The sequence below is a fragment of the Streptococcus oralis subsp. dentisani genome, assembly GCF_002096335.1.
Lineage (GTDB): Bacteria > Bacillota > Bacilli > Lactobacillales > Streptococcaceae > Streptococcus > Streptococcus oralis_Z.
In genome coordinates, this window is the sequence record NZ_NCUW01000026.1 from 57,672 (window position 1) to 173,014 (window position 115,343).

General features: G+C 41.5%; 101 protein-coding genes, 5 pseudogenes and 1 CRISPR repeat array (2 of these 107 cut by a window edge). Of the genes and pseudogenes, 24 read left to right on the forward strand and 82 right to left on the reverse strand.

Annotation, left to right across the window (positions count from 1 at the left end; translation table 11 throughout):
• Together recR and pbp2b are read right to left on the reverse strand one after the other, a co-directional pair.
• On the reverse strand, positions 1–542 hold the 5' portion of the coding sequence (gene recR / locus B7709_RS01850; RefSeq protein ID WP_000966754.1) for a recombination mediator RecR. Its footprint begins 55 nt before the window's first position; only the first 542 of its 597 coding nucleotides appear in the window; the start codon lies at positions 540–542; the stop codon falls past the left edge of the window.
• A 10-nt stretch (positions 543–552) separates the two neighbouring features.
• A complete protein-coding gene (gene pbp2b / locus B7709_RS01855) occupies positions 553–2,595 on the reverse strand; it encodes a penicillin-binding protein PBP2B (protein WP_084971198.1) in 2,043 nt (680 codons plus the stop codon).
• Positions 2,596–2,851: 256 nt separating this feature from the next.
• Between pbp2b and B7709_RS01860 the strand changes: the two genes are divergently transcribed.
• Positions 2,852–3,703, forward strand: a complete 852-nt coding sequence (locus B7709_RS01860; protein WP_084971201.1) for a MurR/RpiR family transcriptional regulator — start codon at positions 2,852–2,854, stop codon at positions 3,701–3,703.
• 290 nt (positions 3,704–3,993) lie between these two features.
• On the opposite strand, the gene B7709_RS01865 is transcribed toward B7709_RS01860, so the two are convergent.
• The 28 genes and pseudogenes from B7709_RS01865 to nrdR all read right to left on the reverse strand — a co-directional run bounded on the left by B7709_RS01865 (position 3,994) and on the right by nrdR (position 35,038).
• Positions 3,994–4,758, reverse strand: coding sequence for a class I SAM-dependent methyltransferase (locus B7709_RS01865; protein WP_084971203.1), 765 nt, complete (start codon positions 4,756–4,758; stop codon positions 3,994–3,996).
• 167 nt (positions 4,759–4,925) lie between these two features.
• Positions 4,926–4,988 (reverse strand): annotated as a pseudogene (locus B7709_RS10375) (recombinase family protein); the annotation flags it as partial.
• A 120-nt stretch (positions 4,989–5,108) separates the two neighbouring features.
• On the reverse strand, positions 5,109–5,993 hold the full coding sequence (locus B7709_RS01870; RefSeq protein ID WP_084971205.1) for an ROK family protein: 885 nt from the start codon (positions 5,991–5,993) through the stop codon (positions 5,109–5,111).
• A gap of 17 nt (positions 5,994–6,010) precedes the next feature.
• A complete protein-coding gene (locus tag B7709_RS01875; protein WP_084971207.1) occupies positions 6,011–6,928 on the reverse strand; it encodes a dihydrodipicolinate synthase family protein in 918 nt (305 codons plus the stop codon).
• Positions 6,929–7,098: 170 nt separating this feature from the next.
• The gene (locus B7709_RS01880; protein WP_084971210.1) at positions 7,099–7,743 is read right to left on the reverse strand and encodes a YesL family protein; all 645 of its coding nucleotides are present in this window, start codon (positions 7,741–7,743) and stop codon (positions 7,099–7,101) included.
• A gap of 20 nt (positions 7,744–7,763) precedes the next feature.
• Positions 7,764–8,216, reverse strand: a complete 453-nt coding sequence (locus tag B7709_RS01885) for a NanQ anomerase/TabA/YiaL family protein (RefSeq protein ID WP_084971212.1) — start codon at positions 8,214–8,216, stop codon at positions 7,764–7,766.
• Between the two features lie 228 nt (positions 8,217–8,444).
• On the reverse strand, positions 8,445–9,284 hold the full coding sequence (locus B7709_RS01890) for a carbohydrate ABC transporter permease (protein WP_001183243.1): 840 nt from the start codon (positions 9,282–9,284) through the stop codon (positions 8,445–8,447).
• Positions 9,285–9,299: 15 nt separating this feature from the next.
• On the reverse strand, positions 9,300–10,166 hold the full coding sequence (locus B7709_RS01895; protein ID WP_162279145.1) for a carbohydrate ABC transporter permease: 867 nt from the start codon (positions 10,164–10,166) through the stop codon (positions 9,300–9,302).
• Between the two features lie 219 nt (positions 10,167–10,385).
• The gene (locus B7709_RS01900) at positions 10,386–11,714 is read right to left on the reverse strand and encodes an ABC transporter substrate-binding protein (RefSeq protein ID WP_084971215.1); all 1,329 of its coding nucleotides are present in this window, start codon (positions 11,712–11,714) and stop codon (positions 10,386–10,388) included.
• 115 nt (positions 11,715–11,829) lie between these two features.
• Positions 11,830–12,528: an N-acetylmannosamine-6-phosphate 2-epimerase gene (locus B7709_RS01905; RefSeq protein ID WP_084971217.1), complete on the reverse strand. Its 699-nt coding sequence runs from the start codon at positions 12,526–12,528 to the stop codon at positions 11,830–11,832.
• Positions 12,529–12,773: 245 nt separating this feature from the next.
• Complete coding sequence (locus B7709_RS01910; protein WP_084971219.1) at positions 12,774–16,064, reverse strand: SIALI-17 repeat-containing surface protein; 3,291 nt, start codon at positions 16,062–16,064, stop codon at positions 12,774–12,776.
• Positions 16,065–16,398: 334 nt separating this feature from the next.
• The gene (locus tag B7709_RS01915; RefSeq protein ID WP_084971221.1) at positions 16,399–17,379 is read right to left on the reverse strand and encodes an acetylxylan esterase; all 981 of its coding nucleotides are present in this window, start codon (positions 17,377–17,379) and stop codon (positions 16,399–16,401) included.
• A 468-nt stretch (positions 17,380–17,847) separates the two neighbouring features.
• Entirely contained in the window at positions 17,848–19,863 is a 2,016-nt protein-coding gene (gene recG, locus B7709_RS01920) for an ATP-dependent DNA helicase RecG (RefSeq protein WP_084971223.1), read from the reverse strand.
• Between the two features lie 18 nt (positions 19,864–19,881).
• Positions 19,882–20,985, reverse strand: coding sequence for an alanine racemase (alr, locus tag B7709_RS01925; RefSeq protein ID WP_084971225.1), 1,104 nt, complete (start codon positions 20,983–20,985; stop codon positions 19,882–19,884).
• Entirely contained in the window at positions 20,975–21,337 is a 363-nt protein-coding gene (acpS, locus tag B7709_RS01930) for a holo-ACP synthase (RefSeq protein ID WP_084971227.1), read from the reverse strand. The genes alr and acpS overlap by 11 nt, the downstream gene beginning before the upstream one ends.
• A 43-nt stretch (positions 21,338–21,380) precedes the next feature.
• On the reverse strand, positions 21,381–22,412 hold the full coding sequence (locus B7709_RS01935) for a 3-deoxy-7-phosphoheptulonate synthase (protein ID WP_084971229.1): 1,032 nt from the start codon (positions 22,410–22,412) through the stop codon (positions 21,381–21,383).
• Position 22,413: 1 nt separating this feature from the next.
• Positions 22,414–23,454 (reverse strand): 3-deoxy-7-phosphoheptulonate synthase, encoded by a 1,041-nt coding sequence (locus tag B7709_RS01940; RefSeq protein WP_084971231.1) that lies wholly within the window; start codon positions 23,452–23,454, stop codon positions 22,414–22,416.
• A 78-nt stretch (positions 23,455–23,532) separates the two neighbouring features.
• Entirely contained in the window at positions 23,533–26,046 is a 2,514-nt protein-coding gene (gene secA, locus B7709_RS01945) for a preprotein translocase subunit SecA (RefSeq protein ID WP_084971233.1), read from the reverse strand.
• A gap of 126 nt (positions 26,047–26,172) precedes the next feature.
• Complete coding sequence (locus tag B7709_RS01950; protein ID WP_084971411.1) at positions 26,173–26,928, reverse strand: DNA alkylation repair protein; 756 nt, start codon at positions 26,926–26,928, stop codon at positions 26,173–26,175.
• Positions 26,929–27,064: 136 nt separating this feature from the next.
• Positions 27,065–27,361 (reverse strand): hypothetical protein, encoded by a 297-nt coding sequence (locus B7709_RS01955; protein ID WP_084971235.1) that lies wholly within the window; start codon positions 27,359–27,361, stop codon positions 27,065–27,067.
• Positions 27,362–27,493: 132 nt separating this feature from the next.
• A complete protein-coding gene (locus B7709_RS01960) occupies positions 27,494–28,090 on the reverse strand; it encodes a LemA family protein (protein WP_061454354.1) in 597 nt (198 codons plus the stop codon).
• 164 nt (positions 28,091–28,254) lie between these two features.
• Positions 28,255–29,103 carry a TPM domain-containing protein gene (locus tag B7709_RS01965; protein ID WP_084971237.1) on the reverse strand — a complete coding sequence of 283 codons (849 nt, stop codon included), beginning with the start codon at positions 29,101–29,103 and terminating at the stop codon, positions 28,255–28,257.
• A 199-nt stretch (positions 29,104–29,302) separates the two neighbouring features.
• Entirely contained in the window at positions 29,303–30,352 is a 1,050-nt protein-coding gene (locus tag B7709_RS01970) for a DUF2971 domain-containing protein (RefSeq protein ID WP_239822488.1), read from the reverse strand.
• Positions 30,353–30,469: 117 nt separating this feature from the next.
• Positions 30,470–31,780 (reverse strand): ribosome biogenesis GTPase Der, encoded by a 1,311-nt coding sequence (der, locus tag B7709_RS01975; RefSeq protein ID WP_084971241.1) that lies wholly within the window; start codon positions 31,778–31,780, stop codon positions 30,470–30,472.
• A gap of 13 nt (positions 31,781–31,793) precedes the next feature.
• Positions 31,794–32,507 carry an NADPH-dependent oxidoreductase gene (locus B7709_RS01980; protein WP_084971243.1) on the reverse strand — a complete coding sequence of 238 codons (714 nt, stop codon included), beginning with the start codon at positions 32,505–32,507 and terminating at the stop codon, positions 31,794–31,796.
• Complete coding sequence (gene dnaI, locus B7709_RS01985) at positions 32,504–33,400, reverse strand: primosomal protein DnaI (protein WP_084971245.1); 897 nt, start codon at positions 33,398–33,400, stop codon at positions 32,504–32,506. Before dnaI ends, B7709_RS01980 begins: the two co-directional genes overlap by 4 nt.
• Entirely contained in the window at positions 33,401–34,564 is a 1,164-nt protein-coding gene (locus tag B7709_RS01990) for a DnaD domain protein (protein WP_084971246.1), read from the reverse strand.
• Positions 34,565–35,038, reverse strand: coding sequence for a transcriptional regulator NrdR (nrdR, locus tag B7709_RS01995; protein WP_001203678.1), 474 nt, complete (start codon positions 35,036–35,038; stop codon positions 34,565–34,567).
• A gap of 140 nt (positions 35,039–35,178) precedes the next feature.
• Here nrdR and B7709_RS02000 point away from each other — a divergent pair, with 140 nt between their 5' ends.
• From B7709_RS02000 to B7709_RS02015, 4 genes are all read left to right on the forward strand, one after another.
• On the forward strand, positions 35,179–35,544 hold the full coding sequence (locus B7709_RS02000; protein WP_000119122.1) for a GntR family transcriptional regulator: 366 nt from the start codon (positions 35,179–35,181) through the stop codon (positions 35,542–35,544).
• Between the two features lie 4 nt (positions 35,545–35,548).
• Positions 35,549–36,244, forward strand: coding sequence for an ABC transporter ATP-binding protein (locus tag B7709_RS02005; RefSeq protein WP_084971248.1), 696 nt, complete (start codon positions 35,549–35,551; stop codon positions 36,242–36,244).
• A gap of 15 nt (positions 36,245–36,259) precedes the next feature.
• Positions 36,260–36,988, forward strand: a complete 729-nt coding sequence (locus B7709_RS02010; RefSeq protein ID WP_084971250.1) for a hypothetical protein — start codon at positions 36,260–36,262, stop codon at positions 36,986–36,988.
• Positions 36,989–37,310: 322 nt separating this feature from the next.
• Positions 37,311–37,940 carry a hypothetical protein gene (locus B7709_RS02015; RefSeq protein ID WP_084971252.1) on the forward strand — a complete coding sequence of 210 codons (630 nt, stop codon included), beginning with the start codon at positions 37,311–37,313 and terminating at the stop codon, positions 37,938–37,940.
• A 236-nt stretch (positions 37,941–38,176) separates the two neighbouring features.
• Here the strand turns inward: B7709_RS02015 and B7709_RS02020 are convergent.
• A pseudogene (locus B7709_RS02020) lies at positions 38,177–38,748 on the reverse strand (IS982 family transposase).
• Positions 38,749–38,836: 88 nt separating this feature from the next.
• On the opposite strand from B7709_RS02020, the pseudogene B7709_RS02025 reads away from it, so the two are divergent.
• A pseudogene (locus tag B7709_RS02025) lies at positions 38,837–39,034 on the forward strand (hypothetical protein); the annotation flags it as partial.
• Positions 39,035–39,136: 102 nt separating this feature from the next.
• Here B7709_RS02025 and B7709_RS02030 read toward each other — a convergent pair.
• Positions 39,137–39,451, reverse strand: coding sequence for a winged helix-turn-helix transcriptional regulator (locus B7709_RS02030; RefSeq protein ID WP_084971254.1), 315 nt, complete (start codon positions 39,449–39,451; stop codon positions 39,137–39,139).
• A 105-nt stretch (positions 39,452–39,556) separates the two neighbouring features.
• Here B7709_RS02030 and B7709_RS02035 point away from each other — a divergent pair, with 105 nt between their 5' ends.
• The 3 genes and pseudogenes from B7709_RS02035 (at position 39,557) to B7709_RS10065 (ending at position 42,194) form a co-directional block, all read left to right on the forward strand.
• Positions 39,557–40,171, forward strand: a complete 615-nt coding sequence (locus tag B7709_RS02035) for a nitroreductase family protein (RefSeq protein ID WP_084971255.1) — start codon at positions 39,557–39,559, stop codon at positions 40,169–40,171.
• A 76-nt stretch (positions 40,172–40,247) separates the two neighbouring features.
• Positions 40,248–41,121, forward strand: a pseudogene (gene rsmA, locus B7709_RS02040) (16S rRNA (adenine(1518)-N(6)/adenine(1519)-N(6))-dimethyltransferase RsmA).
• Positions 41,122–41,798: 677 nt separating this feature from the next.
• Positions 41,799–42,194, forward strand: coding sequence for a hypothetical protein (locus tag B7709_RS10065; protein WP_084971413.1), 396 nt, complete (start codon positions 41,799–41,801; stop codon positions 42,192–42,194).
• A 29-nt stretch (positions 42,195–42,223) separates the two neighbouring features.
• On the opposite strand, the gene B7709_RS02050 is transcribed toward B7709_RS10065, so the two are convergent.
• Both B7709_RS02050 and B7709_RS02055 read right to left on the reverse strand, forming a co-directional pair.
• Complete coding sequence (locus tag B7709_RS02050) at positions 42,224–42,919, reverse strand: LrgB family protein (RefSeq protein ID WP_084971257.1); 696 nt, start codon at positions 42,917–42,919, stop codon at positions 42,224–42,226.
• Positions 42,916–43,290 carry a CidA/LrgA family protein gene (locus B7709_RS02055; protein ID WP_084971415.1) on the reverse strand — a complete coding sequence of 125 codons (375 nt, stop codon included), beginning with the start codon at positions 43,288–43,290 and terminating at the stop codon, positions 42,916–42,918. The genes B7709_RS02050 and B7709_RS02055 overlap by 4 nt, the downstream gene beginning before the upstream one ends.
• A 196-nt stretch (positions 43,291–43,486) precedes the next feature.
• On the opposite strand from B7709_RS02055, the gene B7709_RS02060 reads away from it, so the two are divergent.
• From B7709_RS02060 to trxA, 3 genes are all read left to right on the forward strand, one after another.
• Positions 43,487–43,867, forward strand: coding sequence for a MarR family winged helix-turn-helix transcriptional regulator (locus tag B7709_RS02060; RefSeq protein WP_084971259.1), 381 nt, complete (start codon positions 43,487–43,489; stop codon positions 43,865–43,867).
• 101 nt (positions 43,868–43,968) lie between these two features.
• Positions 43,969–44,190, forward strand: a complete 222-nt coding sequence (locus B7709_RS02065) for a DUF4649 family protein (RefSeq protein WP_000570263.1) — start codon at positions 43,969–43,971, stop codon at positions 44,188–44,190.
• 15 nt (positions 44,191–44,205) lie between these two features.
• Entirely contained in the window at positions 44,206–44,520 is a 315-nt protein-coding gene (gene trxA, locus B7709_RS02070; protein WP_001029581.1) for a thioredoxin, read from the forward strand.
• 95 nt (positions 44,521–44,615) lie between these two features.
• Here trxA and B7709_RS02075 read toward each other — a convergent pair whose 3' ends face one another.
• A complete protein-coding gene (locus tag B7709_RS02075) occupies positions 44,616–45,284 on the reverse strand; it encodes an MIP/aquaporin family protein (RefSeq protein ID WP_084971261.1) in 669 nt (222 codons plus the stop codon).
• Between the two features lie 296 nt (positions 45,285–45,580).
• Here B7709_RS02075 and B7709_RS02080 point away from each other — a divergent pair, with 296 nt between their 5' ends.
• Positions 45,581–46,561: a hypothetical protein gene (locus B7709_RS02080; protein WP_084971262.1), complete on the forward strand. Its 981-nt coding sequence runs from the start codon at positions 45,581–45,583 to the stop codon at positions 46,559–46,561.
• A 91-nt stretch (positions 46,562–46,652) separates the two neighbouring features.
• Here B7709_RS02080 and pepF read toward each other — a convergent pair whose 3' ends face one another.
• Genes pepF through B7709_RS02115 form a run of 7 tightly spaced genes read right to left on the reverse strand, consistent with a single transcriptional unit; the run spans position 46,653 to position 52,518 of the window.
• On the reverse strand, positions 46,653–48,449 hold the full coding sequence (pepF, locus tag B7709_RS02085) for an oligoendopeptidase F (RefSeq protein WP_084971264.1): 1,797 nt from the start codon (positions 48,447–48,449) through the stop codon (positions 46,653–46,655).
• 10 nt (positions 48,450–48,459) lie between these two features.
• Positions 48,460–49,203: a 16S rRNA (uracil(1498)-N(3))-methyltransferase gene (locus B7709_RS02090; protein ID WP_084971266.1), complete on the reverse strand. Its 744-nt coding sequence runs from the start codon at positions 49,201–49,203 to the stop codon at positions 48,460–48,462.
• A gap of 1 nt (position 49,204) precedes the next feature.
• Complete coding sequence (gene prmA, locus B7709_RS02095) at positions 49,205–50,155, reverse strand: 50S ribosomal protein L11 methyltransferase (protein WP_084971268.1); 951 nt, start codon at positions 50,153–50,155, stop codon at positions 49,205–49,207.
• Entirely contained in the window at positions 50,155–50,535 is a 381-nt protein-coding gene (locus B7709_RS02100; protein ID WP_084971270.1) for a hypothetical protein, read from the reverse strand. The genes prmA and B7709_RS02100 overlap by 1 nt, the downstream gene beginning before the upstream one ends.
• Entirely contained in the window at positions 50,532–50,960 is a 429-nt protein-coding gene (locus tag B7709_RS02105; protein ID WP_084971272.1) for an NUDIX hydrolase, read from the reverse strand. Before B7709_RS02105 ends, B7709_RS02100 begins: the two co-directional genes overlap by 4 nt.
• 1 nt (position 50,961) lies before the next feature.
• A complete protein-coding gene (locus B7709_RS02110; protein WP_162279141.1) occupies positions 50,962–52,029 on the reverse strand; it encodes a M50 family metallopeptidase in 1,068 nt (355 codons plus the stop codon).
• 18 nt (positions 52,030–52,047) lie between these two features.
• Positions 52,048–52,518 carry a DUF3013 family protein gene (locus B7709_RS02115; protein WP_084971276.1) on the reverse strand — a complete coding sequence of 157 codons (471 nt, stop codon included), beginning with the start codon at positions 52,516–52,518 and terminating at the stop codon, positions 52,048–52,050.
• 115 nt (positions 52,519–52,633) lie between these two features.
• Here B7709_RS02115 and B7709_RS02120 point away from each other — a divergent pair, with 115 nt between their 5' ends.
• From B7709_RS02120 to B7709_RS10240, 7 genes are all read left to right on the forward strand, one after another.
• Positions 52,634–53,905 (forward strand): replication-associated recombination protein A, encoded by a 1,272-nt coding sequence (locus B7709_RS02120; protein WP_084971278.1) that lies wholly within the window; start codon positions 52,634–52,636, stop codon positions 53,903–53,905.
• A 449-nt stretch (positions 53,906–54,354) separates the two neighbouring features.
• Positions 54,355–55,077, forward strand: a complete 723-nt coding sequence (locus B7709_RS02125) for a metal ABC transporter ATP-binding protein (RefSeq protein ID WP_084971280.1) — start codon at positions 54,355–54,357, stop codon at positions 55,075–55,077.
• Positions 55,074–55,922, forward strand: a complete 849-nt coding sequence (locus B7709_RS02130) for a metal ABC transporter permease (protein WP_084971282.1) — start codon at positions 55,074–55,076, stop codon at positions 55,920–55,922. Before B7709_RS02125 ends, B7709_RS02130 begins: the two co-directional genes overlap by 4 nt.
• Before the next feature lie 25 nt (positions 55,923–55,947).
• Entirely contained in the window at positions 55,948–56,880 is a 933-nt protein-coding gene (locus B7709_RS02135) for a metal ABC transporter substrate-binding protein (RefSeq protein WP_084971284.1), read from the forward strand.
• 123 nt (positions 56,881–57,003) lie between these two features.
• Positions 57,004–57,498, forward strand: a complete 495-nt coding sequence (gene tpx, locus B7709_RS02140) for a thiol peroxidase (protein WP_084971286.1) — start codon at positions 57,004–57,006, stop codon at positions 57,496–57,498.
• An 82-nt stretch (positions 57,499–57,580) separates the two neighbouring features.
• Positions 57,581–58,231 (forward strand): metal-dependent transcriptional regulator, encoded by a 651-nt coding sequence (locus B7709_RS02145; RefSeq protein ID WP_084971288.1) that lies wholly within the window; start codon positions 57,581–57,583, stop codon positions 58,229–58,231.
• A gap of 107 nt (positions 58,232–58,338) precedes the next feature.
• Positions 58,339–58,752, forward strand: coding sequence for a hypothetical protein (locus B7709_RS10240; RefSeq protein ID WP_084971290.1), 414 nt, complete (start codon positions 58,339–58,341; stop codon positions 58,750–58,752).
• A gap of 30 nt (positions 58,753–58,782) precedes the next feature.
• On the opposite strand, the gene dtd is transcribed toward B7709_RS10240, so the two are convergent.
• Complete coding sequence (gene dtd, locus B7709_RS02155) at positions 58,783–59,226, reverse strand: D-aminoacyl-tRNA deacylase (RefSeq protein WP_084971292.1); 444 nt, start codon at positions 59,224–59,226, stop codon at positions 58,783–58,785.
• Between the two features lie 29 nt (positions 59,227–59,255).
• Complete coding sequence (locus B7709_RS02160; protein ID WP_084971294.1) at positions 59,256–61,472, reverse strand: RelA/SpoT family protein; 2,217 nt, start codon at positions 61,470–61,472, stop codon at positions 59,256–59,258.
• A 282-nt stretch (positions 61,473–61,754) separates the two neighbouring features.
• Here B7709_RS02160 and B7709_RS02165 point away from each other — a divergent pair, with 282 nt between their 5' ends.
• The gene (locus B7709_RS02165) at positions 61,755–64,148 is read left to right on the forward strand and encodes a bifunctional 2',3'-cyclic-nucleotide 2'-phosphodiesterase/3'-nucleotidase (RefSeq protein WP_084971297.1); all 2,394 of its coding nucleotides are present in this window, start codon (positions 61,755–61,757) and stop codon (positions 64,146–64,148) included.
• Between the two features lie 95 nt (positions 64,149–64,243).
• On the opposite strand, the gene B7709_RS02170 is transcribed toward B7709_RS02165, so the two are convergent.
• The 21 genes and pseudogenes from B7709_RS02170 to B7709_RS02275 all read right to left on the reverse strand — a co-directional run bounded on the left by B7709_RS02170 (position 64,244) and on the right by B7709_RS02275 (position 89,923).
• Positions 64,244–65,374: an ABC transporter ATP-binding protein gene (locus B7709_RS02170; RefSeq protein WP_084946387.1), complete on the reverse strand. Its 1,131-nt coding sequence runs from the start codon at positions 65,372–65,374 to the stop codon at positions 64,244–64,246.
• Positions 65,375–65,488: 114 nt separating this feature from the next.
• Positions 65,489–66,358 carry a helix-turn-helix domain-containing protein gene (locus tag B7709_RS02175; protein WP_084971299.1) on the reverse strand — a complete coding sequence of 290 codons (870 nt, stop codon included), beginning with the start codon at positions 66,356–66,358 and terminating at the stop codon, positions 65,489–65,491.
• A 2-nt stretch (positions 66,359–66,360) separates the two neighbouring features.
• Positions 66,361–66,747: a Mini-ribonuclease 3 gene (locus B7709_RS02180; RefSeq protein ID WP_084971301.1), complete on the reverse strand. Its 387-nt coding sequence runs from the start codon at positions 66,745–66,747 to the stop codon at positions 66,361–66,363.
• The gene (gene cysS, locus B7709_RS02185; protein ID WP_084971303.1) at positions 66,740–68,083 is read right to left on the reverse strand and encodes a cysteine--tRNA ligase; all 1,344 of its coding nucleotides are present in this window, start codon (positions 68,081–68,083) and stop codon (positions 66,740–66,742) included. Before cysS ends, B7709_RS02180 begins: the two co-directional genes overlap by 8 nt.
• Before the next feature lie 17 nt (positions 68,084–68,100).
• The gene (locus B7709_RS02190) at positions 68,101–68,622 is read right to left on the reverse strand and encodes a dihydrofolate reductase family protein (RefSeq protein ID WP_008808367.1); all 522 of its coding nucleotides are present in this window, start codon (positions 68,620–68,622) and stop codon (positions 68,101–68,103) included.
• 8 nt (positions 68,623–68,630) lie between these two features.
• Positions 68,631–69,395 carry a nucleoside phosphorylase gene (locus B7709_RS02195; protein ID WP_084971305.1) on the reverse strand — a complete coding sequence of 255 codons (765 nt, stop codon included), beginning with the start codon at positions 69,393–69,395 and terminating at the stop codon, positions 68,631–68,633.
• A gap of 4 nt (positions 69,396–69,399) precedes the next feature.
• Positions 69,400–70,266, reverse strand: coding sequence for a GNAT family N-acetyltransferase (locus B7709_RS02200; protein WP_084971307.1), 867 nt, complete (start codon positions 70,264–70,266; stop codon positions 69,400–69,402).
• Positions 70,267–70,277: 11 nt separating this feature from the next.
• Positions 70,278–70,895 carry a serine O-acetyltransferase gene (gene cysE, locus B7709_RS02205; protein ID WP_084971309.1) on the reverse strand — a complete coding sequence of 206 codons (618 nt, stop codon included), beginning with the start codon at positions 70,893–70,895 and terminating at the stop codon, positions 70,278–70,280.
• Positions 70,896–70,909: 14 nt separating this feature from the next.
• Positions 70,910–73,123: a polyribonucleotide nucleotidyltransferase gene (pnp, locus tag B7709_RS02210; RefSeq protein WP_084971311.1), complete on the reverse strand. Its 2,214-nt coding sequence runs from the start codon at positions 73,121–73,123 to the stop codon at positions 70,910–70,912.
• 688 nt (positions 73,124–73,811) lie between these two features.
• Complete coding sequence (gene metF, locus B7709_RS02220; RefSeq protein WP_084971417.1) at positions 73,812–74,678, reverse strand: methylenetetrahydrofolate reductase [NAD(P)H]; 867 nt, start codon at positions 74,676–74,678, stop codon at positions 73,812–73,814.
• Between the two features lie 94 nt (positions 74,679–74,772).
• On the reverse strand, positions 74,773–77,022 hold the full coding sequence (metE, locus tag B7709_RS02225; RefSeq protein WP_084971314.1) for a 5-methyltetrahydropteroyltriglutamate--homocysteine S-methyltransferase: 2,250 nt from the start codon (positions 77,020–77,022) through the stop codon (positions 74,773–74,775).
• Between the two features lie 244 nt (positions 77,023–77,266).
• Positions 77,267–77,629 (reverse strand): TIGR02328 family protein, encoded by a 363-nt coding sequence (locus B7709_RS02230; RefSeq protein WP_084971316.1) that lies wholly within the window; start codon positions 77,627–77,629, stop codon positions 77,267–77,269.
• A complete protein-coding gene (locus tag B7709_RS02235; protein WP_084971318.1) occupies positions 77,613–78,017 on the reverse strand; it encodes a YbgA family protein in 405 nt (134 codons plus the stop codon). The genes B7709_RS02230 and B7709_RS02235 overlap by 17 nt, the downstream gene beginning before the upstream one ends.
• A 129-nt stretch (positions 78,018–78,146) precedes the next feature.
• Complete coding sequence (locus tag B7709_RS02240) at positions 78,147–79,232, reverse strand: HigA family addiction module antitoxin (protein ID WP_084971320.1); 1,086 nt, start codon at positions 79,230–79,232, stop codon at positions 78,147–78,149.
• A complete protein-coding gene (locus B7709_RS02245; protein ID WP_084971322.1) occupies positions 79,225–79,563 on the reverse strand; it encodes a type II toxin-antitoxin system RelE/ParE family toxin in 339 nt (112 codons plus the stop codon). The genes B7709_RS02240 and B7709_RS02245 overlap by 8 nt, the downstream gene beginning before the upstream one ends.
• Before the next feature lie 127 nt (positions 79,564–79,690).
• The gene (locus B7709_RS02250) at positions 79,691–80,128 is read right to left on the reverse strand and encodes a hypothetical protein (protein ID WP_239822490.1); all 438 of its coding nucleotides are present in this window, start codon (positions 80,126–80,128) and stop codon (positions 79,691–79,693) included.
• 137 nt (positions 80,129–80,265) lie between these two features.
• The gene (locus B7709_RS02255) at positions 80,266–81,243 is read right to left on the reverse strand and encodes a hypothetical protein (RefSeq protein ID WP_084971327.1); all 978 of its coding nucleotides are present in this window, start codon (positions 81,241–81,243) and stop codon (positions 80,266–80,268) included.
• A 16-nt stretch (positions 81,244–81,259) separates the two neighbouring features.
• Entirely contained in the window at positions 81,260–82,510 is a 1,251-nt protein-coding gene (locus tag B7709_RS02260) for a restriction endonuclease subunit S (protein WP_084971329.1), read from the reverse strand.
• Positions 82,503–84,107, reverse strand: coding sequence for an HsdM family class I SAM-dependent methyltransferase (locus tag B7709_RS02265; protein WP_084971331.1), 1,605 nt, complete (start codon positions 84,105–84,107; stop codon positions 82,503–82,505). The genes B7709_RS02260 and B7709_RS02265 overlap by 8 nt, the downstream gene beginning before the upstream one ends.
• Entirely contained in the window at positions 84,107–87,169 is a 3,063-nt protein-coding gene (locus B7709_RS02270) for a type I restriction endonuclease (RefSeq protein ID WP_084971334.1), read from the reverse strand. The genes B7709_RS02265 and B7709_RS02270 overlap by 1 nt, the downstream gene beginning before the upstream one ends.
• A gap of 121 nt (positions 87,170–87,290) precedes the next feature.
• Positions 87,291–89,923: pseudogene (locus tag B7709_RS02275) on the reverse strand (DEAD/DEAH box helicase family protein).
• Between the two features lie 133 nt (positions 89,924–90,056).
• Between B7709_RS02275 and B7709_RS02280 the strand changes: the two are divergent.
• Positions 90,057–90,674: a TVP38/TMEM64 family protein gene (locus B7709_RS02280; protein ID WP_065371614.1), complete on the forward strand. Its 618-nt coding sequence runs from the start codon at positions 90,057–90,059 to the stop codon at positions 90,672–90,674.
• Between the two features lie 323 nt (positions 90,675–90,997).
• Here B7709_RS02280 and scrK read toward each other — a convergent pair whose 3' ends face one another.
• Both scrK and B7709_RS02290 read right to left on the reverse strand, forming a co-directional pair.
• Positions 90,998–91,885 (reverse strand): fructokinase ScrK, encoded by an 888-nt coding sequence (gene scrK, locus B7709_RS02285; RefSeq protein WP_000164289.1) that lies wholly within the window; start codon positions 91,883–91,885, stop codon positions 90,998–91,000.
• Positions 91,886–92,043: 158 nt separating this feature from the next.
• Positions 92,044–93,981, reverse strand: a complete 1,938-nt coding sequence (locus tag B7709_RS02290; RefSeq protein WP_084971337.1) for a sucrose-specific PTS transporter subunit IIBC — start codon at positions 93,979–93,981, stop codon at positions 92,044–92,046.
• 376 nt (positions 93,982–94,357) lie between these two features.
• Between B7709_RS02290 and B7709_RS02295 the strand changes: the two genes are divergently transcribed.
• A complete protein-coding gene (locus tag B7709_RS02295) occupies positions 94,358–95,812 on the forward strand; it encodes a sucrose-6-phosphate hydrolase (protein WP_084971339.1) in 1,455 nt (484 codons plus the stop codon).
• Positions 95,793–96,758 (forward strand): LacI family DNA-binding transcriptional regulator, encoded by a 966-nt coding sequence (locus B7709_RS02300; protein ID WP_084971341.1) that lies wholly within the window; start codon positions 95,793–95,795, stop codon positions 96,756–96,758. The genes B7709_RS02295 and B7709_RS02300 overlap by 20 nt, the downstream gene beginning before the upstream one ends.
• A gap of 462 nt (positions 96,759–97,220) precedes the next feature.
• Positions 97,221–98,220: direct repeats of the CRISPR family, unit length 28 nt; unit sequence GGATCACCCCCGCATGTGCGGGAAAAAC.
• Positions 98,221–98,243: 23 nt separating this feature from the next.
• Here the strand turns inward: B7709_RS02300 and cas2e are convergent.
• The 15 genes from cas2e to rsmB form a co-directional block, all read right to left on the reverse strand.
• Positions 98,244–99,146, reverse strand: a complete 903-nt coding sequence (gene cas2e / locus B7709_RS02315) for a type I-E CRISPR-associated endoribonuclease Cas2e (protein ID WP_084971343.1) — start codon at positions 99,144–99,146, stop codon at positions 98,244–98,246.
• Positions 99,147–99,150: 4 nt separating this feature from the next.
• Complete coding sequence (gene cas1e / locus B7709_RS02320; protein WP_084971345.1) at positions 99,151–100,089, reverse strand: type I-E CRISPR-associated endonuclease Cas1e; 939 nt, start codon at positions 100,087–100,089, stop codon at positions 99,151–99,153.
• Positions 100,083–100,730, reverse strand: coding sequence for a type I-E CRISPR-associated protein Cas6/Cse3/CasE (gene cas6e / locus B7709_RS02325; RefSeq protein ID WP_084971347.1), 648 nt, complete (start codon positions 100,728–100,730; stop codon positions 100,083–100,085). The genes cas1e and cas6e overlap by 7 nt, the downstream gene beginning before the upstream one ends.
• 4 nt (positions 100,731–100,734) lie before the next feature.
• Positions 100,735–101,454 (reverse strand): type I-E CRISPR-associated protein Cas5/CasD, encoded by a 720-nt coding sequence (gene cas5e, locus B7709_RS02330; RefSeq protein WP_084971350.1) that lies wholly within the window; start codon positions 101,452–101,454, stop codon positions 100,735–100,737.
• 9 nt (positions 101,455–101,463) lie between these two features.
• A complete protein-coding gene (cas7e, locus tag B7709_RS02335) occupies positions 101,464–102,537 on the reverse strand; it encodes a type I-E CRISPR-associated protein Cas7/Cse4/CasC (protein WP_000210567.1) in 1,074 nt (357 codons plus the stop codon).
• A complete protein-coding gene (gene casB, locus B7709_RS02340; RefSeq protein WP_084971351.1) occupies positions 102,527–103,120 on the reverse strand; it encodes a type I-E CRISPR-associated protein Cse2/CasB in 594 nt (197 codons plus the stop codon). The genes cas7e and casB overlap by 11 nt, the downstream gene beginning before the upstream one ends.
• A gap of 7 nt (positions 103,121–103,127) precedes the next feature.
• The gene (locus tag B7709_RS02345) at positions 103,128–104,795 is read right to left on the reverse strand and encodes a type I-E CRISPR-associated protein Cse1/CasA (protein ID WP_084971353.1); all 1,668 of its coding nucleotides are present in this window, start codon (positions 104,793–104,795) and stop codon (positions 103,128–103,130) included.
• Positions 104,782–107,562 (reverse strand): CRISPR-associated helicase/endonuclease Cas3, encoded by a 2,781-nt coding sequence (locus B7709_RS02350; protein ID WP_084971355.1) that lies wholly within the window; start codon positions 107,560–107,562, stop codon positions 104,782–104,784. Before B7709_RS02350 ends, B7709_RS02345 begins: the two co-directional genes overlap by 14 nt.
• Before the next feature lie 483 nt (positions 107,563–108,045).
• Complete coding sequence (locus B7709_RS02355; RefSeq protein WP_084971357.1) at positions 108,046–109,320, reverse strand: hydroxymethylglutaryl-CoA reductase, degradative; 1,275 nt, start codon at positions 109,318–109,320, stop codon at positions 108,046–108,048.
• Complete coding sequence (locus B7709_RS02360; protein WP_084971419.1) at positions 109,320–110,492, reverse strand: hydroxymethylglutaryl-CoA synthase; 1,173 nt, start codon at positions 110,490–110,492, stop codon at positions 109,320–109,322. Before B7709_RS02360 ends, B7709_RS02355 begins: the two co-directional genes overlap by 1 nt.
• A 118-nt stretch (positions 110,493–110,610) precedes the next feature.
• Positions 110,611–111,066, reverse strand: a complete 456-nt coding sequence (locus tag B7709_RS02365; protein WP_084971360.1) for a threonine/serine exporter family protein — start codon at positions 111,064–111,066, stop codon at positions 110,611–110,613.
• 1 nt (position 111,067) lies between these two features.
• Complete coding sequence (locus B7709_RS02370) at positions 111,068–111,826, reverse strand: threonine/serine exporter family protein (RefSeq protein ID WP_084971362.1); 759 nt, start codon at positions 111,824–111,826, stop codon at positions 111,068–111,070.
• An 88-nt stretch (positions 111,827–111,914) separates the two neighbouring features.
• Positions 111,915–113,807 (reverse strand): Stk1 family PASTA domain-containing Ser/Thr kinase, encoded by a 1,893-nt coding sequence (gene pknB / locus B7709_RS02375; RefSeq protein ID WP_084971364.1) that lies wholly within the window; start codon positions 113,805–113,807, stop codon positions 111,915–111,917.
• Positions 113,804–114,544 (reverse strand): Stp1/IreP family PP2C-type Ser/Thr phosphatase, encoded by a 741-nt coding sequence (locus tag B7709_RS02380; protein ID WP_061454288.1) that lies wholly within the window; start codon positions 114,542–114,544, stop codon positions 113,804–113,806. Before B7709_RS02380 ends, pknB begins: the two co-directional genes overlap by 4 nt.
• Positions 114,545–114,559: 15 nt before the next feature.
• Positions 114,560–115,343, reverse strand: partial view of a 16S rRNA (cytosine(967)-C(5))-methyltransferase RsmB gene (gene rsmB / locus B7709_RS02385; RefSeq protein WP_162279142.1) — the 3' portion only. It continues 530 nt past the right edge of the window; the window shows 784 of its 1,314 coding nt (coding positions 531–1,314); its start codon lies beyond the right edge, outside the window; it ends in the stop codon at positions 114,560–114,562.

Below are 115,343 nucleotides of genomic sequence, written 5' to 3' on the forward strand. Positions count from 1 at the left end.
TCGATATCTGCTCCCACGGCTAGGCCTCGTGCTAAACGAGTGACCTTGATACCAGCTGGCTTGAGGAGACGAGAGAGATACATAGAGGTCGCTTCTCCATCTGCTGTCGCATTGGTCGCCACGATCACCTCTGAAACCTCACTATCCATGAGACGGGTCATGAGGCTCTTGAGATTGATATCATCTGGACTGATGCCATTCATAGGAGAAATGAGTCCATGCAAGACATGATAGAGTCCGTGATATTCTTGGATATTTTCCATGGCAGCCACATCGCGACTATCTTCTAACACTAAGATGGTCGTCTGGTCTCGAGTCGGATCCGTACAGATAGAGCAGGGGTCATCATCGGTCAAGCGACCACAGATAGAACAATAGGTTAATTCCCGCTTGGCAGATAGGAGATTTTTAGCAAATTCATTGACATCGTCATCAGACATTCCAATAGTATAGAAGGCTAGGCGGGTAGCCGTTTTAATCCCGATACCCGGAAGCTTTGAATAGCTATCAATCAACTTAGCAATAGGCGTTGGATACAGCATAAATTCCTTTCTAATTCATTGGGTGGTGTTGGTTATAGAGGTTGATAATGTCGCGTGCAATCGAAGGTCCGACACCATTTGTTAGATTGGTGTTATGAGGAAAGACGACTGCGACCGCGATTTGAGGATTATCGGACGGAGCATAAGCAACTGCGTTGGTATTATTGGCCTTTTGACCGCCATTAACATAACTTTCGGCCGTCCCCGTTTTCCCGCTTATGGAAACGGCTGCACCATTTGAGAATGCACGACCGGTTGTCAGAGCGCTCGTTCCATGAGAAACTTGATAGAAACCTTGCTGCAAGATAGCCATATCTGCTTCTGATATATTGATCTTGTTCATTTCCTTGGCGGCTGTCTCCTGAACCAGACTTCCTAGTCCACCTTGATCATTGTTGCCATAAACCCCTTCAACGATGTGGGGAGCCAAACGCACACCATTGTTTGCGATTGTTGCGACATACTGGGCTAACTGCATCGGTGTGTAGTTATCAAACTGACCAAAAGCATTATTTAGATAGTTGGCCAAATCAAACTCTTTTGGTATAAAACCTGTTGATTCATCTGGAAGGTCAATCCCTGTTGAAGCTCCTAGTCCGTATTCTCCAAAGGTTGATCGCAATTTGCCCATTGCTATCTCTAATTGGCTCGTTGCTACCATCATATTGGGTTGGTAAGTCTGTCCCATGATTCCCAGTGCTGTTTGCACCATGTAGGTATTAGAGGAGTACTCTAGTGCTTCCACTGCTGTGATAGGAAAGGATCCGTAGGACAAGGTGTACCATGAATTGATAGGAGAGGAAGCTTGAAAGACTATGGGCTGGTCAAGTAAGGTTTGATTGCCTGACAAGACCCCGTTTTCCCAGCCAGAGCTAATGGTTGCCGCCTTGACAACAGACCCTGGCACAAAGACGTTAGTGACTGTTCCTAGAGAGTCTGAGCTCAGTTTACCTGATTCAACATCATGCTTGATACCTGACATGGCTAGAACTGCACCTGTTTTAGGATTAAGAGCGACTGCATAGACTCCTTCAGAATATTTGGCGCCACCATTACTCAACTCGGAGTTAAAGTAGCTCTTAAGTAGGTCATCTACACCATTCTGGAAAGTTAGGTCAATCGTTAGTTTGATATTGTTTCCTTTGCTTCCTTCTTCGACATTTTCCACACTTTCCATATTTCCGTGTTTGTCGAGATGAACTTCTTTGACAGAGCGTTTACCTTGGAGGACATCTTCATATTGCTTTTCAAGATAAGAAGTTCCCACTCGGTCATTGAGAGAGTATCCTTTCTTGAGATAAGCGTCAACTTCCTCTGCTGGAAGACCTGACTTTTCACTGGAAACGCTACCGACGATAGACGATAGAGAAGTGTCCAGTACTTTTCGGTCCCATGAGGTTGAAATGCTAATACCCGGTAATTCCTTAGATGCAGAAGCCACAAGAGCAACTTGAGTATCATCTAAGGCATCTGTTGAAATAGTTCCAGTCGCGAAATTTCCAACTGCATTGAGCTGACTAAATAGATAGATTTCCTTTTTCTGCTCATCCGTATAGTTAAGCTGACTCACGTTGATACTTTCAACCGCGTTATTGTAGAGGGTCGCTTCTGATAAGCGATTTCCATCTGAATCCAGACGTTTGTCACTTGGCAGAGCCTCGACTGTTTTCTTGTAAATGTCCTGATCAGCCAAGTAATAGTCCGCAATCTGACGGTCTGTGAGTTCAGGGGAGGTGACATTCACATATGTCAGCAGTTTTTTAGCCGTCTCCTTTAACTCTGCTGCCGTCATTTTATTGTTTCGTGTGAAAGAAACAACTTGCTTGACTGTGTTTTCTACCAAGGGTTTTCCTGATGCATCGTAAATTTGTCCACGAGCCGAACTGGTTGTTACCCTTGTCTGGCTGACTGAAGCCAATTTTGTTTCATAGAAATCTTTATTCAGTACCTGCATATATAACAATCGGCCAATAATGGCCATAAACAACAGGATAACAATCGCAAACAGTAAATTAAGCCGAATCGGAATCGAATGGCTATTGAATTTTCTCATACAACTAAGACTCTTTTCTAGAAAAAATTCCGATTTTCACCCGTATTTATCCCTAAAATAACAGAGTAAATAGGTGAAGTTCAGTACTTTTCATTGTACCATATTTTACGAAGAAAGACTTGGAAAAGTCTAAGCAATTTTTGACCTTTAACTGAAAATGCCTTTTTATTTGGTTATCCTATTTTCTATGATATAATGATAGTAATAGTTAGGAAAGCGTCAACTTTTAAGACTTTGACTCATAAAAAGGAGCCTTATGAACAAGCCAGACATCGCAACTATAATTGATCTCCATTTTGAAGAATTAACCGAGCTCGAGCAAGAAATCGCTCGTTATTTCTTGCAGGTAGATACGATTGTGGATGATTTATCATCTCAACAGGTTACTCAAAAACTTCATGTTTCTCAAGCTGCCCTTACTCGTTTTGCAAAAAAATGTGGCTTTACTGGCTATCGAGAATTCGTTTTTCAATACCAGCACCAGGCTAGTAAACAGGACACTCATTCACACAAACACAGTCCTTTGACCAAACGTGTGCTTCGAAGCTACAGCAACCTACGAGAACAAACACAGGATTTGATTGATGAAGCGCAGCTTGAACGTGTAGCTCAGTTAATTGAAAATGCTGAACGGGTCTACTTTTTTGGAACAGGGAGTTCCGGTCTGATTGCCCGTGAGATGAAACTACGTTTTATGCGTCTAGGTGTGGTTTGTGAAGCTTTGACCGATCAGGATGGCTTTGCATGGACAACCAGTATCATGGATGAAAATTGTTTGGTGCTTGGTTTTTCCCTCTCAGGCACTACCCAATCCGTACTAGATAGTTTGTTGGATGCCAAGGAAATGGGCGCCAAGACCATTCTCTTTACCAGCGCTCCAAACAAAAATAGTCAGGCTTATACCGAAACTGTTCTTGTTGCTAGTCACAGTCAATCATCTTACATCCAGCGTATTTCCGCTCAACTTCCTATGCTTTTCTTTATAGATTTGATTTATGCCTACTTTTTGGAAATCAATCGTGAGAGCAAGGAAAAAATTTTTAACAGCTATTGGGAAAATAAAAAACTCAATGGCTATCGTAGACAAAAACACATTAGAAAATCCTAGTTTGGTCCAACCAAACTAGGATTGTTTTATTTTGAAATGATAATAGGCTCATAGATAATCGTTCCTATCTTTCTCTTTGTACCAATGCTTTTTTATCTATGTTTTTCAATTCTTCCATAAATTCTCCTTTCCGTTTTTGAATTTTTGACAACAAAAAAGGAAGTATCGGCTATTTGCTTTTACTTCCTCTCTATCTTTTTTTATTTGTTTTACTTCGACAAACTGAGATTTAGATTTTAAACCTTACAGAAAATCAAACGGGCTATACTCCTGAAGTATGTTCCATAACATTATAGTTTAATGCAGAGTGTAGCGATGTAGTCATTTCCATAACGTGATAATCGATGTCTTTTATCACACGATTCATAAAAATCAATCATAACGAGACCATTCTTCAGTTGTCCTCTAATCTGAGTTTCTAAGGTATGGCTAAATTCATATCCATATTCTGGATTTATCGTTATCTTGCCTTCCTTTTCAAGCTCTCTTGAATTAAAAGGTAGTGAAAACTTTAACAGTAATTCCTCATCAGGTTTGTCCCATACAATATCCGCATCATACATGTATATCCAAGGATTCATAAATCCAACCATTAACAGACCACCCTTTTTCAATACGCGAGCAACTTCTTTATACATGTTTTCTAAATCTTCTATATATACATTTGAAACCGGATTAAAAACAATATCAAAGGTTTCATCTTCAAATGGGAATGGTTTTGTCATATCGCCTTGAACGGTATTGATTTTTAAGCCTTCTCTTTTAGCCACCATCTCATCTCTTTGTAATTGTGATTTAGAAAAATCCATGATGGTGACATCATAACCTTTTATAGCAAAAACTGGACCCTGCTGGCCACCACCACAAGCTAACCCTAATATCTTTTTTCCCTTGGCTTTTTCAAACCATTCTTCCGGAACTTTTTTCCCAACAGTTAAGGCAACAGCAATTGGATGTTTTCTAACTTCTTCTAATTCTTCATGTGTCAATGGCTCAGTATAGTCATTTTTGACATTATTCCATCTATCTTGATTACATTTTATATAATTGTTCATCTGATAATCTCCTGGTAATTTGATACTATTTCTATTTAAGCTGGATGTGCTCCCATTACATTTTTCTCACTGCTACAACTTCTAATTTGTCAATTTTTTCGTCCATCTCATTATATCACTTTTCCACATTTTCCCATTTACTCAAGCTAAATATCAATTAAATGGTTGATAGAATTGCTCTCGCCTTGTAGCTCATCATCTCGCCTTAACCTTTCATACAAGGCGGTTATTTTCTCCTAGTTTCTCACGATTACCTGCTTTGGCTCAAATTTTTCAATAAAAAAGAATTAAGCAAAACATTTTTCACTCAAGTAGTGATTAAGTGTTTTTCTTAATTCTATAGTTCCAAACTAGGATTGTTTTGTTTTGAAATGATAATAGGCTCCCAACATCCCTGCTGTATTTTGGTGATGGGCAAATTCTAATCGTGTTTTTTCAGCTAGGCTTGGCACCAAGGCCACCTTCAATGCTGTGCGGATCTTTGGTTTGAGAATAGCCTCTTGCCCCATGATACCGCCACCGAGAATGACCACTTCCGGATTGGCCACGTAGCAAATATTTGCCAGACCTTTTCCAAGGTAATCTACCATGCGGTCAATGCCAGCCATACAGATCTTGTTTCCTTCGGTAGCTTCCTTGAAAATGCGTCGGCCATTCCACTGATCAACTGGATCACCATGAGCTGCTGCTACATATTCTACCAAAGCTGTCGTTGAAGCCAAGTCTTGGAAAGCTCCATCCTGCATATGCATATAACCGACTTCGCAAGCTGAGTTGCTAAATCCATGAAAGACTTTCCCATCCATAATCAAGCAACCACCGATACCTGTTCCAATGGTCAAGCAAAGTGTCACACTCGCTCCCTTTCCTGAACCAGATACTGCCTCAGCAAGACCTGCGCAGTTGACATCATTTTCAATTTCGCAAGGAATCGCAAAACTCGTCTCAATTTCCTTCTTGAACTGGGTTCCAGCATAGTTGGGAATCTGAGGACCAGCATAGAAGATTTCACCCTTTTCTGGATCGACCATTCCCGCTGAAGAAATGGCAACACCTGCTACTGGGCCTTTTTCTAAATAGCTGGAAACGATATCTTTTGTCTTTTGTAAGATATGAGGACCACCCTTATGCGCCTCAGTTGGCATTTCATGCGATTCAACAAGTTGGCCTTCTTGGTCAATCAAACCATATTTGATGTTGGTTCCACCAATATCAATTGCAACGTAGTGTATCATAAATACCTCCTTATGGATTAGAGGAAGCGCTCCTTGGTTTCACGAATCAATTGCGCTGCTGCTTCTACAACTGGTCGATCTTCTTCAGTCACTGGTGTCAATGGTGAACGAACTGAACCAATGTTAAGTCCTTCATTGATTTTCAAGACTTCTTTGATGACACCGTACATATTTCCATGTGCAGCAGTGAGTTTGCCGATGATTGCGTTGATAGCGTATTGCAATTCACGCGCTGTTTCCAAGTCTTTTTCAGCAATCAACTCATTGAGTTTCAAGAAGAGTTCTGGCATCGCACCATAAGTACCACCGATACCAGCCTTAGCACCCATGAGGCGACCACCTAGGAACTGTTCATCTGGACCATTGAATACGATGTGATCTTCTCCACCAAGGCTGACAAAGGTTTGGATATCTTGAACTGGCATAGAAGAGTTCTTAACACCGATAATACGAGGATTCTTCAACATTTCAGTGTAGAGACTTGGAGTCAAAGCAACACCTGCTAACTGAGGAATATTATAAATTACGTAGTCTGTGTTTGGAGCTGCAGCACTAATGTCATTCCAGTATTTGGCAACTGAATACTCAGGCAAGCGGAAGTAAATAGGTGGAATCGTTGCAATGGCATCTACACCCAAGCTTTCTGCGTGGCGAGCAAGTTCCATACTGTCTTTAGTATTGTTGCAAGCTACGTGAGCGATAATGGTCAATTTACCTTTAGCAACTGCCATGACTTCTTCCAAAATCAACTTGCGGTCCTCTACACTTTGGTAGATACATTCACCAGAAGAACCATTGACATAGAGACCTTGAACTCCCTTATCAATGAAGTATTGAACCAAGGCACGCGTACGCTCTGGACTGACTTCACCTTGATCATCATAACATGCGTAGAAGGCTGGAATGACACCTTCGTATTTTTTCAAATCTGACATAGATTTTCTCCTAAGATTTCTTTTTTCTGCTGAGAGCAGTTCTATTTTTTACAAGTTTAGTATACACCTTGTGAAAATCGCTTTCAATATCTTGTATACACTTAGATTTTAGTTTCTACTTGTATTTTAGAAACTGTAACGATTGAAAGTAGTTTCAGAAACAAGCCATCCTACTGGTATTTGTTGAAGATTTTCTCCATCAAACCTGCTTGGAGAAAGACTAGCAAACCAAAACCAAAGAGGATAAAAGCTGACCCACCCAAAAGGAGAGTAAAGGCGGATAGATAAAGAATCATCACAATGAGAAAGAGAATGGCTAACATGAGGAAGAACCATGGAAAGTTAAAACTTGCCAAGATAAGCCCTTTTTGCAGCACTTCTTTCCAAGACAGATCATAGCGGGCAGCGATGGGATAACTAGCCAACATCACCAGAGTGAGGAAGATGAGAATCCCCAAACAAATAGCTTTCACAATCTGGAAAGGCAAAGCTGTCTGTCCCCAGAAAAGATAGAGATCTAGAAAGCTTAATGACACAATGCCCAACTCTAACAGACCCAACTGAAGTCCCAGTTTCAGATTTTGCTTGAAGGTCCTTATATAAGTTCTAAAGACTGGTACCCGTCTGCTTCTCTTAATCTCGAACATAGTCTCATAGAGGCTGATTTTCGCCACTCCAATCGTCACGATGGGCAAACAAGAGACGACAAAAAGAAGATTGACTGTGACGATATCCAAGACCTTCTCACTGAAACGCATGAGAAAATTATCTGTATCAAATGCTGCTTTGATAAGGCTTACTCCTTTTTGTGCCATGTTTGCTCCTCCTGATTCTTTTAATCAATCAAAATTTTAAAGAGATATTTGCGAACCTTCTCTTCCATACCTGCATAGCCATTTGGCTGGTGCGGTTCTCCTGGGAAGAAAATCGCAAAATTGTGATAACCCAACAAGAGTGGGTAGCGTTCATGACAATGGACAAAACCAATGTCGCTCGCTTCATCGAATGCTACCGCCTCGTCTTTGATACGTGAACCGTAGCTCGAATATTCATGTCCTTCTACCAGCAAATGCAAGTCTGCATAGTTCTTATGGTACTCAAATTGATCATTTTCAGCTTGATTGAGGACATTTTCCTGCACAACTAGAAAGACCTTGTCCCCGTCAATCTCATACTTACCGAGTTCGAAAGAATCCTTACGGTGCTGATAGAGATAGTCGATAGCCTTGTCTAGATTGGGATGGATTCCTTTGTAAAAGGCGATGTTTTTCAAATCGTCAAAAATCATACTGTTTCCTTCGTTTCTGATAGTTAACTAAAATCGTAAATTAAGTTTATAAGTGTCTGACAAAACTTCACGAAGTAACTGTATACTCTCCATTTTGTAGACACTTATAACTCTGTATTCTCTTATACTCAATGAAAATCGAAGAACAAACTAGGAAGCTAACTGCAGGCAATACTTAAGTATGGAAAGGTGATGCTGACCTTGTTTGAACTCGATTTTCGCAGAGTATTATCCCTTAACCGCTCCCATAGTAATCCCTTGAGTAAAGGATTTTTGGAAGACAAGGAAGACGGTTACGATTGGAACAGCTGCAAGAGCGGCACCCGCCATAATTAAACCATAGTTGGTTGCCATTTCGGCTTGCATGGTCGCAACCCCGAGTGAGATAGTCAAGTTCTGACGTGAAGTCAACATTACCAACTGCATGAAGTAGTCATTCCAAGTATTGATGAAGGTAAAGATCGCAAGAGCTGCAAATCCTGGCTTCACAATAGGGAAGGCTACGCTCCAGAAGGTACGAATCTCACCACAACCGTCGATTTTAGCTGATTCAAGCAATTCTGTTGGGATGTTTTCGCTGAATTGTTTCATGAGGAAGACCCCAAATGGCCATCCAATCAAAGGCAAGATAACCGCCCAAAGAGTATCGTGAATTCCCATGAAGTTGACGATACGTACCAATGGTACAAGGACAACCTGTTTTGGAAGAGCCATGGCAGCGATAAAGACTGCAAAGAGGATGCGTTGACCATAGAAACGTTTTTTAGCCAAGACATAACCTGCTAGAGAAGAGGTTGCACACACTAGGAACATGGTTACTAGCGAGATAAATACAGAGTTCCACATCCACTGCATAGCAGGGTTTTGCACCATGAGTTGTTGGAAGTTCTCCATGGTTGGCATTTTAGGGAACCACTGTGGCGGAATCATAATGGTATCAGGCTGTGATTTGAAGGCCCCTGTCAAGATCCAGTAGAATGGAAAGATGAACAGTACGGTCAACAAGAGCAAGATAATCGTTGAAATAACAGTGAAAGCTGTTAAAGGTTTCTTTTGTGTAGGTTGCATAACTGTCTCCTTTCTTTAGTATTCTACGTCGTTTCCGAGGATCTTGAATTGAGCAAAGCTGACAATGGCAATCATCACTGCCAAGAAGACACCGATGGTATTTGCATAGCCGTATTCTGTCAATTGGAAGGCTTTTTCGTAAAGGTAGTACATCAAGGTACTTGTTGAGTAGTTTGGACCACCAGAAGTCAAGAGCTGAATCAAAGCGAAACATTGGAATGAGTTGATGGTTGTGATGATCGCGATGTAAAGAGTTGTTGGAAGAAGGCTAGGCCATTTGATCTTCCAGAACACTTGAAACTCAGTCGCACCGTCAACACGCGCTGCTTCAACAAGTGAGTTGTCAATATTTCCCATGGCAGCGATATAAAGGATAATCGGTTGACCAACAGATGTTGTCAAAAGGATAATCATAATCGCTAGCAAAGCCCAGTTTTTGTCACCCAGCCAAGAAATGTTTTGGCTGATGATGTGGCTTGACTTAAGGACAAAGTTTAGAATTCCTGATAGGGGGTCATAGATCCATTTCCATACAACCGTTACGGCAACACTACCTGTAACCACAGGAAGGAAAAAGACGAAACGATAGAAAGAACGGGCAATCGCATTTTGATGATAGGTTTGAGATGCTACAAAGAGCGAGAAGAGAACCACAATCGGAACAGATCCAATAACCAGAATAACGGTATTAATCAAAGACTTAGTAAAGACAGGGTCTTTAAACATGCGAATGTAGTTGTCCAAGCCCACAAACTCAAATTTAGTCATGGAGTAGTTAAAGAAACTTGTAATGAATCCCATAATCATAGGAGCCAGGACAAAGATGACAAAGAAGAATAACACTGGTGCTAGGAAAGCGTAGGAAATCACTGTTTCCCGCATACGAATTTTATTGACTTTCACAGTCGGCACCTCTCTTTCAAATAGAATAGTTTTTGATTTTCTTGAACTGTTTTAAAACCAAAATGAAATTTTTTAAGATTCGCTTATGTAAGAACTTCATTTTAATTTCGTGACAGTTCCTACCATTTCAAACAAAAGTCCCCCTTTTCTTACACCATAGTGCACAGGGAAAAGGGGGGAATCAATCTGACTTAGTGCTTATTGTTTTGTAGCTTTTTTGATTGTTTCGTTAGCTTTTTCAGTGAAGGCTTTCAAAGCATCCGCTGGTTTTTCGTCACCATTTGATACAGATTGCAACATTGGGAACCAAAGTGTTCTCATTTCAGCAAATCCGTTGATAGTGTTGTAGTATGGTGAGTAGTATTTAGTCCAGCCACTGATTGTTTCCATACGTTTGTCTTCATAAAGTTTGCCAAATGAAGTACGAACTGGGAAGGCACCTGTACGAACTACGTCTTTAGGACCCCATTCTTTGTCATCTGCGATGAATTGAACGAATTTCTTAGCAGCTGCGATTTTCTTATCGTCTTTGTTGTTAAATACTGCAAATCCGTTTACAAGGTATTCAAGAGATGGTTTACCAGAGTCTGATGGGAATGGTACTTCTACTACGTCTACCTTACTTGCTTCCAAGAGTTTCGCTTGGATACCGTTTTGAGCTGGTGCCCAAAGGATTGTGTATGATGTTTGACCGTTGGCAAAGTTTTGGATGTCTGCCCCACCGTCAAATTGTGACCCATTGTTCAACAAACCGTCTTTGATCCAGCTAGCAGCTTTTTCAAGACCTTTGACGAATTTAGGATCGTCAGTTGTATATTTAGTTACTTTTTCATCTGTTACAGAACCGCCGTAAAGGTTTGCAATGAAGGCACGTGTTCCTTGGTCTCCCCCTTGACCAGAACTGAACAATGAACCTGGAGTGTAGCCTTTATCTTTAAGCGCTTTCAAAACTTTTTCAAAGTCATCAGTTGTCCAACCTTCTTTTACAAGGTTTGCAACTCCTGCATCTTCCAACATTTTCTTGTTCATGGCCATGTAGAATGGAGCTGAACTGATTGGATACATGTAAGCTTTGTCACCGGCCTTACTTGCTTGTACGATGTTTTCGTTGTTTACATCTTTGACGAATTCGTCTGTGAAGAGGTCGTTCAACTCAGCCAATTTACCATTTTTACCGTATTGAATGATACGTCCTGGTGCGTCAAAGAGTACGTCTGGTGCTGTTCCAGCTTCGATAGCTGTTGTGATCTTTTCAGGACCTGACTTGAAGTCGATGGTTTCCAATTTCACTTTTACATCTGGATTTGCTTTTTCAAAAGCTTCGATGATTGATTTTTCATAAGTTCCAACACCGTCACCAGTTTTTTCTTGTGTGAAGACTGGGAATGCCCACCAAGTGATTTCTGTTTTTCCGCTATCGCTTCCTGTTTTTCCAGCATCTTTACTTCCACCAGAGTTACCACAAGCAGCAAGGCCAAGAATCGCAGCACCTGCAAGTACTGTACAAGCTAGTTTTCTAAATTTCATTTGTATTCTCCTAATTGATAAGCGTGTCCATATTGGATAGTGAGTAAGCTTCTATTTGTATACGTTTTCATTTCATCCGACGCATCGACCACTCTCCTCTGTTTTTGAGATTGTGTTATTTAAGACCGGCAACAAAGCGTTCCGTAATCTCTTTTGGTCTAGTAATAGCTCCACCAACAACGATGCCTCGCACCCCATATTCAAGGATTTGCTTGGCTTGTTCTGGCGTATGAATTTTCCCTTCAGCGATGACATCCACCCCTGCTTCACAAAGTTTTTTGATTAGTTCAAAGTCTGGACCATCTACTTTTGGACTATAAGAAGTGTAACCTGATAGGGTTGTTCCAACAAAATCAATCCCTGCTTCAACCGCTGCTATTCCTTCTTCAAAAGTGCTAGTATCAGCCATTAAGAGTTGATGTGGATACTTTTCTTTGACTTGTCGGATGAAGTCCTGAATTTCCAAACCGTCGTAACGTTCACGTTTGGTACAATCCAGAGCAATAACCTCAATATCTAGTTCAGCCAATTCATCAACCTCTTTCATCGTAGCTGTAATGAATGGCTCCTGTGGCGGATAGTCACGTTTGATAATCCCGATAATCGGGAGTTTCGTAACCTCCTTGATCTCCCTGATATCACGAACACTGTTTGCTCGGATACCGACTGCTCCACCTTGCTCAGCCGCTTTGACTAGCAAGGGGATAACCCCTCCCGCTTCTGTATAAAGCGGTTCGTGAGGAAGTGCCTGGCAAGAGACAATGATTCCATCTTTGATTTGTTCAATCAAGGCTTCTTTGCTGATCTGTGGCATCCTCTTTCCTCCCTTTCTTGTTCTTATGGGCTTATTATATATCATTTGTTAAGCGCTTTCAATACTTTGTGGTGGAATAGATTTCAGTTTCAAAACTATTTTATAGAACAGACTATCCTGAAAGTAGTTTCAGACTTCTTAGAATTTCTTATTAGTACACCTTGAGTCGAAAGAAAAAGATAGCAGGCTGAAAAACCTACTATCTCCTTCTATTTTTACAAAGCCAAATGATTAAAATTATTCTCTTATTCTTCTCTCTTTTTCCCCATTGTAAACAAACCAAGGAAGAAAGCTGTTAGTCCTAGTGAGGCAAGGAGTCCACTCTCCTTGTTACCCGTATCAGGAAGTGTCTGCTGAGCAAGAGGAGCTTTGTAAGTATAATCTTCTGTAGCAAGAGTCACAAGCGAATTAGCTCCCTTGTATTCTGCGAGTTCATGTACAGCTGCATTGGCTGCATTCACACCACCTTTGTACTCAGGGACTTCATGGACAGTTGCTTCGACAGCATTCACACCGCCTGTAAATTCTGGCTTCTCAACTGTTGGGGCTGCCTCTTCACCCGCTGTACCTAGTGGGCCTGTGTACTCTGGTACTTCATGAACTGCGGCCTCAACGGCATTAACTCCGCCTGCAAATTCTGGCTTCTCAACTGTTGGGGCTGCCTCTTCGCCCGCTGTACCTAGTGGGCCTGTGTACTCTGGTACTTCATGAACTGCTGCCTCAACGGCATTAACTCCGCCTGTAAATTCTGGCTTTTCAACTGTCGGAGCTGGCTCTTCGCCGGATGTCCCCAATGGGCCTGTATATTCTGGCACTTCATGAACAGCAGCTTCACTTCCATTCATTCCATTCGAGAGCTTAGTGCCCTCCACAGAGACTGGTAAATTATGCATACTTTCAATTGCACCTTCTGCCAGACCTGTAACTTTTTGTCCCATATCTTCTGAATCCACTGTAAATAGGAGGGTTTTCGTATCATACTGGGTCATGAAGCGTGCTGTTTTACCATTTGCCAATTGAAGGGTTGGAGCCTTGTTGACCAATACTTCCGAATCAAACTCCATCGCAAGAATACCTGGCCATTTTTCAATCGCGTATTTCACTTTTGCTTCTTTAGGAGAAATCCAATCCTTGGTCAAGAAATCCCAGTTGAATTTCTTGAAGGAAAGTGTATATGGAACACCTCCAGGCGCATGGTGCTCATATAAAAGTCCAAATTCATCTGGCCCAATTTGTTGAAGTGAGTTATACGCATACTCGCCTTTTTGAATCAAATGGTGGTGTAACCAAGTTAACTGGCCATCTTTTTCTACACGTGCCACTCGAATATAGCCATTTTTACGACCTGGACCATTCGCATTTGCCAAGAGAATATACTCTTTACCATTTTGAACCGTATGAGTCGCAGCCATTTGAACATAAACATCTGGTACATCGTAGCGATCAACGTTATTATCCCAAGTTAGACCACCATCATGACTCGTTGCAACCTGTAGATCTCCTGTCAATCCACGCATAAAGAGTTTGAGATCCCCATTGTTTAACTGAACAACTGAAGCCTCGGTATTTTGAGCATAATAATTGTTCATGGTACTTGAATCAACCACTGTGCCATCATAAAGTTTACGATTATCATTGACACCACCACCCATATGCCATGTTTTACCATGGTCGTCAGAGTAGATGATTCGAGATGATTGGGAACCATTGAGGTGGTTGGTACGGTTAGTCGTATAGACAGGAACGACAATCCGACCTTTATGTGGTCCAGTACGAAGGGTAATCCCCACTCCAGGACCTACACCTAAGAATTTCATCCAATCGGCTTTGACCATCGGAGTAATATCTTGAGGCGCTGACCAAGTCTTCCCGTCGTCATCACTGTAGGACATCCATAGATAGCTATCCTTGGCAATCCTAAATGGAGAAGTTTTGTTTGTTGTGAAGTAGATATTGCCTAGTAGCTGGTTCCCCTTGTATAGATCACCTTTATCGCTATAGGATGGTTTAACAGGATCTACAACAACACGGTAGTCTGTCGCCTTGCCATCTGGAGTGTATACGGTACCATTTTCTCGAATGGTATAAGCTCCCTTTTCTCCTTCACGGTAGAGGATTTGATAGGTTTTTCCATCGATTTCTTTGTAGGCTTCTTCTTTTTGCGAAGACATTCCAAAGATTCCCTTCCCTTCTGGGAACATGTCATAAATGGCAAAGATGCGTTTGGTTTCAGGATCTTGAGTCAAGGTCATATCGATATTCACTGGTGAACCGATCGATGGGTCAGAAGCCTTTGGATTGTCACGTAAGTTGGTAATGGTTACTCGGTCTCCCCAAGTTTTACCATTGTCTTCACTACGTCTGATGACCATACCGATATCACCCCAGTCACTCGAATGGAGACGGCGTTCATCTGCACCTGCAATCAAAGTTCCTTTATCTGTCTTGAGAAGAGCTGGAATACGATAACTCTTGATACCATCTTTGTTTGGTTTATTGTTCATTCCGCCTTCAAAGACGTCTTCTTTCTCTGAGATTTTCGCACCTTCTGGAAGTTTCTTCTCCAAATCACCTCTTTCAAATAGTTGACTTCTCGTCTGAACCTCTTCTGGGCTTAAGGCACGATCATAGACGGTTAGATTTCGAACTTGTAGATTGCTTCCCCAAACTGTATTGCTGGCACGCTTGGTTGCTCCGATTTGAGCATGCGTTACATCTGGCATATCTTTGATGAAATGACCAGATTTCAGACTTGTTCGAGATAATACCCCGTTCACGTAGAGGCGCACTCGGCCTTTAGGTAGTTCTGCTGTCGGTTTTTCAACTGTGAAAGTCACTGAATTCCACTGACCAGGACGTACTTGTAAAGGAGCATCCGTATATTTATCATAGAACTGTTCCCCTTTGGCACCGCGCCCTTCAACCAAAGCTACTTGATTGTAGACTGCCATAGTGAAGTACTCATCTTTTTTGGTAGCACTCGACACAGAAAAGAGATTATAGAATGCTGGAGCTTTGGCATCGGGCTTAAACTCCATGTGAACAGTTGCGTTTTCAAGTTTCTTTAGTTTTTCTAATTCATTTGATAAATCAACTCTCTGACTATTTGACGCATTGGTTTCAACATCTTCTTTTTCTAGGACAGGATTGGCATTTTGCAAATCCCTTGAATAATAATCACGAGGAATAGCATTCGAATCTGTTGATTTTTCCTCTTCTTTTAACGTTGTTTCCGTTGCATTTTCTGTCTTTTCTTCTACCTGCTTCTTGAGCTTATCTTGATCAAGTTCAGTCCCAACTACATTCTTATCAGCATCAGATGCATTTGCTACTACAGCTTCTTTGGGCACCTCTTCTGATGATTGGTCTTTGCCTTTTTCCACATTTTCAGTACTTGGCGCTACTACATTTCCCTGTTCTTGGGCTAAAACTGGCGAAACTCCAAATACAACTGTACCAATTAGTACAGAAGCTGTTCCAACTGCAAATTTTCTAATGCCATATCGTCGTTTTCGATCAAAATCCCTATACTTCATTTTTTAACCTTTCATATTCTCTGTAAATAAAGCGCTTTCTTTTTTTCTTAAAATTTTTAGTTCCTCCAACTAAACAAGGAAAAAGAAAGTAACCGACTGAATGAGACCTCCCATTCTTCAAACGTCCACTGCTCTTACTCTCTAAGCAAGCAGCAGAAAGTTTCCTCCTTTCGCATAATACCTTTCCCTCATTATACAATAAACTTTGAACTTTATAGCTAAATTGATATAGAATAGATTTTACTTTCAAGAATAATTTAATATTTTAAATTTACAAAAAGTACTTTCAGGGATTTCGATATAAAAAAAGAGAGCTAGTGCCCTCTCAAAGTTATTATTTTACATAGGAAAAAGGAATCTCACTGCCACAGAGCCAATTGTAGACTTGGTCATTGACAAAGACATTCATGGCTTCGTGGGCATACTCAGGCATGATGCGATAGGCCTTATCGCAGGTCAGACGGTTGTAAATCGCAAACTGGGTAATGGGATAGCAAACATCATCATCCAAGCCCGTAATCATCCTGACCTCTCCTTTGATACGATGGGCAAGATTCTTCACATCGATATAGGCAAGGGTCGCCATGATTTCCTCCTCTGTTTCATGGAAGGGATCGTGAAACTTGAAATAACGGAAGAGTTCGTCATAGGCTTCACTAGTATTGCCAATCTCAAGCACCCGTCTAAAGTCAGACAAGAAGGGATAGATGGCAACTATTCGCTGAATCCGAGGATTGAGCGCTGCTGCAACCAGGGCTAAAGCCCCTCCTTGTGAGGCACCATAGCTAGAAAGTCTTTCCTCATCTACCTGAGGCAGACTAGCAACAATTTCAATCAACTGGTAAATATCCAGATAGACTTCCTTATAAAAGAGCTGGTCTCGACCTTCAACAGCACCACGGATGATATGTCCCTTAACTGTATTTCCTAGTGGAGAGCGCAAGCCATCTTGCGAATAACCCGACTGGCCTCGAACATCCATAGAAACAACACCATAACCAGCCACAGTATAAGCCAGCATGTCAGCCCAATCCCAACCACGTCCCATGTATCCATGGAAATGGAAGATTAGCGGAACCTTCTCCTCAGTCTTTGGAAGGACGATGCGTGCATAGACCTTTCCTTCATTAGTTCCCTCAAAGGTTAGCTCATAGCACTTGACTTGAGGAATATGGAAATCTCTTTCCTCCAACTGATAGGCAGGAAGAGAGGAAACTTTTTTGACCTCTTCATCCCAAAAAGCATCAAAGTCTTCTGGAACCTCATCTCTTCCTTTATAAGTCTTGATTTCTTCTAGCAAAGCTGGATTTTTCATAGTATGCTCCTTTTAATTTGTAATCGCTATCATAACTGTAGCATATCTGGGAAAGCAATGCAAGAAAGAAGGGTAATACTCTTCGAAAATCAAATTCAAACCACGTCAGCTTCGCCTTGGATTATATATGTAACTGACTTCGTCAGTCTTATCTACAACCTCAAAGCAGTGCTTTGAGCAACCTGCGGCTAGCTTCCTAGTTTGCTCTTTGATTTTCATTGAGTATAAATAGATAGAGATTTTAAATTCTCCTCCCTCAAACCTATCGTCTGAAAGTAGTTTTAAAACAAAAAGAGCGTTCCCGCTCTTTGTTAATCAATAGGTGCTAGCTCCTTTCTCTAGTTTGACGGTTTGAAATTTCTTTTGGTAGGTTACTTTAATAGTCATATGAGAGTCCTCGTTTCTTTTTGATGACTCTAGTATAAGACCTAAATCTAAAAGCTAGCTTATAGATTTCTTAGAAAAGGCTTAATCCAGATGTTCTCTCTTTTCTAGATGGAGAGCAATCATGCGCCATTCTGGATCCTCTTGCCAAGCTTCTATCGAACTGATGTAGCTGGCAACCTTTCTGGCTTCTTCTAAAATCGGAAAATCTTCAATGATATCAGCCACTTGGAACTCTGGAAGACCTGACTGTCTAGTTCCAAAAATCTCACCCGAACCGCGCATTTTCAAATCTTCCTCAGCAAGGACAAATCCATTGGTGGTTTCTGTCATGATGCGCATGCGGTCTTTCCCTGACTCGGTCTTAGGATTGGCGACGAGAACAGCATAGGACTGCTTGTCTCCCCGACCGACACGACCTCTGAGCTGGTGAAGCTGGCTGAGACCGAACCGATCGGCATCCATGATGATCATGACGGTCGCACTAGGAACATTAACCCCAACCTCGATAACGGTTGTAGATACTAGAATATCTGTTTTCCGCTCTTTGAAATCCTGCATGATCTGGTCTTTATCGTCACTCTTCATCTTACCATGTAGGAGAGCCACTTCGGCCTTACCTGCAAAATGAGCTGTCAACTCCTCTGATAAGGCAATGGCATTTTTCAGATCCAGAGCTTCTGATTCTTCAATCAAGGGAGAGATGACATAGGCTTGAGAACCTTTTTGGATTTCCCCCTCTAACCAAGTCAGCACCTGAGGTAATTGCTCATGCTTGATCCAACGCGTTACAATGGGTTTCCGACCCGCAGGCATCTGGTCGATAATGGAAACATCCATATCCCCAAAGGCTGTGATGGCCAAAGTTCGTGGAATGGGAGTCGCCGTCATCATGAGGACATCTGGGTTGTCCCCTTTTTCCCGTAAAATACGCCTTTGCCCCACACCAAAACGGTGCTGCTCATCAATGATAATCAAACCAAGACGAGCATAATCCACTCCATCCTGAATCAGAGCATGGGTTCCAATGATAAAGTCGGCCTCACCCTTTGCTATGGTCTCCAAGACTTCTCTTTTTTCTGCAGCTTTCAAGGATCCTGTCAAGAGAGAGAGTTTCAAGTCTGGAAAGAGACTCTGTAGACTTTCAAAGTGTTGCTCTGCTAGGATTTCTGTCGGTACCATGAGAGCAGACTGGTGCCCAGCCGTCACTGCCGCAAACATAGCCAAGCCAGCTACTACTGTTTTTCCGCTTCCCACATCTCCTTGTAAGAGTCGATTCATGTGGTGATCGGATTTCATGTCGGCCAAAATTTCCTGCAAACTCTTTTCCTGAGCTGGGGTCAGGACAAAAGGAAGATTTTCTTTAGCAGCTGTCACCTTTTCCTGAGACCAATTCAGAACCAAACCGCTGCCCTGAACTCTATTTTCAGACTTAAGAGTCTGCAATTGCATTTGAAAATAAAAGAGTTCTTCAAACTTGATACGGCGAAGGGCCTGCTTGTATTCTGCCAAATCCTTAGGAAAATGCATGGCACGAACTGCCTGACAGCGGGACATGAGTTTGTATTTGTCCAGCAAAGACTGGGGAAGATTTTCCTCAATCAAGAGGTCCAGTCCCTGATCAAAAGCTGTCTTAATGACCTTGACCAAACTAGCCTGACTGATTCCTTGAGCCAGACGATAGACAGGCTGGAGGTCATCTTCCACCTGAGCCAGAACCTTCATCCCAGTCAGACTGGCCTTAGCCCGATCCCATTTGCCAAAAACAGCAAGGGTTGCTCCCAACTCTATCTTGTCTGCTAGATAGGGCTGGTTAAAGAAATTCACCGCAAAAACGACCTCTCCCTGCTTAAGGCTAAAACGTAGGCGATTGCGCTTGAAACCATAATACTGTACACTGGCAGGTGTCACGACTTGACCAGACAGGACAGCCTTTTCGCCATCTTCCAGCTCCAGCACCCGCTTGGTTTTGAAGTCTTCGTAACGGAAAGGAAAGTAGAGCAAGAGGTCTTGCAAGTTTTCAATTCCTAGTTTGGCGTATTTCTCGGCTGACTTTGGTCCCACACCAGGCAAGACATGCAAGGGTTGATGTAGATTCATGCTCCACTCCTTTCTTTTTTAATAATATTCTCTCGGAATGCGATCGCTGAGGAGGCAAACCACCTCATAATTAATGGTTCCGCGGTAGGTCGCTACCTGAGTTGCTGTGATTTCCTTGTCACCGTTGGAGCCAATCAAGGTTACTTTTGTTCCTAGCGGATAAATCTTAGGCAAGCGAATGGTGATTTGGTCCATAGAAACCCGTCCGACGATTGGGCAAGCTTGTCCATCTACCAAGACGGAGAAATTTTGCAAGTCTCGAGTCCAACCATCTGCATAGCCAATTGGCACGGTCGCGATGACTTGCTCACTATCCGCCTGATAGGTGGCTCCATAGCCCATGCAGGCTCCAGCTGCAACTGTTTTGACATGAACAAGGGCAGATTGCAAGGTCAAGGCTGGTGTCAGGTCATAAGGTAAGTCCAAGACCTCTCCGCTAGGATTCAGACCATACATAGCATCTCCCATACGGACTGCATTGAAAATAGTCTCTGCATGCCAAAGAGTCGTTGCAGAATTGCTAGCATGTACCAGCTCTGGCACTTCCTTCATACTTTCTAAAATAGTCTTAAAGCGTTCTAACTGCTTATTAAAGTAGGTATCTGATGCTTCATCTGCAGTCGCAAAGTGGGTAAAGATTCCCTCAACACGAACCCCCTCTTTCTTGAGCAAGTCCTGAGCTTGATCAGCTTCACTGACCTCTCTAAAACCAATCCGTCCCATTCCTGAGTCAATCTTAAGGTGAACCGACAAGCCATCTAGGTCAGCACCAGTAGCTAAGAGTACTTGAATCCACTCCAGTCCAGCCACTGTTAAGGTGATGTTATATTCTTTAGCCAGAGAAACAGCTTCTAGCTCAGAAACTCCTAAAATGAGGATTTTCTTGTTTATCCCTGCTTGACGAAGTTCAATAGCTTCATCAATATTGGAAACGCAAAAGCCATCGACATCATCTTGGATAGCTGTGGCAACAGCTACTGCCCCATGCCCGTATGCATTGGCCTTAACCACTGCCCACTTGAGCGTCCCTTTAGGGATATGACTTCCCATTTGTTGGATATTTTTTCGAATAGCTCCCAGCTGAATGAGAGCCTTGGTTGGTCTATGTGGACTAGCTTTCATGATTTTCCTCCAAAATGACACTGGCTGTCACAAACTGATCTGTATGGCTGATCGACAGCCAAATCTTTCCTGAAAATGGCGCCTGACTAAAATAGGGAGCCCCTCTTTCATTGTTCAAGACTTCCAAATCCTGAAAGGTCAGTTTACCAATACCTGTCCCCATAGCCTTGGAAAAAGCCTCCTTAGCCGACCAACGACCTGCCAAATATTCGATTTGTCTGCGCTCTTTGAGACTGCTAAATCGCTCCATTTCCTTAGCGGTCAGCACGCGATTGGCAAATCCTTTATGTCGTGTAACTGCGCCTTCTATCGAAGCCAATTCTTCGATGTCAATTCCATGTCCAACTATCATACTCACAAAAAGAGTTGAGATTCCCCCAACTCCATCCTTTCACTTATTTTGTTAAGGTAGTATAAATTTCGTCTACCAAGGCTACTGTATTTTCCCAACCTAGACAAGGGTCAGTAATGGAACAACCAAAGATTTCTGGTTGGTTTTGGCGACCATCTGCTAGATAAGATTCAATCATAAAGCCTCGAACCGTCTTTTTAATCTTTTCGTTCCAGTCGCGATTCAGCAAAGCTTGGCGAACAATGCGAATTTGTTCCATATACTGCTTACCTGAATTGTCATGATTAGTATCGATGATAATGAAGGGATTTTCAAGTCCCATGGTCTCATAACGGTTGATAGCGTTTAAGAGGGTCTCATAGTAGAAGTTAGGTTCATTTTTGCCATATTCATTCATGGCGCCACGAAGGATAACGTGGGCCAAGGGATTTCCTGAAGTCTCCACCTCTTGACCATGGTAAAGGAAGGTTTGCTTGTTTTGAGCTGCATAGATGGCATTAAACATGACCCCAAGGTTCCCAGATGTTGGATTTTTCATCCCAACTGGAGCATCAATCCCAGACGCCACAAAACGGTGCTCTTGGTCTTCCACTGAACGAGCTCCAACTGCATGATAGCTGACCAAATCATCAACCAAAACGAGATTTGACGGATAAAGCATCTCATCAGCCGTCGTTAAGCCCGTTTCGGTAATCACACGGTAGTGCAGCTGACGAACTGCCTGCAAACCATTGATGAGACTAGGCGCCTCGCTAGCATTTGGCTGATGAATCATACCCTTATAGCCATCTCCATTAGTACGAGGCTTGGCAGTATAAACACGCATGACGATAAAAATTTTATCCGCAACTTTTTTCTGCAAGTCTGCTAAGCGACGAGCATATTCCAAAACAGCCTCTTCATTATCAGAAGAACAAGGCCCCATCACCAAAAGGATTCGGTCATCCTCACCTGAGATGATGGCTGCCAACTCCCGATCACGAGCTTCCTTATAACGCAAGGCTTCAGGTGACAACTGGGTCGCAGCCTTGATTGCTTCAATATCTATTTCTTGACCTTTTTCGATAAATGCCATCTTATTCTCCTAGTTCTCCTAGCGTTTGGTAGATTTCGCGAACAAGTGCTTCCGTATTGTCCCATCCTAGGCAAGGGTCCGTGATAGACTTGCCAAAAACTTCAGGTTCATTTTGACGTCCATCTTCCAGATAGGACTCAATCATAAAACCACGAACATATTTTTTGATTTTCTCATTCCAGTCACGGTTGATCAAGGTCTGGCGTACGATACGGATTTGATCCATGTACTGCTTGCCCGAATTGTCATGATTGGTATCGATGATGATAAAGGGATTTTCCAAGCCCATCTTTTCATACTGATCAATGGTATCCATTAAATTGTCATAGTAGTAGTTGGGAATATTTTTCCCATATTCATTCAAGGCACCGCGAAGAATGGCATGAGACAATGGATTCCCAGTCGTTTCCACCTCTTTACCGAGGAAGAGGAAGCTCTGCTTGTTTTGTGCTGCGTAAATCCCGTTAAACATAACATTGAGATTTCCAGATGTTGGATTTTTAAATCCTGTTGAAAAATCTGCTCCACTCGCTACAAAACGGTGCTGTTGATCTTCTACAGAACGAGCTCCAACAGCCATATATGAAATCAAATCATCTACCAAAGGAAGGTTTTCTGGGTAGAGCATCTCATCAGCAGTTGTCATACCCGTCTCGGTAATCACACGGTAGTGTAGCTGACGAACTGCCTTGATTCCATTGATCAAGCTAGGAGCTTCTGTCGCGTTTGGTTGGTGAATCAAGCCCTTATAGCCATCTCCATTGGTACGAGGTTTGGCTGTATAGACCCGCATGACCATAAAGATACGGTCTTTGACTTCTTCTTGCAAGGCAGACAAGCGCTTGGCATACTCGAGGACTGCCTCCTCATTATCAGATGAACATGGTCCAATCACCAAGAGAATACGCTGATCCTCTCCACGGATGATGGCTTCCAATTCCTGATCACGCTGGTATTTTTTTTCATAAGCCAAACCATCTAGTTTTGACAAGGCGCGAACTTCTTCAATGTTAATTTTAGGACTTTTAGCTGTAAATACCATGATTCATCTCCTTATAAAGCAAACGGACACCAAGTAAAAATGTATTTTCACCAGGTATCCGCCTGTTCTTATGTCTTATTAGTTTCGTCTTCCATGACAATTCTTAAATTTCTTACCTGAACCACATGGACAAAGTTCATTACGCCCAATTCGGCTCAAGTCCACATCTGCTGGAAGATTTGCACGCTGGGCTGCGATATTACGAGTAGCCGTTGTGCTAATATTAACCTCCGTCTGTGGTCTTTCTTGTTCATGGATTTGCGCTTTCATCATCAAACGAGTGACGTCAAATTCAATTGACCCAATCATATCGTTAAACATGCGGAAACCTTCTGCCTGGTACTCAACAACTGGGTTGTTTTGCGCATAGCCACGAAGTCCAACAGCATTTCGCAACTGGTCAAGAGCATCAATATGGTCTGTCCACTTGTTATCCACAACACGCAGAATCAAGACTTTTTGGAATTCCTTGACTGCGTCCTCGTCTCGTAATTTTGAGATTTGACTATCGTAGACCTTTAAGGCACGTTGGAAGAGTTCATCTTTGATATCACGATCTGACAAACCAGCCAAATCTTCCTCAGAAATAGAACCCTCTGGTAGCAGATTGTATTTAGCAAAGTTCAAGATAGCTTTGATTTTTTCTTCTTCCTTAGAACGTGAATGAGCATCCACAACTCGTCCGATCGTACGTTTAATCATAGCGTGAATCTCAGGAGCCAAGTCACGGTCAGCAGTGATAACATCATAACGCTGCGCATAGATAATCTCACGTTGTTCGCGCATGACATCATCGTATTGAAGAACTTGTTTACGTGTATCGTAGTTATTCCCCTCAACGCGTTTTTGAGCTGCTTCAACCTGACGGGTCAACATACGGGACTCAATAGCTTCTTCTGACATATTGAGGCGTTCAAAGACACCTTTCAAGCGGTCTGAACCGAAGCGTTTCATCAAGTCATCTTCAAGAGATAGGTAGAATTGAGACTCACCTGGATCTCCTTGTCTTCCTGAACGTCCACGAAGCTGGTTATCAATACGACGGCTCTCGTGGCGTTCTGTACCGATGACACAAAGTCCACCCAATTCACGAACACCTTCACCGAGCTTGATGTCAGTACCACGACCGGCCATGTTGGTTGCGATGGTAACCGCACCACGTTGACCAGCGTTCATAATGATTTGCGCTTCTTTGTAGTGGTTCTTCGCATTTAAAACTTCGTGGGGAATTCCTGCTGCAACCAATTTCTGAGAAATATAATCACTGGTTTCAACGGCAACAGTACCAACCAAGACAGGTTGTCCTTTTTGGTAACGAACCTTGACATCTTCAACAACAGCATTAAATTTTGCTTCAATACTTGCATAAAGAAGGTCAGAGTGGTCAATACGTTGAACAGGACGGTTAGTTGGGATTGGGATGACACGAATGTTATAGATTTCACGGAATTCTTCTTCCTCTGTCTTACCAGTACCCGTCATACCAGACAACTTCTTATACATACGGAAGAGATTTTGGTAGGTGATAGAAGCTGAAGTCTTGGTTTCGTCTTGAATCGGCACGCCTTCCTTGGCTTCGATGGCTTGGTGCAAGCCATCAGAATAACGACGACCTTCCATAGTACGACCTGTAAATTGATCGACAATCAAGATTTCCTGCTCTTCGCTGACCACATAGTCAATATCAAGAAGCATGATATAGTTAGCACGAAGGGCATTATCAATGAAGTGGGTCAAGGCCACGTTTTCAATATCGTAGAGATTTTCCAGTTTGAAGTAGTCTTCAGCCTTGTCAATCCCTGAATCAGATAAACCAATAGTCTTAGACTGAATGTCAATGATATAATCATCTTTGTCCAAAGATTTGACAAAGTGATCCGCCATATGATACAGCTGACTTGTTTCGACAGCATTGGCTCCTGAAACGATCAAAGGCGTACGCGCTTCGTCAATCAAAATCGAGTCTACCTCGTCAACTAAGGCATAGTTAAGCGGACGTTGTACCATATTTTCAGCTCGAACGACCATGTTATCACGAAGGTAGTCAAATCCAATCTCAGAGTTGGTTGAGTAGGTGATATCACATGCATAAGCCTCTCTTTTTTCCATCGGAGACTTAGCTGCTAAGTTAATCCCTACTGATAAACCAAGCCATGAATAGAGTTCACCCATTTCAGTCGCATCACGCTCAGATAGGTATTCATTGACCGTTACTACGTGAACTCCTTTTCCAGACAAGGCATTCAGATATACCGGCATAGTCGCTGTCAGGGTTTTTCCTTCCCCTGTACGCATCTCAGGTACATCTCCGTGGTGAAGAACGATTCCTCCCATGACCTGAACCTTATAAGGGAAGAGTCCAAGAACACGTTTAGCCCCTTCACGGACAACCGCAAATGCTTCGTACAAGAGTTGATCTAGCGTTTCACCATTTGCATAGCGTTCCTTAAATTCAACCGTTTTTGCTTGCAGTTCTTCATCGGTCAAGGCTGCCATTTGTTCTTCATAGGACATGACCTTGTCTGCCATTTTTTCTAATTTTCTTATTTCACCTTTATCATTTTCGATGATTTTTTTTAAAATATTAGCCATTATTTTCCTTACTTTTAATTCTGAAGATTTTAGAATGTTCTTTTAATTGTAGCATATTTACTCTCATTTTTCAAGAAAGAATCCTTACTTTACAAAGGAAAAAGACATCTCTAAAATCCACTTTTTTCAATCTTCTGTCGGCATTTTTTTATTTTTTGTTCGTGATGCATGCTTGATGATCCAAGCACAACTGGGACTTAGATCCTCCCTCTTCCAAGTTTGAAGAATCCTTTCAAACTTATCGGGGGCTTCCTTATATAAATCATTTAGATTGTTCGCTACGCTTTTTTGAATGGACTTGTCTTTATCATCCTTTAGATTGGTCAGAATAGTGGTGAAATCCTCAAGATAATCTAACACCACGGTTTGTCTCTTAGCCCAAGGCAGACGGATACGCATGCACTCGCTGGCAAGTCTACGAACGCGCAAATTTTCATCCTGACTCCATTCTATCAGCAAAGCCATTGTATCCTTAGGATAGCGAGCCAGTAAGGGCCTCATGGAAAATTCTCCCGTAAATCGCTTGGTGAGTTCCTTACTAAAGGCCGCGCTCAATTCAAATTCCTTGTCTCCATATAGCTCTACATATTTGCCAATTGGCCAAAGCCAGTAACCTTCTGAAAACATGCCTAGACCACCCTCTAACTCAGGACCTAAAATTTTCTCAAAAACCTTGAGAGAATCCTGATAAGATAGGGGAAGGCAACCTTTGATACTTTTAGCCAAGAGTTCTTGACGCTGGCTAAACTCTAACTCTTCCAAATCTTTTTCTAGCAACAAGCTAAATTTTTGTCCATCAAAGGCGGGGGACGCTGCTTGCAACCGTCGACTCAAATCCTTAGCATAAGCCAGGTCATAATAGTCCTTTACTTTTTTCGCCATTTTTAAATCCCTTAATCTTCTGTTTACGGAACTTATTATATCATACAGATAGCTCGTCAACCAAATCATTTTCACTTCTCAAACTATTTTGACAAGAAAATAAAAAGGGCTAGAAGCTAGTCTAGCCCATCAATTTTTAGTGTTTAATTCCAAAAAATGCTGGTAATAAGCCAAAGTACAAAAAGAGATTGATCCAGAAGGCCATACAAAAGATCACTCCAAAGAGGAAGAGACTCATCTTTTTAGTCAGTACTGAGAAAAAGATTGCCAATACACCAAAGACCACGAAGAGTTTTTTCATAACGAAATAATAAATTGAAACTCCTCCTATTGGCCAATCCCAAGGAAGAAAGAACATGAGGAACCAGAGAAAGCAAATCGTAAGAATATATCTCTTGTAGTGCGCTTCAAGAAAAGCTTTTGTTTTCTCCATAGCAGACCTCCATTTTAGTCACTGTCTCTTTCCTTTTATTATACCAAAAAAACCTGGAAAAGGCTTTCCAGGTTTGAGTTTGAAATCACTAGTCACGCTAGAGAAATCCCTTTATTCATAGGCCGATTCACTTTATTGACTTGATGAAGATGTTCCAAAATCAACCTTAGGAACTGTTTTGGCTTCTTCTGTTTCTTTGAAGGTTTCAGCTTCTTTGAAATTCATCATATTCGCAAAGAGCACGGTTGGAAAACTTCTCAACTTTTGATTGTACTCGGCCGCGACTTTGTTATAATCCTTACGTGCTACAAAGATACGGTTTTCACTTCCTGAAAGTTCCACCATCAGTTGCTCAACATTTTGATTGCTCTTGAGTTCAGGGTAGTTCTCCGTCAAGGAAATCAAACGGGAAAGAGCGGAACTCAACTCTCCCTGAGCCTTTTGGTTTTCTTCCGATGTTACTGAGCTACTGCCGATTTTAGCTCTAGCATCAGCAATTTTAGTAAAGACTTCCGTTTCATGATTCATTTGTCCTTTAACGGACTCCACCAAATTACCAATCAAGTCTGAACGACGTTGGAGGGCTGTTGAGACATCGGCCTGAGCCTGCTCCACTTTAGTCTGTTCACCGATCAGACCGTTATAGGTCGTCACTGCGGAACAACTTCCCAAAACTAGTAGTCCAAAGAAAATCGCCACTATAGAGAGAATTACTTTATTTTGTTTCATATCAAAACCTTAACACTTTCTTTTATCAACTTTTCTGAGATAGGACTCAGATTTTAAATCAATTTCCCAATCTTTGTTTTTTTATTCTAAATTAAGGAGTAAACTTTTGCAAAGGAGTTGCCTTACTGCTTTGAGGAATCGGTTTAAGATTTATATAGGGTCACTCACCAGTCATCAGACGAACCGCCACCATCAAAGCCACCGCCGTCCCAGCCTCCAGATGAGTCTGAGCCCGAGTCTGACCAAGAAGATCCTGAATCTGATGAGTCACCGCCCCACCAGCCTCCGCCAGAATCATCTCCACGTGAACCACCACGATCTCCAAATATAAATCCAATAATCATGACGATGAAGTAAATCAGAGCTCCAAATCCGATAACTCCGTCGCTCGAACTGCTTTTTCGATGCCGTTTCGAAGATTGGCTCTCACTGGTATACTTTTCAATTTCTCTTAGACGACTAGAATTAGTAGCATAGTCGTAACTACTTTTAGAACTTGAAGAAGGTGTACTCGAACCACTATAGAACATGTAGTTGAGATTGTTTACTATAGAGAGAACTCCCTTGTTGTAGTCACCATTTTGAAAGTAGGGGCGTGCTGTTGTCAAGAACCTGTGAGTCTGATAATCTGTGATCTTACTGGCCACATTATTGCTGGTTTCAATCCGTGATTTTCTATCTTGAACTGCAAGCACAATCAAGACACCGTGATTATCTCCCGAATAGCCAATCTTCCAAGCTCTAGCTGTTTCATTAGCAACTGTTTCGATTGTTTCTCCATCTAGGCTTTTCACAACATAAACGCCTATTTGGAATTTTTCCGCTTTTTTACTATTGACATTATTCAATTCTCGAATCTGACTAATTGTCGCGTCAGTCAAATAGTGATTTGGATCATATATCCCGTACTCAGGTTTTTCAGGTGCAGTGAATGCTGACAAGAAGAGAAAGACCATCAGCAATCCAAGCAAGCGAACCAACAAACTATGTTTAAATAATCTGCTTCTTTTCATAATAACCTCCCTGATAAAGGAAAATTGATTTAAGGAATTATAGCATTTTGATTTTTACAAAGAAAGTGCATTTTCATTACAAAACTGTGACAGCAACCCTGAAATTGATGTTAATTTGATGACAAGTCTTCCAAAACTCGACCCCAATAAGAGAAAGAAGACCTTGTGTTTTCTTTTTCTTATTGAACTTACTTTTCTATTAAGATTTTAACTGGTAATTTAAAATATCTTTTTCTAATTTTTGGATAGGGTACTGCGCCTTCACTTTTATTTTTGTATTGTTACAGCCAGCGTATCCTTGCACGACATCCACTTGTGGAATGAGCACCCAATCTCCAAGAACTTCTTGCGCGGCTTCCGCTTTTTCATCCAGAATGCACACAAAGCGGTATTCTCTCTCGTGTTGCCACTCTTTGAATTTTGCAAAGGTCGCCTTAATATAAAAATTCAGATTCGAATAAGAGAATTGGTTGCTATTGCTTCTCGTATTAGGACGTTTATCGATATACTCCACCGGGCCGTATACACAGAGTCCGTCTACCTTCAAGGAATGAATTTTATCCAAAAGACTCGCATACGAATACTCAAGCGCATAACCTGCGTGGCTATTGGCGTAATAGGACCACATTAAAATATTATCTGCAGCATGCGTAAAACAAAACACACGGAAGAAATCCATCATCGAATGACCATCCGCATAGTAGCAATTACAATCAAACGGGTCGTTGAAATGCTTCGGATGGCTAAATGACACATTCCCTTCCACCACATGATAGGGATTCTTCTCAATCGTTTCCTTGGCATAGTACTTCACAAAAACTTGTCGCTCAGCTTGAATCCTTGCTTCTGCCTTTTTAAAATACCTCTCAACGTCTTCTTTAAATACCCCTTGAAACTGCTCGACTAACTGATCTGGTGCTAAAAAGCCCAGTCGAATATTCTCGGCAAGCTGGTCATTAAATCCTTTATCCGCCTTTTCTACATCAAATCCTTCAGGAATCCTAGTATTCCTGGTTTGAATAAACATAACCTTCTTACACTCTACCTCTACCGTTTTCCTAGTCGGTTGTTTAAAGAGCGCCACAAACACTTTCTCTTCTGTTGCCCGGTTAGCAATTAAAAAACAATTACTATCGAGATAGGACTCCACCAAATGGTATTCTTTATGCGTCTGTAAGAATGTTACCTTTGCAATCAAATAACGATATAGTTCAATGTCCTCTTTTAGAATGATTTTCAATAAAGTCACCACCTCTATAAAAATTTAAAAATTATTTAAATACTCAATATTGTTTAGTAAAAAAGAGCAATCATATACAATTACTCTTTCATCACTAATTACTAGGACTTAATCCTTTTTATCATTTTATTTCCGTTTTCTTGCAATCAGATGAATCGGTGTTCCCTCAAAAACAAAAGCTTTGCGGATTTGATTTTCCAAGAACCGCAGGTAAGAGAAGTGCATGAGTTCTTCTTCGTTGACAAAGATGACAAAGGTTGGTGGCTTGGTCGCCACTTGAGTCGCGTAGAAGATTTTGAGACGTTTCCCTTTGTCTGTCGGTGTTGGATTGATAGCAATGGCATCCATAATCACATCGTTCAAGACAGCTGATGGGATACGGGTGTTTTGACTTTCGCTGATTTGCTTGATCATCTCAGGCAATTTGTGAAGTCGTTGCTTGGTAAGAGCTGAAACAAAGACAATAGGAGCATAAGGCAGGTATTGGAACTGCTCACGGATATCTTCTTCCCAGTTCTTCATGGTATGGTTGTCTTTCTCAAGAGTATCCCACTTATTGACTACGATGATCATTCCTTTACCAGCTTCATGGGCGAAACCTGCGATACGCTTGTCGTACTCACGAATTCCTTCTTCGGCATTGAGGACCATCAAGACCACATCTGAACGGTCAATGGCACGCATGGCACGCATGACAGAGTATTTTTCAGTATTTTCGTAGACTTTACCAGACTTACGCATACCAGCTGTATCAATCATGGTAAACTCTTGACCATCAGCATCTGTAAAATGGGTATCAATGGCATCGCGCGTTGTTCCAGCTACTGGACTAGCAATCACACGGTCTTCTCCCAAAATGGCATTGATCAAACTTGATTTCCCAACGTTTGGACGACCAATTAAGCTGAATTTAATGACATCTGGATTTTCTTCTTCAACTTCATGTGGTAGATTTTCCACGATGGCATCCAGTACATCACCTGTCCCAATACCGTGGACAGACGAAATCGGTAGCGGTTCTCCCAAACCTAGCGCATAGAAATCAAAGATATCATTTCGCATCTCAGGATTATCAACCTTATTTACAGCAAGGATAACAGGTTTATGGGTTTTATAGAGTTTGCGTGCTACGTACTCGTCCGCATCTGTAATCCCTTCTTTACCAGAAACCACAAAGACGATGACATCTGCTTCTTCCATGGCAATTTCTGCCTGGTGTTTGATTTGCTCCATGAAGGGAGCATCGACGTCGTCAATCCCTCCAGTATCAATCATACTGAAAGAACGGTTGAGCCACTCACCCGTTGCATAGATACGGTCACGTGTCACACCCTCGACATCTTCTACGATTGAGATTCGCTCACCAGCGATTCGGTTAAATAGGGTTGATTTCCCAACATTGGGACGTCCTACAATGGCAACAGTTGGTAAGGCCATGTTTTCTCACTTTCTACAATAACTTTTTCTGTTCTAGATTCTTCCGAGTTGAGCTAGGTTCGGCTTGACCAAACTGCTCTGCCAAACGCTGACTCCAAGAGGTCGTCGCACGCGCACCAGCATAGTCTTCCTGTACTTGGTCATAGTCCAAAATCGCTTCAACTGGCTGTTCTTGGTATTCTTCTTCAAAAACCACTTGGCTCAAAGGTAGTCTTGGTTTGACATCATGTTGTTGATTTGGCACACCGAGGGCAATCCCAAAAACAGGGTAGGTATAGTCAGGCAAGTTAAAAAGCTCTGCCACTTCTTCCGACTTATAACGAACCAAACCGATAATCACACCACCATATCCCAGACTCTCTGCCGCAAGCAAGGTGTTTTGACCAGCAAGCGCAGCATCCACAGATGTGATGAGGAGACCTTCCACTCCTTGAGGTTGGAAAACATCCGTATGAAGGCTCGCTCCCTTTTCAGCTCGGTTCAAGTCACCGACAAAGAGCAAAAAGGCAGCTGACTGGCGAATGGCTTCCTGAGGAACCAGTTCATATAAGGCATCTTTCTTCTCTTGACTGCGCACAAGAATCACAGAGTAGGATTGGAAATTTTTCCAAGATGACGCCATTTGTCCAGCAGTTAAAATCTCATCCAAGTCTGCCTGAGGAATCTCTTGCTCCTTAAAGCGACGAACTGAAGTATGAGCTTTCATCAGTTTAATGGTTTCTGTCATCGGCGATTTTCTCCTTCTAGTCTCGTTTCCTCAGCTAAATAACGAATCCTTTCCATGACCCGTCTAGCTTCCCAAGTCTCATCATTTCCATTTTTTCCTTTGGCAAAATGTTTTTCCAAATCTTGGAAATTAAAGTTGGAAGTAAAGAAGGTCGGCAAATCTTCCTGCATGCGATACTGGAGGATGACTTGGAGAATCTCATCACGCACCCAAGGGGTAGACTGCTCTGCACCAATATCATCCAAGACTAAAACTTCTGCTAACTTGATCTCATCCACCAAGGTCTTCACAGATCCTTCACCGATGGCATTTTTCACATCAATGACAAAACTTGGATAGTGGAGAATGGTTGTTGAAGCACCTCGTTTTTCAGATAGGTCATGGGCCAGAGCCGCCATCATGAAACTCTTACCAACACCAAAATCTCCATAAAGATAGAGGCCTTTTCGGATACTAGGGTAAAGGTCAACAAAGGCATAGAGTCTTTCAAAAATCGGCAAACGGCCAAGATCATCTAGGTCAATCTGAGCCAATTTCGCTTTCTTGAGACTTGCTGGAAGATTGATCAACTTGAGACGATTCTTAATTGCAGCCTCTTTTTCTGCCGCGATTAGTTCTGGTGTTTCTTCATAAGACACATCCGCATATCCGTGATTCATAACCAAGATGGGCTTGTAGCCACGCGCTATATAGTCCGCATCCCCACGAAGAAACTTGTCCCGTTCTGTGATATATTGGTTGAACTTGGAGATGCTACGATTCAACTCCTCTGGGCCGAGGGATTCTTTCTGGATAAAAGCCGCTACATCGGGGTCCTTCATGATCTGCTGGACCAAGTCCTGATACTGAAAACGACTTGTCTGACGTTTGATAACGTCACCCACACTTTCCATCTAGTCTCCTCCTTCTTCTAATCGGGCTAACATTTCTTGTTTTTTACGTTCTAGTTCCAGACGAGTTTCCTCGCTGGTTTGATTTTTATATTCTGGATTGCTCCACTTGGGAACATTTGTCTTAGTCGAGCTAGTTTTCGATTTCTGGTCTTCTTGCCCTTTTTGCTGACGCTCTCGAATCCGAAGCACAGCCTCTTCTGCTGTCCGAATTTTTTGATAAGCATAGTCATTTGCGACCTTCATGGCATATTTTTCATTGACATTAGCCGAATCAACCTTGTTAAAGGTTAGAAGCAAGACGATATTGATGACTTCGTCCAACAAGCCTAAAGACGCCATCTGGTGAAGGAGTTCTCTTTCACTTTGGGTGATGTTCCCCTTACGCGTTTGCTTGATTTCCGCTAAAAATTGCAGGGGTGTTTTATTTTTGGCTTCCCTGATAATGGTCATTTCTTTGGGGTTAAAGTCAGAAGATGCTGGTTTTTGTGCTATCTTTTCACGCATGCGTTTGACTGAAATAACCTGAGCCACCGCTGTCGCCTTAGCTAATTGATAGGTTTCAAACCAGGTCCATTTTTTTTCGTCTGCGATGGCAAACAATTCCAAAACATCTGCCTGCTCATTTTCAAAACGCAAGCCATCTCGAGCCATCAGGCGCTGGAAATGTTCCAAGTCAAAATCATTTTTTAACTTGCTTTTAGACTCGCTTGGTGTCACTTCTTCGGTCAGGATTGGAAATACTTGGCTCAAAGAAACAGAGAGTGCTTCTCCCTCACTTGGAGCCTGCTTCATAGCAGAAACAGCTGTATCCCCAATCTTTTTCTCTAATAATCTGCTATAGACAGAATGACTTAGAAATTCCTGACTGGAGATGGGAGAATGAAGCTGTAATTCATAGATTTCTCCCCTTTGATAAAGGGTCAACAGATCTAAGGCAGATAAGATTTTAAAGGATTGGAGCAAGGTCGGCATGCCAAAGTTTAAGTGATTGAGGATATGGGAAAAGAGATGCTCCTTTTGCCCACCATCCCAAAAGGTAATGGTATATAGATAGAGGCTCAGTGCCTCCTGACCGATAATCGGGAGGTAGCACTGCACCAGAGAAGAGGTATCTTGCGACACCCGATTATTCTTTAGAAAAGAAAAACGGTCATTTGGTTTCATCTATTTTTCCTTTTTCTTTTTAGAGGACTGGGTGATTTGCTGGAGCAGACTCTCCAACTCACTCACATCCTTAAAGCTACGGTAAACACTTGCAAAACGAACATAGGTAATCTCATCAAGCTCTGCCAATTCTTCCATGACTAAAGAACCAATATATTCGCTTTGGATCTCATTCTCACTGCGACTACGGAGTTTTTGCTCGATGCGATTGACCACCATGTTGATTTCATCACTTGACACAGGACGCTTCTGGGCTGAGCGGATAATCCCATTAAAGATTTTATCTCTCGAAAACTGCTCACGTGTACCGTCTTTTTTGACGACAACCAGTGTTCTCTCTTCTACTCGTTCATAGGTTGTAAAACGATGCTGACACTCATCGCACTCACGTCTTCGGCGGATGGTATTTCCTTCTTCGGCTTGTCGACTATCAACAACACTAGACTTGGTAGCCCCACATTTTGGACAACGCATGCATTTCCCTCCTTGTCGTTTTCTTTTCATTATACCATTTTTTGATCAATTCCCAAAACAATTCTTATTTTTACTTGACAAGTTTTTTGTTTTATTGTATTATTTAATTAGAACAATAAAGATAAAGAAAGGAGACTATGATGTCCTGGTCATTTGATAATACAAAACCCATTTATTTACAGATTATGGAAAAAATTAAACTACAGATTGTTTCCCATGAACTGGAACCCAACCAACAGCTCCCTACCGTAAGAGAACTGGCGAGCGAGGCTGGGGTTAATCCCAATACCATTCAGCGCGCCTTGTCTGACCTTGAACGCGAAGGATTCGTTTATAGCAAGCGAACAACTGGTCGTTTTGTCACCGAGGATTTGGACCTCATCGTTCAGTCCCGCAAACAACTTTCCGAGGAGCAACTGCAACACTTCGTCTCTTGTATGCTTCAATTTGGCTACAAAAAAGAAGAACTGCCAAATGTATTAAGTGATTATATCAAAGGAGTTTAAGACTATGACATTATTAGCACTTGAGAATGTATCAAAATCTTATGGAGGCACTATTGCTCTTGAAAATATCTCACTTGAGATTTCGGCTGGCAAAATTGTTGGTCTCCTCGGCCCAAATGGATCTGGAAAAACGACCTTAATCAAACTGATCAATGGCCTCCTTCAGCCTGATAAAGGACGTGTTCTCATTAACGGATTAGATCCAAGTCCTGCTACCAAGGCGATTGTCTCCTATCTGCCTGACACAACTTATCTCAATGAAGAGATGAAGGTCAAAGATGCTCTAACCTATTTTAAAACCTTCTATCAGGATTTCAATCTTGAACGCGCCCAACATCTGCTTGCAGACCTGGGCATTGATGAAAATAGTCGTTTAAAGAAATTATCAAAAGGAAACAAGGAGAAGGTCCAACTAATCCTCGTTATGAGCCGTGAAGCCCGCCTCTATGTTCTTGACGAACCAATCGGAGGTGTGGATCCAGCTGCCCGTGATTATATCCTCAACACCATCATCAACAACTATTCCCCAACTTCTACGGTACTGATTTCAACCCACTTGATTTCAGATATTGAGCCAATCTTGGATGAGATTATCTTCCTCAAAGACGGAACAGTCGTCCGCCAAGGAAATGTTGATGATATTCGTTACGAGTCAGGTGAATCAATTGACCAGCTCTTCCGTCAAGAGTTCAAGGCTTAGTTAAAGGAGATTATTATGTTTTGGAATTTAGTTCGTTATGAATTTAAAAATATCAATAAATGGTATCTTGCACTCTATGGTGCTGTACTTGCAATTTCAGTTTTGATTGGGGCTTTTCTTGGTAGCCTTAGCCAAAGTTACAATTCTAACAATGCTGTTTATTTCATCTTCTTTTTAGTACTAGTCTTTGGAGGACTCAGCGTCACTCTTTGGATTGCAACAATCTTTTTAATCATCCGAAGATTCAAGGGGAGTGTTTATGACCGTCAAGGGTATTTGACCCTGACCTTGCCTGTCTCTGAACATCAAATCATCATCGCAAAACTTTTAGGTGGTCTTGTCTGGTCCATCTTAAGCTATATCGTCTTTATCTTGAGTGTACTGATTATCTTCTTCTTAACACCAATAGAAAAAGACTTCACTGTCCTCTATAACTTCATTTCCCCTTACCTCAGCTATGGCTGGCTGTATGCCCTATCACTATTTGTCGGTTCGATTACATGGATCTTGTCCATTTACCTCGCAATCTCAATCGGACAACTCTTTAACGAGTATCGAACAGCTATGGGGATTCTAGCCTATATCGTCATTGCCATCGTCATTGGTTATGTTTCTCTCTTTTTCCGAATTGAAAATAACTTTAACATGATGATTGGTACAGAAATTCTGCGCGATCTCTTTTTATCAGCTATCTACTATCTCGGTACCTACTATATCTTGAAAAACAAGGTTAATTTGCAATAATCTCATAGTCTAGCGACAATAACTCGCTAGGTTTTTTTATCATCTTTAACATAATGTAAATAAAATGCGTAAACAAAAAATAACGAATTTGTTATAGCAAAATCTATTACACCACTAAACTAAATATATTCTTATAGATCAATTTACTAAGTATGAGAACGATATTCCAACATACTTGAGGTCTTATTAAAATTACCCCCTATAACTATAATAAAGTTTTTACACAAAATTATTGACACAATTGACAATGTTTTTAATCTATATAAGCTTCTTTTATGATACAATAGAGTTATTAAAAATAAATAACTTTTAGGAGCCCCATATGAAACAAAGAAATAGATTACTATTTTTAGTCTTATTATTTATTAGTCTTTTCTTAGGAGCTTGTTCCCAAAATTCAGCTCAAACAGAAATAACAGGCAAAGGAATCGTTGAATTAATAAACGAAAGCAGAGAGAGAGTATTCTTCGTCGCTAACGCCTCTAGTGATACAATTTCAAAAGATGATAAAATAACGTATATATATTTCACGAAAAATGGCAACGTTACATCCTATGCTATTGGTAAAGAACCTGAAAATACAAAAGATTCTAGTGAAGAACAAGTTGAAATTACACTTAAAGACATAACAAATAAAAGTATTGATGAAATAAAAAAATTATCGGAAAAAAACTTCTATGATAAGAAAGAATTTGATATTGTTAAGGGAACTATAGAAACTGATCCTTCCGGTAATAGAACAGTTGCAGAAAAATTAGAATTTACAAATAAAGACAAGGAAAAGGCTGAATTCCTTTCAAAGTCACTTATTTATGGACAAATTTATAATCAATTCTATGCTGGCTACTCATTGGAAAAATCCTATCTTATAACAGAAATTCCTACTAAAAAGTCTTCAGTTCCTTTTGATAAAGTTGGTGGAAAAAATATTATTGAAAATAGTGGCTTGTAATCTAATAGTACCTAAAACAGACATATACATATCACCAAATTAAGTTCAAACTAACCAACTGTCAATACTTCATACATTACCCAGTAATTGCTCTCTAATCAAAAATACATTATCTCATCAATTCAACTTTTTAGAGACTCATCACATCTTGAGAAACAAGGTTAACTTGCAATAAGTTAAAGGTCTAGCGACTCTGTATCGCTAGACCTTTTTTTAGATATTTTGTACTCGTGGTGCTAGTTAATTTCAAAATATCTTAAATTATAAGCTAATACGATTTGTTCTATCCTCAATTGCAATCCTGTTTTTCCTCTAGCTGGTGTTTTCCCATATCGAAAAGCGTACAAAGTTCTGAAAAACGTGTCTCAATAGTCTTTCTCATAGCCATTAGTTTCCAATGATTATGTTGCTCAGCCCCCGCCATATTTTGACGTAAGGGAATCCAAAGATGATAACTTTTTTGCTCCAAATGATCTCTAAGCTCACGACTAAGATAGCTTAAATCAGCCAAAATGTAAGAGTGATGGCAGTTTTCCAATAAGTCCTCAACGGCTCTAATATCATGAACAGAGGCTGATGTCACAACGTAGTTTAGAATATAGCCTGATAGGGTGACCAGCATATAAACTTTAAACCCATAGAACCATAGATTCAGAGATTGGTCTGAAACTTTAGATAGACAAATATTGCGACGATGTTTGAAAGGTTCAGGGCAATAATCACGATACAGCTGATAACAAAGTTTTGATAATTGTTTGATATTCCATTGTAAGTGATGGAATTTAGCGGTATACTGTAAGTGGCTCATTTGGACGTCCTCTCTGTTTGTTTGGTCACTTACAGTATAGTCCTTTTAGGCTTTTTATGGTATTCTGAAATTAACTAGCACCACGGGTAATAATGTTTTTATAGATATACCTATGAGACTTATGGCACTTGGGTTAGTTAGAGAAACAACTAATAAATCTTTAAACAAGTATATTGGAAACGGTATGTTTGCAGTAACCACAGCTACAATGGAGAGAGCAAAGTCAAATTCTAGAACTTTTGATATTACTGAATTCGGTAGAGTTTTAATAGATATTTTAAATTAGTGATTAGATTAAAACGCCATAGAAAGAAACACAAATGAGGACCGCAGACTACAGTGTGATAGGCGGTGTTTGAAAGTATTTCAGTATATCTATCTGTTCAGCTTATAAATTTTCCCTCCCCCAGTCATTTAAGCCCATCATGAGTCTTAGAAGCTCTTGTCCTTTTGGACTGAGTGAATACTGGGTGTGCAGTGGCCAAGTGTTAAAGTCTTCTTTGATGATGAGATTCTGTTTGATAAGATCATCTAAGGAGCGAGTTAACATTGTTTTTGTAATCCCCTTAACATCCCGTTTTAATTGATTAAAACGGGCGGGTTGTTTTTGGGAAATAATCCAGAAAATTTGTAGTTTCCACTTTCCTGATAGACTATCCATGACCCTGGTCAAACCACAATTCCAGTTTTCTTTCGTCTGCATAAATTTCCTCTCAATGGTAGTCACAAAAAAGTGACTACTGTTTTTCTTTATTTGGATCTATTATAATAAAACTATCTTGAAAATACAAAAGGGGGAATAAATACTATGGAAAGTATTTTAAATTTTTTAGACGGACGCAGGTCTGTCAGGCAGTTTGATACCCAAGCAGACTTGGGAAAGGGTGTGATTACTGATATACTGAAACATGCCAGCTACGCCCCATCTGGGAATAATTTTCAACCTTGGCAGGTTGTGGTTGTCAGCAATAAAGAAAAGCAAACACATCTAGCTGAGTTTGCGGCGGGACAGCTGCAAGTCAAGGAAGCTTCTGCGGTTCTTTTGCTATTTGGTGACAAGACGGCCTATGATTTGGATTGGTGGCAACATTTCCATCTGGAAAAAGGAGCAGCTACTAAAGAGGCAATTCCTGAGCGAATCAGGCGAATGGAAGCATATTTTAGTCTGCATCCAGAAGATAAGGGAATAGAAGGACTTCGACTGGATGTTGGTTTATTTGCCATGAATCTCATGCATGTCATACGGGCTTATGGCTATGACAGTGTCCCTATGCGGGGAGCTGATTTCACAGCGATAAAGACCTATCTAGAGGTTCCAGAGGATTGGGAGCCGATTTTAATGTTGCCGATAGGAAAAGCCTTGAAGGCCGGTCATCCACATGCTAGGCGCTCTGTCGAAGAATTTGTCAGGTTTATTGACTAAATGCCCATATAGAAAACGAGGGACACCTTTCCCTCGTTTTGTGGTATAATAGTAGAAAGACAAGATTGGAACGAAGATGAGAATCGCAGACTACAGTGTGACGCGTACTATTTTGGAGCGTCACGGCTTTACTTTTAATAAATCTTTTGGTCACAACTTTTTGACTGATACTAATATTTTACAGAAAATTATGGACACGGTTGAGATTGATCAAAATGTCAATGTCATTGAGATTGGGCCTGGATCGGGGCACTAACAGAATTTCTGGCGGAAAATACTGCTGAGGTCATAGCCTTTGAGATTGACGACCGGCTAGTGCCGATTTTGGCGGATACGCTGCGTGATTTTGACGATGTAGCCGTGATTAATGAAGATATCCTCCAGTCGGATTTGCAGACGCGTATTAAAAATTTCAAAAATTCTGACCTTCCCATCAAGGTGGTGGCCAATCTGCCCTACTACATCACGACACCCATTCTCATGCACTTGATTGAGAGCAAGATTCCTTTTGCTGGATTTGTGGTCATGATGCAAAAGGAAAAGCCGACCGCATTTCGGCTGAGTCCAATACCAAAGCCTACGGTTCGCTTGTCCATCGCGGTGCAGGATATATGAGTGCAAAGCTGGCTTTTATCGTCCCGCGGACGGTCTTTGTACCTGCGCCCAATATTGATTCGGCAATTTTAAAAATGACCCGTCGAGAGCAACCGCTAGTTCAAGTGCAGGATGACGATTTCTTCTTACGTATCTCTAAGTTAGCCTTTATTCATCGCCGCAAAACGCTTTGGAACAACTTAACCAGCCACTTTGGCAAGTCAGAAGGGGTCAAAGTCAAGTTAGAAAAGGCTTTGGAGACCACTAACATCAAACCGTCCATCCGTGGAGAAGCCCGAACTATCGCTGATTTTGCCCAATTAGCAGACGCTTTGCTATCAAATGAAAAAACATGAAGCCATCAACACTCTAGCTACCTTTTACGGGTCCAGAGATCTTGACCAGTTAACCCAACAAGACCTAAAGAAAAAAAATCGGCTAGTCTCAAGTTGATGTCTGTGTCTTCTTCGGCGGGTCCATTCTGGCTGGGGCAGGGGAATTTGCAAGAGCCATTCGCAACAAGATTGCCCAATATTATATTATTGTTGGTGGCTACGGACATACGACCCAGTCCTTGATTAATCAGCTGCCAGCTGATTTTACCGGCCGAACTAGCTCAGAAGCAGAACTTTTTGCTGATTATCTCGCGCAGTACGAAGGGGTAACAGCGGATTATCTGGAAACCCAGTCCACCAACTGCGGCAACAACATTACCTATCTGCTAGACCTCTTGACTAAAGAAAATCTCCCCCGTCAGCGCATGCTTTTTATCCAAGGCAGTACTATGCAGTATCGCATGGGAGCGACACTTAAAAAGATTGCGCCGGACGTTGAGCTGCTGCATTTTGCTGCTTATCGGGTCAAGGTGACAGAAGACTTGCACTATGAGGAAATTCCGCAAGGCATGTGGCCCTTGGAGCACTATGTCGGCTTGCTATTGGGAGAAATTTCCCGTCTCAGAAATGACAGAAACTGTTTTCCTGTATTTAATTCGTTCGGTCGAGGACGACCACCAATCTTCAATAGGAGAGTAATAATGACAGAAAAAATATTAGCCAGTTTGAGTGCAGCTCTCTGGTTTTTGCAGGCGTTTTTGCATTTTTTACTCCTGATGGGTGTTCCCTTAGGAGCTTTCGTTTTTGGAGGTAGCTATACAGTTTTTCCGCTTTGGCTGCGGCCGGCCAATCTCGCTTTATGCTTGCTCTGGTCTTTCTTTGGCTATAGCTATCTGCTCTTTGGCAGAGTGTTAACATCATCATGGCAGGAAAAAACACTGACAAGAATTGTTGGACTTGTTACCATTTTCCTAGGTTTAGCCACGCTCTTTAATTTCTTTATCAGCGGCAGTTTCTTTGAAAAATATGTCACCGGTTCAATAACACTGCTAACCTTTTTGATTAGTCTCTTTATGCTTTATAGACACAATTGAAAAAGCAAGGAACTTAAATTCCTTGCTTTTTAACTCAATATCAAACTGGCTACAATGGGGCTGACAATGACATAGAGAATACCGGTAACACCGATAGCCAAGCCACCCATGGCTCCTGCGACAGAACCGTATCGAAAGGCCGTACCCGTTCCGACAGCATGACCTGTTCCTCCAAGAGAAAGTCCGACAGCCACTGGATCGTCAATCTTCAACCACTTCAAAAGGGTTGGTCCGATAACACTGGTCAAAATCCCAGTTGCCACTACGACGACCAAGGTCACAGTCGTCAACCCCTGCAATTTTTCTGTAATTCCCACTGCCATGGCGGTTGTCACTGACTTTGGAAAGAGAGAAATGGCTAGGAAAAAGTCCATGCCAAATATTTTCGCCACTATGGCAGTGAAGCTAGTATTGACAACGACTGCTAGCAGACTACCAAAGAGAATACTCCGAGCATGGTGCTTCATCAAGTGAAAGCTCTTATAAAGCGGAATCCCTAGAGCCACTGTCGATGGGACTATCAAATTGTTCAGATAAACCCCACCTTGGTAGTAATCTTGGTAAGAAATACCCGTCGCCTTAAGAAGGATGATAATGAAAATTGCCGATAAAAGCAAAGGTGTTGTCAAAGGATGGGGAAAACGTCTGTAAATCAACATCCCCACTAGATAAGCTAGGATAGATAATGCAATCCCAAACAGGGGATTGGATACAAATTCGCTCATTTGGCATCTCCTTTCTCATAATCTCCCTCAAATCGTCTCTTGATAAACTGAACCACTAGGGCAATAAGGATAATGTTGATAACAGCCGCAAAAAAGACAATCAAGACGATGGGCAAAAGATAAGGGGCAATCACATCAAACTTTTCCATGATACCCACTGCTGGCGGCAAAAAGAGGATGGTCATATTGGCCAGCAAGAAATTCCCGACCATATTGACATGTCTGGTCCTTAGCCACTTGAACTGTAGGGCTAGAAAGAGAAGCATCAAGCCGATAATACTGCCTGGGATGGGCAAATGAAAGAAACTGGAGATTCCCTCACCGATTAGAGAAATCACAAAGAGAATCATCAATTGAACATATAATTTCATCCTAAACTCCATGAAATAAACTTCTTGCATACCAGTTTACTCTTTTTTCAGAAAATTTCAAGGAAATATTGAAATTCTTCTTTCTTGCAAGGATTAGTTAAAAGTAGTATAATCATTGCATGCGCAATCATCTTGTGTTACAAAGATAATCAGTAATGACTTTGTGATTTTTACTTTGAAAAGAAAGGAGAAAGCAATGACCTATTTGGAAAAGTGGTTTGACTACAACCGCCGTCAAAAGGAAATGGAAGCCATGTTAGAAGAAACCATCGCCCAACAGAGTGAACAAAGGTTGACCTTAAAAGAGTTTTACCTACTCTACTATCTGGATCTAGCTGATGAAAAATCCTTACGACAGATTGACCTGCCAGATAAACTCCATCTTAGTCCGAGCGCTGTTTCTCGAATGGTGGCCCGACTAGAAGAGAAAAACTGCGGTTTGCTTAGTCGCCGGTGTTGCGATCAGGATAGACGGGCTAGTTTTATCTGCCTGACTGACGAGGGACAGACAACTCTAGCTTACCTGCAAAAGGCTGTCGAAGAAAGACTGGAAACGAGTCTTGACTTCATTTCATAAGCAGATTTTTTAAAAAAAGTTGCGTGCGCAATCATTTTTCTTGACATTCCTCTTTTCAAGGAGTACAATAAAGTCAAGATCAAACAACAAAGGAGTTTTATATGATCGAAATTACCTATCTAGACGCCAGCAAGCAAGAGAGAACCATGACTTTCGAGTCTTACCAAGACTTTGAACGTTCTCAACATGCCTGCCTCATCGGCGTCGCGGATTACTATACTGTCCAAAAATTAACCTACAATGGTCATGATTTGGACTACCATGGGACTTATGGAGATGTCTTCTTCTATCTCATGAAACAAGATTTAAGCCAATATAACTAAAAAAGGAGAAATACAATGGCAAAAGCAATTACAGATGCAACATTTGAACAAGAAACAAAAGACGGTTTGGTCTTGGTAGACTTCTGGGCAACTTGGTGTGGTCCATGTCGTATGCAAGGTCCAATCTTGGATAAATTATCTGAAGAACTTTCAGAAGATGTCTTGAAAATCGTTAAAATGGACGTTGATGAAAATCCAAACACAGCTCGTGCTTTTGGAATCATGTCTATCCCAACCCTTCTCTTCAAAAAAGATGGCCAAGTGGTAAAACAAGTTGCTGGAGTACACACTGCAGAACAAATCAAAGCCATCGTTGCTGAATTGAGCTAATCACGAAACACTCCCATTCAAAAAGGGGGTGCTTTTTTGTTTGCATAGAAAAAGCCCTGTTCCTCAAACTGAGAACAGGACCCTTTTTTCGTTTCTTATTCTTCTGTTCCAAGGAAGTTTTTTGCAACAAGAGCTGCAAGAACACCACCAACGATTGGGGCAAGGATGAAAATCCAAACTTGTTCAAGAGCTGCGCCACCAACCAAGACAGCTGGAGCCAAACTGCGAGCTGGGTTTACTGAAAGGCCTGTGATGTTCAATCCTACAAGGATCATTGCCATCAAGGACAAACCAATCACCAAACCAGCAATCGCACCATTGCCCTTGCTTGCTGAAGTGACAGTCATGATAACTAGGACAAACAAGAAAGTTGCGATGACTTCAAACAAGAATCCACCAAAGACAGTGACACCGTTTGCCAAGGCATTTTCACCAAGACTAGCAGTTGACATGCCTGAGTTAGACAAGAGGAAGAATACCGCAGCTGACGCAAGGAAAGCTCCAACTACTTGCCCAAGGATGTAGTTTACAAGCTCTGAAGATGACAAGCGTTTGTTTACAAACATAGCGATCGAAACGGCTGGGTTCAAGTGAGCACCTGAAACAGTTCCGATTGAGAAAGCTGCAACCACAATTGCTAAACCAAAGGCAAAAGCAATTCCAAGGTGTCCAAGGCCATCAAGACCATTTCCAAAAACAACAGCTCCTGTTCCGATGAACACAAGCATAAATGTACCGATTAATTCAGCAACAAATTTTTTCATGATAAGTCTCCTTTTTTCAAACTATGTATTAGTCTATCAGAAGAAGGAAAGGGTTTCAAGAAAATTGACTGGAAAGTTTTTGTAGAAAGGCCATTAGAATTCTAAAAAAGACTACTACAAGAGAAAATGATAAAACTCTATTTCTGCTTATCCTTCAAGAATGTCAGAAGCTTTCAAATACTTGCTTAAAAGAATACATCCCTCAATCATACCTTTTCTAGTAATTCATGCAAAAGAATGAAGAGAATGGTATAATTGATACTATACAATAAATGTTCTTGGCAAAGGAGACTACCATGAGAAAAAAGTTTAGAGTTTATTTTCTAACCACTGCTACGATTTTAGCATTTGGCCTCGTCGGCTGTTCATCTAAATCATCAACCACTGCTACAAGCAATACAGAAAGTACAGCAAATACAGAGACAACAACCTACCATAAGAAAGATGTAACTGGTCCTGCTGCTTCATTTGATTGGGATGCCAAAGTTGAACCTACCAACTATGAGAGAACCTTTGTTGAAACAAACAGTGGCAGTCAATTTAATAAAACTTTAGATCGCACTAAAGAGGCAGCTGAGAATCTTGAAAAAAAGAAAAAGGAAATTTCGGATCCTAAGGTTCAAACTGCCCTCAAATTAGTGGATGCCGTCTTTGTCAATCAAGAAAATCTTGACCTAGTTGTGAAATCAGCGGGTGCTAGCAATCAAGAAGAGTTATTTGATAAGATTTGGAACGAATATTTAGTCCCTGAGTTAACTAAAATCCGTCCGAATTTTTCAAATGATACCGTCTTTGAATATAAAGGAGAAAAATATCCTCTCAAAATTTATGCACCTATGTTTTTCAAGGTCAACACCAATGCATTAGGAAAAGCAGGTGCCTATACTCTTGAGGACTATAAGGTGGAGGGCGACATGGTTTATTTGAAATTTATGTCCCCATCTGTAGATACCTACCAATACGAAGTCAAGGCTACTTATCATGATAACTTCCAAGACTTCTTTCAAGGACTGGTGGAAGAACAACAAAAGGTTCTTGAAACAGACTATGGCAAAGCTCTAAATATTCGATTTGTTTATCAATTAGCGGCGCTTGATTTTAAAGCTGACAACTACGTAGACCTAGAGGGCATGGATTATTTTGATCGTAACACCCATTACCTTGCCATAAAAGTGGATAATAATGGTGAAGCTAGCCTTGATAATGAAAATCTCGCCAACCTTTTACAAATTAGCATGAAGGCTTCAAACGAGGCCAATAAAGGAAAATTTGAATAAATCTTTAAAGCATTAAAAAATCACCTCAAACAGGTGATTTTTGTGTATTCATCTTATCGATAAACCGTCTTAAATCCGACACTGGATACCCTTACTCTCCCAACTCAGCACTGTAGGCAATAATCTGGTCAACTGTATCAGACAAGAATTGGATGGTATCACGGAGTGGTTTGTCTGTTGAGATATCCGCTCCGATAATCATGGCTGACTCAAGTGGTGTCTTGCTGCCACCTGATTTAAGAAGATTGAGCCAATCTTCAGCTCCGGTTTCTGAATGTTTCAGATGGAGATAGCCAGCTGTCGAGATGACAAGGCCAGCAGAGTAGGTGTAGCTATACAAGCCCATGTAATAGTGAGCTTGGCGCATCCAAGTCAAGGCCGCATCGTCGTCAATTTCAATGGCATCTCCCCAGAAATCCGTCAAGACTTCCTTCATAATGCTGTTGAGCTTGCTTGCTCCGAAGGTTTCCCCTTCTTCAATCAATGTATACACCTTACGCTGGAAGGCTGCTTCCAAGAGGTGGGTGATGAAATTATGGAAGTAGGTATCTGTCAAGCGGTGAGCAAGGGCAAAGCGTTTTTGACGTGGGTCATCAGACTGGTGTTCCAAGTAATCACTGAGGAGCAATTCATTGAAGGTTGACGGCGCTTCGACGTAGTAAGTCGACATATGAGCGTTGAAGTAACTTTGGTGATTATCTGAAAAGATGAATTGACCAGAATGCCCGATTTCATGAATCAAGGTATAGACATCACTCAAACGACCTGTCCAGCTCATAAGGACATAAGGATGCACACGATATGGATCCGTTGCATATCCCCCAGAATCCTTGCCGCTATTGGCAGCAAAGTCTACCCAGCGCTCTTCTTGGTAACGGGCAATTTCTTGAGTGTATTCTTGACCCAATGGTGCGACTGACTTCATAACCAAGTCATAGGCATCATCAATGCTCACTTCAGGATTGAGGGCGCTATCCAAGTCCAATTTCCAGTCTGCAAAAGTCATCTTTTCAAGACCATTCACCTTGGCAACATGCTTGAGGTATCTCTGAGCTACTGGCGCAAAGTCCTTCATGATGAGGTCGATCTGACGATCAAACATGGCACGGTCTACTTCCTGCTCAGCTAAAAGATAATCAAAAACTGAGTCGTAGCCCTTCATATCTGCCAGTAGTTTTTCAGACTTGACTTGAGCTAGATAGGCTGCAGCTGCCGTATTCTGGTGTTTACGGAGTCCTTCTGAGAAAGAACGGAAGGATTTTTCACGCACCTCCGCATTCTCGTGGTTTTGGTAGAAATTCTCATAAGTTACAAAGCTGTTTTTGTAGGTCTTGCCATGGGCTTCAAAGTCATCCATTTCAAAATCCCCAGCTCTCATCTTAGTATAAATGTCCTGTGGACTGTAGAAAACTTCACCGAGATTGGTCAAGGCCTTCTCCACATCTGCCCCAAGATAGTGGGCTTTTTTGATTTTGGCCTGACGAATAGCTGCCGTCAAGTGAGGCAATTCACCCAAACGGTCCAAGACTTCCTCGTCTGCTGCCACCAAGGCGTCGTCAAAGAAGGTCAAGGCTACACTGGCATCTGTTTCAAATTCCATCCCAGCTTGGGCGATATTGGCAAATTCTTCATTGCTATAGTCTGTCGTCTGAGGCATAAAAGCATAATTGCCGATATGGCTCATCTGAATATAGATTTGCTCCAATTCCGCAAAGGCCTTTTCAAACTCCTCAAACGTATGAAGATTGCTCTTGTAGTCACGGCTAAATTGGTTGATGTCTTCGCGAGCTTTCTCGATTGCACGCAAGAAATCCTCACGGTCTTGGTATAGGGCTGTTAAATCCCAAAGTTCCTTTTCGGGAAATTCTGAACGGTGTTTTTGTTCCATTTTCTTCCTCTTATTTCTCTAATTCTAATAAAACACTAAGGGCTGATACGGCGTAAAGTGGCGCTGTTTCTGCTCTTAGAATGCGAGGTCCTAGGCCTGCCAAGACGGCTCCTTTAGCTTCAAAACTTTCGATTTCTGCTGGTGAAAGACCGCCTTCTGGACCAAAGATAAAGAGCACTTTAGCTCCTTTTTCAAGACCAGTGACTGCTTGTAAGAGTGCAGCAGCTTCTCCTTCTTTTGCTGATTCTTCATAGGCCACTATGATAGAGTCAAACTGGTCTAGTTGGGCTAGAAAGTCTGCTTTTTTCTCAAAAAGTGTGATGCTTGGAACGATATTACGTTTGCTTTGCTCGGCTGCTCCAAGGGCAATTTTTTCAAGTTTTTCAACCTTTTTGCCCAATTTCTTTCCGTCCCACTTGGCAACGGACCAGTCTGCAGGAAAGGCCCAAATTTGGCCGGCTCCCAGTTCCGTCACTTTTTGAGTGATGAACTCTAGCTTGTCTCCCTTGGGAAAGCCTGATGCGACGGTCACTTGGACTGGCAGTTCTACATTGTCAGCCAATTCTTCAAGCAATTCAAACTGACGATTTTCCACATTTAGCACGCGCGCCAAACGCTTGATACCATCCCCAAAGACCAAGGTAACCTCATCACCTTCTTTCAAGCGCATGACCTGAAACATATGCTTGCTGGTTTCCTTGTCCTCAATGGTGACTGGCGAGGTAGCATTACCCTTGACAAAATACTGCTGCATGCTAGCCTCCAATCACACCTGAAATATCCTTGGTTTTCTTAAAGACACAGGCATTCCATTCCCCTTGAATCATGTGGGTTTCAAGGAAAAATCCAGCTGACTCAGCCGACTCGCGCACCATGTCCCACTTGTCCTTGATAATGCCACTCATGATGAGATAGCCTTCGTCCTTGACCAAGCGATAAGCATCATCCGTCAGATGAATGAGAATATCCGCCAAGATATTAGCTACGATGACATCTGCCTCGATCTCTACCCCCTTGAGCAAATCACCTGGCGCTACATGGATATTTTCCATGCCAGGGTTGAGCTCAATATTTTCCTGAGCCACACGAACCGCCACGTCATCGAGGTCATAGGCAAAGATTTCCTTAGCACCAAGCAGCGAGCTGGCAATAGAGAGAACCCCTGAACCAGTTCCCACATCGATCACTGTTTCGCCACCACGAAGGACCTGCTCCAAGGCAAAGAGGCTCATCTTAGTGGTTGGATGCGTTCCAGTTCCGAAGGCCATACCAGGGTCTAGCTTGATAATCTTTTCTCCCGTAGTCGCCTTATAGTCCGTCCAAGACGGCACAATGGTCAAATCATGAGTGATGCGGGCGGGCTCGTAATATTTCTTCCAGTTGTCAGCCCAGTCTTCCTCGGCCAAGGCAGTCGTCCCCATCTTGACCTCACCCAAATCCATAAAATCCGTCAACTCTGCTAGACGAGTCTGCAAATCCGCCTCAACCACTGCCACATCAATCGTATCAGGGTAGTAGGCTGTCACCACGATTTCTTCTTGCTGCTCGACTTCAGGGAATATCTCACCAAAACGGTCAACATTCCCCACATAGTCCATGCTGTCTTCAATCGCAACACCTTGCGCCCCCAGCTCAATTAAGAGATTGGAGACCAGCTCCTCTCCCTCACGCTTGACTGTAACTTTTAACTCTTGCCATGTTTCCATTATTTACCTTCTTTACCCTTCTTAAATTCTTCAATCACATCTGTGTAGTGTTCTTTCATTGCGCTATGAATCTGCTGTTTAAAAATACCAAACGTAAGATAATAAACAAATAGAACAATTCCTGCAAGCAGTATCAAAAATAAAAAATATACTGAAAATGAAAGTGGTTGAGTATTCTCACCTTGTAAAGACAGAACATACAGTAACCCCCAGATAACAGCCATAGAAATTCCTGCTACTTTAATGCCACTTTCCCTTTGTTTTTTTAACTTTAAATATTCTATATAAATGAATGTAGCTTCTTCCCTAGAGTATTGTCCAGCTTTTAGTTTGCGTTTAACTTCCTTATTTAGTGTCGTTGTTGCAACTGCAAAAATCATTTTACTTCCTCCAAATAATCTCTCACTCTGTCCTGCAACTGAGGTACTGCCTGTTTAGAATTGAGAAATTCCTCAATAGGCATCAGTTGGTATCCCTGCCCCTCGTCTCCAAAGGTAATATTGTCAAACTGCTCTTGACTTAGCTGACCAACCATAAAGACAGACTGCCGTCCTTCAAAGAGCATGCTGGGATAGACCTTACTCCAAAGCAGGCAATCTTCAGTCAGATGAATGCCTAGTTCCTCATAAACTTCACGCGCCACACACTCAAAAGAGCTTTCGTCTCCTTCACGACCACCACCTGGCAATTCCCACATATTGGGCCAAGGAATGGTTGGTTTGTCATCACGCAAGATGGTCAGTAGCTTATCCTCACAAAAAAGAGCAATTTTGCAGCCTGTGAAATCAGAAATTTCGATTTTCATGTCAGACTCCTTCGGATAATTCTTTCTCCAGCTCTGCTAACCAGTTTTCATAATAACATTTCTCATCCCGTAACATCCGGCTGCTATTCATTTTCTGTCTAGCAATCTTCATAGCCTTGCGAGTTTGAGCTACATCTTTCTTTACCTTAAATTGATACCAGGCTTGAATCATCTGCATGTCTGCCATTTTTAGAGATAAAAAGGATTTAACGCTTCGAATACTTGCATATTCCTCTGCTTTCTCATTATTCCCTTCCAGCAAGGCGATTTGAAGAAGGTATAGCTGGCAAAAAGTTTCAGACAGCGAGTGTTCTGTTCTCTCTAGTAAAGATTGAAATAGCTTTTTCGCTGTCTCTAAATGACCATCCAATATGAAAACCACTCCCCGAAGAGTTTCAATACTTTCTGCAAAACTCCCTCTCGCCTGTTCATGAACAGGCATGGTAAAGTCTTTCAAGTCATATTCTTGGGGAGCCAGCAAAGTTTGAGCAGAATGCCTCAAGCCTAGGTAGGCGTATTTGGTATTTTCAGGGTGTTGTAGCAATTCCCAAATTTTTGCTCCATCGGTGATACCGACTGGCAAAGCGTTGTTTAGGAAGAAAGATAAATTCAGAAAAATCCAAGTACCAGCAAAATACCAGCTTCTTGTCAAACATCCAAACAATATCGCCAATAATATCAAGCTAAGATGAACCATCAAGCCTCCTGCAATCATCAGGATGATTCTTTGATCATTTTCATCTTCTTTCAATCCAATGTACTGAGCACCAACATTTTTCAGAACGGCTGTTCGACTAAGATAAAACCTGCCTGACTTTTTGGTCAAAAGAAAATGTCCTAATCCAAAAGCCACCAGCCGATAGCCTGTCAAGTAGCCACAAAAAGCATGACCCAGCTCATGAAGAATAAAGATTAAATACATGCTTAGAAGAGCAAAGGAATAACCAAAAGTAAAGGCTAAAACTGCGGAATACCCCAACTCTGCAAATGAGATAGTTCCACAAGCAAAAGCTAGCATAATAAAGACAAAAGCTAGCACATAAACCAAATAAGTCCCAATTTTTTTCATAAAACCTCCAACCAACTCCTAGTATCTCGGATACGGATAAAACTCTCCTTCTTCCAAGCCAGCTTTTCCTTCTTCAAAAACTTCTTGGTTCCATTCCATGACGAATTCCTCCGCTTCTGGGTCTTCCAAAAAGTCCATGAGCGCATCCAGCCCAACCTCGGCAGTATCTTTGAGAAATAGCGCAAAATAAGCTAAAAATTCACGAGAAAATCCTTTTTTAGGTAGATAAGGAATGACCGTTAAATAGTCTTCTGCATTGACTGTTGACTTGGCAGGATTGTAAAAAAGGACTGCTTCCTCAAAGAGGATATCGTCTGACGAAACTTCTCCGTCCTCATCCACCATCTCCACACCTGTAGCGTTTTGCGCTTCTAGTAAAAAACTCACTTCAACCGCGTGGTTGCGCTTGTCCCAACTAATTTCATAGTCAAAGGGAAAGTTCTTGTCCAACTCTTCTTGTAAAACATCTAAAAATCCATATGTTGCCATTTTGTCCTCTTTCTATGCGACTCTTAAATCGCCCCGATTGCTCGGAAATATGCTAAAATAGATACTACCATCTTACCACATATACATCAGAAAATCCATGTTAGAAAGGACTGCTATGCCAGACAATCTCGCGCTTCGCATGCGCCCCAAAACCATCGACCAGGTCATCGGTCAGGAACATCTGGTCGGACCAGGAAAAATTATCCGTCGCATGGTGGAAGCCAACCGCCTGTCCTCCATGATTCTCTACGGACCTCCGGGTATCGGCAAAACCAGTATTGCCTCTGCCATCGCAGGGACGACCAAATATGCCTTTCGGACCTTTAATGCGACAGTGGATAGTAAAAAGCGACTCCAAGAAATCGCTGAAGAGGCTAAATTCTCAGGTGGACTAGTTTTGCTACTGGACGAGATTCACCGTCTTGACAAGACCAAGCAAGACTTCCTCCTACCACTCTTGGAAAGTGGTCTGGTCATTATGATTGGGGCTACGACTGAAAATCCCTTCTTTTCTGTCACTCCAGCCATTCGCAGTCGTGTTCAGATTTTTGAATTAGAACCCTTGTCCAACCAAGATGTCAAAGAAGCGATTCAAATCGCTCTCACTAATCCTGAGCGCGGTTTTGATTTCCCAGTAGAACTAGATGAGGGTGCACTGGATTTCATCGCGACCTCTACAAACGGAGACCTGCGTTCTGCTTTTAACTCGCTGGATCTGGCTGTTCTTTCTACCCCTGAGAATGATAAGGGCATTCGCCATATCACTCTAGACATCATGGAAAATAGTCTTCAGAGAAGCTACATCACTATGGACAAGGATGGAGACGGTCACTATGATGTTCTATCTGCCCTGCAAAAGTCTATCCGTGGCTCAGATGTTGATGCCAGTCTTCACTATGCTGCCCGCTTGATTGAGGCTGGTGATTTGCCAAGTCTCGCTCGTCGTTTGACTGTTATCGCTTATGAAGATATCGGTTTGGCCAATCCTGAAGCCCAGATTCACACCGTGACTGCTCTGGATGCTGCACAAAGGATTGGTTTCCCAGAAGCCCGCATTCTCATTGCCAATGTCGTGATTGATTTGGCCCTTTCTCCAAAATCCAACTCAGCCTATGTAGCTATGGATAAGGCGCTTGCCGACCTCAAAACATCAGGGCACTTGCCTATTCCGCGACACCTGCGTGATGGGCACTACAGTGGAAGCAAGGAACTGGGGAATGCCCAAGACTATCTCTATCCACACAACTATCCTGGAAATTGGGTCAAGCAAGACTATCTGCCAGAAAAAATTCGCAATCATCACTATTTCCAAGCAGAAGATACTGGTAAATATGAACGGGCTTTGGCTCAAAGAAAGGAAGCTATCGACCGTTTGCGAAAAATCTGAAATCCTTTTCAAAAAATTGCACTTTCCTCTTGATTTTTTTTGAAAAAGTGGTATTATATAAACATAGAAACGCTGTGGTGTACGACTTCACACTTAAGTGTTGACCGACTATTTTTTGTATTATTAGGGAAACAAAAGTCTTCTAACAGCATGTAGGCCGTCTCACACGGAAACAGCTTCAGTTAGAGCGAGTTGCCCACCTGCTTAATTGCGCGGGTTCAATACAAACCGTGAAGTTTCGGCACCAATACAGCTTTTTTCTTTGCCTCCTTTTGTTCTCGCTTTCATTTTTCACTTATTCTTAGCTTAGCAAAAAACACTTGGGAATGCAATTAAAAATGGTTTCTCTTTTTTCTTCGTTTTTCAGTTATTATTTTAAATTTTTCAAAAATTAACTTGACTTAATTTTTTTTTTAAGGTATATTAAAAGGCAGGAGGAATACAACTGTATGATACGTATCGAAAACCTCAGTGTCTCCTACAAAGAAACGTTGGCACTAAAGGATATTTCACTAGTGCTCCAAGGACCAACGATTACCGGAATTATTGGTCCAAATGGTGCTGGAAAATCAACTTTATTAAAAGGTATGTTGGGAATTATCCCACATGAAGGTCAGGCCTTTCTCGACGACAAAGAAGTCAAGAAATCTTTACATCGAGTTGCCTATGTCGAGCAAAAAATCCATATCGACTACAATTTCCCTATCAAGGTCAAGGAATGTGTCTCACTGGGACTTTATCCATCCATCCCACTCTTTCACACCTTAAAGGCCAGCCACTGGAAAAAAGTGGCGGATGCACTTGAAATCGTTGGACTCTCAGACTATGCGGATCGCCAAATCAGTCAGCTCTCAGGAGGGCAATTCCAACGTGTTTTGATTGCCCGCTGCTTAGTGCAGGAAGCTGACTACATCTTTTTAGATGAGCCTTTTGTCGGGATTGACTCGATCAGTGAAGAGATTATCATGAATACGCTGAGAGACCTTAAAAAAGCTGGTAAAACAGTTCTCATCGTCCATCATGACCTCAGTAAAGTTCCCCATTATTTCGACCAAGTTTTACTTCTCAATCGAGAATTGGTAGCTATTGGTCCAACTGAAGAAACCTTTACCGAAGCCAATCTTAAAAAAGCTTATGGTAGTAGGCTCTTCTTTAATGGAGGTGACCTATGATAGTAGAATTTATTGATGGATTGCAAAATTTCCATTTCCTACAAAACGCCTTGATAACAGCTATAGTCATCGGAGTCGTTGCTGGAGCCGTTGGATGTTTTATCATCCTACGCGGAATGTCTCTCATGGGGGATGCCATCTCTCACGCAGTTTTGCCCGGCGTAGCCCTTTCCTTTATCTTGGGAATTGATTTCTTTATTGGAGCAATCATCTTTGGTTTGATGGCTTCCATCATCATTACCTACATCAAGGGAAACTCTATCATCAAGAGTGACACAGCCATTGGTATTACCTTTTCATCTTTCTTAGCCTTAGGTGTCATCTTGATTAGTGTTGCCAAGAGTTCGACAGACCTCTTCCATATCCTTTTTGGGAATATCCTCGCTGTCCAAGATACGGACATGTGGATCACCATCGGTGTGGGGGCATTGATTCTCTTGATTATCGGGATTTTCTTTAAACAGCTACTGATTACATCCTTTGACGAGCTTTTGGCTAAAGCCATGGGAATGCCCGTCAATTTCTACCACTATCTGCTCATGGTGCTCTTGACCCTTGTGTCCGTTACCGCCATGCAAAGTGTTGGAACTATTCTTATCGTGGCCATGTTGATCACCCCAGCTGCGACGGCTTACCTTTATGCTAATAGCCTAAAGAGCATGATTTTTCTTTCATCAACCCTAGGGGCAACCGCTTCTGTCTTGGGACTCTTTATCGGCTATAGCTTCAATCTCGCAGCAGGATCCAGCATCGTGCTCACATCCGCCAGCTTCTTTTTAATCAGTTTCTTTATCTCTCCTAAGCAACGATACTTGAAACTAAAAAATAAAAAAATCAATAAATAAGGGGAAACCCTTCTGGAGGAATCTAATGAAAAAATTAGGTACATTGCTTGTTCTTTTTCTTTCCGTCATTGTACTTGTAGCATGTGCTAGCGGGAAAAAAGACACAGCATCTACAAACCAAAAACTAAAAGTTGTAGCCACTAACTCTATCATCGCTGATATTACTAAGAATATCGCTGGTGATAAGATTGATCTTCACAGTATCGTTCCTGTTGGTCAAGACCCACACGAGTACGAACCACTTCCTGAAGACGTAAAGAAAACTTCTCAAGCTGATCTGATTTTCTATAACGGAATCAATCTTGAAACTGGTGGCAATGCTTGGTTTACTAAATTGGTTGAAAATGCCAAGAAAACTGAGAACAAGGACTACTTTGCAGTTAGTGATGGCGTAGATATCATCTACCTTGAAGGTCAAAATGAGAAAGGCAAAGAAGACCCACACGCTTGGCTAAACCTTGAAAATGGGATGATTTATGCAAAGAACATCGCTAAACAGCTCATTGCAAAAGACCCTAGCAACAAGGAATTTTACGAAAAAAATCTCAAAGAATACACAGACAAACTAGACAAACTGGACAAGGAAGCCAAAGAGAAATTTAACAATATCCCTACTGAGAAGAAACTCATCGTAACCAGCGAAGGATGCTTCAAATACTTCTCTAAAGCTTACGGAGTTCCAAGTGCCTACATCTGGGAAATCAACACAGAAGAAGAAGGGACACCTGAACAAATCAAGACCTTGGTTGAAAAACTTCGCCAAACAAAAGTTCCATCACTCTTTGTTGAATCAAGTGTCGATGACCGTCCAATGAAGACCGTTTCACAAGACACAAATATCCCAATTTACGCACAAATCTTTACTGACTCAATCGCTGAAGAAGGTAAAGAAGGTGACAGCTACTACAACATGATGAAATACAACCTTGACAAGATTGCTGAAGGTTTGTCAAAATAATCCATTAAAAACGTCGTTCTCACATGAACAGGCGTTTTTTTTATCTTTTAATTTCCGGTCAAATCATTGGAAAAATCTGACAATTCTCGGTAAAATAAAAGAAAAAAAGAATGGAGTAGTTTCATGACCACTTTTCTCGGAAATCCTGTAACCTTTACAGGTAAACAACTGCAAGTCGGAGACAAGGCACTTGACTTTTCTCTTACGACAACCGATCTCTCTAAAAAAACGCTAGCTGACTTTGATGGAAAGAAAAAAGTCTTGAGTGTTGTCCCTTCTATCGACACTGGTATCTGCTCAACGCAAACTCGTCGCTTCAACCAAGAACTTGCTAGCCTTGACAATACCGTCGTTATTACCGTTTCTATGGACCTACCATTTGCCCAAGGACGCTGGTGTGGGGCTGAAGGCCTTGACAATGCCATCATGCTTTCAGACTACTTTGACCATTCATTCGGGCGTGATTATGCCCTCTTGATCAACGAATGGCATCTCCTTGCGCGTGCCGTCTTTGTTCTCGATGCTGACAATGTCATCCGTTATGTAGAATACGTTGACAATATCAACACGGAGCCAAACTTTGAAGCTGCCATTGCCGCAGTTAAAGAACTAAACTAAATCACAAGCATTATGGCAGAAAGCTAGAGAAATCTAGCTTTTTTTGGTATACTAGATGGAGAGAATGAACAAGAGGAAACGAATGACTCCAAATAAAGAAGACTACCTAAAATGTATTTATGAAATCGGTACGGACATGCAAAAAATCACCAATAAAGAAATTGCTACCCGTATGCAGGTCTCTCCACCTGCCGTAACAGAGATGATCAAACGTATGAAAAGTGAAAATCTCATCCTCAAGGACAAGGAGAATGGCTATCTATTGACAGATATCGGCCTCAAACTGGTCTCAGAACTCTATCGCAAACACCGGTTGATTGAAGTCTTTCTAGTTCACCATCTAGACTATACCAGCGATCAAATCCACGAAGAAGCTGAGGTCCTAGAGCACACTGTATCCGACCTCTTCGTAGAGAGACTGGATAAACTGCTTGGCTTTCCTAAAACCTGTCCCCACGGAGGGACCATCCCAGCCAAGGGAGAGCTCTTGGTCGAAATCAACAACCTGCCTTTAGCAGATACCAAAGAAGCCGGTACCTATCTCCTAACTCGGGTTCACGATAGCTTTGACCTGCTCAAATACTTAGATAAGCATGAAATTCATATCGGTGACCAAGTCCAAGTCAAACAGTTTGATAATTTTTCCAATACCTTTACACTGGTCAACAAAGGTGAAGACCTCCAAGTTAGTATGGATATCGCCAAACAACTCTATGTCGAAAAAATCAACTAAGCCCTTATTCCTGAAAGAAATTCCTTTCAGGGATTTTTTATTATTTTGCTTGTAAGTCCCATTCGTTTGGTGTAGAATGAAGGTAGATAAAAGAGGGAGGTCTTCCTATGAAAAAGCTCTTTAGAATCCATTTTGCAGCCATTGCAGTCAGCGATTTGCTACTGTTGGTAACTTTCAGACCCCGATACGAACTTTCTTTGGAGAGAGGTCTGATTTTTTGCTTCATTTTCATCCTCTCTCAGGGACTACTGCTGTCTCGCTTGGTCTTCCGACTCAAAAAACATTTCTCAGAGATTTATCCTCAGATGAACAAAAAAATTCGCCTTTACTACTTAGAGGTTCTCTCCGTTGATCTTCTATTATTTGTCTTTTTATCCATCACTGGCCCTCAATATTTCTACTCTCTTACTCCAGTCTTTACCTCCTGTCATTCTACTTTTTATTATATAACGGCTAGCCACCTAAGAGAAAACTATCCAGACTTTTACGACAAACACATCTCTTTCTGGGAGTGTCTATAAACAAAAACCAAGCCAGCTGGCTTGGTTTTCTTATCTATTTTTAGTATCAAGAATGATGGTGACTGGCCCATCATTTACCAGCTCCACCTGCATATCCGCTCCAAAGATGCCTGTCTGAACGGGCACTGCTTGCGCTATCTTTTGATTGAGAGCATCATAGAAATCTGATGCCATATCAGGCTTGGCTGCACCTGTAAAGGCGGGACGATTGCCTTTCTTGGTATCTGCAAAGAGGGTAAACTGAGAAATAGAGAGAATTTCCCCTTCAATATCCCTGACAGACAGGTTCATCTTGCCTTCTGCGTCTGAAAAAATCCTTATGTTAACGAGCTTTCTCACAGCATAGTCCAAATCTTCCTCTTGGTCCTCTGGCCCAACACCAACCAGCAATAAGAGCCCCTGATTGATCTTTCCATGAACCTGACCTTCGATACTCACTTGAGCTTTTTTAACCCGTTGGATAATGATTTTCATAATAGCCTTTCTAGTAACTGAAGGGAGAATTAGCCGTTGGTTCGTTTGACGGAATAAACCTCTGGCACACTCTTTATCTTATCCACGACTGTGGTCAGTGTAGAGAGGTTGGAAATACCAAAGGAGACATGGATATTAGCAAATTTCATATCCTTGGTTGGTTGAGCATTAACGGTTGAGATATTCTTAGTTGTGTTTGAGAGAACTTGTAAAACATCGTTCAAAAGTCCTGTACGGTTGAGACCATAGATATCGATGTGAGCAGTGTATTCCTTGCTTGAGAATTGATCTTCCCATTCCACATCAAGGAGACGTTGCTCATAGTTTTCTTGGGCACGGAGATTCATACAGTCCACACGGTGAATAGCTACACCGCGTCCCTTAGTAATGTAACCGACAATGTCGTCACCCGGCACTGGATTACAACACTTGGCAATCCGAACTAGGAGACCTGAAGCACCTTCAATGACCACGCCACCCTCATGCTTGACCTTGAGGGTTTCTTTGTTCTCGACCTTAACTTCGCCACCTTTGACAAGCTCTTCTGCCTCCGCTTTGGCCTTGGCGCGTTCTTCCTCACGACGTTCCTTTTCTGTCAAACGGTTAAAGACGGTAATAGCACCAATTTCTCCAAAACCAATGGCTGCGTAGAGAGCCTCCTCTGTCTTGTAGCTAGTCTTTTGAAGAACCTCATCCATATGGCGCTTGTCCATGAATTTATTGGCTACATAGCCGTTTTCTTGGAACTGGGCCATCAACATCTCACGGCCCTTGTTAACGGATAATTCCTTGTCTTGATTTTTAAAGAACTGACGAATCTTGTTGCGCGCCTTGCTGGTCTTGACCATGTTGAGCCAGTCACGACTCGGACCAAAGGAGTTGGGATTGGTGATAATTTCAACCTGATCCCCTGTCTTGAGCTTGGTTGTCAGCGGAACCATACGGCCATTGACCTTGGCACCAGTCGCTTTTTCACCGACTTTGGTGTGGATCTCATAGGCAAAGTCAATCGGTCCTGAATCTTTTGGTAGGGAGCGAACCGCACCATCTGGAGTAAAGACGTAAATCTCCTCCGCCAGATAGTTTTCTTTAACAGAGTCCACAAATTCCTTGGCATCATCAGCCTGGTCTTGGAGCTCCATCATCTCCTTGATCCAGTTCATCCCAATAGCAGATTCCTTGCTGTTGACCTGCCCTTTAATACCTTTCTTATAGGCCCAGTGAGCTGCTACCCCGTACTCAGCCACTTCGTGCATTTCCTTGGTCCGAATCTGAAATTCAATCGGCCCTTTTGGGCCATAGACGGTCGTATGTATAGACTGGTAACCGTTGGCCTTACGATTGGCGATATAGTCTTTGAAGCGACCTGGCATGGGTTTCCAAAGTTCATGCACATAACCCAGCATGGCATAAACATCACTCTGGGTATCTAAGATACAGCGAATGGCAATCAGGTCATAAATTTCCTCAAAGCGTTTCTTCTTATCCTGCATCTTGCGGTAGATAGAATAGATATGCTTAGGACGACCATAGATTTTCCCTTTGAGATTGCGTTCGGTAGCGTACTCTTCCAACTTGGTTACGACTTCATCGACCAAAGCCTCACGTTCTCTGCGTTTTTCCTTCATCATGTGGGTAATCTTGTAAAACTCAGTTGGATTGAGATAACGGAAAGATAAATCTTCCAACTCCCACTTGACACTGGAAATCCCTAGACGATGAGCAAGTGGTGCGTAAATTTCCATGGTTTCTCTGGAGATACGTTCTTGCTTGTCCTTTCGTAGGTGATTGAGGGTTCTCATGTTATGTAAGCGGTCAGACAATTTGACCAAGATAACACGAATATCTTCAGACATAGCCATGAGCATCTTGCGGTGATTTTCCGCCAATTGCTCCTCTATTGATTTGTACTCTACCTTACCGAGCTTGGTCACTCCATCAACGATAATCCGAACATCATGACCGAACTCTCGCTCCAAATCATCCAGCGTTGCCTCCGTGTCCTCAACCACGTCATGCAAAAAACCACAGGCAACGGTTACGGCATCCAGCTTGAGTTTAGCCAGAATTCCTGCTACCTGAATGGGATGGATAATATAGGGCTCACCTGATTTGCGAAACTGCCCACTATGACAATCAACAGCGTAAATCAAAGCTTTTTGTACAAAAGCAACGTCTTCCTTTGTTAAATATTCTCTCGTTAAAGCGACTACCTGATCGCCCGTCAAATTCACTTCTTTCGGCATCTATACTCTCCAATTCTTCCTACCATTTTATCACTTTTTTAAGGATATGAAAACTAGAAAAGCACTGCAATTCTAGAATTTGCTCCATCCCTTACGATGGCCTCAAGAAAAGCAATAAACTAAAAGCGATTTTATTATTTCTATAATTAATCAGTGAATTTTATAAACAAACCCTCTATTTCCTATCATTTTTTATGAATTTTATAAAAACATTCGTAATTAACTTGATTATTCTCCTTCTATCCTGTATAATAGAGGGAAACTATTTTTGAGGAGATTATTATGTCATCATTTCGTAAACAAGCAGCCCTTTTAGGTCTGACTGCAGCTGTATTTGCGGCTTCTACTGCACAAGCAGATGAAAAAGTTACAAATCCAGATGCTAGCACAACATCTACACCAGTAGCAAATCAATCAGAGAAATCCGTTGCACCTACTGGAAGTGAAAAGGGAACAGCATCTGAAAAAACAGACGCTCCTACTAAGCAAGATGAAAATGCTACACCAGTAACAAGCACTAATACAAAGCCTTCTACAGAAACAACCTCTTCTAAAGAGGGAAGCCTCGCGGACGACAAGGCCCTTCAACCAACAGAAGGACAGGAAGTTGATGTCCGCATCCTTGCAACAACCGACCTCCACACAAATCTAGTCAACTATGATTATTACCAAGACAAACCCGCTGAGAATGTTGGGCTAGCAAAGACAGCTGTTCTCATCGAAGAAGCTAAAAAAGAAAATAGCAATACACTTCTCGTAGATAATGGAGATACAATCCAAGGAACGCCACTTGGAACTTACAAGGCCATCGTTAACCCTGTCAAAGAAGGGGAACAGCACCCTATGTATGCAGCACTTCAAAAGCTTGGTTTTGAAGCTGGAACACTTGGAAATCATGAGTTTAACTACGGCTTAGACTATCTCAAACGTGTTATTGATACAGCTGGAATGCCGATTGTCAATGCCAATGTTGTTGATCCTAAAACTGGTGCTTACGTCTATGACCCCTATAAAATCATCAACAAAACCTTTGTTGATAAAAATGGTCGCAAAACGACCGTCAAAATTGGGGTGACTGGAATCGTTCCTCCTCAAATTCTAAGCTGGGATAAGGCCAACCTCGAAGGAAAGATTCAGGTCAACGACTCTGTAGAAGCTATCCAAAAGATTATCCCTGAAATGCGTAAAGCAGGTGCAGACATCACTCTCGTACTTTCACACTCAGGTATCGGAGATGATAAGTACGAAAAAGGGGAAGAAAACGAAGGCTATCAAATTGCAAGCCTACCTGGTGTTGATGCAGTCGTAACAGGGCATTCGCACGCTGAATTTCCAAGTGGAAATGGTACAGGCTTTTATGAAAAATATGCTGGTGTTGATGGCGTAAATGGTAAAATCAACGGTACTCCTGTAACCATGGCTGGAAAATACGGTGATCACCTCGGCATTATCGATCTCAACCTTGTTTACAAAAAGGGAAAATGGACTGTTGCCAACAGCAAAGGCTCTATCCGCAAGATTCATACTAAGTCCAAAGACGCTGATGAACGAATCAAAGAAATTGCCAAAACAGCCCATGAAGGAACCATCCAGTACGTTCGCCAACAAGTCGGAACAACAACTGCACCAATCACGAGTTATTTTGCCCTTGTCAAGGATGATCCATCTGTCCAAATCGTCAATAACGCGCAAATCTGGTATGCTAAGAAAGAACTAGCAGGGACTCCTGAAGGAAATCTTCCTATTCTCTCGGCTGCTGCGCCATTTAAAGCGGGGACTCGTGGAGACGCTACTGCCTATACAGATATTCCTGCTGGTCCAATCGCCATCAAAAACGTAGCAGATCTCTACCTCTACGACAATGTCACGGCCATTCTAAAAGTCACAGGAGCTCAACTCAAAGAATGGTTGGAAATGTCTGCTGGTCAGTTCAACACCATCGATCCAACTAAAAAAGAAGCGCAACAGCTAATCAATCCAAGCTACCGCACTTATAATTTTGATGTGATTGACGGTGTAACCTATGAGTACGATGTCACCCAACCAAATAAATACGACCGCGAAGGCAAGTTGATCCACCCAGATGCTAGTCGGGTCCGCAATCTTAAATACCAAGGAAAAGATGTAGCTCCTGATCAGGAATTCATCGTGGTAACCAACAACTATCGCGCAAATGGTAAATTTCCTGGTGTTCGTGATGCTAGCCTCAATCGTCTACTCGGACTTGAAAATCGCCAGATTATCATCAACTATATCCTCGATGTGAAAAATATCAACCCAAGTGCAGATAAAAACTGGCACTTCACAAATAGCATAAAAGGTCTGGATGTTCGTTTCTTGACGGCTGATAAGGCCAAAGATTTGGTCGGTACAGACGGTGACATTCAATATCTAGCAAGCTCCGACCAAGAAGGATTCGGCGAATACCGCCTTCTCTATGTAGAGCCTAAGGCTGAACCTGCAGAAACAAATCACCACGAAGTCCAAGATACGCAGGGACAAAATCAAAGCGATACAATCACTCTTTCAAACGGTGGCCAAACTATTATTTTACCAAGCACCAATAATCCAGTAGCTACTACCTTACCAAATACAGGTGAGAAAACTTCTATCCTAACCTTCCTAGGTATCATTCTAGCCGTGTTTGGGCTTTCTCTCAAGAAAAGGGAAGAATAACAACAATAGAAGCAAGACGAGACTCGTCCTGCTTCTTTTTAACCACTAAAAACACTGCTAGATTTCTCTAGCAGTGTTTTGTTATTTTATTTATCTTAGTAAACTGTTTTTTCAGTTTCTACATCAAAGAAGTGTGCTTTGTTCAAGTCAAATCCAAGTTCAACTGTTGCACCTGTTTGCAAGTAGTCACGAGCGTCCACTTTGGCAACAAATTCATCTTTACCAACTTGGCAGTAAAGGTGAGATTCTGAACCAAGCAATTCTGATACAGAGATAGTTGCTTTGACAACTGATTCTGGGAATGTTTCAAGGAAAGCAGGTTCTGCATTCACATCTTCTGGACGGATACCGAAGATTAATTCTTTACCTTCGTAGCCTTTTTCACGAAGAACTTTCAATGCTCCTTCTGGAACTTTCAAGCGGAATCCGTCAGAAACAATTTCATTACCAACCAATTTCACGTTAATGAAGTTCATAGCTGGACTTCCGATGAATCCTGCAACAAATTTGTTAACTGGGTTTTTGTAAACTTCTTGAGGAGTACCGATTTGTTCTACACGTCCGATAGTACCTGTACCAGCTGGGTTCTTAGTTGCTGACATGATAACGATACGGTCTGCAAGTGTCATCGCTTCTGTTTGGTCGTGCGTTACGTAGATAGTTGTAGCACCGATACGACGGTGAATCTTCGCAATTTCAGCACGCATAGATACACGAAGTTTGGCATCCAAGTTTGACAAAGGTTCGTCCATCAAGAACACTTTTGCATCACGGACGATAGCACGCCCCATGGCAACACGTTGACGTTGACCACCAGAAAGGTCAGCAGGTTTACGATCCAAGAACTCTTTCAAACCAAGGATTGCAGCTGCTTCTTGAACACGTTTGTCGATATCTTCTTTGCTGTATTTACGCAATTTCAAACCGAAAGCCATGTTGTCATAAACAGTCATGTGTGGGTAAAGAGCGTAGTTTTGGAATACCATGGCGATGTCACGGTCTTTTGGAGCTACGTCGTTGACAACCACGCCATCGATAGATGCAGTACCTTCTGTAATATCTTCAAGACCAGCGATCATACGAAGAGTTGTTGATTTACCACATCCTGAAGGACCTACGAAAACGATAAATTCTTTGTCTTTGATATCCAAGTTGAAGTCTTCAACTGAGTAGTGTTCGCTGTTTGGATATTTTTTGTAAATGTTTTTAAGATTTAATTCTACCATGGAAGGTGAACTCCTTTTATATTTTGATAGTTTTATTATAAATGAAAACGCTTTACATTTCTATGGCAAGGTGACCAAAAAAACAAAAAAGTTCTGTGCAACTTGCACAAAACTTTAGAGAATATCTGGTAAAATCAACTGATAACATAAGGTCAAATCTGTCAATTCTTTTAACTGCAGTCCAGTCAATTCTTCCCATTTGTCAATCTTGTATTGGAGAGAATTGCGATGCAGATAGAGTTGCTGGGCCGTTTTCGTTAAGACAGCACTGTTTTCCCAGAGGGAGAGAATAATTTCCTGAATCTGATCCTGATCCAAGATCATCTGGTGCAGGCATTCCTTGATTACCTTCAGGTCCACTAGTCTTTCTCCCATACTCCAAAGATAGAGCTGTGAAAAAGTATGAACACCTTGATGACCTTGACGCCACCAAGTCTTAAACAAGTCCCGCTCTGCTTGGATTAAATCTGACAGGGGCTGATATCCAGTCTGTGACCAGATCTGACCTAACATGATAGATAGACGAAGACCAAAGTCGTACTCCACTGCCTCAATCGTATCGGATAAGATTGAGCGAACAGCGCTGTATTTATCTTGCTGGAGAACAAAAACATAGTCCTGAACTCCGACCTGCAACACTGTCTGGCAGTTAGGAAAGAGAGTCTGCATCATATCCAGCCAAGAAGCTAGATTCTCCTGTTGGGAATAGGATAGATGACAATAAACCAGCTGAATCTTTTTAAAAGTTTGAGGTGCCTGCCCCTTTCCCTCGATTAGATAGGAAAACCAAGGATTGAGCGAACGAGCCTGCTCCTGCTGGGTTAAAAGGGAAATTAACTGCTTTTCACGTTCAGTGAGATTAGTCTCTTCCAGTAAAATCCACTGTTGAGAAGATAGAGGAAGAGTAAGATATCCTGGCTTCTCTATCGGCTGATCTGAAATCTGTGCCTCAGGAAACCAGTCTAGTAATTCTTTTGCAAGCATTTCTACTCCTCCACTTTTTGGATACACCACGAAATCAAGGCCTCTAAGCGCTCCACATTTTCTGTCAGATGAAGATAGCCCATAACTGCTTCAAATCCAGTCGACATACGATAAGTCACGACATCCGCATTTTTAGCCTTTGTGTGACTATTGGTATTGCGGCCACGTTTATAGATTTCTTCTTCTTTTTCCGTAAGGACTTGCTCCTCCAACATCAATGAAATCAAACGAGCCTGAGCCTTGGCCGAGACATACTTGGTCGCCTCTTGGTGGAGTTTATTGGGCTTGGTCATGCCTTTGAGGATGAGGTGGCGACGAATATACATGGAATAAACCGCATCCCCCTCAAAAGCTAGCGCAATCCCATTAATGAGATTGGCATCAATCACGTGTCCACCTCACTCCATCTTTTGTATCCAGTAGTTTAATGCCTTGAGCAGCCAATTGGTCACGGATTTGGTCTGCTGTCGCAAAGTCACGATTGGCACGCGCTTCTTGGCGTTTTTGGATTAAGGCTTCGATTTCTGCATCCAAAACTTCCTCTACAAAGACAATACCAAAGACCTCTAACATAGCCGCAAGAGCTTGCTTGACAGCAGCATCATAGTTACCTGAGTTAATCCACTTGGTCATTTCAAAGACTACTGTGATACCGTTGGCAGAGTTGAAATCCTCATCCATAGCTGCAACAAACTTATCTTTAAAGGCTTGTAACTCTTGAGCATCTACATTTCCGGTAAATGGTTGCTCGTAAGTATTTTTTAGATACTTGAGATTGGTCTCGGCATCGCGAACTGCCTTTTCCGTAAAGTTGATGGGTTTGCGGTAGTGTTGTGTTGCAAAGAAGAAACGAAGCACTTGGCCATCGATGGTTTTGAGGGCATCATGAACAGTGATAAAGTTTCCCAAGGACTTGGACATCTTGACATTGTCGATATTGACAAAGCCATTGTGCATCCAGTAATTGGCAAATGTCTTGCCTGTTTTGGCCTCTGACTGGGCAATTTCGTTGGTATGATGTGGAAACTCTAGATCAGCTCCACCGCCGTGGATATCAATGGTATCGCCCAAAATCTCTGTTGACATGACCGAACATTCGATATGCCAGCCCGGACGACCAGGTCCCCAAGGACTATCCCAAGAAATCTCGCCTGGTTTGGCAGCTTTCCAGAGAGCAAAGTCCACTGGATTTTCCTTACGTGCCGTTTCTTCATCGGTTCGACCTGAAGCACCCAGCTCCAAATCTTCCAAGGTTTTGTTAGCTAATTTGGCGTAATTGTGGGATTTTTCCACTCGGAAGTAAACATCTCCTTGACTCTCGTAGGCAAAGCCTTTTTCAATCAAGTCAGCGACAAAACGAATGATGTCAGCCATAAACTCCACCACACGCGGATGGCGAGTCGCAGGTTTCACGCCTAAGGCCGTCACATCCTCACGAAAGGCAGCGATATACTTGTCCGCAACCTCCTGAGGCGTGATGCCTTCTTCCTTGGCGCGATGGATAATCCTATCATCTACATCTGTAAAATTGGAAATATAGTTGACTTCAAATCCCCGATACTCAAAATAACGGCGAATGGTATCAAAAGCTATTGTTGAGCGGGCATTGCCCACGTGGATGTAGTTGTAGACCGTTGGCCCACAGACATACATCTTAACCTTGCCGTCCTCAATAGGTACAAATTCTCGCAAATCACGAGACATGGTGTCATAAATTTTAATCATGCGGTCCACTCCCTTCTCTATTTCTGACTTTTTCGGCTGAAAACCAGCTCTGCAAAAGGGCCAAATTGCCTGAGGCTATCCAGTTGGTAAAAGCGCTGCCCTTCCTCTTGGGTAAAGAGGGGAACCCCCTTTCCTAGGATAAGGGGCGCTATCTGAATAATGAGGTGGTCGAAAAGATCCGCATCCAAGAGCGGTCCTACCAAGGAATTACCACCAATCACAAAGACATTTTTGCCTTTGTCAATCTGGTGAACAAAGTCCACCACATCCCCAGCTACTGGCTGGTAATTGCTGACAGGCAGGTGCCCATCATGCGTAAAGACATAGTTTTCCGTAGCTTGATAAAAACTTTCTACATCTTGCAAATCTTGGATTTCCTCAAAGGTCCGCTTGCCCATGATGGTGATATCCATTTGCCTGTAAAAGTCATCATAGCCTGTATCCTCTACAGAACCAAGCTGATGCAGCCAGTCTATCCTGTGCTGGCTGTCTGCCAAATAGCCATCCATGGTGATACAGCCGTAAAAATATACTGCCATTCTTGTAGTTACCTTTCTAGTTCCTTGGCTATTATCAAAGCGATAGTGAAAAAAGTCATGGCATCAGCTGTCCGCTCTTCATGGCGGACATCCCAGGTTCGGTTATGATGGTCCACATAGTCAGCCGTGTAGAAGAACTGATAGACTTTACTCTTGCGGAATTGACTCCAAGCCATGATAGCCGAAGCTTCCATGTCCACCACTTGAGCTCCAGCAGCCAAGCGACGCTTGACCTTATCAGGCGTTTCCCGATAGAAAGCATCTGTAGTCCAAGTCTTTGTTCGAATGTGCTCAATACCAGATTTATTCAAAGCCTCTTCCATGGTTAATAGCAGAGTTTCGTCATAAGCTATCTCATCACTAGCAGGAGCATAATGGTAACTTGTACCTTCATCACGTAGAGCTGAACTTGGTAGGATAATTTTATCAGCCTGAATAGACTGATCTAGAACTCCGCAAGAACCCAACACAATAAAGTTCCTAAATCCTCTTGCTTTGAGTTCTTCTAAGAGCCCAACAACCATCGGGGCTCCAATCGTAGCTATAGCAACTGCTACCTTACTCCCATCCTTTTCATAGATATACCATGGAAATCTACCATTTAGATTGGTTAGATAGCCACCTTCATAAACATCTTCAAACTGCTTTACTCGTTCAACGATTTCTCCATTAAAAGATAAAATGATCGTGTCACAGATTTCTCCACCACCACGAATACTTCGATCAGTTGGTTCGATAACAGCAGGTACATTTTCGAATTCTTCTAATAGCATTTTTCTACTCTTTCTCATTCAAATAAACTACCTGTGTCTGTTTGACAAAGCCGATTTTTTCATACAAGCGCTTGGCACCTACGTTGCTATCCTCTACTGCAATCTGAAATTCCTTATCATTTTGCTCAATCAGTTGGTTGACAAGAGATTTTACAAAATAGCTTCCATAGCCTTTCCCACGTTCAAGTTCCAGTATTACTAAACCATAGAGGTAATTAGTATTACTTGATAAATCAACTGTGCAAGTTCCAATGACCTGACCGTTTTTTAATAAAATATATAGGCGACTTTCTGGATCTTTCAGAGCTTCGGCGACATATCTATCCACAACTTCTCTAGATTCATGTTCCTCTGAAAATACCTGAAATTTCAACTGACTAATTTGATTCTGAAATGAACTATCTGCTAACAAAACTTCCAGATTGGAAACATTTGCTAACGGATAAGGTCTTCTATCCTTACCTAACCAAGTTTCTGTCTCTTCATCCTCGATTAGTCCCCAATTACTGGCAAAGTCAGGATGATTCTCTAAAAAAATACGTTCTGCCTGAAAAGTGACTGACCGAATGGGGAAAGAAGCCGTTTCTTTCTCAAAACTAGTAAACAAAGCACGCGCAATTCCCTGTCGGCGATGTTCTGGATGAACCAGTATCGCTACTTCCACATCTTGATCATCCGCATAGACAGTTAATAAACCAACAAGTTCACTTTTTTCGTAATAAAGAAAAAAGGCGGGCATGTTTGGGTCAAAATTAAGCATGTTAGAGAGATAGGGTTCACGGTAGGTACCGTCATATTTTTGGCAACAGTTAATTAGGACTTTCGCCTCAGATAACTCCTTTGGGCTTAACTTGTTTCTTGCTATAATCATATAAATATCCTTTACAATCCCGACGATCTGTGGCTGGCTTCTCTAGCCTGCTCTAGTTTATTGACGTAGTACTCTCGTTTTTCTTCGACTTCGTGGATCGTTGGCTCATCCTTCTGACCGTGAACGCGCACGATCTTAGCTGGAATACCGACAACTGTCACATCACTTGGTACGTCTGCCACGACTACTGCAGCAGCACCAACTTTGGCATTTTCACCGATTTCTACCGGTCCGATGACTTGGGCATGGGCTGATATGAGCGCCCCTTTTCGGACAGTCGGATGGCGTTTGCCACAGTCTTTCCCTGTTCCCCCAAGAGTCACACCATGATAGAGGAGAACTCCCGTCTCAACAATCGCCGTCTCTCCAATCACCAGACCTGAACCGTGGTCGATAAAGACACCTGAGTCAATCTGGGCACCCGGATGAATCTCGATTTGAGTCCAAAAGCGCCAAAACTGACTGTGCATCCGAGCCAGGAGTTTGAAGCCATGATTCCAGAGAAAATGCGAGAGACGGTGGGCAGCTAAGGCCTTGACACCTGGATAAGTCAGCAAAACTTCCAAACTGTTGCGTGCCGCTGGATCATTTTCTTTTACAATATCAATGGTTTCGCGCCACCATCCCATACATTTCTCCTTTCTTATTCTGAGTCTTTTGGTTTGTGCGTAAATTCTTTCTTAGGTTTGTGGTCCTTGTGATGACGTGGACGGTGAGGACGTTCAGACTTTTCACCTTTTTCATCGTGTTCTGGTTTTGGCGGACGAGGAAGAAGAGCTTTCATAGAGGCATCGATACGGCCTTTTTCATCAATCTTGATAACCTTAACATCTACTTCATCACCAATGGCTACCAAATCTTCTACATTGTTCGTACGAGTCCAAGCCATTTCAGAAATGTGCACAAGTGCATCTGTCTTATCAAAGAGGTTGACAAAGGCACCAAATTTCTCGATACGAACAACCTTAGCATGGTAAACTTCATCCACTTTGGCTTCACGAACCAAGCCAGCGATGATTTCTTTGGTACGGTTAATGGCATCTTGGTCGCTAGAGTAGATAGAAACATTACCTTCTTCGTCGATATCAATCTTAACGCCTGTTTCAGCGATAATCTTGTCAATGGTTTCTCCACCTTTACCGATGACAATCTTAATCTTGTCCACATCAATCTTGATGGTATCAATTTTCGGTGCAGTTGGAGCCAATTCTGGACGAACTTCTGGTATCGTTTCTTCAATCACATCAAGGATTTCAAAACGGGCTTTCTTGGCTTGAGCAAGAGCCTCAGTCAAGATTTCTGCAGTAATCCCTTGAATTTTGATATCCATTTGAAGGGCTGTAATCCCGTCACGAGTACCCGCAACCTTAAAGTCCATGTCCCCAAAGTGGTCTTCCAAACCTTGGATATCGGTCAAGACAGTGTAGTTGTTTCCATCTGAGATGAGACCCATAGCAATCCCTGCTACTGGCGCCTTGATTGGCACACCACCAGCCATAAGGGCAAGCGTTCCCGCACAGATAGAGGCTTGAGAAGAAGAACCGTTTGATTCCAAAACTTCTGCTACCAAGCGGATCGCGTATGGGAATTCTTCCAAACTTGGCAATACTTGAGCAAGAGCACGCTCACCAAGAGCTCCGTGACCAATTTCACGACGACCTGGCGCACCGTAACGGCCCGTTTCCCCTACAGAGTATTGTGGGAAGTTATAGTGGTGCATAAAGCGTTTCTTGTACTCTGGATCCAACCCATCGATAATTTGAGTTTCACCCATGGGAGCCAAGGTCAAGACTGAAAGGGCTTGAGTTTGGCCACGAGTAAAGAGACCTGAACCGTGCACACGAGGAAGAAAGTCAACAACCGCATCCAAAGGACGGATTTCATCAACCTTACGACCGTCAGGACGTACCTTATCTTCTGTAATCAAACGGCGCACTTCAGCGTGTTCCATTTGTTCCAAGATTTCAGCCACATCACGCATGATACGGTCAAATTCTTCGTGGTCTGCATATTTTTCTTCGTAAACAGCAGTCACTTGGTCTTTAACTGCTTGAGTTGCAGCTTCACGAGCCAATTTTTCTTCTACTTGGACCGCTTTTTGGAGGTCACTATTGTAGGATGCGATGATTTCAGCCTGCAAGTCAGCGTCTACATGAAGCAATTCCACTTCTGCTTTTTCCTTACCGACCACAGCAACGATTTCTTCTTGGAAGGCAATCAATTCTTTAACAGCTTCGTGCCCTTTGAGAAGAGCTTCCAACATGATTTCTTCTGATAATTCTTTGGCACCAGACTCAACCATGTTGATAGCGTCCTTGGTACCAGCTACTGTCAATTCAAGAAGTGAGCGCTCTGCTTGTTCTTGACTAGGGTTGATGATGATTTCACCATCTACATAGCCCACCTGCACCCCAGCGATTGGTCCGTCAAATGGAATATCTGAGATAGAAAGTGCCAAGGATGAACCAAACATAGCTGCCATTGGTGCAGAGGCATTTTCATCATAAGAAAGGACCGTATTAATCACTTGCACTTCATTACGGAAACCTTCCGCAAACATAGGACGGATTGGACGGTCAATCAAACGCGCTGTCAAGGTCGCATCCGTTGAAGGACGTCCTTCACGCTTCATGAAGCCACCAGGAAACTTCCCAGCTGCATACATTTTTTCTTCGTAGTTGACTTGAAGTGGGAAGAAATCCCCAGTTGCCATTTTCTTAGACATAACGGCAGCAGTCAAGACAGTTGACTCACCATAACGGACGACAACAGAGCCATTTGCTTGCTTAGCAACCTGACCAGTCTCTACGATCAACTCACGACCCGCAAAAGTCGTTTGAAACACTTGTTTTGTCATGTTAATCCCCTTTGGATTGATAAAATTATACGCCTTGCCTACAAAGATCAGGATACAAAGGGCGTGAAGAATCCCGTATGAAAATAGGAGATTGACGCAGTGTGTCACGCACACCAGGAAATCTATCTTTTTCACTAGGGATTTAGCCCGTGTTCAACTTTCAAGATATTTTGGACGGTTCGGCTTGCCGAACATTTCTGTAGAAAAATAGGAAGGTGACGCCACACTCGATGAGTGCTAGGAAGCTTATCTTTTTTCCTAAGAAATGAGGCCAAAATTCAATTCATCAAGATACCAAGCCGTTAAGCAACTCAAAGGAAAATAGAAAATCGAACAACGGAGCGACTGCTCCTAGCTAGATTTATCTTTTTACACAGAGTTGTAGACGTGTTCAGTTACACAAGATACAAATCATTCGAAAGGATTGATGCTAAAGCATCTAAGCCTTTCACGCTAATCGCTATCATGCAATTAGCTAAATGCTTTACTAACTCTCTCGTCAAATAACATCGATTTGACTCGCTTGTGTCGCTCCAACCAAATTTGAAAAATTCTTAAAACTTTAATACCCTCATCTTTGTATCAAGTACGTACAGAGTCTATTTTATCATATTTTTCTTAAAAAGTGCGGGCTTTTCTATTAAAAAGGAACCATTCCCCTCACCTGAGAAGAATGGTTTGCTTTTTATTATCCTAAAGACTGATGGTTAAACAAGGCATGGGTTGCTTGGTGGATGTATTTTGCTGTTTCAGCATTGTTCATGGTGTAAAGATGCACACCTGCGACATCCTGAGTGACCAAGTCCACGATTTGGTCCACGGCATAGGCAAGTCCTGCTGCTCTGAGCGACTCAGGATCATGCTCATACTTGTCTAAAATGGCCTTGAATTTTCGCGGAATATGGATATTCTCACACGTTTTCAAGAGACGAAGCGCTTGATTACGGTTAAGAATCGGCATGATACCCGCATGAATAGGAACATCAATCCCTGCCAAGGTACACTTGTCTTGGAAGTCATAGAAACGCTCATTGTCAAAGAAAAGTTGCGTTACGAGACTCGAACAGCCTGCGTCTACTTTCTTCTTGAGATTTTGGATATCCGAAATCTGGTTTGGCGAGTCAGGGTGTCCCTCTGGGTAGCAAGCTCCGACAATCTCAAAATGAGGAGCTTGTTCCTTGATGAACTCGATCAAGTCCGTTGCGTAGCGAAAATCCTTTTGTGGCTCCACATCAGGGATGATATCTCCACGCAAGGCTAAGATTTTCTGTACCCCAACCTTGTCCAAGTCCGCAATAGTTTCAGCAACCTTTTCCTTGTTCAGATAGATAGCGGGCAAGTGGGCAATGGTCGGAATCGCCAAGTCATTCTGGATAAAGTCAGCCAAACGAACCGTCGTTTCCTTGATATTAAATTTATTATTGCTGGCAGTTACACTGATAAAGTGCGGTGCTAGCTCCCGCATATCCTGCAAGGCTGAAATAATTTTATCATTACCCACAGCTGGGTTTGGAGGGAACACTTCAAATGAAAGTGACGGAGTTTGGCGTGACATAGTCATTATCCTTTTCTTTTTAATTTCATGATTGCTAAGCCGGCTTGGGCCAAGCAGTTCCTTGATCAGTCAGTGTCACGAGCGAAATCTTATCTTACAATTTCTCACGCGCAGCTTTTGCTGCTTCGACAAGGCGGATCAAGCTTTCTTTTGTTTCTGGAATACCGCGTGTTTTCAAACCACAGTCAGGGTTGATCCAAACTTTCTTGCTTGGTACTTTGGCAAGAATAGCATCGATTGTGTGGTCGATTTCACCTTCATTTGGCACACGAGGTGAGTGGATATCGTAAACCCCAGGTCCCACTTCTGTTTGGAAGTTTTTCGCTTTGAGTTCGTCCAAGATTTCAAGGTTTGAACGGCTTGCTTCAAAGGAAATAACGTCCGCATCCATGTTGTCGATAGCTGGGATGATATCTGTAAATTCTGAGTAACACATGTGAGTGTGGATTTGAGTATCTGGTGCAACTGTAGAGTGTACCAAGCGGAAGGCTGGAATAGCCCAGTCAAGGTAGTCTTCATACCAGTCGCTACGACGGAGTGGCAATTTCTCACGAAGAGCAGCCTCGTCGATTTGGATGATCTTCACGCCAGCAGCTTCAAGGTCAAGAACTTCATCCTTGATCGCAAGAGCGATTTGAAGAGTTGAGTCCTTGATAGAGATGTCTTCACGTGGGAATGACCAGTTAAGGATGGTAACCGGACCAGTCAACATACCTTTAACAGGTTTGTCAGTACGGCTTTGAGCATAGCTAGACCATTTCACAGTGATTGGGTTAAGACGAGTCACATCACCCCAGATGATTGGTGGTTTCACTCCACGCATACCATATGATTGTACCCAACCGTTCTTAGAGAAGAGGTAACCTGACAAGTTTTGACCGAAGTACTCAACCATGTCGTTACGCTCGAACTCACCGTGTACCAGCACGTCAAATCCAACTTCTTCTTGCCATTTGATCCATTCATCGATGGTTTCAGCAAGGAAGGCATCGTATTCTTCTTGAGTCAACTCACCCTTACGGAAGGCCAAACGTTTAGCACGGACTTCCTTGGTTTGAGGGAATGAACCGATGGTTGTTGTTGGGAGAGCTGGAAGTTTGAAGGCCTCTTCTTGGATAGCTTCACGTTCTGCAAAGGCTGGCAAACGAGTGTAGTCTGCGTCAGTCAAGCCAGCGATACGAGCACGAAGTTCCGCATTTTCACCCACACGCTCAGTCGCAAAGAGTTCTTTGTTGGCTGCAAGAGCTTCTGCACCTTGGCCGTTGCGGATAGCATCCAAATCACGAATCTCATCCAATTTTTCAACTGCGAAAGCAAAGTGGTTCAAGATAGCTGGTTCAAATTCTTCATTAGCAGTTGTAAATGGCACATGAAGAAGTGAGCATGAGCTTGTCAAGACAATGTTTTCAGCTGGGATTTGCTCAAGAACAGCCAAGCTCTTTTCATAGTTATTGCGCCAGATGTTTTTACCATTGACAATACCTGCATAGAGAGTCTTGTCAGCTGGGAAACCACCTTTAACGAGTTCAAGAGTTTTCTTACCTTCGACAAAGTCAAGACCGATGGCATCTACTGGCAAGTTTACAAGGTCAGCGTAGACGTCACGAACGTCTCCGAAGTAAGTTTGAAGCAAGACTTCAAGACCTTTCTTGTCAGCCAAAAGCTTGTTGTAAATGTTAAAGAAGAGTGCTTTTTCTTCCGCTGTCAAGTCTTTGACAAGAGCCGCTTCGTCGAGTTGGATGCGAGTCGCACCAAGTTCAGCCAATTTTGCAAAAACTTCTTGGTAAGCAACTACTAAACTGTCTACGAAGTCTTCCGCTTTCACGCCTTCTTCAAAGTCTGACAATTGAAGGAAAGTGAATGGACCTACAAGGACTGGACGAGTGTTCAATCCAAGTTCTTTAGCTTCTTGGAACTCATCAAAGATCTTGTGACCAGCAAGTTTAACTTGAGTGTCTTTTTCAAATTTAGGAACGATGTAGTGGTAGTTGGTGTTGAACCATTTCTTCATTGGAAGGGCACGAACGTCCCCTTTTTCTCCTTGGTAACCACGACCCAAAGCAAAGTAGCGCTCAAGGTCAGACAAGTCCAAGTTTTGAACAGAAGCTGGCACCACGTTGAAAAGGAAAGCTGCATCTAGGAAGTTATCATAGTGAGAAAAGTCGTTTGATGGGATTTCAGTGATGCCTTTTTCTTTGACAATGTTCCAGTGTTTTGCGCGCAATTCTTTTGCTGCGGCAAGGAGTTCTTCTTCTGAGATTTCTTTTCTAAAGTATTTTTCAGTTGTAAATTTTAATTCGCGGAATTCGCCCAAACGAGGGAAACCGATGATTGTAGTTGACATGATGTGTCCTCCAAAATTTGTTGTTGAAACTATCTTAACAGAAAAGAAAGTGTCTGTATAATTGTAAATAATTAGGCTTTGATATAGTCTGAAACTATATCTCTCTTTTGAACAAAAGAAAAAGACTTGAGACCAGTGTCTCAAATCCTTTTTATATCGTGTTTTGTGGCCGCTTTTTAGTTGAAAGATTCAAACGAGCTATTGATGTTCCTTATAAGTGACTATGGCTTGTTATTAGAAAAGACTATAAGTCAATCCCCTTCTCTCGAAGATTAGCCAGACACTCCTCATAGTATTCTGCGTCATGCTCACTATAGATGGGATTGCCTAGCTTCTCCTCAGACAAATCCTCATAAGGAGGGCAGGTTTTGCCACGGTAGTTCTTGTCCAGCCACTCTGGACTGACATTGTATCCACGACCAGCCATCTCCTCCATGATCAAGCGATGATAGGCATAGAGACGATAGGGCGAATGGGTAAAGACATACTCCACTGTCGCATGCTTTTTCCCCCAGCCATTGCCACGCAGGGCACAGCACTCTCGATGTTGCCCCAAGAGCTGAGGACGGGGAAGTTGTGAAATCAAAGCCTCATGCCAAAGTCTCATGGGAGTCTCCTTTCAGTAAAGTCGAATGTTGTAAGTAGGTATTTGGATAGCGATCCAGCAAGTCTCGTGTCTTAGCGATTAAATCTTCCTTAGAAACCTGACCAAAGCGGTAGCGATCCAGCAGGAGCATATAGTCCTTTCGCTCAGCATCTGTCGCTTTCTTTTTGAAATAGCCCCAAATATGCTGAAAGGCATTGCAAACCTGACCCCTGTGTTCTGGGATTTGACAGGCAAGGTCAATCAGTTCTTGAACACGACTTACCTCCACCTCTTCATTCTTTAGATACTGACGAATCTCGTTGTAAATATTACTGGAATGGCTCAAAACGAGGTATTTGTTTCTAGCCCAGAGTTGTTGGCACTGGGATTTTTGGTTAATTTGTTCCATCTTTCTCCTTGTTTTCTATCCGTTTCCAGGGAATATGGAAACAAAGTTGTATCTTAAAAATGAGCGAATTATGAGCTTCACATGACTGACTGTATGAATCTTTTTTCTTCTTCTAAAGTTTCCTGACACTTAGGAAACAAAGTAATAATTTACTTTTAGTTCTCGGAAACGGTCAAAACCTAGAATACCCTCATTTTGTAATCTGCCTAAAACAACGCTAGGATGAATAACGATTTCCTCCGCAAAACATATGATATCCGTCTTATCAAAGTTTCCTTTTTCTACAAAAGCCTGATAGTCTTCTGGTCTAATCAAGAGATCTTTTGCAAACTGGTCTGCCTGTTCCTCAGAACGACGGTATAACTCACTGTTTCCGTCTTCAGATGAAAAATCATTCTGTAGAATGTGCCCAATCTCATGGAAAAGTGAGAACCAGAAAATATCGGATGCCTTGTTTCGGTCTGTCAATAATAGCAAGGCACTACCATTGCTGAATTTTTTTGTAGCACCATTCAAATTAGCATTTGCCAAAGCAGGTAGACCGACTAGAACAACACCACAGTCTAGCAAGATATCATACAAGCGTTGAGGAAAGACTTCTGGATCTTGCCTAGTTAACCCTCTCAAAGCAGGCAGATTTTTCTCTAGTTTTCTACGATTGAGCTTAGTAGTCGTTTTATCACGCGCCTTTTTAGATGCCAACTCCAGCATGATATTGGAGTTGACTATACTTTTAGTCGTAAACTCACGCGTATTCCGATAGCTGACTAGATGGTTAAAAGATGTAAGATTTTCTAAACTTGCCACACCTAGAATCCTGCGAAGCTCGACAATCTTTTCCTTTAAACTATAACGTTTGTCTGGAACGTAGCCTTCTTCCTTAAAATACTTGAAATCTATCATCTCACAGATTTCTTTTTCGCTACCTTCTTCTAACTCTCTTTCCTCTGCAATCTCAGCCACTTTTACATCATAAGCATTTTGAAGATTGAGCCAGGTTTGCATAGAAACTCCGCTTAGCTTGGCTAACTTATGAGCCGTTTCTTTACTAATGGACTCCTCCGCATTGACGAGCTTGCTGACAGTCTTTGCCGAAACTCCTAATCGCTCCGCAAATTCTTTCTGCGTTACGTTATAATCTTCAATCAACTCTTCAACATACTGACCTGGATGAAAAGCAATCAGGTCTTTGTATTCAACAATTTTATTACTCATAGTGATTGCTGACCTCCTCTATTTTTAGGATTTCGATTTCAACAGGATTTGGAAACACCTTTTCTACATCCTCTTCACGAAAACCCACAATCAAACGATAGGAACTCTTTCGACCATCTATATCCAAAGCAAACTGTCCCCATCTCTTTCCCTTGAGTTGGTGAAAGTGATACTTAGGAAAAGCCGTCACACTAGCCAAAGAATTCGCCGCTTCCAAAAAGTTGATCAACTGATGCAACTTTACAGCAAGCTTATCCGAAAAATCCTTCTTCGCCTGCCTCAGCTCTGTGCACTGCTTTTTAACAGTTTTGTTTGTATAGATAAGCTTCATATGTCCCTTTCCGTTAAATTAAATTACCTTTTAGGTAATTTAATTATACCATGTTTAGAAAACAAAAACCAGCCAAAAGTTGTTTTAGCTGGGATTATAGTTATTAATTTATATTAAGCAATGTTACCTATTTTCTTTTTAAAATGTAAATTCCATCACCTAATCTATAACTAGTTAATTCTACATCTGTTTCTCTCACGGTTTCTACATCATCAAATGAGAGATTTGTTATGATATGATGAGCGTGAGGAAAACCTGTAACTCCAAATATCTTAAATCCAAAAACTCCTAGAACAGGATTAAGATAACTTGCATTACTACCAACATACATCAATCCAATTAAAAGGAACAACAATAAATTCATGATAATACTAGTTGTATTATTCATATCAAAAGACAGTAACGGAGTAAAATATGTAACAATGTAGTTCATCAATGAATCACTTTCCGGTGATATTTCCATTTTTCTCGGTATTTTGATACTTTCCTTACCATCAAACTTAAATAATTTCCATAATTTAATAAATGAAATAAAAATTAGAACAACAAAAACTGCACGAATCAATTTATGATTGAAATCAAGAGCTATTAATCTCTCAAATGAAAATTTGGAATAATTAATATTACTAAAAAGAAGCCATAAATATAGTGGTAGGTACGAGGTGATAAACAATGTCCACTTAGAAAAAAGATCTCGCTGCATTACATACGTCCTTCTTCAACAGTTTCAATCTCAGAAATGTAAGCTTTCACAAATGCATCTGATATAGCATTAATCAATTGAACACAATTTTTTTCATTAGTAATACTTAACTTTCCATTACTAAACGTAACATCTTCAATTTCTTTATAAAATTTATGAGTAGGATCATTTTTTATAGTTTGTATTTTGTCAATATGTCTAACTGTTTCTGTAAAACGATTCGTATCAGAAACAATTTTAATTAACCTCGTAGCAAGTCTTTTACCATTGATCACTTTTGTCTTCAAAAAATTAATTGAAGTTTGTTCAAATATAGTTTTTATATTTACATCAGTATTTAGAATTTCTGTTGCTTGCTCAGCGAATTTTTGATTCATTCCAAATATAGAATCAAATTTTGATTCTGCTTGATTGATTAAAATTTTTTCATCATTAACAATCATTAAATCAATCTTTTTATTTAAACCAAATAGATTATTTCGTTCCCTTAATTTAATTTTACTATCCGTAAAATTACCAAATAACATCTTTTTTTCCAATTGAAATGCATTCACAAAAGAACCTATAAATTTTAGATTAATAGTACTTTTCTTCTTTATTTCAATCAAATAGTTATGCAAATCTTTCTCCGTTTCACAACTTGTACTTAGTAGATGTTGTTGTTCATCATTAAATTGTGAAATTACAGATTGAATATTTTCATATTCTGAAACTTCTACTTGCTCATGTACATTCTTATATGTTATGACTGGATCATATGGTTTTATTTCTCGATTACTAAAAGTAGATTTATTCATACTTTCAATAATTGTTTTAAGTATATTTTCTTTAGTTTTCTTATCAGCATCTTGTTTATATAAAAAAATATCATTTTTCTTAATTTTAATTAGAAAAATCTTAACATATTCATCAAAATCTGGTTGTTGACAAAAAGAAATCAACCGGGTTTTTTCGTCATTAATATTTATTTGAATCAATTTATGCCTCTTTCCTCTACTCAACCCTTACCTGTCCATTCATCAGCATCGGTAATAGCCAATCGCGAAGTTGCGTGAGTTGTTGGTTTTGTCTTTGAACATTTTTCATTTGTTCAAGTAAGTTATCAATAATTGAATTAAATTTCAACAGAAGATTTTGGGGAGGACGTGAAACAACCATATCAGTAAGAACTGATTGAGAAATATTTTTCATGATAGTCCCTGCTGATTGATTTTTTAAAACTTCTTCAACATTTTTTAAGTAGTAGAAAATCAAATTTTTATAAATCAAATCATTAACTTCTGATGCAATGATAAATCCAGAATATACAGTTTTCGCTTCAAGTTCTGACACTAATCGTGTAGCTCCTGGGATACCGCTTCGTGTGATTAAAATCATTCCCTCATTAACAATAAAATTTGTTGATTTATCATTCTCTAAAAAGATTTCATCTAAATCTGTTTGATTGATAAATATTGTTGATGATGAGATATTTCTAACATTAATGATTTTAACTTTTTCACTTCCACTGGAAGTTTTTTCATAGTTAATACCATTTTTAAATTGTGCCAATTCCCCCAACTTCTCAACTCCCCACCCCTCTGGGATTTCGCGTTTGAGTTCTGGGTTATAGACCATCTTTCCACCTGAAGATTTGTAGGGTTTGCCATTCTGGTCTGGAAAATCAAACTGCACAAACCAGTAGTCGTAGAGGGTCTTAGCCATGGCTTCCAACTCTTGGTTGATTTGGTTGTTGATTTCAATCTTGTCATCAATTTTTGAAAGTATTGAAACCATTTTACGTTGTTGGTTTAAATCCAATTCTACTTTAAATTTCAAATTATCAAAATCAGTTTTATTTAGAATTGGAATTGCTGTACTACCTGATGCAGCATTTCGAAATACAGCATAGTTATTTTTAAAAAGATAATAAATATAGTCAGAATCAAAATTTTCATTAACTATAATAGAATTTATCTGCTGATTAGTAACAGAAGGCAAACTATTCTTTGCCACTTTCCCCATAGCTGAGCCTATACAAGTAACCATAATACTATCAGAAGAAATGATTTTATCTTTTAGACGGTCTGAACCTGAACGTGATAAGTATCTCTCTGGCTTACTTATATATTTGTTCTCAAAGGAATCCGACGGAGTAATAAAAGGTACTTCATCTCCAAAATCCTCAGGATATTGAGACGATGGTGTTTTCCCAGTTATCGTTTTCCCTAATTCTGATAAACTTACTTCTTTCCATTTACTCATACTTCAACCCCTTCATCTGCTCTTCAATCTCCTGCTCCAGTGCATGCGATTGCTGGAAGAGGTCTGAGAGTTTATTTTGAAAAGCGGTCATCTTGGCTTCAAACTCGTCTGCTGTGATATCTACATAGTCGATCTTGATGTCAAAGTATTGGCCTGCGCTGAGAGAGTAGTTTTTCTCCTTGATATCCTCATAAGAGACAGTGACAGAAAAGTCCTCGACGGCTTCTTTCTTGATAAAGGTCTCGACGATCCTCTGCTCTTCTTCAGGAGAGAGCACGGTCTTTTGGTTCTTGCCTTCCTTGACCTTGGTTCCTAGGTTTGAGGCATCAATGAGGACGACATCACTCTTATTTTTCTTATCGATAAAGAGGATGGAGACGTTAGTACCTGTCGTCGCAAAGATATTAGACGGCATGGAAACGACACCTGCCAGCATTTGATTATCCACCAAGTGTTGGCGGATAGTCTTATCAATCCCAGACTGGGCCGTGATAAAGCCTGTCGGCAAGACAACGGCTGCTTGACCATCTGACTTCAAGGAGTAGATGATATGCTGGACAAAGAGCTCGTAAATCGCCATCTTGTCCTTAGACTTAGCTGGAACCTTGGGCACACCTGCAAAGAAACGCTCACTTGCTTCTGGCAAGGTCTCTACTTGGTCACGCCACTCTGAAAAGTCCAGCTTGAAAGGCGGGTTAGACACGATATAGTCCATCTTTTCAGGATGACGGTTGGCGATGATGGTATTTCCCTGTACGATATTATGGATGGAATGTTGCAGTCCATTCAAAATTAGATTAAGACGGAGAAGATTAGATGATTTTTGCGAGATATCCTGACTATAGACAGTTGTCTTATCCACACCGATACGACTAGCCAGGTTCATAAGCAAGGTGCCGGAACCAGCTGATGGATCATAGATCCGCACGTTTGATGGTTGGTCATTTCCCACAAGGATATCAGCGATAATCTTAGCCACAGAGTGAGGTGTATAGTACTCGGCGTACTTACCGCCGCCATCTTTGTTGTAGTCCTTGATCATGTACTCAAAAAGTGTAGAGAAAAAGTCGAAACCTTGTGAGAAAATGGTCTCATCAAACTTGACTCGGGTAAGGAGATTGATGATAGCTTTTGCGACCTCGTTGCGCTTACTGCTATCTGAGATGGTATCAGTAATCAAACGTTTATCAAAGAGACGAATGGCCGTATCTCCATCCGTATGAACAGAGAAGATATCGTTATTATCAATGGCGATCTGGTTGAGGGTATTTTCAAAAGTTTCGTAAAAAGTCGACTCATTTTGCTGACGGTGGAGGGTTTCGATCAACTGGTCTGGCTTGAGCCAAGCTGTGCTGGTACCGATATCCTCTAAGAGCCAGTCATAGTCTTCCTCACTCATGGTCAGTAAATTTTCATAGGTATTGGATTCATCTAGTACCTGTGCTTGATATAAAAACTTATCATTTAAAAATTTGTAGAGGAAAGACTGGGTGAGAAGTTTGTACTCACCCGCTTCTCCTCCTAGTCCTGCATGGGTAAAGACGGCTTTTAAATCATCTACCAAGTCTTGGACTTGGACCTTGTATGTTTCATTCATTAGTGTTGGTATTCCTCTTCATATCCTTCAAATAGCGATTCAACCAATCTATCAAAATCTTGTTTGGCCATATTGCTAGCTGATTGGTTTTTCTTCATTTCTTTTCGGGCTTGCTCGCGAATCATTCGCTTTAGATATTCCTCATTATCTAGAACCCCTTGGTTTTGACCGATTCTATGGTCTAATTTAATCTTAGAACCTTTGATAACATGGTAAATAGCTGGAAATTCACTGACCATAGTCGAGTTAGTCACATGCTTGAATGAACGAGCTGCCATTTCATCTCCGTTAAAGTTCATGGTCAATCGTCTCATACGAGTATAATAATCCTCCACTGACTTAAAGAGTTCTTCATAGTCTTTTTGTGTTTCCTTGATATTTTCCATCGTATAGCCTTCTTGACCATAGATAAAATGTTTTTGCATGATGCGTTGGAATTCTTCGTAGAGAGAAACCCACTCAGGATCCTTTTCATCACGCTGTTTTTTAATCTTACCAGCTACCCGACGTCTCCAATCCTCCAGGTCATTGGCTGCTAGACGAAGTTCTTCCTCTGCAATCTTGACAAAACTAAAACTTGTCTCAGACATCGCTAAATTTAAGAGCGTTTGACTAGAAAAGTCAGCTGGTTTATCAATCAAGGACAGTGTCAGCATCCGTCTAGAGAGGATATTGAGCAAGGTTGCGACCTGAGCAATGTCAATCTGCTCGATCAATCGATGGTAACCAAGGAGACGAGCAATATTGTAATACTGCTTGATTGACTCCAAAGCTTTTCGTAAATCGATTAACTGCTTTCTATCCTTGATATCATTGATAGCTTGGGAAAAGTATTCCAGATTATCCGTTGGATAGTCAAGCAAGATTAGCTCCGTCTTGCTTAATTCATGAGAAATCTCGTCTGCCGGGACAAAGAGAGAGCCAAAAACATCCTCTCCATTTTCCCCAGTCAAGGCCGTATCATACTCTTGATTGAGTTCTTCCAGATAGGCACGATTGGTCCTGTCAAACTCTTTCGAAATATCCGCGAAGTCGATGACATAGCCAAAGAGATAGTCCTTGTAAGGACGATTGACACGGGTTAGAGTCTGTAAAAGGTTATGAGCCTTGATTTTACGCCCTAGGTAGAGACGTTTGAGACGAGGGGCATCAAAACCTGTCAAGAGCATGGAGTAGACGATGATAAGGTCAATTTTGCCTTCTTTGTAAGCATCTACCTTTTCTTTCTTCTCTTCCTTATCTCCCTCATCATGGAGAATCAATGCGGATGTCAAGTTGATTGTTCCAGCTTTACGACGTTTTTCTAATTGCTTTTCAAGCTCACGCGCCTGCTTTGACGAGTCACAGACGATCATGCCACCAATCGTCTGATCATCAAAAATTACATCACGTGCACGATTAAAGTCCTCGATGATAAAGTCTAACATAGGTTCTACATAACGAGGGTGAGCAAAGATATCCTCCTTGGACAAGCCTCCACGTTGGATCTCTTCATTGATGGATCTGAGATTGTCTTTATAAGAAGTCTCGATATCTTCTCGCATCAAACGTAGGGTAAAGCCATCATCGATAGACTGGTTGTAGTAGTATTTGTGGATATAGTCCCCAAAAATATCACGTGTGGTCGCATGATTTTCCTTGGTTTTGCCATCTTTCTTATAGGTAATCAATGGGGTCCCAGTCAAAGCAATCTTGATTGCATTGGTGTCTGCCTGATAGAGATTTGGTAGGTAGGAACCACGTTCATTATAAGAGCGATGGGCTTCATCGATAAAGTAGATATTTTGACGATTGAGGTCATAACCAGAGCGGTCAGTCAAGTCTGAATTGTCCTTGAACTTCTGGATATTGACCACAGCAACATCATAACCATCTTGTTTTTGATTGAGCTCTTGAGGGCTGTTGATACGCTTAACCTTGAGCCCTCGTTTGGTAAATTCTTTAAAGGCTTGGTCTGCCAGATCCAAACGATCCACGACAAAGTAAAACTGAGGGACAATTCCCTGTTTTGAGAAATAATTGGTCAGATAGCGAATATTGAAGAAAGCCAAGGCTGTCTTCCCTGAACCTTGTGTATGCCAGATAACGCCCTTCTTAACACCTCTTGCAATTGTTTCTTCAATGGCACGTGTCGCAAAATACTGAGGGTAGCGCATGACATGCTTCTGCAGTTGCATCTGACCATCCTTGCTCTCTTCCTCTACATAGACTAGTCCAAAACGAAGCATAAAGAGCAGGCGTCCTTTCTGATACAAGGAGGACAGAAAGGCATTGCAAGGTGTGTCAGGGTTTAGGTTTGTTTTGAATTCTGGCTGGGACTTGAGGGCAAAGTGGTTCATATCATCTAAAACGAAGTCGATTTGGCCCTCTGTTAAGGTTGCTAAGGAATGAAGGAAATCTTCTTCTCTTTCTTCCTTGAAAGCATTAAACTTGGTTTTTGAATAGGCATTTGAACCGTAGTAAGAGCCCTGTTTTTGTTGACCTTGTCCACTGATATAGGGCAAGTTGTCAGACAGAGCTATCAACTGGGTGATATTATTAAAGCGACGGAACTTGCGATTTTCAAATCGTTGTCTAGTTCTGTCTTGCTCCGACTGAATTCCTGTTTTCCCATCTCGAATCGCATTTGGCTGTTTCACTTCGATATAAGAGAGAGGCAGACCATTGATAAATACGACAATATCAGGACGAAATTCATCCTGGCCATTTTTACAAGTGACTTCAAGCGCTACATGAAAAGTATTGGCTTCAGGGTTTTCCCAGTCAATATAAACTGTATCTTCCTGGCCTTGCAGGCGTCTAAAGAAAGAACGTCCCAAGTCATTTTGATTTAGTTCCAACTTGATATTGGCCAATTCTCTCTCAAAGTCTTCCTCTGTCAGGTAGTTGTTAAATTTTAAAAATTGCTCCTTAAAAACAGATACGAGGATATTGGTATCTGGATCTCGTTCTGCAATCTCCTTCCCATTACGGGGAAGATAGGTATAGCCCAGTCTCATGAGGTGCAGAGTTGCTGGAATCTGGACTCTCGTTAATTCAGAAAAATCTTTTCTTTTTGCCATAAAAAACCTTTCTTATGCTTTGTAAGAATAGTTTATTCTAAACACTTCATTCTATTCAACTATTAAAAATGTATTTTCTCTATTATTATATCATGTTTCAGATAGATTTTTCCATAGACCCCTACTCGAATCGGCTTTTAACCTTCTTCTTAGTCAAGATACGGTCGTTTTTGTTAGAGAGAGCTTGGATACGAGCTTCAAGAAGGATTTGCCGTCCGGCCTCTGTCCGTGTGTAGACGAGGTGATAACGTCCGATAGTTGGCGTCAGAAAGTCAAGAAATTTCTGTGCTTCTTCCTTGCGCTTGTCAAAAAGACTAAGAACGGCATAGTAAGGTGACTGGCCTTCTCGGACTTTCTCCGCCTTCAAGAGATAGCGCTGGTTGTCCACTGGAGCAAAGAACTCTCCCACAGTCTGAGCAAACAACTCCTTGTCTCTCATGCTTCCTCCCTTGAGATAGGCAAAAATCATATAATTTTCCTTATCCTCCTCTACCCGAACACAGGATTGATCGTCCGTTAGGTGCCCCGAACCTAGCAGAGCCCTTCGGATCTGCTCACCCAGAGACTGCAATTGTTTATAGGGACTCTTATAGCAGAGGTAACGCCAAGATGCAAAGGCAAAAAGAGGAGACAGGCTGCCGTAAGCCACCAAACACTGATCAGTCTCAGTCTAAATAGCAAGACCAACAAATCCACTGCTAACAAGAGCAATGACATGCGAACCCATTTTAATGCATCAAGCAATAGTATGACTGGGATCTTCTTTTTTGGGGTTGCGACTTCTGTAACTATCTCAAATTGATCCGCTACGACAAGAGCATCTTGCCATTTTAGTCTCAAGCCTGCTCGATCCTTGGAGAGACTCTTAACTCGCTCATTATACTCGCTGATTTGCTTTTTCTTAAAGGGGGGCTTTGGAAAATCCAAACGATCCAAACCGGTCTCAATACTCTCCCGATTATAGGCTAAGCCAAGAAAATGCTCCATCCGTCGCGACAAGGTCTGCAGATCCTGATTGCTCTCTGGTCTAGGCTCCTCACCAGGAAGAGTGATGAGTGCTTGCGCTTGAACGGCTACCAGATGCCAGATGTTGCTGGTCTTTTCTGGATGTCCCGGCCAGATACGAATGGCACGCCCGCGCATCTGGTTACTCAGCATAAAGCTCCCCACAAAGCTTCCGAGGATTAGGGAGTTGACACAAGGAGCATCCCACCCCTCTCCAAGGAGAGATTTAGTTCCGACTAGGACTTGAATCCGCCCTCGTTGAAAAAGCTCCGTCACCGCTGCCACGATTCCCTTAGCTGAGCTCGGAAAAACGACTTGCACATAATGCTTTTGATCCAAGTGACCAATAGACGAAAAACTGAGACGAACCTGAGGCAAGAGTTCCTTCAACTCTGCTGCCACATCGGTAGACAAAATAACGACACTACCTGACAAGACAGCCAAAGAAACAGGTATCTCTTGCTCCTGAGCTTTTCGACGAATGCTTTCAAAATAAGGGAGAACCCCCAACTGAGAAATGGTTGCCTGATCATCTCCCAGATAGGTGGCAAAATCCTTGCGAATATAGTCAGCTAGTACTAACTGTCTCAGTTCCTGACCTAGACTCTCATACTCCGTCAAAAAGATATCGGCAATGGCAGACAACTTCCCCAGAGATTGGGTTAAAAGCTGGTCAGAAACCTTAGACTTAACCAGATAAACCTGACGTTTTTCCACTAGCCCACGCGCCTTCAAGTCAGCCTCTAACTTTTTCCTATATCCATCTGGATCCTCATACCAATCTGGTGTCTGATAGAGCATGCTCTGCAACAGTGTTTCCAGCCAGTAGGAGGTCAATGCTGGAAGCTTCTGAGTTCCCAGCAAATTTTGCAAAGAGGGAGGAATCGTTAACCCCTGAGAATGCATATAAATCAACATAGCAGACAAGTACTTGGGATCTTCTAAGAGTAAATCAGATGAAATATCCCCTTTGAGGGCCTTAGATCCTGCTACAAATGTTTGAAAATCAGGATCGACTATAAGGTGATGAATATAGTCCCACTTAGTCTCCTCAAACCGTTTGAGACGTTCCGACTCTTCAGCTGTTGGTGAACACATATAGACAAAATCCTGATGAGGACAGAGGGTGCCTTCCTTGACTAGTTCAGGTACCGTAATTTCTTGGTCAATTTCCCCACACATTCGGATATAGCGTTCCCAGAGTTCAGGTTCACTATCGTAGGGAGGGGTTGCCGTTAGGGCGATAACCTGTAGCTGCTCATACTGCTTACGGAAATCTTCTAGACTTCGCCACCATTCATTGCGCAGGTGGTGGCATTCGTCCAAGCAAAGAGTAGCAACTTTCTGAGCTCTTAGACTTGCAAGCAAATCAAACCCCACAAAATCCTCTGCTTCTCCATCTTCTTGTGATTGCAATTGGTTCATAGCGCTATGAAAGGCCTGATAGGTCACAATCGTTAGGGGCCTCATCTCCTTTAAGTTTTGGGAAACGAGGTCTGAAATCTTCTGTTCGTTCTCTAAAAAGGCTGTTTGAATCCTCTCTACCCATTGTTCACGAATGGTGACAGTCGGAACTAAGATGAGGGCTGGGTTGCCAAAACGAGCGATTAGCTCGATACCAATGGTTGTCTTTCCAGACCCTGGAGCAGCCACTAGATGAACATGACCGTCTGCTTGATAGTCCTGAAAACGATCCAAGACCTGTTTTTGGTATTGGCGCCAGCTTCCTTTAAAGTTTAAACCTAACATGATACCCTCTCATTCTATACCGTCATTTTCTTATTCTCATTTTACCACACTTATTTCACCAGCTAGATAATCCAGATAGTTTTTCTCCACAAAATATGATATAGTAGTATCATACTATCTATAAGGAGTTCCTATGTCACAGCATAAGCAAATGAAAGCTGTTTCTCCCCTTCTACAGCAAGTCATCAATATTTCGTCTATCGTCGGGGGAGTCGGTACCTTGATTTTCTGTATTTGGGCCTATCAGGCGGGGGTTTTACAGTCCAAGGAAACCCTATCGGCCTTTATCCAGCAAGCTGGGGTATGGGGACCACCGCTCTTTATCTTTTTACAGATCCTACAAACCGTTGTTCCGATCATTCCGGGTGCTTTGACCTCAGTGGCTGGGGTCTTTATTTACGGCCACATCATCGGAACCATCTATAACTATATCGGCATCGTGATTGGCTGTGCCATTATCTTTTATCTCGTGCGCCTCTACGGAGCTGCCTTTGTCCAGTCCGTCGTCAGCAAGCGCACTTATGACAAATACATCGGTTGGTTAGATAAGGGCAATCGTTTCGAGCGTTTCTTTATCTTTATGATGATCTGGCCAGTTAGCCCAGCTGACTTTCTCTGTATGCTGGCAGCATTGACCAAGATGACCTTCAAGCGCTATATGATTATTATCGTTTTGACCAAACCCTTTACCCTAGTGGTTTATACCTATGGTTTGACCTATATTATTGATTTCTTCTGGCAGATGTTTTGAGAATAGAAAAATCCGTTTGGTTTCCCAAGCGGATTTTTTGAACATAGACAGCCTATTACTTGATACTAAATATACTTTGGTATGGAAATCATGCCTATTTTTCGCGAGTAAAGCGAGGACTTACCTAGCCTTTCCGCCGTGATAAAAACACCTGAAATCTCATGGTTTCAGGTGTTGGGAAACTTTGAGACAGTAGGCTCAAAGTTTCGATATGGAATTTCGAAGAAAGTCGCTACCGTCCATAATCACTTAAGGAAAGGCTCAAAAAAATTGTCTTCAAACAAAACATCCGTTTGGTTGCCCAAGCGGATATTTTCTTTGTTTTATTTTGCGACACTCTTAGCAAGGACAAAGTTCCCAAGTGTGGCAGAACCATTGCCTGCGACTGCTGGAGTCACGATATAGTCACGCACGTCTGGTACTGGTAGGTAACCATTTAGAAGAGCAGTGAATTTCTCACGTACACGGTCCAGCATGTGTTGTTGGGCCATAACCCCACCACCAAAGACGATGACGTCTGGGCGGAAAGTTACTGTAGCATTGACCGCAGCCTGAGCGATATAGTAGGCTTGAACATCCCAGACAGAGCTGTTGAGTTCGATGTTTTCGCCACGAACACCTGTACGAGCTTCTAGACTTGGACCAGCCGCAAAGCCTTCCAAACAGCCCTTGTGGAAAGGACAGACGCCGTTAAATTCTTTTTCTACATCCATTGGGTGTTTAGCCACATAGTAGTGACCCATCTCAGGGTGACCCACACCACCGATAAATTCACCACGTTGGATAACACCTGCACCGATACCTGTACCGATCGTGTAGTAAACCAAGTTCTCGATACGGCCACCAGCATTGTTACGGGCAACCACCTCACCGTAGGCAGAGCTATTTACGTCAGTGGTGAAATACATGGGTACGTTGAGGGCACGACGAAGGGCACCAAGTAGGTCTACATTTGCCCAGTGAGGTTTTGGAGTCGTTGTGATAAAGCCATAGGTTTTTGAGTTTTTATCGATATCAATGGGACCGAAGGAACCGATGGCAAGACCTGCAAGATTATCGAATTTTGAAAAGAATTCGATGGTTTTATCGATAGTCTCGATTGGAGTTGTTGTAGGAAACTGTGTTTTTTCTACAACGTTAAAATTTTCATCTCCGACAGCACAGACAAACTTTGTACCGCCCGCTTCTAAGCTTCCATATAATTTTGTCATGATAAACCTCTTATCTTTGTTTTCTCTATTATAGCACATTTTAAAGGGCTAGATTTCTCAATATTTTAGATTTTCCTCTGTAAATCTTACCATCCAAGTAAAAACGAACAAACATAATATTTGTTCGTTTTATTTTTAAATCTGATTTTCGAAGAGGACTAGGCTTTCACTTCGATGATAGCGTCACCCTTGACAACTGAACCGCTTGCGACTGGTGTCACAGAAGCATAGTCAGCTGTATTGGTAACGATAACCATTGTTGTGTCATCAAGACCAGCTGCAGCGATTTTGTTTGAGTCAAAGGTTCCAAGAACGTCACCTGCTTTGACCTTGTCGCCTTGAGCAACTTTTGCTTCAAAACCTTCGCCGTTCATAGATACAGTGTCGATACCAACGTGGATCAAGATTTCAGCTCCATCGGCTGTCTTCAAACCAAAGGCGTGACCTGTTGGAAATGCGATCGATACTTCGGCATCAGCTGGTGCGTAAACCACGCCTTGGCTTGGTTTCACTGCGATTCCTTGTCCCATAGCACCACTTGAAAAGACTGGGTCATTAACATTCTCAAGAGCAACTACGTCACCAACGATAGGAGTTTGGATTGTTTCGTTTTGAGGAGTATCAGACTCTTCCACTACTGGCGCTTCTATTGTAGTTTCAGTAACTGTTTCTGCAATTGCTGTTGCGGCTTCATCAGCAAAGACAACTGCTGCTTTTGTTTTACCATAGAAATAAGTCAAGGCAAAGGCTGCGGCAAATGAAATCACTTCTGCAACTACATACATAGGGATTGAACCGGCTTTAATAGATAGGAATCCGATAAATCCAGCTGCTCCCAAAGAAACAGCAATGACATGGGTCAAGCCTGCAACAAAGGCACCAACTGCTGAACCAGCAAGAGCACAGAAGAATGGGAATTTATATTTTAAGTTCACCCCAAATAGGGCAGGCTCAGTAATACCAAGGAAAGCAGAGACAGCCGCAGAACTTGACAATCCTTTAGTTTTAGCATTTTTAGTCAAGAAGTAAATAGCAAGAGTGGCTGCACCTTGCGCAACGTTTGCCATTGAAGCAACAACAAAGATGTAGTCACCAAATCCAGTACCATTATTATTGTATGCTGATAGTAACTGTGTTTCAATAGCAGGGAATGATTGGTGAAGCCCTGTCATAACAATCAATGAGTATGTTCCACCAAAGAGCCCCATACCAAATGCACCTGTAGTATTGTATAGCCATACAATCGCATTAGTAATCGCATCAGATACTACTAACATCACCGGACCGATAACTGTAAAAGTTAGGAATCCTGTAATCATAACAGACAAGAGCGGTGTGAAAGTAAAGTCAACTGCAGATGGCAATTTCTTGTGGAAGAATTTTTCCAGAGTCGCCAATAACCAGACAGCCACAAGAACTGGAATAACTTGGTAAGCATAGTTTGTTTGTGTAACATGGTAACCTAAAATATCCCAGAAGGCTTCTTTACCACCCAAATCTGGTGTGGTCATAATCATACCGATAGCCGCACCAAGGAATTGGTTTGCTCCAAAGCGTTTAGCTGCTGAAATACCTACCAAAACAGGCAAGAACATAAATGGAGCTGCAGACATCAATTGAACCATAGCTGAGAAGCCTTTGATTGCAGGGTACATATCTTCAATTGATTGAGGTCCAAACAAATCTGGCGATGTCAAGAAGTTACGCAATGCCATCAAAAGACCACCTGCAACCAAAGCAGGAATGATTGGAACAAAGATATCTGACAAGAGCTTAATCAAATCCATCAAAGGATTGAACTTTTTATCTTTATTAACAATCTCTTTCAAATCATCTGTTGAAGCTTCTTTCAAACCTGTTTTTTTGATGATTTCTGCGTAGACAAAGTTAACGTCACCAGGACCAATAATAATTTGATATTGTCCGTTTGTGCTAAATGTACCTTTCACATCAGCATTATTATCTAAAGCTGCTTGATTCACTTTTGATTCGTCTTTTAATACAAGACGAAGACGAGTGGCACAATGCGCTGCAGCTACTAGATTATCTTTTCCAACAGCCTCAATGACCTCGGAAGCTACTTTATTATAATCCATAGCAATAATCTCCTTATAAAAATTTTGTTCTTGTTTGAAAGCGATTTTATTCGCCCTACGACTATTATTTTATCATGTTTCTAAAATATGTCAAGCGTTTTGCAGAATTTTTTATTTTCCTTCTCTTCTTTATCTCCGTTTATGATAGTTTTTGACTGAGTCCTTCTATTTACTTATAAAAATATCCTTAAATTAGAGGGTTCAAAGCTTTTGTTTTTCATTTTATTTCATTTTTTCGTGAAAATTTGCTCGATTTCTTTCGCTTAATTTATGGCAATCGTTTGACATTTTTTCCTCTTTTTTAACATAAAAGACTTGCTTTTTTTGCCGAAAACGTTTACTATTAAGATAGTAGAACTTTAGGAGGAATGATAAAATGGAATGGACAACAGAGCGTCGCTACAGACGCTACGAAGATTGGACAGATGATGAAGTCAAGCAAATCAAGGAAAAGATGGCGCAATCTCCTTGGCATACTCGTTACCATGTCGAGCCAAAAATGGGGCTTCTCAATGATCCGAATGGCTTTTCTTATTTTGATGGCAAATGGATTCTCTTTTACCAGAACTTTCCTTTTGGTGCAGCTCATGGCTTGAAGTCTTGGGTGCAGCTTGAAAGTGATGATCTGGTGCACTTTTCAGAAACTAATGTCAAAGTCTTGCCTGATACAAAACTCGATAGCCACGGGGCCTACTCTGGTTCTGCCATGCAGTTTGGCGATAACTTGTTCCTATTTTATACAGGAAATGTCCGTGATGAAAACTGGATCCGTCACCCTTACCAAATTGGTGCTTTGATAGATAAAGATGGTAAGATTACGAAAATTGACAAGATCTTGATTGGCCAACCATCTGACTCTACTGACCACTTCCGCGACCCGCAAATTTTTAACTTCAAAGGTCAATACTATGCTATCGTGGGTGGACAGGACTTGGAGAAAAAAGGATTTGTTCGTCTCTACAAGGCTGTGAACAATGACTACACAAACTGGCAGGCAGTTGGTGACCTAGACTTTGCCAATGACCGCACTGCCTATATGATGGAATGTCCAAACTTGGTCTTTATCGGTGAACAACCTATCCTTCTCTACTGCCCACAAGGATTGGATAAGGGTGTTCTAGACTATGACAATATCTATCCAAACATGTACAAAATCGGGGATTCCTTTGATCCTGAAAAGGCGCAAATGGTAGATGTGTCTCCATTGCAAAATCTAGACTACGGTTTTGAAGCCTATGCAACTCAAGCCTTTAACGCTCCAGACGGTCGCGCTCTAGCAGTCAGTTGGCTTGGGCTACCAGATGTAGCCTACCCATCTGACCGTTTTGACCACCAAGGAACCTTTTCATTGGTCAAAGAACTCACTATCAAAGATGGGAAACTCTACCAATACCCTGTCGCAGCTATCAAAGAACTTCGCGCTTCTGAAGAAACCTTCTCAAACCGTGCCCAAACCAATAACAGCTATGAACTGGAGCTCAACTTGGAAGCCAATAGCCAGAGCGAGATTATCTTACTTGCTGATAAAGAAGGCAAGGGGCTTTCCATCAACTTCGACCTTGTAAATGGTCAAGTTACAGTGGATCGTAGCCAGGCTGGTGAGCAGTATGCCCAAGAATTTGGGACGACTCGTTCTTGCCCTATCAATAACCAAGCTACTACTGCTAACATCTTCATCGACAATTCTATCTTTGAAATTTTCATCAATAAAGGAGAAAAAGTATTTTCTGGTCGCGTCTTTCCGCATACGGACCAAAACGGTATCCTCATCAAATCTGGAAATCCAACTGGAACTTACTATGAATTAGATTATGGTCGCAAAACTAACTGATGTCGCAAAACTTGCAGGCGTCAGCCCCACTACCGTCTCACGGGTTATCAATAAAAAGGGGTATCTATCGGAAAAAACCATTCAAAAGGTCAATGAAGCCATGAGAGAATTGGGCTACAAGCCCAACAACCTGGCTCGAAGCCTCCAAGGAAAATCTGCTAAGTTAATTGGTCTCATTTTCCCAAACATTAGTCATGTCTTTTATGCAGAGTTGATTGACAAGTTGGAACACCAGCTCTTCAAGAATGGTTACAAGACCATCATCTGTAACAGCGAGCATGACTCTGAAAAGGAACGGGAGTACATCGAAATGCTAGAGGCCAATCAGGTCGACGGTATCATTTCTGGAAGTCACAACTTGGGAATCGAAGACTACAATCGTGTGACAGCGCCGATCATTTCCTTTGACCGAAATCTATCACCAGACATCCCTGTTGTCTCCTCTGATAACTACGGTGGCGGGGTCCTCGCTGCCCAAACCCTAGTCAAGACAGGTGCCCAATCTATTATCATGATTACAGGGAATGACAATTCCAACTCACCTACTGGACTGCGTCATGCTGGCTTTGCATCTGTACTCCCAAAAGCTCCTATTATCAATGTTTCGAGTGACTTTTCTCCCGTCAGAAAAGAAATGGAAATCAAGAATATCTTGACTCATCAGAAACCAGATGCCATCTTTGCTTCGGATGATTTGACAGCTATCCTAGTTATCAAAATCGCTCAGGAACTGGGAATTTCTGTTCCTGAAGAGCTTAAGGTCATCGGCTATGATGGGACTTACTTTATCGAGAACTACTACCCTCATCTGACAACAATTAAGCAGCCTCTAAAAGAGATTGCCCACCTCACTGTTGATCTTCTCCTGCAGAAAATTGAAGGCAAGGAAGTCGCGACAACTGGTTACTTCTTACCAGTTACATTATTACCAGGAAAAAGTATTTAACTACAAAAAACTCAGACCAATTCGTCTGAGTTTTTTTATGATCGTAAATTTTCTAGATAGCGCTGGGCTGTCTCTAAGTTAAAGGTTTTCTCTGCGATGAGGCGCTCGACCAGGGGAGCAACCTCGGTCTCACTAGCACCAGCTAGGAGAGCTAGGGATTTGGCAGAAGGATTTTAGTCTCGTTTTTCCAATCAAAAAATATTGAGCATTTAGTTCTGAAACACTTTAAGACAACAGATACAAGACAAATTTCCTTATACTCTTCTAAAAGTTTTTTACCCAACTGATGTTATTGTTACCAAATGTCTCCATGATGAATTCATTCGATTTACTTGTCTTCTCCTTTGTTATTTAAGATATCTTCATTTACACAAAATATGCTTTTTTCCTATAATAAAACACTCCTATCTCTAATTTATCAGTTTTCAATAGGGATATTTTTCTTATATCTCATTTTATGTAGTCAATCCCCCGCATGTGCGGGAAAAACCGGTACATCTTATGCTCCTCAACGAAAACCTTAGGATCACCCCCGCGTGTGCGGGAAAAACGGTAAGCACAAGGCTACTGGTCTGTATGCACCAGGATCACCCCCGCATGTGCGGGAAAAACGTGCCAGGGGACATCTCAAAAACTCCAGAAGAAGGATCACCCCCGCGAGTGCGGGAAAAACCTACCAATCTTCTTAAACTTATCTTGAAACTTAGGATCACCCCCGCGTATGCGGGAAAAACTTCTTGCGTGCTTTCTTCAGGTCTTCGAGACCGGGATCACCCCCGCATGTGCGGGAAAAACCATAAAGCGAATACAAGCATCTGTGTTTGCCTGGGATCACCCCCGCGTGTGCGGGAAAAACCAGGTTAGCCTTTTATGAGTTCTATTTTAACTACGGATCACCCCCGCGTGTGCGGGAAAAACTCAAACGGAGACATCATTGCCATGCCTTATCCGGGATCACCCCCGCGAGTGCGGGAAAAACTCATCGATGGCAAATATAACCCCTTTTAAACCGGGATCACCTCCGCGAGTGCGGGAAAAACAACGTATCAAGGTCACGGTCAGTCATGCTGATAGGATCACCCCCGCGAGTGCGGGAAAAACCAGTTCAGCCAACAGAGCCTTCAGTTACTCCAGGGATCACCCCCGCATGTGCGGGAAAAACTTAATAAATTTTAATGATTTAGTCTTGTAATTTAGGATCACCCCCGCATGTGCGGGAAAAACTTCACATCGATAACGGGATCTTTACTCAATCCAGGATCACCCCCGCATGTGCGGGAAAAACGTGCCTACTGCGATAATTTGTAAATTGGGATCACCCCCGCATGTGCGGGAAAAACATTTATCAGCGACATAATGGTGATGCGAGCAAGGGATCACCCCCGCATGTGCGGGAAAAACGTAAGGATTGCAGCACTTGAAATATCTTGTGTAGGATCACCCCCGCGTGTGCGGGAAAAACACTAAAAGATCCTATTGAAATCGCTAATCCCGATTGATTCTATCCAAAAATTTATTCACTTTTGTTGATAACTGATAGATTAACTTAGCGTCCTGTAAAGCTCTATGAAGAACTACCTCCTCAATTCCATATTCCTTAAGGGCTGTCTGTAATTGATAGTTAGCCAGAAATAGCTTTTCACTCTTTACAAATTTCTTTAAATCATGAGTTTTATTTGATAATAAAGGCAAGCCTAACTTGTTAAGCTCATTGTTAATAAACTTAACATCAAAATTGATACCATAGCCAACTAAAGCTGATTCACCTATAAAAAGCAAAAAATCGGAAAGTACTTCTTTTAAATTTCGACCATTTTGTTCTAATAGAGTCTGAGAAATTCCCGTTAATTTAGAAATCTTCGTAGGCAAGATTCCGTCATATTTGATAAGAGCATTAAACTCTTCTGTAGTGGATGGAGTAACCTTAAGTGCCCCAATTTCTATAATGGTATGTTCATTCTCATCTAAACCATCCGTCTCAATATCAATCACAATATAGGAACTCTGTGGTTTTGAAGAAACTTCTGAATGACGACCAAAACGCTTGATCCGTCTAAACTTAGCAGCATCACTGTATCCAAAACTGGATATTTTTCCATCGCTGTCTGTTTGGCTAGGTAATAGGATTAATGGGATTCCATCATAGTCTAGTACACTCCGCTGAGCATTTACGGTATCAAATTGATAGCCAATTTCATTTCTAAAGGCATAACTAATTGTAGCCTCACCTTTTCCAACGTTCGCCTTAATACGATCCCATAACTTTTCACGAACCCTAGTATTGATATTTCCAACGTAAACCCCTGTGGCAATTTCTTGCATCCACTTGGTTAAATCCCCTTTTAAAGACGGCGGAACATTTTTTAAAGTTAAAACAGTCAGTGGCATATTATCAATTCTCCGTATAACTAACTCCATGTTTAACAGGTTTATCCTTATCATCCCATAAAGAAAGCGTATCAATCACTAACTCCTCTTCACCATCTATTTCAAATAGATATTGAATGTCAGCAACTATCCGAGCCATTAACTTGCCATCTACGAAGGAATCTCTTGTTTTCAATCGAGCAAGCTTACCAATATCATCATCCTCAGTATAGTTAGCTGCAATTTCAAAAGCTAAGGGAATAGTCAATTCAGCTTTATATAAGTCTGCAATATCATAAATAAAGGATAAATCATGGCCGGTATGTACAAAACCAAGACCTGGAGAAACACCTAGCGCTACCACTATACTGTACACCAAACCGTAAAGTGCTACATTAGCTGCGGATAGCGCCTGGTTCACTACCGTCCCTCCTTCAAAATCATCAGGTCTGTAGTCCCTTTTATTCCAAGGAACCTTGAATTTTTCAGATTGCATCCTATATGCTTTTCTCACCCTAGCTCCTTCACGACCCCGTAGTTGCTGCATTGTTAATGTGGTGACATCTTCACCAGGAAATCGCATTTGATACATTTTACGGGCAACAGCTAAACGCGACCGAGAATTTGAAACTAGCTTAGCCTGTCTCTCTAAGAATTTTGTTGAATGTGCTAAGAATCTTCCATGAGCATACTGACGAACACCTCGCTCACCAACCCAAACCATACTGGTTCCAGCATCTCCTATCAACTCTACAGCACGATGGCTAATATCAGTACCCGGCCCTAGCAATAATACACCAATCATAGCAACAGGTATTCTAACTGTTCCGTTGCTATCAAGCACTGTAATAGCGCTATCCACACGATTTATCTTTGCGTGTTCTACGTAAATAAAGCTGACACGATCGCTTATTTTAGGAAGTTCTCGCAGAGATGTTTTCTTCGTTCCACTTTTTTTTACCATGATTCGTTTCCCAATGGAATAACGGTCATTAAACCAAAACCGTATGCTTTTTTCTTTCCCATTCCTTCAGTCAAAAGCTTCTTAAAAAGATCTGCATCACTAACTGTTAAGATCCCTTCATAAACAACCTTTATCAATCGGATAGGTTTAACAGCTTTTTTAAACGCCTCATAACCACGTTCAACGATTGAAAAATCTTCTTTTATCAGTGAAAATCCATTTTTGTCAGAGCGGTCTATTAGATAATTCATCTGATATTCACTCGTAACATGAGGTTTTACAATACCTCTTTTAAGATTATCTGGTGATACTAAGGAAATAACTGGATTAAGCACCACTCGAAATTTCATTCGGCTACCAGTATAGATATTATCTAAAAATTGTTGATAATCCTTAGTTTGAGCACTACCAGAAACCCCGTATTTTTCTAATCGTTGTAAATCAGGTTTATTTTCACTAACAATAATCAGGTAATCTTTATCTTGGATACGATCTATACGCCATAATTTCCTTGTTCGAATAGATTGTTCCATTTCTTCTGGAAAACTCTCTTCTACCCAAGCATGATAAGCGCCTATATGTGTTAAGCACCTAATTTTTCGGCGATTGGTCCGATCAATTTCTACTCTTGAGATATACATACCATCAATCTCCTATACTCTTAAAAACATCATGTGCCGTATTTTTATCTCGAAACGAATTCCGAACTTGAACCAGTTCTCTAGTTTCATACCTATAGCCAAACCTTCTCCCCTTTTGTGAAAAAGACTTGACAACATCTTGTCTCAGTTGATAAATACCTCTATCGGTTAAATGTCTATCAGAATAGATTTCTAAAGTTACGGAATCCATAAGTTTTCTCTTCATAAACCATGGTGAAGCTTGCCATTCAAGAGTTCTCAAACTTTCAACTGCTCCAATCTCAGTCTCACCTAAGATAAAATCTGCAGTCAACGGCAGAGCCCTTCTTCCCATAAATGGTTGGAAATAGGGATTTCTCAAAGCTTGTAAAATCATTTCCAAAAACTGCTCATTACTATGAGAAAGAGCCACTACAAAAACAGCATCTTCTAAATAATAACGATTTGTGGCATAATTTCGTTCAAACTTTCCTTTTTCTGTATACTTCTGTGCAATATGAAAATCTCTGAGTAAATTTCCTTGTTGATCCACTCGAACTGCAAAATCCAGCTCGTTTAAACGAGTAATTTTTTCATCATCGTCTCGACGATATCCTAGACTTGAAGCAATCAACCCAATAACAGAACTCTTAGAAGGATAAAAATCCGTATGTCTTGTTTCGAAATGTGAACTTGTCCCCCAAGATTGCAAAGGGCCAGCAAATTTCAACAAAATAGTCTTCATGCCATTCACCTATTTTTTGAGGACTTGTCCTAAGGTTTCCGAAAAATCTTTTAATAATTCTGAAACTGAATATTTTTCCTCACCTATTTGTTTTAAACTCTCATTCTCATCCAAAGTCACATAGAAAGTCAAAAGTGGTTTATTCACGAATTTTTCAACTCTTGTATACTCTTTAGACAGTTTTTCAATAGATTTTGCCACATAACCATCTGTTGATTTAACTGGTTCTTCAAAAGCACTGACAAGATTAACAGGACGATCATCACGCAAAGAAACGATTAGAGCCTGTGGTAAAGTTTGATTGGCAAAGGTATTCACTTTTCCTGTCGGGAGTGAATTTGCAAATGCTTCGATGAATAAATTCAAACTGTTCTTTAAGGATTTCTCATCCTCTAGTTGTTTTGATAATTCATGAATCGCAACATTGGCATAACGATAGAGCGTAGAAGAGTTAAATTCGATGGTTCCCAGCATACCTGCACCTGCATTATCCTCTGGAGCTAAATCATCAATAGCAGTAAAGAAATCAAATTCAGTTTGTACAGCATGTGTTGAAATAGCATGGGCAACTTGAGAGGAAGCATCCTCGTTTAGAGTTGGATCTTCAGCTACCATTCGACCGAACATAGCAACATCAATGGCTGGATTTGAGTTAGCTAGTTTTTGAAGTTCTTTTTTATCAGTCAGATTTTCATAGGCCGCTTGAGCTAATTTCTCAGCTTGTCTATCCCCCATAAAGTAAAGTGCCTTGACTTCACCTTTTTTCTTAATTCCAGTAGCTATCAAGACTGTATCTGCTTTGGTTAGTGCATCTTCAAAACTGATAGAATTATCTAGTTCTACAATTTTACCTGCAACATATCTTACAATGTCTTTTGTTCGGACACCGACATTAGACTGTTCTCCATAAGTATTAAAATAGTCTCTTATAGCTCTCTTCCAAGCTTGAGAACTCACGCGCGATCTTTTTACACCCCCGTACTGAGCGGTCTTTGGGCTACCTGTATCATCTCTATTCATATTGGAAGGTGGCAAAGTTTGTATAGCATGAATATCTAAAAATAAGCGTTGATTAGTTGTCATTGTGTTTTTCTCCTTTGATTTGTTTATAATATGATCTTGCCCAATTTAGGCGAAGATTTTCTTGTACATTTTTTAAAAACCAATACAAGTCCTCAGCTAACTTAGCGTAATCAACCTTTGTAGCAGGAGACTTTGTTTTGAGTAACATCATCATGTGGCGTAAATGGTAGATCAACTCTTCAAAAGTTGATGATGTAATCATAACATTGAACCTTCTGTCGATGGCTGTCGTGTCATCTCCTTTTCGAAGTTGACTAAGAGCAGAACCGATATTTTGATAAGTATCGGGCTCATCTAACATCACACCAGTTGAAGTTCCTTGTTGATGTAAGGCGTAAAATTGGATAGTTGCATAAATTGCTAACTCCTCATAGCTAGGCTGCTGGTATGAATTGACAAACTCCTCTGGTAAATGCTCAAATAAAATCGGCCAGATATCTGTTGCATCGCTCAAGGGTTTACCCAACGTTTTTCTAATTTTTGCCAGTGCAGCTTTACTCGATGGTGACTCCAACTCATAACTCAATTGTCTAATAATTCTTTTTGTGACAGATCCAACTGTCTGTTTGGATTGTTCCAACACACACCTCCTATTTTAATTGTTGATGAAGCAAATAATCAAATGAATTATATGCAGTTGCAATATTTTTTATTCGACCATCTTTTTCAATACCGAGATAGTCCCTCGTTCCTCCTTGACCTAAGATGCTCTTTGCTTCAGCTTTAATCATTTTTTTCAGTAAATCTCTCCATTCTTTGATTTTAGGATCCTTTTCATCATCTGGTAGGATACTGGATAACCATTCACGAAAAGGGTGATCGATTTTGAAATAGAGCATTTCAACCATCTGATTAGTATAATTGTTGTTGGAGATATTCCTAATTTCTTTTAGATCCTCTATATAGCGTTTATATACTTTAGAAATGACAGTTTTTGTTTCTTCCACCACCTCATTAATACGTGGTACCCAACCACTCTCATTAAAATCAGCCAAAACTAAATCATTGATAAGTATAGAGTCAATAACTTCATCAGTTGGAAGCCATGAAGTAGCATTTCCATCGTCCTGCATACTAATGGAAATAATATTAAATAATCTATTTCCTATTGTGTCACCTATATCTCCTAGCCAATCAATAATTCCCGGTCTTCTAAAGTGCCCTGTTCTATCTTCTACTGCTAGCAAACCAAAAGACCGCCACAACGATTGATTCAAGAGGTGTTTCTTAGGAGTATAGCTATCTTTATTTTCTCCTGTAGTATTATACTTCCATGTTGTCATTGGCTCTAAAAAATTGTCCTGATGATTGATATCGGGTAATTTTACAATCTCAAAAGAGAAAGGCTTATTTAAATCATATTCTGGATCAATATAAATCCCTCTGCTCCAAATCGTATACAGATTGGCTAAATCTGTACATTCACTACCAAACAAATAGCGATTAATATTATCAGCACTAGCAAATTCCCAACAGGGACATTGAATACTTTCTAAATTACCATAGTCATAGAATGGCAAGATACAATTTAGTAACAGCGTTTCAAATAAAGAAGTTCCCTGTATAAAAACTGCACCGATATCAAACAACCAGCCTTTTGACACTTTATATTTTTCTTTTCCAAAAATAACTTTATCGGATAATCCTGAGTACCCTTGAAAAGTTAAAAGCCATCGTGTAAGTTCGGAAGGAGTCAGTTGTTCTTTATTTTTACTATTCTTTGGGGAAAATAAGGCTAACTTATTCCCACTCTCTGAAATCGTTCTATTGATATTTTTCCCAGAAATACTGCTTGCTTTTGCTTTACTGATTCTATCTGCTGCAATATCCTCTTTTCTAACTTGAAAAAATGGATATTCCTCATCAAATAAGTAAAAGCGATCCCGCCATTTTTCTAGGTAATGATTAACAATGTCTGGGAACTTACCACTTTCCCAAAGATCTATCCATGTATCATATAAATCATCCTGATAGTCAGCAATATCAGATTCTTCCACAGACTCAATTTGTTTAAACCGCTCATCTACTGCCAGATACTCATAGACATTACCATCTGCATCAAAGCGTGAAAAAACAGTATGTAACACAGCCAGCAAAACTCGTAGCACAGCAAAATCTTGCGTTTTTGTATCTCCTGCTAAATCTTTGTACTGATGAGCATTTATAAACAATTCCTGCAAGGAAACTTCTTTTGTTGTTCCTTTTTCATCATAAACGACAGAAATCCAGGGTTCATCTAGCAAATTAAATCGACTCATTCTTATTCAACCTCTCCGTTGTAATTCCATACTTTTTATCATATAAGAGTTTAAACCCATTGAGAATAAATTCATTGTTTTCATCAAAAATAATCCCGAGAGCTCCTTTTAACCACGATGAATTTCGCCATTGACTTAAATAGCTGTTGTTATACCTTTCAAGTTCTTCAATAGTTTGGTCAATATTATAGCCCTTGGATAAACTCATCGGAAGTCGTAAAGTATTTTGTGCTACTTTTTTAGCGACCAAAGGATTATCAATATTCTGAGATATATCTTGATTTTCAATAAATAAGCTATAGCCATCAGACATTTTCTTTAAAGCAATCACTTCAATTGTATCTTCAACATCACGAACCTGAGCATTAGATTTTTCTTCACTATCGTTTGGATGCAGGTTCTTCAACCAGCCAATCAGACTATTGTTTCTATGTCTCGATATTTTTAAGATAGGATCATCGATACGGTATGTTCTCGCCTTTGTTTCCTTATTCTTAATCGTGACATCATGCTCCGTCTTAGCATCTAAATATTTTTGCTGAAATTCCTGACTTGAAAACTCAATTGTAAAATCTGGACTATAAACTTTCTGGACTAATGGTGAAATATCATCTGGTAATCTCATGATATCTGGTAAAAAGTGCTGAGTTCTGGCTAACAGATAATCACCATAAACAAAACTACTTCCTTCTTCAAAATCCAACTCTTCGGAAGTTCCTAAAACATAAAACCTAGCTATTTCATGCTTTTGAGGCCGTTCTATTTGGTGTCGATGAAGTCGTCCAATACGTTGTATTAGCAAGTCCATAGGTGCCAGATCACTTATCATCACATCGAAGTCAATATCCAAGGATTGCTCAATCACCTGAGTTCCAATGATAACTTTCTTATGTGGACGTTCTACATTTTTTCCGATTTGTTGTAATAATTCTTTCTCTTTTTGGATTCTTTCGGTCGCAATAAAACTGGAATGAAGCAATTCTACCATATCATCTCTAAAAATTTCCGAAAAGTTTCTTGCCAACTCTTGGGATCTTCTCACTGTATTGACAATGATTCCAACTACTCCACCGCCCTCAAGGCCATCTTTAACCGTTCCCAATAACAGCTCTTCTTGTAAACGAATGATGTGAATGTCTTTTATGTTTTGCTTATTGAATGTTGTAACTTGATGAATCTCTGAGCCATCATTATAAGTGATTAAAGGATAAGCGTCTGTCTTTAATTGGTCCGTATTTTCAATATCTCGCCATTTGAGCCCCATCCCAGACATATAGCTTTTAAGGATATTTTCTCTTTGTTGAGAAGGTAATGTTGCTGACAAAATGACTACTGGAACGCCATAGGCTCCCATCCATTTTATCGCCGCCATCAAATATTGACTCATATAAGCATCATAGGCGTGAACTTCATCAATAATAACAACCTTTTTACTAAAACTTAGATGACGTAAAGCTAAATGTTTTTGTTTCAATGCTAACATTAAGAACTGATCAACAGTCCCCACTACAAAATCATCTAAAGCTGAAGTCTTTCTCCCAGAAAACCATTCATTAATGATAACACTACCATTTTCTACATCGTCAAAATTAAATGTATTAGCTTTAAGTTTTAAAAAATCTTCGTTTAGAGCTGCTTTCCCGTGTACCAACTGAATAGATAGTATGTCTTCAGAATCATCTTTTAAACTTTCAACCCATTTTTCAATACGATTAAAAATTCCATTCGATGTCGCCTGAGTTGGTAAACCAAAAAAAAGACCGCTTCTTCCCGTCTTAGTAGCTAACTGCTCCGCTGTAATCAATGAAGCTTCTGTCTTCCCTAACCCCATTGGTGCTTCTAGAACTACAATCCCAGGTTTAGATATTTGAGTAATAACATGAGATAAGATTGATTGAACATTATTAGGTTCAAATCCAAATCTTTCCTTATAGAGACTATCTGGTTTTGAGATATATTTAGGTTGCCACAAACTAGTTTTTTTCCACCTTTCAAACCCATCTTGAAGGCGTCTTGACTTATCTACCTCCTCTTTTTCATTGACACTTAATAAAGGAAAGTAGTTCTCATTACTAGCAATCCAGTCAGCCATAATCAGCAATCCTGATAAGATAACTTGGGCTGGCTGTTTAATTTTAGGAAGCTCTTTCACAGAGTCAAACCCACACTCCTCTATAGCACAGTTGAAGATTTCTTTTTGAACCAAATCCCAGTTCTTATGGATAGCACTCTCCTTACTTTCATTTTGAAAATAGTTTGAAAGATAGCTCCCTTGATTTTTTACATCCTCAATCGTATCAATCGGTCGTCCATGGTGTCCACCAATAATAGTCGAAATATCCTCTTGAACACCATAACTAGATAGCAAATATTGACCTGCAAGGCTATGATGACTCTTTTTCGGTGATGATAGTTGAAGTGAACTAATTTTAGTAAATCCTGACTGCTCCAATTTTTCTAATAGTTGAATATCCAAATCATCTGAATTTGCAAATCCTCTTTGAGTTTGAAAGGCTGGAGTTGCTTTCCCGATATCATGAACAGCAGCTAAAAATTGTGCAAGTCGTTTCCCTAAATCTCCATCATATGTTGCTGAATCCAGAGAATCCTCAATCAGTTTTTTTTGCCCCTCACTTAACCAATGCTCCCAGAGAAGTCCAGTTATATTTTTTGTATCTTCTAGATGCTGAGACAAGGGTAACCAAAAAAATCTACCATTTTCTTCCTTTTTCTTAGCCCAAAGCGTATCGGACTTTTTCTTAGACATGATTCATCCCCTTTTCATCCCATTTTATATACTTCCATTTTATACCTAAAAGTTTTAAAATACAACAACAAACATGGAAGGGGTTACAAACATATGCTATTTTCTAAAGTAGTGTAAACATAAGAATGGGAAAATCCTTTTTAGAGGAGTTTTAAAACATTACTAGAATGATCTTTATTACTATAAAACCATTCACCATAGAATTACTTCACTTTCATACCCTAAAGTAAGAAATGGATGATATTTCCCTTGAATTAACTGTAAAGGATTGTATTATTGAAAAACGACTATATTAGTTATGAGGCATAATAACAAGGAAAGTAATAATCATAATGGGGACATTCTCTGTGATTCAAATATCAAAAAAAGAGAGAATAATGTAATCCTCTCTTGTTCATCGTTATATGTGAGACTTTTCAATTGACAATGAATTTGTTTTCCCTATGTTTCATTTTTTGAGACTAATACCACGGTTTCAACTGGTTAAGAGCGCCAGTCTTTTAAAAATTGCTGAGCTCTCTCTAAGTTAAAGGTTTTATCTGCGATGAGGCGCTCAACGAGGGGAGCAACCTCGGTCTCACTAGCACCAGCTAGGAGAGCTAGGGATTTGGCCTGCAATTTCATGTGACCTTGCTGGATGCCCGTACTGACCAAGGCTTTGAGGGCCGCAAAGTTTTGGGCGAGACCGATAGAAACGATGACTTGTGCAAGTTCCTTAGCAGAAGGATTTCCCAGTAGCTCGTGACTAAGAGCTACACGTGGGTTGAGACCGATTGAGCCACCCTTGGTCGCTACAGGCATAGGTAGGGTCATCTCACCGACCAATTCTTCTCTTTCCATGTCCAGCTTCCATTGACTAAGACCTTGATAGCGTCTATCTCGACTGGCAAAGGCATGAGCCCCAGCTTCGATAGCACGCCAGTCATTACCCGTGGCGATTAAAATGGCATCGATACCATTAAAAATCCCTTTATTGTGAGTAGCCGCTCGATAAGGATCAGCCTGCGCAAACTGGCTAGCCAAAGCCATCTTCTCTGCAATTTCACGTCCTTGGTCCTTTTGAGGGTTCAAGTACCTAAAGGCAATACGACAACTTGCTGTCACTAGAGAATCGGTCGCATAGTTGGATAAAATTCCCATGAGACTCTGTCCCTGACTGAGTTCTTCCAAGACTGGTTTCAAGGCTTCTAGAATGGTGTTGAGCATATTGGCTCCCATGGCTTCCTGGGTATCGACATGGAGATAAACAACGAGAAAGTCTGTTTCACCTTTGATCTGCTCTACATGCAAATCACGCGCCCCACCTCCTCGTTTAACGATAGAAGGATAGGCTTGATTAGCAAGTTCCAAGAGTTCCGCTTTCTTGCTGATAATCTTCGCTTGCGCTTGTTCAGGATCAGTAACTTGATAAAGGGCTATCTGACCAATCATCTGGCGCTGATGCACTTGAGCAGTAAAACCGCCTGCTCGCTTGATGATTTTGCTGGCATAGCTGGCCGCAGCAACCACTGAGGGTTCTTCTGTCACATAGGGAACTGTGTAGTCCTGACCGTTCACCAAAAGTTCTGGAATGATGGAATAAGGCAGAGAAAAAGTTCCTACCACATTCTCACTCAGCTGGTCTGCAACAGCCAAGCTGACTTGTTCATCCTGCTCCAGACTCCTTTGCTTTTCAGGACTAAGGAGCGCCTGAGCTCGCAACAACTCAAGGCGCTCATGGTATGATTTTTTAGAAAATCCATTCCAACTTTTCTTCATTATTTTTCAACCTTGCTATATCGGCGTTGGTGGTCGACAATTTCAACCAAGGCATAGTCTTGATGTTCATAAGCTGCAAATTGGGCTGAACCAGATTCATCCAACTGCACCTCTTCGAAGAAGACTTTTTCATAGTCTGCAACAGATAAGACTGTACGCTGCTGGAGTTTGCTCAAGCGCTCTTTGTCTAGATAGGCCTCATAGCCTTCGACCAATTCACCACTAAAGAACTCTGAAACAGCTCCACTTCCGTAACTGTAGAGGGCAATTTTATCGCCAGCCTTCAAATTATCTGCATTTTCCAAAAGGGAGAGGAGTCCGAGGAAGAGGGAACCTGTATAGATATTCCCAATCATCTGACTGTAGAGAATTGATTTGTCAAAGTTTTCTTGCAAACTATCCTGTTTTTCTTGAGATAGAGTCTTGTCCATCATCTTGCGCAAGCCTTTTAGGGCCAGCTTAGGATAAGGTAAGTGGAAACAGATGGCTGCAAAATCACCTATGGTCCAATCGTAGCGCTTCTTGTATTCATCCCAAGTCGTCGTGAGACTATCCAGATACTGCTGGGTTGAATAAACACCATTGACATAAGGAGTCGTTGAGTAGTTTGGTCGCCAGAAATCCATGATGTCACGAGTTTGAGCAACATTATCATTGTTAAAGGCCATAATGCGCGGATTTTTTGTGATTAGCATCGCTACACTTCCAACTCCCTGGGTGGGCTCACCCGGAGTCCCCACACCATACTTGGCAATATCACTGGCAATGACTAGGACTTTTGATTCTGGAGAATTTTCCACATGTAACTTGGCATAATGGAGGGCAGCTGTTGCTCCATAGCAGGCTTCCTTGATTTCAAAGCTACGGGCGAAAGGCTGTATGCCTAATAGACCATGAACAAAGACTGCTGCCGCCTTACTCTGGTCAATTCCTGACTCAGTCGCCACGATGACCATGTCGATTTCTTCTTTTTCTTTGTCTGTTAAAATAGAGTTGCTGGCACTAGCAGCCAAGGTAACAATGTCCTCAGTCAGTGGTGCAATACTAATTTCATTTAACAAGAGTCCCTTGCTAAATTTTTCGGGATCAACTCCCCTTGCTTCTGCTAGGTCTTGTAATTTCAAGACATATTGACTGGTTGCAAAACCAATCTTATCAATACCGATTGTCATATTTACCTCTGTATTTTCATTCATTGTAAAAAATCGTTTCATTCTATTTTATCACAAATAGGGGCAAAAGAGAGAAAAAAGACTTGATTCACCAAATCAAGCCTTTTCTTTGACAGCCTTAGGAGGAGATTCCTCTCTGTTTTCGAATGTAGTAATAAATCTTTAAAATCACCGTTCCACTAGCCATTCCGATAGAAATGACTAGAGCTAACATAACCACCAAGGTCGCGCTGGCAATAGCATGGCTGTAATCGCCTGTCACAAAGAAAGCTGTCGTTCGATAGGATAAATAACCTGGTACCAAGGGGGCAAGAATAGCCAAGACAAAAACCACTGCTGGTGTCTTATAGAGAATACTTAAAATCTGGCTGATACAAGAACCAATCACCGCTGCGATAAAGGTTGCAACGATGACATTGGTTGGTTCTTTGAGTACGAGATAGAGGAGCCAAACGCCCATTCCGAGAATACCACCAGGAAGGAGCATGGAGCGTTGGACATTCAGTACGATTAAAAAGGTGATAATGGCGAGCAAACTCGCAACTGCTTGGAGTAAAATACTTGTTAGAGTCATCTTATGTCATCAAAACCAGGGCGACAGAGGTGCCAGCCCCTAAAGCGAGGGTAATGAGCAAAGATTCGAACATCTTGCTCATACCAGAGTTGATATGGTTGGTCATGATATCCCGTACCGCATTTGTCAGAGCAATCCCTGGAACAAAGGGCATGACGGCTCCTGCTATGATCAGGTCTGCCGTCGAAGGAAATCCAGTATAGCGGGCCCAGAACTGGGCGATCAATCCGAAAACAAAGGCACCCGCAAAGGCTGTTACAAATGGAATTCGGACAAACTTCTCTACATAAAGAGAGAAGGCAAATCCAAATAAGGTCGCAATAGCTGCGCCAAAAGCGTCATAGACATTGCCCCCAAACATAATCGAGAAGAAAGGGGCACTGAGAGTCGCTGCTACAGTCACTTGGAACTTGGTATAAGGAAGGGCTTGGTTTCTGATTTCCTTCAGCTTTTTAAAGGCTGTCGAGAGATCAATCTGCCCACCCACAAGCTCCCGTGATACTTGGTTGACATCGCAAACTTTTTCAATATTATAAGAGGATGAGGTCACCCGTTTCATCCGAGAAATATTGGTGTTTTCGATAGAAAAGAAAATAGCAGCGGGCATGGCAAGAACATTGCAATCCATAATTCCTTGTGAATGGGCAATACGGATCATGGTATCCTCAACCCGATGAATCTCCGAACCACTTTTCAAGAGAATGGTTCCTGCTAGCATAATGACATCAATGATGGCATTTAACTCTCTCGATTCGTCCATTTTCTCCTCCTTTTTTCTACTCCCTATATTTTATCACAAAATCTTGTGATAAAAAAATCTTTGTCATGAAATCATGACAAAGATTCATCTAGTCTTGTGTTGGAACTTGTGTTCTCTCTCCACTTGATGGATTAGTGGACGGGTTATTACCTTGATGGTTTCCCTGTGTTGGTGTTGTATCTGTTCCTTGATTCTCACGTTGGGATGAACTTGATGATGAGGATGATGAAGGAGCTGGTTTCGGTTTATAAATCGAAATCTTAATACGTGTTTTATTAAGATCCACCTTTTCACCAGGTTTAGGATCCTGACTAACAACTATTCCTGCAGTAGTTCCTTCAGGAGCAGTTGATACTTCCACAATTTCGATATTAGCTTCTTTTACACCAACAATTTGAATCAAATTGTTCTTAGTAAATTCGAGACTTGATCCAATATAACTTGGCATCGAAACGCTGGTCACTTTCTTAGCAACCGTCAAAACAATACTGGTTGCCTTGGTCAAATCATAAGTACTTCCTGCAGCTGGTGTTTGCCTTAAAACAGTTCCCTCTTCGCCCTCGCTAGATTCCTCTTCCTCAATCTTGATGAGATTTTCCGGAACCTTTTTCTCTTTGAGTTCTGCAATAACATCCGAGGACTTACGTCCCACATAGTTACTCAGCTGGAAGGATTGCTTGCCTGATGAAACGATTAGATTTACCTTGCTTCCCTCTTTTCGGCCACTTCCAGCTTCTGGATCTGTTCGAATGACTCGGCCTTCAGCCACCGTCTCACTGGCCTCTGATTTTTCCTCGCCTACTTCAAAATTGGACTTTTTAAGGGTTTCTTTGGCCTCTGCAACGGTTTGTCCAGCCACGTCAGGAATGGCAATCGTTGCCGGAGTTTTAGAAAAAATCCAAATGAGAGAAGCTGCAACTAACAATAGACTAGCTAGTATAATCATATAGCGAGCCTTAAACTTCCGTTTTTTAGCTGGCTTTTGTACAGACGCCTGATTTGAAATTTCTTGAGTTGGTTTTCTTACTGATGGGCGTTCTTCTTGCACCTGAGTTTTAGGGATAGAAGTTAGAGTGCTTTGCGAAACCTTTGGCAAGGTTTTGGTATCCGCCTTATTGGCATCATCAAAGACCAGTTTAGGTTCATTTCGACGATTATAGGACAAGCTAGTTGACAAGTCCACATACATTTCTGAAACCGACTGATAGCGATCCGATAGCTTCTTAGCGGTTGCCTTGATAACGACATTTTCTAAAGCCTGAGGTACAGATGGATTTTCAGCAATGACTGATGGTAGTGGTTTTTGAAAATGCTGGAGAGCAATCGTAACCGCACTATCCCCATCGTAAGGGATATGACCAGTCAGCATTTCATAGAAAATAATCCCCATGGCATAGATATCACTCTGGAAAGTCGCTTTTGAGCCACGCGCTTGCTCAGGTGACAGGTAATGAACAGATCCTAGCATAGAATTGGTCTGAGTCAGACTGGTCTCTGCAAAGGCTACTGCAATCCCAAAGTCCGTGACCTTGGCAGTACCATCTGGGGTCAAAAGGATATTTTGAGGTTTCAAATCTCTGTGAACGATCCCGCGAGCATGTGCTAAACGCATAGCCAAGAGAATCTGTCCCATAATACGAACTGCTTCCTCATTTGAAAGAGGGTAATTTTCTTTGATATATCGTTTAAGGTCAAGGCCAGCCACATACTCCATCGCTAGGTATTGTTGACCGTCTTCTTCACCGATATCTGTTATCCGAACGATATGAGGATGGTCTAGATCTGCCATAGCTCTCGCTTCTCTCTGAAAGCGCGCTACAGCTATTGGGTCAGTTTGGTAGTTGGTCCTCAGGACCTTGACAGCTACCTCTTCCCCATCCAAGATCAAATCCTTGGCCAAATAGACATCTGCCATGCCTCCTCGACCAATCTGTTTTAGAATCCGATACCGTCCGGCAAAAATTTTGCCGATTTGGATCATTCTATAGCCTCCTCGTTCATGTAAACAAGGGCAACTGTAATATTATCTAAACCACCTGCATTGTTGGCAAAACGAATTAAGGTTGCCACTTTGTCTTCCAAGGAAATATCACTGGTTACAATATCGTAAATCTCACTACCTGAAATCATATTAGTCAAACCATCACTATTGAGCAAGAGATAGTCTCCCGGCTCTAGGCTAACCATACCAAAATCTGGTTGAATTTCATCTTTTTGTCCGATAGATTGAGTAATGATGTTTTTCTGTGGGTGTGTTTCAGCTTCTTCTGGGGTCAATTGGCCAGCTTTCAACAAAGCATTAACCAAGGAATGATCACTCGTCAACTGATGATACTCTTCACCACGAATCAAACCAATACGAGAATCTCCGATGTGAGCATAGATGGCCTGATTTCCAATAATGGCTACTGCTTCAAGGGTTGTCCCCATTCCTTTATAAGCCTCATCGCGACCAAGTTGATGAATTTTTTGATTTTCAATTTCTAGGTAGTGGGCAAACCATTCACGAACTTCATTGACCGTGTCAATTTGGGTATCAACCCAAGCCACGCCTAGGTCTGTTACCGCCATCTCACTAGCGATATTTCCTGCACGGTGTCCTCCCATCCCATCAGCCAAGATGATCATGGTGCGTCCTGCTCGGTTGACAAAGTGATTGACATAGTCTTGGTTATTTGTTCGTTTCTGACCAACATCTGTTAATAATGCTATTTCCATTGTGTCAGTTCCTTCCTAATCTGATATCTTGCGAAATTGGCTAATGAAGAATCCATCACTTCCGTATAGTTCAGGGGTGATCAAGATGCAGCCATCTTTCAAGATATCCTTGCATTCGTGTTCTAGTTTTACCTGTTCAAACTCTGGATGACTTTCTAAAAAAGCTTCAACAACTTGAAAGTTCTCCTCTGAGACAATAGTACAGGTACTATACGTTATTATACCACCTTTTCGTAAGGTTTGACAAACATTACCTAATATTTCCAGCTGAATTTGCTGTAATGATGCGAAATTCGCTGTTTCTTTGTTGTATTTGATATCTGGTTTGCGGCGCAAAAGTCCAATTCCAGAACAAGGAGCATCTACTAAAATCTTGTCAAATGAGTCCCGACCGAAAAATTCATGTACTTTTCTGGCGTCCAATTTTTGTGTCTGAACCCGATCCGCCACACCCAAACGTTGGGCGTTTTCTTGGATCAAGTCCAACTTGTGATCATAAAGATCCAAAGCCGTAACCCTTCCAGATGTGAGGTAAGAAGCCATATGGGCTGTTTTCCCACCCGGAGCGGCACAGGCATCTAGGACCTCTTCATCCCCTTGTAGATCAAGAGTCGGAGCAACCAGTTGACTGGACTCGTCTTGGATGGTAATAGCACCCTCTAAAAACAAATCATGTCCCGCAAAGTGTCCCTGCTCCTTTACCAAACCAGAAGCGGCCAAAGGTGAATCACTCGCCTCTAACACGGTCTTGATTTCCTCTTTTCGGCTCAAGTCGGTCACCCGAATACTGGCCTTATTT

What these genes read in the sequence shown, in the direction of transcription:
- pbp2b (WP_084971198.1), bottom strand. Translation starts at nt 2,595, where the DNA reads ATGAGAAAATTCAATAGCCATTCGATTCCGATTCGGCTTAATTTACTG.
- B7709_RS01860 (WP_084971201.1), top strand. Translation starts at nt 2,852, where the DNA reads ATGAACAAGCCAGACATCGCAACTATAATTGATCTCCATTTTGAAGAA.
- B7709_RS01865 (WP_084971203.1), bottom strand. Translation starts at nt 4,758, where the DNA reads ATGAACAATTATATAAAATGTAATCAAGATAGATGGAATAATGTCAAA.
- B7709_RS01870 (WP_084971205.1), bottom strand. Translation starts at nt 5,993, where the DNA reads ATGATACACTACGTTGCAATTGATATTGGTGGAACCAACATCAAATAT.
- B7709_RS01875 (WP_084971207.1), bottom strand. Translation starts at nt 6,928, where the DNA reads ATGTCAGATTTGAAAAAATACGAAGGTGTCATTCCAGCCTTCTACGCA.
- B7709_RS01880 (WP_084971210.1), bottom strand. Translation starts at nt 7,743, where the DNA reads ATGGCACAAAAAGGAGTAAGCCTTATCAAAGCAGCATTTGATACAGAT.
- B7709_RS01885 (WP_084971212.1), bottom strand. Translation starts at nt 8,216, where the DNA reads ATGATTTTTGACGATTTGAAAAACATCGCCTTTTACAAAGGAATCCAT.
- B7709_RS01890 (WP_001183243.1), bottom strand. Translation starts at nt 9,284, where the DNA reads ATGCAACCTACACAAAAGAAACCTTTAACAGCTTTCACTGTTATTTCA.
- B7709_RS01895 (WP_162279145.1), bottom strand. Translation starts at nt 10,166, where the DNA reads ATGCGGGAAACAGTGATTTCCTACGCTTTCCTAGCACCAGTGTTATTC.
- B7709_RS01900 (WP_084971215.1), bottom strand. Translation starts at nt 11,714, where the DNA reads ATGAAATTTAGAAAACTAGCTTGTACAGTACTTGCAGGTGCTGCGATT.
- B7709_RS01905 (WP_084971217.1), bottom strand. Translation starts at nt 12,528, where the DNA reads ATGCCACAGATCAGCAAAGAAGCCTTGATTGAACAAATCAAAGATGGA.
- B7709_RS01910 (WP_084971219.1), bottom strand. Translation starts at nt 16,064, where the DNA reads ATGAAGTATAGGGATTTTGATCGAAAACGACGATATGGCATTAGAAAA.
- B7709_RS01915 (WP_084971221.1), bottom strand. Translation starts at nt 17,379, where the DNA reads ATGAAAAATCCAGCTTTGCTAGAAGAAATCAAGACTTATAAAGGAAGA.
- recG (WP_084971223.1), bottom strand. Translation starts at nt 19,863, where the DNA reads ATGAATCTACATCAACCCTTGCATGTCTTGCCTGGTGTGGGACCAAAG.
- alr (WP_084971225.1), bottom strand. Translation starts at nt 20,985, where the DNA reads ATGAAAGCTAGTCCACATAGACCAACCAAGGCTCTCATTCAGCTGGGA.
- acpS (WP_084971227.1), bottom strand. Translation starts at nt 21,337, where the DNA reads ATGATAGTTGGACATGGAATTGACATCGAAGAATTGGCTTCGATAGAA.
- B7709_RS01935 (WP_084971229.1), bottom strand. Translation starts at nt 22,412, where the DNA reads ATGGCATTTATCGAAAAAGGTCAAGAAATAGATATTGAAGCAATCAAG.
- B7709_RS01940 (WP_084971231.1), bottom strand. Translation starts at nt 23,454, where the DNA reads ATGGTATTTACAGCTAAAAGTCCTAAAATTAACATTGAAGAAGTTCGC.
- secA (WP_084971233.1), bottom strand. Translation starts at nt 26,046, where the DNA reads ATGGCTAATATTTTAAAAAAAATCATCGAAAATGATAAAGGTGAAATA.
- B7709_RS01950 (WP_084971411.1), bottom strand. Translation starts at nt 26,928, where the DNA reads ATGGCGAAAAAAGTAAAGGACTATTATGACCTGGCTTATGCTAAGGAT.
- B7709_RS01955 (WP_084971235.1), bottom strand. Translation starts at nt 27,361, where the DNA reads ATGGAGAAAACAAAAGCTTTTCTTGAAGCGCACTACAAGAGATATATT.
- B7709_RS01960 (WP_061454354.1), bottom strand. Translation starts at nt 28,090, where the DNA reads ATGAAACAAAATAAAGTAATTCTCTCTATAGTGGCGATTTTCTTTGGA.
- B7709_RS01965 (WP_084971237.1), bottom strand. Translation starts at nt 29,103, where the DNA reads ATGAAAAGAAGCAGATTATTTAAACATAGTTTGTTGGTTCGCTTGCTT.
- der (WP_084971241.1), bottom strand. Translation starts at nt 31,780, where the DNA reads ATGGCCTTACCAACTGTTGCCATTGTAGGACGTCCCAATGTTGGGAAA.
- B7709_RS01980 (WP_084971243.1), bottom strand. Translation starts at nt 32,507, where the DNA reads ATGACAGAAACCATTAAACTGATGAAAGCTCATACTTCAGTTCGTCGC.
- dnaI (WP_084971245.1), bottom strand. Translation starts at nt 33,400, where the DNA reads ATGGAAAGTGTGGGTGACGTTATCAAACGTCAGACAAGTCGTTTTCAG.
- B7709_RS01990 (WP_084971246.1), bottom strand. Translation starts at nt 34,564, where the DNA reads ATGAAACCAAATGACCGTTTTTCTTTTCTAAAGAATAATCGGGTGTCG.
- nrdR (WP_001203678.1), bottom strand. Translation starts at nt 35,038, where the DNA reads ATGCGTTGTCCAAAATGTGGGGCTACCAAGTCTAGTGTTGTTGATAGT.
- B7709_RS02000 (WP_000119122.1), top strand. Translation starts at nt 35,179, where the DNA reads ATGTCCTGGTCATTTGATAATACAAAACCCATTTATTTACAGATTATG.
- B7709_RS02005 (WP_084971248.1), top strand. Translation starts at nt 35,549, where the DNA reads ATGACATTATTAGCACTTGAGAATGTATCAAAATCTTATGGAGGCACT.
- B7709_RS02010 (WP_084971250.1), top strand. Translation starts at nt 36,260, where the DNA reads ATGTTTTGGAATTTAGTTCGTTATGAATTTAAAAATATCAATAAATGG.
- B7709_RS02015 (WP_084971252.1), top strand. Translation starts at nt 37,311, where the DNA reads ATGAAACAAAGAAATAGATTACTATTTTTAGTCTTATTATTTATTAGT.
- B7709_RS02030 (WP_084971254.1), bottom strand. Translation starts at nt 39,451, where the DNA reads ATGCAGACGAAAGAAAACTGGAATTGTGGTTTGACCAGGGTCATGGAT.
- B7709_RS02035 (WP_084971255.1), top strand. Translation starts at nt 39,557, where the DNA reads ATGGAAAGTATTTTAAATTTTTTAGACGGACGCAGGTCTGTCAGGCAG.
- B7709_RS02050 (WP_084971257.1), bottom strand. Translation starts at nt 42,919, where the DNA reads ATGAGCGAATTTGTATCCAATCCCCTGTTTGGGATTGCATTATCTATC.
- B7709_RS02055 (WP_084971415.1), bottom strand. Translation starts at nt 43,290, where the DNA reads ATGAAATTATATGTTCAATTGATGATTCTCTTTGTGATTTCTCTAATC.
- B7709_RS02060 (WP_084971259.1), top strand. Translation starts at nt 43,487, where the DNA reads ATGACCTATTTGGAAAAGTGGTTTGACTACAACCGCCGTCAAAAGGAA.
- B7709_RS02065 (WP_000570263.1), top strand. Translation starts at nt 43,969, where the DNA reads ATGATCGAAATTACCTATCTAGACGCCAGCAAGCAAGAGAGAACCATG.
- trxA (WP_001029581.1), top strand. Translation starts at nt 44,206, where the DNA reads ATGGCAAAAGCAATTACAGATGCAACATTTGAACAAGAAACAAAAGAC.
- B7709_RS02075 (WP_084971261.1), bottom strand. Translation starts at nt 45,284, where the DNA reads ATGAAAAAATTTGTTGCTGAATTAATCGGTACATTTATGCTTGTGTTC.
- B7709_RS02080 (WP_084971262.1), top strand. Translation starts at nt 45,581, where the DNA reads ATGAGAAAAAAGTTTAGAGTTTATTTTCTAACCACTGCTACGATTTTA.
- pepF (WP_084971264.1), bottom strand. Translation starts at nt 48,449, where the DNA reads ATGGAACAAAAACACCGTTCAGAATTTCCCGAAAAGGAACTTTGGGAT.
- B7709_RS02090 (WP_084971266.1), bottom strand. Translation starts at nt 49,203, where the DNA reads ATGCAGCAGTATTTTGTCAAGGGTAATGCTACCTCGCCAGTCACCATT.
- prmA (WP_084971268.1), bottom strand. Translation starts at nt 50,155, where the DNA reads ATGGAAACATGGCAAGAGTTAAAAGTTACAGTCAAGCGTGAGGGAGAG.
- B7709_RS02100 (WP_084971270.1), bottom strand. Translation starts at nt 50,535, where the DNA reads ATGATTTTTGCAGTTGCAACAACGACACTAAATAAGGAAGTTAAACGC.
- B7709_RS02105 (WP_084971272.1), bottom strand. Translation starts at nt 50,960, where the DNA reads ATGAAAATCGAAATTTCTGATTTCACAGGCTGCAAAATTGCTCTTTTT.
- B7709_RS02110 (WP_162279141.1), bottom strand. Translation starts at nt 52,029, where the DNA reads ATGAAAAAAATTGGGACTTATTTGGTTTATGTGCTAGCTTTTGTCTTT.
- B7709_RS02115 (WP_084971276.1), bottom strand. Translation starts at nt 52,518, where the DNA reads ATGGCAACATATGGATTTTTAGATGTTTTACAAGAAGAGTTGGACAAG.
- B7709_RS02120 (WP_084971278.1), top strand. Translation starts at nt 52,634, where the DNA reads ATGCCAGACAATCTCGCGCTTCGCATGCGCCCCAAAACCATCGACCAG.
- B7709_RS02125 (WP_084971280.1), top strand. Translation starts at nt 54,355, where the DNA reads ATGATACGTATCGAAAACCTCAGTGTCTCCTACAAAGAAACGTTGGCA.
- B7709_RS02130 (WP_084971282.1), top strand. Translation starts at nt 55,074, where the DNA reads ATGATAGTAGAATTTATTGATGGATTGCAAAATTTCCATTTCCTACAA.
- B7709_RS02135 (WP_084971284.1), top strand. Translation starts at nt 55,948, where the DNA reads ATGAAAAAATTAGGTACATTGCTTGTTCTTTTTCTTTCCGTCATTGTA.
- tpx (WP_084971286.1), top strand. Translation starts at nt 57,004, where the DNA reads ATGACCACTTTTCTCGGAAATCCTGTAACCTTTACAGGTAAACAACTG.
- B7709_RS02145 (WP_084971288.1), top strand. Translation starts at nt 57,581, where the DNA reads ATGACTCCAAATAAAGAAGACTACCTAAAATGTATTTATGAAATCGGT.
- B7709_RS10240 (WP_084971290.1), top strand. Translation starts at nt 58,339, where the DNA reads ATGAAAAAGCTCTTTAGAATCCATTTTGCAGCCATTGCAGTCAGCGAT.
- dtd (WP_084971292.1), bottom strand. Translation starts at nt 59,226, where the DNA reads ATGAAAATCATTATCCAACGGGTTAAAAAAGCTCAAGTGAGTATCGAA.
- B7709_RS02160 (WP_084971294.1), bottom strand. Translation starts at nt 61,472, where the DNA reads ATGCCGAAAGAAGTGAATTTGACGGGCGATCAGGTAGTCGCTTTAACG.
- B7709_RS02165 (WP_084971297.1), top strand. Translation starts at nt 61,755, where the DNA reads ATGTCATCATTTCGTAAACAAGCAGCCCTTTTAGGTCTGACTGCAGCT.
- B7709_RS02170 (WP_084946387.1), bottom strand. Translation starts at nt 65,374, where the DNA reads ATGGTAGAATTAAATCTTAAAAACATTTACAAAAAATATCCAAACAGC.
- B7709_RS02175 (WP_084971299.1), bottom strand. Translation starts at nt 66,358, where the DNA reads ATGCTTGCAAAAGAATTACTAGACTGGTTTCCTGAGGCACAGATTTCA.
- cysS (WP_084971303.1), bottom strand. Translation starts at nt 68,083, where the DNA reads ATGATTAAAATTTATGACACCATGTCTCGTGATTTGCGAGAATTTGTA.
- B7709_RS02190 (WP_008808367.1), bottom strand. Translation starts at nt 68,622, where the DNA reads ATGGCAGTATATTTTTACGGCTGTATCACCATGGATGGCTATTTGGCA.
- B7709_RS02195 (WP_084971305.1), bottom strand. Translation starts at nt 69,395, where the DNA reads ATGCTATTAGAAGAATTCGAAAATGTACCTGCTGTTATCGAACCAACT.
- B7709_RS02200 (WP_084971307.1), bottom strand. Translation starts at nt 70,266, where the DNA reads ATGATTATAGCAAGAAACAAGTTAAGCCCAAAGGAGTTATCTGAGGCG.
- cysE (WP_084971309.1), bottom strand. Translation starts at nt 70,895, where the DNA reads ATGGGATGGTGGCGCGAAACCATTGATATTGTAAAAGAAAATGATCCA.
- pnp (WP_084971311.1), bottom strand. Translation starts at nt 73,123, where the DNA reads ATGACAAAACAAGTGTTTCAAACGACTTTTGCGGGTCGTGAGTTGATC.
- metF (WP_084971417.1), bottom strand. Translation starts at nt 74,678, where the DNA reads ATGTCACGCCAAACTCCGTCACTTTCATTTGAAGTGTTCCCTCCAAAC.
- metE (WP_084971314.1), bottom strand. Translation starts at nt 77,022, where the DNA reads ATGTCAACTACAATCATCGGTTTCCCTCGTTTGGGCGAATTCCGCGAA.
- B7709_RS02230 (WP_084971316.1), bottom strand. Translation starts at nt 77,629, where the DNA reads ATGAGACTTTGGCATGAGGCTTTGATTTCACAACTTCCCCGTCCTCAG.
- B7709_RS02235 (WP_084971318.1), bottom strand. Translation starts at nt 78,017, where the DNA reads ATGGAACAAATTAACCAAAAATCCCAGTGCCAACAACTCTGGGCTAGA.
- B7709_RS02240 (WP_084971320.1), bottom strand. Translation starts at nt 79,232, where the DNA reads ATGAGTAATAAAATTGTTGAATACAAAGACCTGATTGCTTTTCATCCA.
- B7709_RS02245 (WP_084971322.1), bottom strand. Translation starts at nt 79,563, where the DNA reads ATGAAGCTTATCTATACAAACAAAACTGTTAAAAAGCAGTGCACAGAG.
- B7709_RS02260 (WP_084971329.1), bottom strand. Translation starts at nt 82,510, where the DNA reads ATGAGTAAATGGAAAGAAGTAAGTTTATCAGAATTAGGGAAAACGATA.
- B7709_RS02265 (WP_084971331.1), bottom strand. Translation starts at nt 84,107, where the DNA reads ATGAATGAAACATACAAGGTCCAAGTCCAAGACTTGGTAGATGATTTA.
- B7709_RS02270 (WP_084971334.1), bottom strand. Translation starts at nt 87,169, where the DNA reads ATGGCAAAAAGAAAAGATTTTTCTGAATTAACGAGAGTCCAGATTCCA.
- B7709_RS02280 (WP_065371614.1), top strand. Translation starts at nt 90,057, where the DNA reads ATGTCACAGCATAAGCAAATGAAAGCTGTTTCTCCCCTTCTACAGCAA.
- scrK (WP_000164289.1), bottom strand. Translation starts at nt 91,885, where the DNA reads ATGACAAAATTATATGGAAGCTTAGAAGCGGGCGGTACAAAGTTTGTC.
- B7709_RS02290 (WP_084971337.1), bottom strand. Translation starts at nt 93,981, where the DNA reads ATGGATTATAATAAAGTAGCTTCCGAGGTCATTGAGGCTGTTGGAAAA.
- B7709_RS02295 (WP_084971339.1), top strand. Translation starts at nt 94,358, where the DNA reads ATGGAATGGACAACAGAGCGTCGCTACAGACGCTACGAAGATTGGACA.
- B7709_RS02300 (WP_084971341.1), top strand. Translation starts at nt 95,793, where the DNA reads ATGGTCGCAAAACTAACTGATGTCGCAAAACTTGCAGGCGTCAGCCCC.
- cas2e (WP_084971343.1), bottom strand. Translation starts at nt 99,146, where the DNA reads ATGCCACTGACTGTTTTAACTTTAAAAAATGTTCCGCCGTCTTTAAAA.
- cas1e (WP_084971345.1), bottom strand. Translation starts at nt 100,089, where the DNA reads ATGGTAAAAAAAAGTGGAACGAAGAAAACATCTCTGCGAGAACTTCCT.
- cas6e (WP_084971347.1), bottom strand. Translation starts at nt 100,730, where the DNA reads ATGTATATCTCAAGAGTAGAAATTGATCGGACCAATCGCCGAAAAATT.
- cas5e (WP_084971350.1), bottom strand. Translation starts at nt 101,454, where the DNA reads ATGAAGACTATTTTGTTGAAATTTGCTGGCCCTTTGCAATCTTGGGGG.
- cas7e (WP_000210567.1), bottom strand. Translation starts at nt 102,537, where the DNA reads ATGACAACTAATCAACGCTTATTTTTAGATATTCATGCTATACAAACT.
- B7709_RS02345 (WP_084971353.1), bottom strand. Translation starts at nt 104,795, where the DNA reads ATGAGTCGATTTAATTTGCTAGATGAACCCTGGATTTCTGTCGTTTAT.
- B7709_RS02350 (WP_084971355.1), bottom strand. Translation starts at nt 107,562, where the DNA reads ATGTCTAAGAAAAAGTCCGATACGCTTTGGGCTAAGAAAAAGGAAGAA.
- B7709_RS02355 (WP_084971357.1), bottom strand. Translation starts at nt 109,320, where the DNA reads ATGAAGAAAAGTTGGAATGGATTTTCTAAAAAATCATACCATGAGCGC.
- B7709_RS02360 (WP_084971419.1), bottom strand. Translation starts at nt 110,492, where the DNA reads ATGACAATCGGTATTGATAAGATTGGTTTTGCAACCAGTCAATATGTC.
- B7709_RS02365 (WP_084971360.1), bottom strand. Translation starts at nt 111,066, where the DNA reads ATGACTCTAACAAGTATTTTACTCCAAGCAGTTGCGAGTTTGCTCGCC.
- B7709_RS02370 (WP_084971362.1), bottom strand. Translation starts at nt 111,826, where the DNA reads ATGGACGAATCGAGAGAGTTAAATGCCATCATTGATGTCATTATGCTA.
- pknB (WP_084971364.1), bottom strand. Translation starts at nt 113,807, where the DNA reads ATGATCCAAATCGGCAAAATTTTTGCCGGACGGTATCGGATTCTAAAA.
- B7709_RS02380 (WP_061454288.1), bottom strand. Translation starts at nt 114,544, where the DNA reads ATGGAAATAGCATTATTAACAGATGTTGGTCAGAAACGAACAAATAAC.